The organism is Nocardia sp. NPDC004860 (assembly GCF_040609015.1).
GTDB lineage: Bacteria > Actinomycetota > Actinomycetes > Mycobacteriales > Mycobacteriaceae > Nocardia.
Genome location: NZ_JBEXJI010000010.1, coordinates 112,742 through 227,126 on the forward strand (window position 1 = coordinate 112,742; position 114,385 = coordinate 227,126).

Here is a 114,385-nt window from a genome sequence, read left to right on the forward strand (position 1 = left end):
TTGATAGGAGCGGGCCGCGAGCCAAGCTAGCTTGCCGCGGTGAGTTCGGCGAGCGCGGGGAGGTCCGCGGGTGTCTTCAGCGCCAGATTCGGGGTGCCCTTGAGCTCCCGCTTGGCGATGCCGACCAGGGTGCCCGCCGGCGGCAACTCTGCCACCGCGGAAACCCCTGCCGCACGGATCGTTTCAGTGCACAGATCCCAGCGCACGGGGCGCGTGACCTGGGCAGCGAGCTTGTCGACCGCGTCCTGGCCGGAGCTGACCGGCTGCCCGTCGAAGTTCGACAGCAGGGTCCGGACCGGCGCGCTGGGCGCGATCTTGGCGATGGCCTCCGCGACCGCGTCCTGGGCGGGAGCCATGAACGCGGTGTGGAAGGCGCCGGCGACCGGAAGTGCACGGACGCGGGCCTTTTCGGGCGGGTTCGCGGCAAGGGCTTCGAGCGCCTCGAGCTTACCCGCGGCCACGATCTGACCCACCGCATTGCGATTGGCCGGAATCAGACCGAGATCATCGAGACGAGCGAGTACCTCCGCTTCGTCACCACCGAGCACCGCGGACATACCGGTCGGCTCGAGTGCGCAAGCTTTGGCCATTTCCGCTCCGCGGATGGCGGCCAGGACCACCGCGTCATCGGCGGAGATGACTCCGGCGACGGCAGCGGCGGCGAATTCGCCGACCGAGTGTCCGGCGACGACTGTATCCGCGGGAAGCGAATCCTGCGGGATTTCCGCGAAAGCCATGAGGGCAGCCGCGACGACGAGCGGCTGGGTGACGGCCGTGTCGACGATTTCATCGGCGGTCGCAGTCGTGCCCAGCCGCAGCAGGTCCAGCCCCGAGGCCTTCGACCACAGCGCGATGCGGTCCGCAGCGCCGGGAAGTTCGAGCCAAGGGGTGAGCATGCCGGGAGTCTGAGAGCCCTGTCCAGGGGCGAGCAATGCGATCACGACTCAAGAAAACACTGTGAGGCCGCTCTCACGAGATGTCGGCGCGAATGAAGCTTGCTTGGCAGTTTTGTGAGGAGTCCACAAAAGACCACGTGGGCTGTCCGGATCGCGCGATGCCTGAATCTCGTTACACCCCATCCTTAGGATCTGTGACGGGAGTCATATCGGTGGCAGGAGTGGGTGATTCGTTACGGGTTCGTGTCAGCCGACCTACTGTGGCCGCGATACGTAACACATAGGCATCACGCGGGTTCATCGGATCCCGGCCCGTGATGTCGGCGATTCGCTTGAGTCGATAGCGCACCGTATTTGGATGAACGAACAGCTGGCGGGCGCAGGTCTCGACGGCTCCACCGCAATCCAGATAGGCGTCCAGCGTGTCCGATAGATCGGCGCTGGCGGCGGCCAACGGTAGCACGAGGTGCTCGTTCAGGGCGTCTATGGCCGCGCGGTCGCCGAGCAGGGCGCGTTCGGGCAGGAGTTCGGAGGCGTGCACCGGGCGTGGCGCACCCCGCCAGCCCACCACGGCCTCCATGCCGGCCATCGCCTCCACCGAGCTGACGTGCGCGGCGGACAGTGCCCGCATGGTCGGGCCGATCACCACCGGGCCCTCGGAGAAGGCCTCGGCGAGCAGATCCGCCAGGAACTGCGACGGATACATCGGGTCGCCAAGATGTCCACTGACTACCATCACCAGCCGCGAACCCTGCACCACGGCGAGCGCGTTGCGGCCGTGCCGGCCGGCCACACTATGTACGGAACTGACAACAGCGACCTGATCCTTGGGCGGGGTGCCCACAAGAACCGTCGCCGGGGCGGTCGCGTCCCAATTGAGAGTGGCCGCACGGGAGAGCATCTCGGGGCCGGTGTCGCCGCGCACCACGGCATCGACGACCAGGGCCTCCAATCGGGTGTCCCACGCGCCGCGCGACTCCGCGGCCGAGGCGTACACCGAGGCGGCGGCGAAGCCGAGCTCCCGCCCGTACCGCAGCACCGCCTCGGTGAGCGCCACCAGCTGACGGTCGTTGCGCGCCAGGGCCGGCAGCCACTGCTCGAAGAACTCCATGGCCACCCGGACCATGTCGACGGTCTGGCGCAGCGTCAGCCGCCGCGCCAGATCGTCCGGAATCACTTGGAAGGCATCGAGACTGAAGCGGATATCCGACTCCGGGTCCTGCAGCCACTCCAGGAAGTTCACCACCGCCGTCTGCACCAGCATCTGGACGCCGGCCCGCTGGGCGGCGTCCAGATTGGCGAAGAACGGCAACCGATCCTGCATCGAGGCCACGGCCTCGGTGGACAGGCGACCGGAGAACTGCTTGACCCGTTTCAGGAGGGTGTCCGGAAGCGGGTCGCGCGTCTGCCGATTCGGGGAGAGCGCGCCGGTCGGGAGATAGACCTCGTGGGAGGAGGTGCCCTCTTCGTTGATCCGGCGCGGCCTCGGCGGTTTACGTTCCACGGTATTTATGTTCGGCTATGCGTCGCCGCCTTCGGTACCGGGTGCCGCCTTGGGCGCGGCGTTCACGTCGTCGATGGCGTAGCGGCGTGCCGCCTCGGCCACCGTGGCGGGTGAAATCCGGCCCTGAGCTGCGAGACCCTGCAGCGCGGCGACCACGATGGACGCGGCATCCACGTTGAAGACGCGGCGCGCGGCCGGGCGGGTGTCGGAGAAACCGAAACCATCCGTACCGAGGGTGATGTATTCGGTCGGCACCCACTGGCGGATCTGGTCGGGCACCGCGCGCATCCAGTCGGAGGCGGCGACGACCGGGCCCTGCGCCTTGGACAGCACCTCGGTGATGTAGGGCAGGCCCGGATCCTGGTCGGGGTGACGGAGTTTGGCGATCTCCTTCGCGAGGGCCTCCTTGCGCAGCTCACCCCACGAGGTCACCGAGTAGACATCGGCCCGCACACCCCACTCCTGGGCCAGCATCTCCTGTGCGCGCATGCCGTCGGGCATGGTGACGCCCGCGACCAGGATGTTGGCGCGCAGGTCGCCGGCACCGCCGGGCCGGTACAGGTAGATGCCCTTGAGCAGGCCCGCCACGTCCAGGTTCTCCGGCTCGGCCGGCTGGACGTAGGGCTCGTTGTAGAGGGTGATGTAGTAGAAGATGTCCTCGCCGCCGAATTCGTGGTGCACCGAACGCGATTCGGGGTCGGTGCCGGGCAGCGCCTCCTGATAGCCCTCGACCGCGCCGCCGCCGTACATGCGGCGCATGCCGTCGCGCACGATGTGGGCGATCTCGAAGGAGAAGGCCGGATCGTAGGCGACACAGGCCGGATTGGTGGACGCCAGCAACAGCGAGTGACCGTCGTTGTGCTGCAGGCCCTCACCGGTGAGCGTGGTTCGCCCGGCGGTAGCTCCGAGCACGAAACCGCGCGCCATCTGATCCGCCGCCGCCCACAGGCCGTCACCGGTGCGCTGGAAGCCGAACATCGAATAGAAGATGTAGAGCGGGATCATCGGCTCGCCGTGGGTGGCGTAGGAGGTGCCGACCGCGGTGAAGCTCGCGGTGGAACCGGCCTCGTTGATGCCCTCGTGCAGGATTTGGCCGATGCTCGACTCTTTGTAGGCAAGCATCAAATCCGCGTCGACCGATGTGTACAACTGGCCGTTGCGGTTGTAGATCTTCAACGAGGGGAACCACGAGTCCATACCGAAGGTGCGGGCCTCGTCGGGGATGATCGGGACGATGCGCTTGCCGATCTCCTTGTCGCGCAACAGCTCTTTCATCAGGCGCACGAAGGCCATGGTGGTGGCCACCGACTGCTTGCCCGAACCCTTGCGGACCGAACGGTAGGCCTCGTCTCCGGGCAGTTGCAGCGGCTTTGCCAGCGTGCGGCGCTCGGGGACGAAGCCGCCCAGCTGCTTGCGGCGATCCATCATGTACTGGATCTCGGGCGCGTCCTGGCCGGGGTGGTAGTACGGCGGCAGGTACGGGTTGGCCTCGAGCTCGGCGTCGGTGATCGGAATGCGCTGCACGTCGCGGAACGCCTTCAGATCGTCGAGGGTCATCTTCTTCATCTGGTGCGTGGCATTGCGGGCCTCGAAGTGCTTGCCCAGGCCGTAGCCCTTGATGGTCTTGGCCAGGATGACCGTCGGCTGACCCTTGTGCGCCATGGCCGCGGCGTAGGCGGCGTAGATCTTGCGGTAGTCGTGGCCTCCGCGCTTGAGGTTCCAGACCTCGGCGTCCGACAGGCCCTTGACCAGTTCCTTGGTGCGCGGGTCGCGGCCGAAGAAGTGCTCGCGCACGTAGGCGCCGTCATTGGCCTTGTAGGTCTGGTAGTCGCCGTCGGGCGTGCTGTTCATCAGGTTCACGAGCGCGCCGTCGCGGTCGGCCTGCAGCAGGGCGTCCCACTCCCGGCCCCAGACCACCTTGATGACGTTCCAGCCGGCGCCGCGGAAGAACGACTCCAGCTCCTGAATGATCTTGCCGTTACCGCGAACCGGGCCGTCGAGGCGCTGCAGGTTGCAGTTGATGACGAAGGTCAGGTTGTCCAGGCCCTCGTTGGCCGCCACCTGGATCAGGCCGCGCGACTCCGGCTCGTCCATCTCGCCGTCGCCGAGGAACGCCCAGACGTGCTGATCCGAGGTGTCCTTGAGGCCGCGGTCGTGCAGGTAGTGGTTGAAGCGGGCCTGGTAGATGGCGTTCATCGGGCCCAGACCCATTGACACCGTGGGGAATTCCCAGAAGTCCGGCATCAGGCGCGGGTGCGGATAGGACGACAGGCCGTGGCCCGGACCGCCGTGGCTGTACTCCTGGCGGAAGCCGTCCATCTGGTCCGTGGTGAGGCGGCCCTCGAGGAAGGCGCGGGCATAGATGCCGGGGGAGGCGTGGCCCTGGATGAACACCTGGTCGCCGCCGCCCGCGTGGTCCTTGCCGCGGAAGAAGTGGTTGAAACCGACCTCGTAGAGCGCCGCCGAGGACGCGTAGGTCGAAATGTGGCCGCCCACACCGATTCCCGGCCGCTGGGCGCGGTGCACCATGACCGCGGCGTTCCAGCGGATGTAGGCGCGGAAGCGGCGCTCCACCTCCTCGTCGCCGGGGAACCACGGCTCGTTCTCGGTGGGGATGGTGTTGACGTAGTCGGTGGAGGTCAGTGCGGGGATGGCGACATGGCGCTCACCGGCGCGTTCGAGCAGGCGCAGCATGAGGTAGCGGGCGCGGCCGGGGCCCTCGCGGGTGAGCATTTCGTCGAAGGAGTCGAGCCATTCACTGGTCTCCTCCGGGTCGATGTCCGGCAGGTATGACGCCACCCCCTCGCGAATCACTCGAACCCGGCCTCCCGCCGGGGATTTGCGTGTCGATCCATTGGTGGAATTCGACGAAGTCGGGTGCATCAAGTCGGTCAAGACGTTTGCTCCTCGTACACATGGGGTGGGACATCTGGTGTGGCGTCAATACCCCGGATATCCGCTGGTGGGCGGCATACCCGTAACGATTGGTCTGGGGCGCATCTCACATCCTTGCCGATGATGCGGCCCAGGTCATCATGTCAGCCGGAAATCCAGTACGGTTGCGCAGGGAATCGCGCCGCTCGCGACGCCATCCAACACCGCCGGGCTGGATCGGGGAGGAACCAAGTGAAGCTGCTGAACCCTCGGGGGTTCGGACTGGTGTGCGCGTCCGCGGCGGTGGCGGGGGGATTGGTACTGGCCGGGTGCGCGAACACGGTCGAGGGTACTCCGACGGCGAATCAGGTTGAGGTGACGTCGTACAAGGCCGCGGCCGCGTCGTCCTCGGCGGCCGCCGCCTCCTCGAAGGCGGCCGCGGCGACCGCCAAGGCGACCGCCGACAACTGCGATCCGTTCCGCAAGATCACCGGGACCGCTGTCGATCGCTACAACGAATTCGTCGACGCGCACGACGGGAGCGCGGCCGACCAGATCGCCAAACGCGACACGGCGGCGTCCGCGCTCGAGGACGCCGCGAAGACGGTCGAGACTCAGGTGGGTGCGTCGGGCGCCGACCTGCAGGCGGATCTGGGGCAGAAGTTCACCGACTATGTGAGCGCGGCGCGGTCGCTGGCCGCGGAGGTGCGGAAGATGACGACCAGCTCGTCGGTGGCGCCGCTCAACGACGCGAGTCGCAAGGTCAACGATGCTCTGACCGCGGTCCGGAACGCCTGCCCGGCCAAGTGAATCGGACCGTTCACACGGTGTGAAACCGGGCTGTCCAATGGATCTCAACGGTCTCACATACGACATTTAGGGTGCGATTTCGGCCGATCGGCTTGCGCTGGGGGCTTTTACCATGTTCGCTTGCAACTACCTATTGTCGGGAGTTGAGGAGGACACCACCGTGGTCGCCGCGGCGGACGCGCAGAACTACGCTCAGAAGCTTGGCATTTCACACGACATGGTGGTTCAGGAACTGGGCTGGGACGAAGATACCGACGACGCGCTTCGCGCCGAGATCGAGGAAGCCACCGGTTCCGAGCTGCTCGACGAAGACACCGACGAGGTGGTCGACGTCGTGCTGCTGTGGTGGCGTGAGGGTGACGGTGACCTGGTGGACGAGCTGCTCAACGTGATCACCCCGCTCGCCGACGACGGCGTCGTCTGGGTGCTCACCCCCAAGACCGGTCAACCCGGCCATGTCGATCCGAGCGAAATCGGCGAGTCGGCGACCCCCGCCGGCCTCACCGCGACCACCCCGGTCTCCCTGGGCACCTGGACGGGCACCAAACTCACCCAGCCCAAGACACCTTCCAAGCAGCGCTGAGGCCTCCACTAAGGTTTCAGGTAAGCCGAGTGACAACGGTGGATTCCGCGTGTCTCCACGCCGCGTCGCTCGGTGCTGCGCTCAGGACATGAGGATGGAGGGGAAGGTATGCCGCTCGAGGTCGGTTCGGTCGCACCGGACTTCACGCTGAAGGACCAGAACAATCAGGAAGTCACGCTGTCGAGCTTCCGCGGCGAGAAGAACGTCCTGATCGTCTTCTACCCCCTGGCCTTCACCGGTATCTGCCAGGGCGAACTCTGCAAGGTCCGGGACGAACTCCCCAAGTTCCAGAACGACAACGCCGAGATCCTCGCCATCTCCGTGGGCCCCCCGCCCACCCACAAGATCTGGGCAGCCGAACAGGGCTACACCTTCCCCCTCCTCTCCGACTTCTGGCCGCACGGCGCCGTAGCCCAGACCTACGGCGTCTTCAACGAAAAATCCGGCTACCCCAACCGCGGCACCTTCGTCGTCGACAAGGACGGCATCGTCCGCTTCGCCGAGATGAACGGCCCCGGCGAGCCCCGTGACCAGCACGCTTGGGAAAAAGCCCTCGCCACACTAGATTCATAACCCGTTGCCCGGACATCCACATCCGGCGCACCGATCCGACCCCGGGCCCCGCCCGGGCAGTTGGGGCGTATAGCTCAGCGGTAGAGCACTGGTTTTACACACCAGCGGTCGGGGGTTCGATCCCCTCTGCGCCCACTCTGTTTGTGCAGGTCAATCGACCTGCTGGCTGCCCTCCATGATCGAATGCGTGGGGTAATCGTGGGGCTCTCGGCTCAGCCGAGGATGCCCCGGGCGTTTTCCCACTGGCTGTCCGCGAGGCTCGCGTACCGCTGTGTTGTGCGGATTGACGCATGCTCGAGGAGCTTCTGAACCTGCTGCAGCGGCACCCCTGCGCGGACGAGGCGACCCGGCACCCCGATGCCGGGCATGCTCACCAGGACCGCAAACGCCTGGCCGGCAAGACCTCGATGGAAGCATTGCGGGCGTTGAAGCGGCGGTTGTCGAACGCCGTCTTCGCCTGCACGGTCGCTGACCAAGACAGAAGCGAATCAGCAGGCCCGGGAGGGCAATTGGGAACAACTACTGACTCCAGCGCGACCGGCTCGAACCCGCACACCGATCCTTCGGACAAGCCACATCCCGGACCTACCAAACAACCTAGCTCCGCACCCACATCGACGTCTTGACCAAAGGGGCGCCATGACAGTGCGTTTGCAAACGATATCGCCGCCGTAGAGGTTTCGACGCCAAACGCAGCCGCTCCAGCAATCTCGGACGGCATGGCGTCACACCGGTGTCGTTGTTCGGAGTCGTGGTCAGTGCTGACGTGCGGATCCCGTTGGGGCTGAACGGGACTGCGGATCGTCGGCGTGTCCCGAACTCCTCGGCAGTACGGTTCTTACAGCTCGTACTCGTCTTCGGCGCGGGGGTTGCGGGATGGCCGGGGTTCGTCGTTCGCGAGTCCATCACCTAGCTACTGCATGCCGAACACCACGACGTGGCCGCCGGTGCTGCCGGTCTGAAAGCCGTTCAGGATCGTTTCGATCGGGTTCGGGATGACGGAGCTTCCGGTGGTGCCGTTGGACCTGAAGTCGGTGGACTGCTGGCTGGTCGTGCCATCGGCATTCTTCTGCGAGGCGACGATGTGCTGGTCGCCGGCTGCCAGGCTGAGTTCGACGGTGACGACGTAATTGACGCCATTGGCGCCGTTGGTTGGTTTCAGCGCAAATGGGCTGCCCCCAGCGTGACTCCGTTGACCACAATCGTCACCGGAGTCGAGGTCGTCGCTTCCACACCGATGTATGCCCCCTGGAACCCGCTGTCGGTGCGGGTAAACGCCTGGACGGAGACGATGTCGGCCGATGCGGGGGCTGCTCCCGTAATGAGCGCGGCTGCTGCGGCGGCCGCTACGGCGGTAGTGCTGAGTCCTTTGCGGGACAGCGCCTTGACGTTCATGAATGGTGCGCGGGCTGTCAGTCCGGGCCGGACCGTGGGGTTCTCGGTGTTCACGGGCCGAAGATATGTGAAATATATTTGTTTTAAACGGGATTGAGCGCCCCCCGTTTCTTGGGCAGCGCTTCCGGAGGCTTCAGCCCGCCATGCGGGCGCCATTCCTTGATGGACTGACGCATGACATTCGGGCTGCCTCAATCGACCTATCGATAGCGAGATGCAAAGCGGCAGACCAGCTGGACGTTGATTAGGGAAACAAACCTTACATTGATCGTTTGGTCGACCAGCTCCGCACGGTGCAGGTCACACCGTACCTGCTGCCGAGACGAAGTGGATGCGTACGTGAGAGATGTGGATCCATGCCGTCGATGTCGCCGGTTGCCATTCGGTCGCGGTTCAGCCGAACGATTGTGAACTATCACTATCCCTTGCTAACCGCTCTTACCGAAATATCACGTTACCCGGAGTAAACCGTTCTCTCGAATCCTGTGCTGGTTACGCTGGTGCAATAGTGCAGTTAACGGGGGATGGAAGGAAGTTCGACCATGTCTGTCACCTTCGCCCGACGGCAAGGACTCACTGTATCCGGCCGGCCCATGTCGTTGCCATTGAAGGACGTGCGGGCCTTGTCGCGGCAGATGGTCGGGCATTTCGTCGAAACCGTCGCCCCCTGCGGCACCCTGCCTGGTGACGCGATCCATGGCGACATCACCGTCATCACCCGCGTGTGCTTGGAACTGGCAGTCAGCATGCTGGACGGTAGCAACATTCCGGAGAAGACCGGGCAGCTCCAGAACGCTGCGGCACAATGGGCTCGCGAAGGCGTGCCCATCGGCACCATTCACCACGCTATCCACGAGGGCTTCAAGATCGGCTTCGACCTGGTGGTATCCACCGCATTGGCCGAGCAGCGTGCCTCCGGCTCAGCTGACACCGAGCCGATGCTCACCCTCAGCACGGCCGACTACCAAAGCATCCTCGACGGCGCCAAACTTGTCGTCGAAATGCTCGACACCATGACCACGGCGGTCTCGGCGGCCTATGTGCGCGAACTGCGCGCAGTCGTGTCGGAGCACCACACCGCGGTGCACACGCTCACCTCGGCGCTGCTCGGGGGGCACCCCACCTCTACTATGGCCCGCGAGTGTGGCATCGACATCTCCGACCGCTATCGCGTGATAGCCCTGGCCATTCCAGCTCACCCGGACGAGTCCAACCCGATGCTGGACGCGAAAGTCGTTGCCCGCCGCAAACTCCGGCGTGTGCAGGCGGAACTGGCCACGCGCTGCGACGACACCGTGCTGTCGCTGCTGTCGATCGACGGCGGCACGTTGCTCTTACCCGCCGATCACATCACCAAGGGCACTCTGAAGGAACTGATCGGGCAGCTGTCGCGGGCGGCCCGCGTGCACATCACCGCCACCGAGATCACCGCCTCTACCGACGCTGTGCCCACCGCGGCAGATCAAGCCCACGAACTGCTGGACATGGTCACCCGGCTGGGGTCGGCGCCGGGCCTGTATCACTTCGACGATCTAGCGCTGGAATACCAGCTCACCCGCCCCGGCCCCGCCCGCGAACATCTCGGGTCGCTGCTCGATCCACTGGACGAGTATCCGGAACTGCTGGAGACCCTGCAGGTCCATATCGCGCACGACCTGAACCGCCAGCGCACCGCGCGGCTACTGCACGTACACGCCAACACCGTGGACTACCGGCTCAAGCGGATCGGTCAGCTCACAGGGTTCGATCCCACCCAGGCGGGCGGGCTGTGGCACCTGCGTTCGGCGTTGGTTGCCCACACATACCGCAGGTGATCGGAGTGTGGTCGAGCGGTGCGGAATTACTCCAGACGATCAACGGCCGCCGTTCCGGCCCGCAGCACGGTGGCGCCAGCGGTGGCGAGCGCCATCAGGTAGTTCCAATCGCAGACTTCGCTCGATCCCGGTATGCCTATGAGTTGCGAATATAGGGGCATGTTTGCCTTTTTCTCGTTTATGCCGGGACTCGACCCGGCCGATAGTATTCGTGAAATCAGAATCAGCAGGAGGTTCATATTGGCAATGGTCGAAAACGCTCTGGAACAAAATCGACGAGTTGGAAGCAAAACATGGATGATATGCGGCGAACCGAAGTCGAAGGATTACGTGCGACATGGCGGCTGTTTCAGGATCACCTGATCTCTATCGTCGCCGTCCACGAGGTGTCCGGTGCTACTCCGATCGTATCCTTCGGCCCCGAGGACTTTCCGGATCTCGCACAAGTACGAGAACTCCTTCCAGAAATGAACAAGTTATGGGACGCAGTACGCCATGACTTCTGGACCAAACTCATTCCGCCGCAACCGCAGTGTCGACCGTCGCGATGGACCTGATTTTGAAACCCTGCTCCCATTGCCGCGTGCACATCGGGCTGTCAACCAACCACCACCATGTGGTTCGACGCGGCGCAGCTGAAGAACCAAGGGCTTTCAGCAAACCGACGCTGAGGATCTAGTCAGCACGCCCGCTGATTCCGCCAGTGCAGATACCGAGTCCGTTTTGGCCCGGCCCGCTCCGGGACTCGTTCGCCTGGCACAACGAACTGTGCCTCGTCCGGAAAGGTGGACACGGTAATGCCTGAGGAAGGCGATCGGCTATGACCGCCGAAGGATGGTTTCCACCTAAAAGCGATGTCCACGTGCGGATTTGGCTGGCTGGTTCGATCTTCGACTACACGGCCACCGCAGCAGCGGTACGCAACTTGATCAACGATTGGAGGCACCAGCATTGGTGCACAATCGAATTGATGTGTGATGCCACAGATGACCGCCGGCTGCTGCCGCGCCTGCCATGTGAACGATTGTTCGCCGGACAGTGACCGAAAGTACCTCAGGGTGCACGGACCACCGCGGCCACGGCGAGCAAGCGACGGACCGATCAGAATTGCACGCCGATCCAGTCCTTCCCGACTGCCCGTTTCAGGTGTGGGTGCTCGACACCCCGCCGTCCGGCAACGACGCCGATGGACGGTCCACAATGGCGTGGGCCTCGAAACGGGCCCCAGGCATAGTCTCCCTTGGACCGTGGCAAATCCGGCTCGAAGATCCACGTTCTGTCCGAGCGCGCGGAAACCCCGCTGTCGGTAGGTATTTCGGTCGTCGACGCCAATCTAGCGGAATCCATCGGCCTGCCCGGCATAGGATGCTGCTGTCCAAGCTCCGGCGGCAGGCATGGTCCTGTATGCCCGAACGGTATTGGGATTCCCGGGCGCCCACGGCACGATAGCCGCACCGCCCCTCCGCGCACAAGGACGATTCTCCGACTGCCGCCCTGGAGAACGCTTGGGCCGCAATCCGATCCCATTACCCCGACGTACCTGACGTGGTTCTCACCGTGGGGTGCGGATCGACCGGCGGCAGCGATCCCACGCTTGGACTCTACTGCGGTCTCTGTGGTGGCACCTTCTCGCCAGCCGACATGTAGCAGTAGGCAGCCCGGATGTAGCAAAACATGTTGCAGACAAGTGTCCAGACATAGGTTTTTGAGTCCATGCATGTCCGATCGCTGGCACCGCGATTTCCCACTGGCTGTCCGCGAGGCTCGCGTACCGCTGTGTTGTGCGGATGGACGCATATCCGGGGAGCTTCTGAACCGGCTGTAGCGGCACCTGCACGGACGAGGCGATCCGCGTAGATATGGCGAAGATCGTGGGCGGACCTTGCCAAGCCGACGTCGGTCGTCTCCGGCTGCTCGGCTACATCGGGATGGACAAGGCTCCGAACAACTGCTCGGTATGCGTGCCGAGCCGCTTGCGGGTTCGGTCAGCGTGGTATTCGCATGACAGGGCGTGTTGCAGACCGCCGCTGCGCCTCCACAACTCAGGCCGGAGAGTCGAGTAGTCGGCTACGGATGTGGGGTGGGTGGGTGGAAAACAACGATGGTGACATGGCTTTTTGGCCTGACCACAGAGTTGCTCACAATTAGAGGGAGATTCAGATGGCAATCAACGCGACTGCACCCTTGAGATCTTCATGACCGCCGACCCGATCAACGTCGTCGACGACTCGTGCCGACGGACTGTCAGCAGGTTGGGTCAGGACACCACGAACTTGGGCCCCAAGCCTCTCGACCTCGTCTGAAGCGCCTGGCGCAGCGAGGGTTGTGAAACTACAAGCATCACCACTGATCCTGGATCGCACCTGAACCTGTGCAGTGACCCGACGTCGCCTGCCTCATCGAGTAGCCCACTACTCATACGCCGGCCAGGGCGGAAAGCACTTGTCTTCTCCTGCAGAACACCGAACTTGCTTGGACCAATTGAGGATCCACATGGTGGCTGCAGAAGCTGTCTTTGGCTTTGTAGCGTGTCGCGCTTGGTTCGCTGACGACATCGGGGCTCACGATCTGCGAGGAGCGATTCACGAGTCGTCGTGACGCCGCCCGGGACATCCAGCTCAATCGTGAGCGCCAGGTGACGCGCAATATCAACGAGACAGCGGGGCCGAGTCTTCGGTTGGTTCGCGAGGGCATGACGCCGGTCGTCGTCGAAAGAGAGCGCTCTCCTAGCGCCGTGCATAAGCGTCGCTGTCGAAGTGGCTGCTAGATACCTCTGATGGCAGTGGCAGGAAGAGAACTCAGGGAAGGGAGCGATCGGTGCCGACGGTAAGTTTTCCGCTCGAGGGTGGCGGCGAGGTCCTGGTGCGGGTGCAGCCGGAGGAACAGTTGGGCACAGTGGTGACTCGCGGCGGGTCAACCCTGACCGACGAGGTTGTGGAGAAGGCTGAACGATCCTTCGATTCGGCACTGGGTGCGATTCACGTGGTGGCGGAGCGGGTCGTCGAACAGCTGCGGGGGCTGGCTGCGCCACCCGCAGTGGCTCGAGTGCAGTTCAGTTTGGAGTTCGACGCGAAAGCGGGTGCGATCGTGGCGTCGGCAGGTGCCACTGCGCAGTTGCAGGTGGATTTGACGTGGCATCCGTCCGCTGGCGGTGCCCGCGATCCCGGCGTCCCGGAAGAGAAGAGGCGTTGAAGGCTGGAGCAAGTTCTGCGTCAGTAGGGAGGGGTGGCAGCGATGGTGAGCACGATTCGGCTGGATATCGAAGCGGGTTTGGGTGACGGGGAGTTCATCACTCGTGTGGTGGATTCGCCGGTCGGTGTCGCGTTTTCGGCGTCCATGCATCTGGATGCGGCCCCGCTTCTAGACGAGCGAAACGATCTGGAGATGGCGGTCCTGGCCTCAGCAGTGACCGGGCGCGGAATCGCTGACCTCAACGAGGTGAAGCTGCGGGCGGTCGGCAAGGCTCTGTTCGATGCACTGCTCACTGACAAGGTGCTGGATGCGTTCCGTCAGAGCATTGTGGCCGCGCAGGGCAAAGGAGAGTCCTTACGCGTTGACCTGCGTATGAGTGCTCCCGGACTGGCTGCCCTGCCCTGGGAAGCATTGTGGGACAAAGACACCGAGGGGTATGTATGCCTGACCGAGTCGATGGTGCGGCACGTCTCGGCCCCGTACATTGTCGAACCGCAGCCGGTCACTTCCCCGTTACGTGTGCTGGGTTTGGTGGCCTCCCCTCGGGGGATGCCGCCGCTGGATGTCTCTGCTGAACAAGAAGGCCTGGAGGATGCCTTGAACGCGTTGACCTCCGGCGGCTGGCTGGAGCTGGAGTGGCTGACGCAGGCGAGTTGGGACGCGGTCCACGAAAAGCTGCTCTCCGATCAATGGCATGTGGTGCATTTCATCGGTCACGGCGACTTCGACGTCGCCAATAATCAGGGAAGTATCGCCTTGGTCGGTGCCGGCGGCCGGGCCGACATGGTCGCGGCCGATAAGTTGGCGATTCTGCTGCGCCAGGCCAACCCGATGCCTCGGCTGGTGGTGCTCAACTCCTGCGCATCGGGTGAGCAAAGCGCCACGGATTTGTTCTCCGGCACCGCCGCCGTCCTGGTCCATCACGGAATCAACGCGGTGGCCGCCATGCAGTTCACCATCAGCGATCCAGCAGCGATCTCCTTCGCGAGAGGGTTCTACACGGCGATCGCGCACGGTCACAACGTCGATGACGCCGTCCGCAGCGGCCGCATCGCGATCCTCGGCGGCGCATCCCACACCCTGGAATGGGTCACTCCGGTGCTGTATCTGCGAAGTGGCAATACCCAGCTTTTCACCCTGACACCCAAACCGTTACAGCCCAGCGAAACGAACCACACCAGAGTCCATGATCTAGCTCGCCTTATTGCAGTGGTCTGGCGGAGACATGCTCGGATTATTGGTATGGGCATCGTCCTCACACTCGCCATGATTGTTGTCGCGTTTTACCTCGCAAAACTGATAGGCGACCATGACTCGGCTCCGCCAGCGTTACCACCGGGCGCTCATTCCTGCCCACAGAAATACGGTGAGAAGAATGGCTACACTCATAGCGCCTATGCTGGTATCCACACTTCCTGTGAGTTTGCGGAGGAGGTGCGTATAGCTTATGCGGATGGGCCCCGTTGGCAGGAGCGCACAATTGACGTCTACTCACCGAAAACACTTCTGACATACCAGATGTCATGCATTCCTGAGGGCGAGTTCGTCAGGTGTACGAACACGAGCAATGCTGCGGTTTACATTTATTGAGACAAATTGGTGCGTACCTGATCAACTGCAGTTCTCCTGTGCCGCACACACTATGCCGTGGTCGGAGTTGTTCAAGGTCGGTTACCGCGTCTGTGCGCAACCATTGGTGACGTCGCTCGACCTGATCCACCATCATCTGATCTTTAGGACTCGCGCCGCCGCCGAAAACTCTGGCGAACTCCCTATCCCGGGCATGAGTACTGCTGAAGCACAGCCCGGAGCTACCGTTCCACGCTCGCGCCCGCGTTCCGCCCGGCCCGGCGTGGTTGGGTTCCTCTCCGCGTGGTCCGATGGCCGCTGAAATCAATTAGATCTACTGCATTGCGAATTTCTTTTCAAATAAGCCCCTGGATGCATCTGCCGATTCTGATACCTCAAATCGTCGATTACCGGTACCAGATGCCGGAATTCCAATCGCCGTAGTCCCAGACGTTGAAATCGTAGCGATCGTGTGCACCCGCGAACACGTAGCCCAACCAACCAGCCGATGTGTCACAGATTTCGTCGTCGTGGTTGCAGACGGTAAGTACCGGGATGTTGCCGAACCAATCGTCGACGCCGGCCAGTGGATAACCGATGAGCCAATTACCGGGAGTCGAGGACAGTCCACCTGAACCGGGTCCCGGAGCGCGTTTGGGATCCGATAGCAGGATGGCGTTCGCATTGCCGGCATCTTGGTGGGCGGTGACCCAGGCGTGGAGTATGCCCGCGCCCTCGCTGTGCCCGATCAAACGGATGTGATCGCGCGGACATTCAGTGCGGTGGGACCAGAAGAGCCGGTCGATTTCGTTCAACGCCGACATCGGGTCGGCGGCGTTGTAGCCGACGGACTGATCGACGTACGGAGCGAACACCGACGGGTCGCCTGAGCCGCCGATTCCGATGGCCCAGTCGCCGACGCAGCCGGCGGCCCGAGCCGTCGGGCTCGTCGCGTAGGTGATGGAAAAGAGGATGGCCAACAGTAATGCGGCGAAGAGCGCCGTTGCTCTACGCATGATCGTACTTTCTTCTTTGTTCTTACTTCCGGGTGCGGCCCGGCCCGAGCAGGATGTAACCAGAAACTACTGGCGTTCTCGTCTGCTGGCGAAACGAATTACCTGGGCCCGGTTCACCTGGGCTGTAGCGAAACATCGGAGGCCATGTTTCTTTCACCTCGATGCGAGTAGTTTCCGGTCGCCGCGTGACCAGTGCGGCGCGTTCCGCTTTCAGCTTACGCGAAATCGGGTTTCAACCGATTGGGCATTTGTCGAGCACCTGTACCCGGTAGTCGGCGATATGTTTGCGTTCGATGGCTACGTGGGCGATCCCGATCTCGACGGCGGGATCAGGGCCGAATTCTGTTGGGGTGTCTGTTGAATATGCATGTCTGCCACGGTTTTCGTGAGGCGATCTTTGTGAGGCAGTCAGCGGGTCCAGCGGAGGACGTCGAGGGCTGCGCCGACGGCGATGGTGTTGGTTCCGAGGGGGCGTGGCAGGAGTTCCCCGGCTCGCGCCAGGCGGCGGACCACGGTGCTGCGGTGGGTGTACAGGCGGTCTGCGGTGCGGGCGATGCTGCACTGTTCTTCGATGTAGGTGGTGAGCGCTTCGACTATCTCGGGGTCGGCGCCGGCCAGGTCGCCCAGTGTGTCCGTGATGAATTCGTCGGCGCGGATGGGGTCGTTGGTGAGGACGGCGACCAGCTGGATGTCTTGGTGGCGGGCGACTCTCCGGTGTGAGGTGAGGCGGGCGAGCATGCGCTGCGTTTCGAGGGCGTCGAGGTGACTGCGGCGGAACCCGTCGAGGTCGGTGCCGGGCCGGCCGATGGCGATGCGGATGTCCGGTGCGGCATCGAGTCCTTCGATGATCGGGGCCAGTTCGGGTGCGGTGTCGACGGGCAGCCACAGCCACAGGGCCGCGGCGCCGGCCACGATCGTGAGCCGGTGCCCGGCACCGCTGATCCGCACGAGTAGTTCCGCGGCGGCCTCGAGCTGGTCGCTGACGGTGGAGGACGTGGCCCACAGGGTGGCGGCGGTGTGCGGTCCGGTCAGCCGATAGCCCAGCTGGGCTTCCGCCTGGGCGAGGCGGATCGGCGCGCCTTCGAGCAGCAGTGACACGGTGGCACGGCGTTCGGCGTGGGTGCCCCGGGTGAGGTCGGCCTTCTCGGCTTTCAGCTGGTCGGTGACGGCGGCGATGGTGTCCTCGATGAAGGTCGAGATCGACAGTGAGGCGAGCTCCAGCAGTTCACGCAGCTGCCGGGGATCGTCGGTGAGCGCGAAACACACCTCCATGCAGCGGTTCCATATGACGCTGTAGGTGGTGCGGTAGGCCTCGAGTGAGGCCTCATCCAGTCCACGTCGCGCCAGATCCCTTGCTGTAGAGAGTGCTTCGGGTCCGAGGTTCGGCGGGACCCTGCGGCCGGGATGCTGCACATTGCACCAGGCCCAGTGCGTGATGTTCGCGACGTTGGCGCGCCGCACGGCGTCGGCGAGCGCGGGGTCGTCCGCGATTCGCTGCATACGCTCGCCCGCCAAGGAAGCCTCGTGCAGGTCCTCGAGCCACTCCGCGGGCTGATTCAGTGCGATCTCCGCCGCCTGCCGGATGAGGGCGACGGTTTCCGGACCGGGCTCGGGCCATCGCGCACCGCGTGCGTCATTTTGAACCACAATTCCAATATCGTGCGTCACTATGTTGTGGCGCAACTCTCCGGCGGTATTCGATCCTGGAATCCAGTCTCCGCACCGTCGCGTGGCATGCGGAGCCGGAACAAGGAGCCGCTATGACACCCCCTCAGACCTCCGGGACGTCGTCCGCTGAACACGTCGATGTCGTGATCGTCGGCGCCGGAATCTCCGGCATCGGTGCGGGCCGCTACCTGCGAACCATGGTGCCGCACAAGAGCTTCGCCATCCTCGAGGCCCGTGGCAGCCTGGGCGGCACCTGGGATCTGTTCCGGTACCCGGGTATTCGATCGGACTCGGACCTGCACACCTTCGGTTACGAGTTCAAGCCGTGGCGCGACGAGCAGTCGATCGCCGATGGTGAACGGATCCTGTCCTACCTGCGCGAGACCGCCACCGAGAACGGCCTCGACGACGCAATTCGCTACCACCACAAGGTGATCGCGGGTTCCTGGTCGTCGGCGGAGGCGTGCTGGACGCTGCAGGTGGAGCGCACCGACACCGGCGAACTCGTGGAGCTGACCGCGGACTGGATCTTCTCCGCCGCCGGCTACTACCGCTACGACGAGGGATTCACCCCCGAGTTCACCGGCCGCGACCGGTTCCGGGGCACCGTCGTGCACCCCCAGCATTGGCCCGAGGATCTGGACTACGACGGCAAGCGAGTCGTCGTGATCGGCAGCGGCGCGACCGCGGTGACCCTGATTCCCGCGATGGCGGATTCCGCTGCGCACGTGACGATGCTGCAACGCACCCCCACCTACGTCCTGCCGGTGCCGAAGAAGGATCCGATCGCGAACGCGATGAAGCGGCTGCTCGGCGAAGAACGCGGCTATGCCTGGACCCGCCGCAAGAACATCGCCCAGCAGAAGCTCATCTGGAGTCTCTCGCAGAAGTACCCGGACCAGATGCGCCGGTTCATCCGGTGGGCCAATGCCAAACAGCTGCCGGAAGGCTATCCGGTCGACGAGCATTTCAATCCGCCGTACAACCCGTGGGAGCAGCGCCTGTGCACCGTCCCCGACGGTGACCTGTTCGCCGCCATCCGCGACGGCAAGGCCTCGGTGGTCACCGACCGCATCGACACCTTCACCGAGACCGGTATCCGGCTGACTTCGGGCCGGGAACTCGACGCCGACATCATCGTCACGGCCACTGGCCTGAACGTGCAGGCGTTCGGCGGTATCCCGGTGACCGTGGACGGCCGCTCGATCGAGCTGCCGAACACCATGGCGTACAAGGGTTTGATGCTGTCGGGAGTGCCGAATCTGGCCTACGCCATCGGCTACACCAACTCGTCGTGGACATTGAAGATCGGCCTGCTGTGTGAGCACTTCTGCCGCCTACTGGCCCACATGGACGAGCACGGCTACCGGATCGCGCGCGCCGAGGTCGCCGACAAGACCATGCCGACCCGGCCGTTCCTCGACTTCGCCGCGGGCTACATCCAGCGCGTCGTCGACCAGCTGCCCACCCAGGGCGATCGGATGCCGTGGCGGACGTCGATGAACTACCAGGACGACGTGCACATCCTGCGGAAAGGCAGCATCCTCGATCCCGAGCTGCACTTCGAAACCCCGGTCGCGACCCGTCCGGCCCAGCCCGCCGTGTCGGTGCCCGCATGAGCGCGGGGCTGTCCGCAGGTGACGGGTTCAGGGGCAAGGTTGCCGTCGTCACCGGCGCCGGTTCCGGGATCGGCCGCGCCCTGACGCTCGAGCTCGCGCGCCGCGGCGCCGCGACCGCCGCCTCGGACGTCAACGAGCCGGGCCTGGCTCACACCCGCGAACTGGTGACCGCGCTCGGAGCCGAAGTGCACTGCGCGACAGTCGATGTGGCCGACCGCGACGCGCTGCTCGCCTACGCCGACGACGTCAGCGGACACTTCGGCGCAGTCCACCAGATTTACAACAATGCCGGTATCGCCGGCGCCGGAAGCACCACGCTCGACAGCGACTGGGACCACTACGACCGGGTCATCGCGATCAATCTCTTCGGAGTCATCAACGGCACCAAGGCATTTCTTCCCTACCTGATCGCGTCCGGCGACGGGCACGTCATCAATATCTCCAGCCTCAACGGCTATCTGGCGCAGCCGACGCTGACCGCATACTGCGCCAGCAAGTTCGGCGTCCGCGGCTTCACCGAGGCCCTGCGCACCGAGATCCTCGCCGCCCGCCACCCGGTCAAGGTGACCACGGTTCACCCGGGCGGCGTGAAGACCGGCATCGCCTCCGGCAACCTCGCCGACGCGTCGGCCCGCGGGGTCGATCTCACTGCCGCCCAACGTAAGCGGGTGGATTTCTACAACCGGAGACTGCTGCGGATGCTGCCTTCCGATGCCGCGAACATCATCCTCGACGGCGTCGCCGCCGGCTCGCCGCGCATCCGGGTGGGCCGCGACGCACAGGTGCTCGACTACGCGGTCCGGCTCTTCCCGGAGCTCTATCCGAGGGTCGTGGCCACCCTCGACCGCCGCGTGTTCGGCGCATGACAGCGCACCGCATCCCCACCGAATCGATGGAGTCCGCAGCGGTGAAGATTGTTCATGAACTGCGCTGATTCGCGGCGAGGGCGCGGCGTCGGTCAGTAGTCGAGGGCGTGTTCTGGTTGGCAGACGTCCAATGGGGATGGGAGGTAGCGGACTATGGCGTCCAGGAGTGGGGTGAGGGCGTCGGAGTGGCAGAGGGTGGGGATTGTGTCGCCTATGCGGGTGGCGTGGCGGATTCGGTGATGTAGCTGGTCGCGCGGGAGTTCTGGCGGGGTGATGGGGGTCGCAGAACTGGGGCGGTGGGCTGTCACCGTTGTCGCGAGATTGCGGTGCCAGGGTTCGGCGAGTTTCCAGTGGCTGCCATAGATTTCGGCGGCCAGGGGCTCGAGGGACCAGAGGGCGATCAGGTCGATGAGGCCCTCGAGGTCGGGGCCGGGGGTGATGGGGATCTGGAGGGGGAGGGGGACTGCGCCGCGGGTGTCGGCGATGGTGCGGACGCAGCGGTCGAAGTCGGCGTCGGGGTGGTCGAGACCGGTGATGAGGCAGAGACGGGCGACCTGGTGGTCGTCGGCTACGCGGAGCATGGTTTCGAAGCGGGGGGCGAGGCTTGTGGACGCGTCGACCACTGCGATCACGCCGTCGGCTACTCGGATGGAGCGCTGCAGGGCGGCGATGGGGGCTCGGGTGGACAGTTCGGCGAGGCGGATCGTGTGCTCGACGCCGTCTGTTGCCCAGTGGAGCGTGGTCGCGGGGCTGGAGGTGCGGTTGCCGGAACCGCAGCGCAGGTGGTGGGCCAGCCGGGCCGTGTCGGCGGGGTCGCCGAGGAGGGTGACGTTGCGGATCGACTGCGGGTCAATGGCTTTGGTGCCCATCGCGTTGTGGTACTCCAGATCGACTCGAGGGTGTCGGGGCATCCTCCATCCGGAGTCACCGTACCTCCGGGCGCGGATTCGCGGAGTGGAATTCGGCCCCAAAGTAGAACGTGTTCCTATACCGTCGGGGTTGTGCAGAAAGAACAACGCCCCGCTGTGGCTGACTGGTTCACTGCGGACGACGGTGTGGTGCGGCTCAAGGGGAGCCGGTGCAAGGATTGCGGCACACCGTATTTCCCGCGGAACACGCTGGCCTGTCGCAACCCGCGCTGTGCCGGTGCGAAGGACGGCTCCGAGCTGGCCGAATACCTGTTTTCCACGCGTGGCCGGATCTGGTCGTACGCGGACGCCCGGTACAAGCCGCCCGCGCCCTATGTCTCGGCCGATCCGTTCGAGCCGTACGTCGTTGCGGCGGTGGAGCTCGAGGTCGAGCAGATGGTGATTCTCGGACAGGTGGTGCGCGGGTTCACCGTGGACGATCTGGCCGTGGGCATGCCGGTGGAATTGGCCGTGGGCACGCTGTACGAGGACGACGAGGCAGAGCACACGGTGTGGATGTGGAGGCCGGTCAATGACTGACTCGAACGATCGGGACATCGCCGTCCTCGGCGCGGGCATGCACCCGTGGGGCAAGTGGGGGCGGAACTTCGTCGAGTACGGGCTGGTCGCGGCGCGTGCGGCGCTGGCCGATGCCGGGGTCGACCATCTCGATGTCGGGTACATCGCCGGCGCGGACACCATCCGCAACGGGTACCCCGGCTTCGTCGCGGGCGCGACTTTCGCTCAGGCGCTGGGCTGGTCGGGTGCGCGGATCTCGAGCAGCTATGCCGCCTGCGCCTCGGGTGCGCAGGCCATTGCCAATGCGCGTGCGCAGATCCTGGCCGGATTGACCGATGTGGCGCTGGTGATCGGCGCCGACACCACCCCGAAGGGCTTCTTCCAGCCGGTCGGCGGTGAACGCCGCGATGATCCCGACTGGCTGCGCTTCCACCTGCTCGGCGCGACCAACCCGATCTACTTCGCGCTCTACGCCCGCCGCCGGATGGCGCTGCACGGTGCCACGCTCGAGGATTTCGCCGCGGTCAAGGTGAAGAACGCCCGCCACGGCCTGAACAACCCGTATGCCCGGTATCGCAAGGAGGTGGCGGCCGAGGAGGTCGCGGCCTCGGCGATCGTGTCGGATCCCCTACGGCTGCTCGACATTTGCGCGACCAGTGACGGTGGCGCCGCGCTGGTGCTGACGTCGATGGACTACGCGCGCCGGCACGGCGTCGCCGACCCGGTCCGCATCCGGGCGCTGTCGACGGTCACGCCGACGTTCCCGAAGACCGTCATCGATCTGCCGGATTTCGCCACCGATTCCGCGGTGGCCGTCGAGGCCCCGCCGCACGCGTTCCGCTCCGCCATCGCACAGGCCGCGTACGAGGAGGCCGGGCTCGGGCCGGACGAATTGTCCTTCGCGGAGGTCTACGACCTGTCCACCGCGCTGGAACTGGACTGGTACGAGGACATCGGGCTCTGCGAGACGGGCGGCGCTGAGGCGCTGTTGCGCAGCGGCGCAACCACATTGGGCGGACGTATCCCGGTGAACCCCAGTGGCGGCCTGGCCTGTTTCGGTGAGGCCATCCCCGCACAGGCCATCGCTCAGATCTGCGAGCTCACCTGGCAGTTGCGCGGCCAGGCCGACGGTCGCCAGGTGGAGAACGCGCGCGCGGGTATCGCGGTGAACCAGGGTCTCTTCGGTCATGGCTCGGCGATCATCGCCACCCGCTGACCTCGGAGGCGCCCGAGTCCACTCGTCGCACCGACGCTGAACCGGCAGGTACCACACGGTATCTGCCGGTTTCTCGTTCGATGGTCGCCGCTCGGGTCGTGATGTGGGCGTCCATTGCTGGCAACCGATGCCGAGCGCGCTGTCGAGGACCACGACGGTGTGCAGGTTCTCGCGGTGCAGCTGGAACAGCATCTCCCGGCACCTCCCGGACGGGGGCATCAACCGGTGGTCGTTGCTGACGGTTGCGAGGGCGGTGATCTGGGAGGTGCCGGACTTGAGCATTGTCCCCCGCCTCCGCAAGCCGCCCACAGACAATAATGATCACCTCCCCGCGGAGTGTCACCGATTCCGGCCGGGATGCGCTGTTGCCAAAGGATATTCGGCAACGGCAGGACTCCACCTCCGAGCATCCGACATCACACGAAGTCCGCAATGCGAATATCCTGGGCCGCAGTGGGTCTCGCCGCCAGATGCGTCGCGCCGGCCACCTCGGACCGCGCGGGTCGCGACATAGGCGGATGCCTGGCGGCATGCGTGCGAAGGAGTGGGAGGGCGTCAGTTGACGGTGCCCATCCCGGGGCGATGCCCGCATCTCTCTCGCGCGCGTGCCGTGACTCTCGGGCCGGCACCTGGCCTTCAGCGTGTGTGATTCCCTCGGCCGCGCCGGATCTGGTCGAGCCCGACAACACATCGCAGGTTGCTCGGCTGAATCATTGTGGGGCGCGGAACTTTTGGCAGCGCGGTCTAGGTGGATTCGTTCAGCAGTGCGCGCAGTGCCGAGTCGGCGATCTGTCGCAGCTCGTCGTGGCCGCGCCCGGCTGCGGCCTGGACGGCGATGCCGTCGGAGATCGTGTGGACGAGTGCGGCCAGGGCGGCCGGTTCGTGGCTCGACGGTAGGTCGGTGGCCTGCTCGAGCCGCCTGCGCAGCGCGGCCTCGCCGGCCTTTCGTGCTTTGGTGGCTTCCTGGCGTACCGCGTGTGCGTCGGGTCCTGAGGCTTGAACGGTCTTGACGCACAGGCAACCCGGGGGTGTGTTCTTGCCTGCGGTCAGGTCGACGGCCCCGTGGATCAGTTGTTCGACCACCTCGCGGCCGGTGGGCGCGTCCAGCGCGTCGGCGGCGTAGGCGCCGGGGCCGTCGAGGTAGCGGGCGAGTACCTTGCCGAACAGTTCTTCCTTGTTGCCGAAGGTGGCATAGAGGCTGGGCTTGTTGATGCCCATCGCGGCGGTCAGATCGGCCAGCGAGGTGCCCTCGTAACCGTTCCGCCAGAACACGTCCAGCGCGCGGTCGAGTGCGGTGTCTGCGTCGAATGCGCGTGGGCGTCCGCCGGGCATGCCGTTCTCCGTGCTCTCTCCCGTGTTTTTTACCTATCGGTACATTACCGCTTGCGCGTGCGTGCCGTGCCACTTAGTTTCTTACCGAAAGGTACATAACTAAGGAGTGGCACATGATCCGAGTCGGAGTTGTGGGGGCCGGCGGGTGGGCGGACAGCTCACACCTACCCGCGCTCGCAGTGCTCGAGGAGTTCGATGTGACCGCGGTCGCGACCACCAACCAGGCCAGCGCGGACCGGGCGGCTGCCGCCCACGGCGCACGGCACGCCTTCGCCGACGCACGTGAACTCGCCGCGCACCCCGAGGTCGACCTGGTCGTCGTCTCCGTGAAGACCCCCGGCCACGCCGCCGTGATCAGGGCGGCACTCGCCGCGGGCAAGCACGTTGTGTCCGAGTGGCCATTGGGCGTCGACGCCGATGAAGCGCGCGAGTTGACCGAGGCCGCCACCGCCGCGGGCGTCGTTCATGCGGTCGTGCTGCAGGGCCACCATTCCCCGAGTGCCCGCTTCGCCGCAGACCTGTTGGCAGACGGCCGGATCGGCACACTCGAATCGGTCGCGCTGGTGGCGGAAGGGGCTCCCTTCGGCGGCAGTCGAATTTGGCCGAATCTCGTTTTCAGCCTTGATCCTTCGACGGGAACCAACATCATGACCATCATGGCCGGTCATTTCCTGGCCGCACTCGAACGGGTCGCGGGCCCGCTGACCGAGGTCATCGCACGACTCCCTCGCACGCACGACCGCGTTCTCATCGCGGGGACGGATCGGACCGTACCCAACGCGACGCCCAGCCACGTCCTGCTACTCGGACTGTTGGCCGGCGGCGCCACCGCCTCCGTCGTCGTGCACGGCGGCAACGGGCCCGCCCGAGAAGGGTTCCACCTCGAGCTCGTTGGCAGTGACGCCACGTTGACTGCCACCCCAGCCCAGCCCGGGACATTCATCCACTGGGGCGACTGGAACATCCGGATCGACGACGAAGCCTTGCCCGTGCCCGACGCCTATCGCACCGTCCCCGGCAGCGTCCGGTCCGGCCCACCGGCCAACATCGCGGCCCTCTACCAGGAAGTCGCCCGAGCCATAGCCGAAGCCCGCCAACCACATCCCAGCTTCGAGTCAGCCCTGCGCCACCACCGGCTCCTCGCCGCAATCGAACAGTCCGCGGCCGATGGAATCGTCCGGCACATCTCGTAGCCGACACGCCGTTCGAGTACTTCCGCTGGCGCATTTCACGCGAACGCCCGGCTGGGGAGGCCCTAGGCTCACGGAGTGCATCTGGAGCTGATCACGATCATCGTCGACGAGTACGACTCCGCCATCGAGTTCTTCGTTGAGACACTCGGTTTCGATCTGATCGAGGATTCCCCGTCGCTCACCAATGATGGACGTCCCAAACGGTGGGTCGTCGTTCGCCCGCCCGCCGCGACTACCGGGATCCTGCTTGCGCAAGCGGACGGGGACAGGCAGCGCGGTGCTGTCGGAGATCAGGTCGCTGGGCGAGTCGGGTTCTTTCTCCGGGTCGTCGACTTCGCGGGGACATATCGCCGGATGGTCGGTGCCGGTGTGAAGTTCGTGACCGAGCCCCGCACCGAACCCTACGGTCGGGTTGCCGTCTTCCTCGACATCTCCGGAAACCGGTGGGACCTGCTCGGGCCACCCGAACCCGACCGCGCGGGCCGCGGCTGAGCAGGTGACTATCCGGTGCCGGTGCCGCAGGGATGGCGGACCGGGTCAGGGGAGGACGTTCGGGATCAGTTGCGGGGCCTGCTCGGCCACCCAGGATCCGATGAAAGAGCCTGCGTAGTAGCCGATGTAGGTGCCCGCCACGCCGCCGATGATGCCGCCGCCGATCGCACCGATGGGCAGGGCCGCGCCGGCGGTGAGGGCGGTGGCGAGGGCGCTGCCCGCGGCGCCGCCGAGGATCGCGCCGGAGATGCCGCCGAGGATCTGGCCCGCTGTCTGGCCGATGTAGGTGCCGTTCTCGATGGGGCTCGCGATCGGAGCCGCCGTGGCGATCGGGGCGGCGGACGGAATGGGCTGGGGTGCAACGGGTTCGAGGGTATCGACGGCCGGCGCGGAGGCGGCGGCGTCGGGGACGAAGGCCACCGGCGCGGACGGCTGGGTGGCGGCGGCGAGCGCGATCGGTTCGGCGACCGGGCTGTCGGTCGCCACGTCCGTGACGGTGTCCACCATCGCGGTGGGCTCGATGACCCGAGGGGTGGCAAGCTCGGCCGTGGCCGTCCCCATCCCGGCGACGCCGACCGCGGCGGGGACGACCACGGCTACCGGAAGTCCGCGCAGCACTCTGCTGGGCTTGCTCACCGCACGATGCCGACCTGCCATGCCTATCCGCCTTTCCACGCGTCTGCTGTCACACCCCCATCGTCGGCGGCCGGCGCGGCACAACACGAATGTGACCGGCTTCCCAAAATGCGCTGCCGGCTATGGGTATTCGCCGATGGCAACGACTCCGCGTCAGGGGCGTGCCGCCGGAACCACGGTCTTCACGTTTCGGAATCGCAGGGCACGCGCCTCGGCGATCTATTCGCAAATCAGTGTTATCCACGCGAGCCGATCGAGCGTCGGGCGAGGTCGGCGTACCAAACGGTCCAAAACGCTCATCTGAATTACCAATATTTCATATGCTCTGGCGCGCGGAGCAGGGGAAGACTGCACCTGCTTCGCGACGTGGATAAGAGGAACAGCTTCATGAAACGAACCATTCTTGTGAGTGCGGTGGCCTGCGCTCTGTTCGGAGCGGGCATCGGGACGGCCGCGGCGGACGGGCTTCCGCTGACGGATGTCGACATCACGCCGGGCTCGGCAGCCGATCTGGGCAATGCCGTCGGCGCCGGGTCGGTCGATGTCGGTAGTGCGGCGGCGGGGCTCGGCAGCGCCTTCGGCGGCGGCTACGCGGGCGGGGTGCTCAGCAGCCTCTCCGCACAGCGCTGAGGCGCCCGGCGCAGCGGCGAATCGGTAGCGGGCGGTCGTCGTCGCGGCGACCGCCTCCGGCCCGGAACCCGGCACCGGCGGATTGTCGGTCCGGGCTGATTGGATCCGGGGGTGCTGAATTCGATTGGTGTACCGCCGTTCCGGGCGGATGGGGATGCTGCCGACGCGGTTGCCATGCTGGTCGGGGAGGAGGAGGATCCGACCGGGTTGCTGGCCGCGCTGGGCGTGCAGGTCCCGCCGCTGACTCCCGCGGGTAGAACGGTTGCGGGCCGGGCGATCTGGGTGGGAGAGGTCGAAACGGGGTACCCGGCGGCCGATGCGTGGGAGCGGGTGCGCGGCGTGTATTCACGGACCGGGCTGTGGCCGGTGCTCATCGAGGAACGCACGCTCGAGGGGCTCGAGAATTTCGATCCGGACGACCGGGGTATCGAGCTCGCCGAACCGGATGGCCGGGCCTGGCTGGAGCGGGCCTGGGCGCAGGTGGTGACCGAGGGCGTCGACTCGATTCCACGGAGCCCGCGCGTGCTGACCGCCGCGGATCTGGATCACGACGGATTCGGCTGGGCCGACGCCTGGGCCGTTCTCGACGACGACACCGAGTATCTGGCGCTCGTCCCGGCGCCGCAGCCGTGGCTGGTGCCGCACCTGCTGAACTGGTGGGGAGCCTGCAACTACGACCTCGACGGCAGCGATCACGCCGCGATGCTGCGCCGCTGGGCGGGGCACTGGGGTGCGGAGCTGATGGGGATGGGGCTGGGCACCATCGCGCTGCGGGTGGGCAATCCGCCGCAGAATGATGAAGAGGCGCTTGCCGTTTCGCTCGAACGGTTCCTGTACTGCTCGGATCAGGTGCATCAGGGCGTGGGGACGCTGGACGAACTGAAGCCGCACGCGGCCGCGCCACTGTGGTGGTTCTGGTGGGACTGACCTCGCGGGCCTCCGGCGCGACCTGGATCTCACATGCGGGTAGCCGCGGTTTGTGATACCGCGGGGCTGGATAGCATCGGTGCACGTACGCATCGAGGCAACCCCGAGGATTTGTGTTGACTACCGACCATCTTGACCGCTGGAACGCTCACGAGGCTGCGGCGGAGGCGATGATTCCGATTATCGGCAGGCTGTATCGCGACAAGGGGGTGACGATCCTCCTGCACAGCCGGTCGCTGGTGAACAAATCGGTGATCAGCATCCTGCGGACGCACCGGTTCGCGCGGCAGATCGAGGGCGAGGAACTGTCGATCGACGAGACGCTGCCCTTCCTCGAGGTGCTCAGCGAGCTGGATCTGGGACCGAGCAAGATCGACCTCGGCCGCCTGGTCCACGCCTACCGCGCCGACGATCGCGGGCTGTCGATTCCCGAGTTCACCGCGACGGTGCTGGCGGAGGTGCTCGACGGGAACAAGGCCGTGGCGCCTGGCCCGCGGGACGTGGTGCTGTACGGCTTCGGCCGGATCGGCCGCCTGGTGGCCCGGTTGCTCATCGAGAAGGCCGGCTCCGGAAACGGGCTGAACCTGCGGGCCGTGGTGGTGCGCAAGGGTGGCGAGGAGGACCTGGTCAAGCGCGCGTCGCTGCTGCGCCGGGACTCGGTGCACGGGCAGTTCAACGGCACCATCAAGGTCGATGCCGAGAACAACACGATCATCGCCAACGGCAACGTGATTCGGTTCATCTACAGCGACTCCCCGGCGCAGATCGACTACACCGAGTACGGGATCAACGACGCGATCCTGATCGACAACACCGGCAAGTGGCGCGACCGCGCGGGCCTCGAGCAGCACCTGCGTCCCGGTATCGCGAAGGTCGTGCTGACCGCGCCCGGCAAGGGCGACGTGCCGAACATCGTGCACGGCGTCAACCACCGCGACCAGGACGTGTCGCAGCAGATCTTCTCCTGCGCCTCGTGCACCACGAACGCGATCGTGCCGCCGCTGAAGGCGATGGACGACGAGTTCGGCATCGTGCGCGGGCATGTGGAGACGGTGCACTCGTTCACCAACGACCAGAACCTGCTGGACAACTTCCACAAGTCGGATCGCCGTGGCCGGTCCGCGCCGTTCAACCTGGTGCTGACCGAGACCGGCGCGCAGTCGGCGGTGAAGAAGGCCATGCCGGACTTCCAGGCCAAGATCACCGGCAGCTCGATTCGCGTTCCCACGCCGGATGTTTCGGTCGCGATCCTGAATCTGCAGCTGAAGCGGGAGACCACGAAGACCGAGGTGCTCGAGTACCTGCGGCAGGTGTCGCTGTCGGGTCCGCTGAGCCGCAATCTCGATTTCACCGCGGCCACCGATGTGGTGTCGAGTGACTTCATCGGGTCGCGGGCGGCGTCGATCGTGGACGCCAATGCCGCCATCGTGGATGGTGACACCGCGATCCTCTACCTCTGGTACGACAACGAATTCGGCTATTCGTGCCAGGTCGTGCGGACGGTGCAGTACATCTCGGGCATCGAGTATCCGACGTACCCGCGGCTGGGCGAGCAGGACCTCGCCGAGGGTGTGCCCGCTGTGGCCGCGGCGGTGTAATTCCCGGTTGACCATGTGACCGGGGCCGGGCAGTCACACTGCCCGGCCCCGTTCACATGTCGGGTCTAGCTGGATTTGACCGGCTGCCAGCACACCACGCGAGCGGGTTGCGGCGTGACGGTCGCCCCGGCGGGGATGGCGCACTGGTTGGGGTCGGTGGTGCCGTCGAAGCGGCCGCCGATCTGGACCGTGACGCCGGGCCCGGCCTTGCCGGCACAGTCGACCGGCGTGATCTGGTTGACATCGGCCTGCATCGAATAGCAGTCGCCCACCTTGACATTGGGGGCGAAGCACAGCGAGTGGTTGCCGTCGGTCAGCACGAAGTAGCCCGCGTCCCGGAGTTTGCCGTCCGGGCAGGTGGCGCCGTTGGTGACCGAGGCGGCCAGTTCGTAGACGGCGGTGTGGTCGTCACACGGGGTGGCGTGGATCTTGCCGATCTGGGCGCCGCGGTAGTCGCTGGCGGTCACGCAGTTGCCCACGGCGAGTTCGGGATCGTGGCCGGCGGTCGTGCTGGTGCCCTTGGTGACGGTGGCGAGGATGCCGAGCGCCAGGATCAGCACGCCCGCGACGGCGACGACGGTGCCGGTGTGTTTGGGCAGCCCGGCCTCGTCGGCCGCGTCGGCCGCGGGCCGCTTCGACCGATTGCGCAGGACGAGGCCCACCACCAGCAGGGCCACGCCGGCCGCCGGGATCAGCAGGGTGCCGGCGGAGACGCCGGAGGAGTCGGCCGAGTCGGCCGCAAGGATCGCGGTCGACCCGATTTGACCAATGAACACTGTCTTTCAATTCCTTCCGGTCCGCTGACGGACACGGGCAGGAAGGTACCCCGAGTCGAGGACCGGTCGGGCTGTTTTGAAATGAACTCGTTCCGGAAATTTGCGGACGTGCCGGGCTACGAGTTGCAGTCGTGCTTACGTAGGCCTTCCGCCGGACGAACCCAATGGGGGCGTGACGACACGGGCCGCGTCACCCGGTAGGTCGGGGTGGACGCGGCCCGTGTGGGTTTCGTGTCGTCAGGGCTTCTGGTCGGCGGTGTCGGCGAGCCAGTTGTGGAGCCAGATGGTGGCCGTGGTGCCGTCGGCGTCGACGACGTAGTGCGGGTAGGACTGGTGGACGCCGGAGGCCAGGAAATCCTGGACCTGGCGGAGCCACTGTTCGCTCGCGGGGTCGTCGGCCGGGGCGGACAGGATGGCGGCGCCGCCCTGCCAGAGGGCCTCGTTCAGGATGGATTGCAGGGTCATCGCGTAACTCGGGATCTGGACCGGATCCTGCGATGTCAGCTGGGTGAGCAGGCCGGCCGAGCGCCCGGCCAGATCGTCGTTGGGGACCGAGCAGTAGAGATCGCCCGCGGCGCAGAAGGTGCGGACCTTCGGGCTGAGCCAGCCGAAGCCGCCGGCGCGCGCGCCGCCCGCGCCGGTGCCGGGGACCTGCGGGCCGATCAGCGCATCGGTGGGGGAGCGGCGCGGGTCGGAGATCAGCCCGACCGCGGCAACCCGATCGGGCGGGACCACTCCCAGCCCGGTGCCGATCTCCGCGGCCAGGTCGCCCGCGGCGTCGGCGCCCTGGCTGTAGCCGATGAGCGCGAAACGCGTTGCGGCGCAGCGTGCCGCGGTCCCGGCGACCAGCGCCCGCGCGGCATTCACGGCGTCGCGTTTGGAGCTGCCGTAGACCTCGCCGTCCCAGGGGAAGGCGGTGGCGGGATAACTGACGTACTCGGTGTGCACCGTGCTGGGCAGCCCGCGGGTGACCTGCGAGAGCATGCCCTGCTTCGGGTTCTCGACGGAGGTCTCCCAGGTGCCGGGGACGGCTATGACAGACAGGCCCGGGCAGTCGGCGGGCGCGGCCTGCCCGCTGGGCGCGCCGGTGACCGCCAGGATTCCGGTCGCGGCCGCCACGACGGCCGCGAGCGCGCCGCCGGCCACCCGGAATGTTCGCAGTGCTCGAAAGGACAAGGCCCACACCCTTTGTTCGAATCGTTCGGACGACTTTTCCACCGCAGGGTCGTGCTCGGTGCAACATACCAAAGGAACTGGTTTGCCCAGCCGCTGATCGCGCGGGAAACGCCGGTAACCGGACGGATCGGATATCCCGGACTTGCCTTCGGGGAAGCGCGGTTCGGCGTTGTTCCACCCGAATTCGATTGCGCCGTACCGAGTTCGATGACGGCAATTCCCTGGAATTGCGGAGACCGGCCGCACTGATATCGAAACCCTGTCGGTGTGACACGTCGATCTCGAAATGCCGTGGGTTTGCCGATTCGTGCCTTGCCCGCTGCGGATTGCCGGTGTTGTTGCGGGACACGACGGTGGAAATTGTGGCAGCATTCCGTGCTGGGCGTTGCCCCGGCCGCGATCTCGGAGTGTTGTCCGACGATACGGCGGGGGCGGGAAGGAAGCCGGGCGGCTATGACGGGCCGTGTAGGAAGTATCGACGAGAGGCAGGCGCTCGCGCTTCCCTCGTTCGGCGAACTGCTGCGCCGGTTGCGCGACGATCGGGGCGTTTCCCGGGAACGCCTGGCATTCGCGGCCGGAGTGAGCGCCAGCTATATCACGCAGCTGGAGAAGGGCGGGAAAGCCAAGCCGACCCGGGCGGTGGTCGACGCGTTGGTGCGGTGCCTGGAGTCGTGGAATCCATTGTCGGCCACGGAGCTTCGTTATCTGCACGATCTGGCGGGACTGGACATCGGCGGCCATCCGACGGTCGCGGAGCTGCGGAAGTCGATCGATGCCGACGTCCTGCGGGTGCTCGCGATGCATCGGCCGAACCTGGCCGCGCTGTACGACACCCGCGGGAATGTGCTGGCCGGGAACGAAGAGTGGGCGCAGGCGTTTCCCGGATTGCGCGAAGCCGGGAATCTCTACCGGTGGATGTTCGCCGATCCCATGGCCCGGGAGGTGATGGCCGATTGGGAATCCGATGTCCGCCAGTCGGTCGGCTGGCTGCGCGGGACCGCGGGGTCGGCCGCGGATCCCGGCGGATTCGCCGGGATCATGCGGGAGCTCGGCGCCTTTCCGGATTTCCGGCGATTCTGGGCCGCGGGCGATGTAGGTTTCGCGCCGCCCGTGCACACCATGCGGCTGCGCGATCGGAGCACGGGCGCGGTGCGGAGCTTCCGGGTGCAGGTCGGCGTGCTGAACACCGAGCTCTATCCGGGCCACATCGTCGCTTTGGTCGCGCTGGCCGTCTGAGGCGGCGCGGCGACTAGCCGGCCGGCCGCAGGATCACGACCGGAATCTCTCGTTCGGTCCAGGCCTGATAGGTGTCGAAGTCGGCGTACGCCTCGACGAGCCGGGGCCACAGCCGGGCGCGCTGTTGCGGATCGGCGGTGACGGCGTGCACCGGGAACCGGTCGGCGCGGATCTGGATGTGGGTGTCCGGATCGGCGCACAGATTGCGGTACCACTGCGGGTGTTCCGGGAGCCCGCCCTGCGAGGCCACCACGATGGTGTCGGGCCCGTCGGTGATGTAGAGCAGCGGGACGGTGTAGACGGCGCCCGTCTTGCGCCCGCGGTGTTCGAGCAGCAGGGTCGGCACCGGTTTGCGGAAACCTGCTCCGATGCGCCACTTTCCGCCGATGCGGCCGCCGGTGCGCCGGTAGATCCAGACCTGGGCCCGGGCGACACGCTTGAAGATCTTGGGCAGGACGGGGGAGTCGAGCTGCGGGGGCCGGGGCGGGGTGGTGGTCATGGGCTTCCTTTCGCGTCCACTGACCATACAGTCATGGCCATGTGTATGGTCAAGGCCGGACTGTAACCTCGGCCGGGACAATCGCGAGCGAAGGGATGGCGATCCGGTGCGCACGCATGGATGGTCGGGGGCGGCGCCGGCCGATGACACGGAGGCCGTCGAGCGCATCGTGACCGCCGCGCGGCGGGCCATCGATCGTTCCGGTGCCGAGTTCAGCATTGCCGAGGTGGCCCGCGATCTCGGTGTCACACGTCAGACGGTGTATCGCTACTTCCCCAGTGCCGAAGCGCTTTTGACGGCCACCGCCCTGGCGCAGACGGAACATTTCCTGGATGTGCTGGCGGAGCGGCTCGGGGATATCCGCGATCCGGCGACGGCCGTGGTGGAGGGTATCGCCTATACGCTCGAGCGCCTGCCGGAGGAGAAATACCTCGGCCTGCTGTTGCGATCCGGGCGGGCCGGCGCTTTCTCGGCCGGCGTAACCTCCGATACCGCACGGTCTTTCGGGCGCTCGATACTGGAACGTTTCTCGGTGGATTGGGCCGCGGCCGGAATCTCCGGCGCCGATCTGGACGAACTCGTCGAGCACATGCTGCGGATCGTGCAGTCCTTCATCATCGATCCGGGCCGACCACCCCGGCGGGGAAAGGAGATTCGCAGCTATCTCTCGAGATGGGTTGCGCCCGCGCTGGTCTCACGTGAGGTCACCTGAATCGCCGCATGCGAAGCCTCGCGCACCGGTTCCTGACGTGTGTGAAGCCGTAATTGTGCGACCAATGGTATGCGGGATGGGAAACCCCGGGGCCTAGCCTGCCCCGGGGTTTCGGTGTCCGCCCATTTGCGGCACGCCGACACGTTTAAGAACGGGTTGAGTCTGAAGTTAACGTGACGCTCTGCGATTGAGCTACGGCCCATTGGTGGCTGAGCCGGCGGGAGTTGAACCCGCAACCTTCACGCTGACAATCCGTTCCCTCGATTCGGCGTTCGGCGGCGAATGCTGAAACTGGAGCGAGAGTGTGAGTTTGAGGGCGCGGTGCCTCTGCCAATTGGGCTATCCCGCCGTGGATGGCGGGAGGAGGACTCGAACCTCCACTGGGCCGCTGTGCCCGTCACAGGGAACTTCGGTTTCAGCTTGCGCTCCTTGCGCACCGCCGACTGTAGACGGCGCCGCGGCGGTCGGCCAAGCGATTATCCGGATCGCCGAGCGGGAGGGGTTGACAGGAATATGTAGACCGGTCTAGTTTTTCCGTATGGGTCAGAAGGGTGCCGAGACGCGAGACCGGCTGCTGGACGCTACGCAGGAGCTGGTCGAGGCCGGAGGGTACTTCGGCGCGGGGCTCAACCAGGTGATCGCGCTCAGTGGTGCGCCGCGCGGTTCGCTGTACTTCCACTTCCCCGGCGGTAAGGACCAGCTGGTGGGGGAGTCCGTGCGACGGGCCGGCGCGGTGATCGGCGATTCCCTTGGGGCGCTTGCTGATTCCGAGTTGCCGGTGGCCGACTTCGTCGACCTGGTGCTACAGCAACTGGGCGACAGGCTGGAAACGTCGGAGTGGCGGAAGGGGTGTCCGGTCGCCACCGTGGCGCTCGAGACGGCCGCCGCCAATGACTCGATGCAGCAGGCGTGCTCGGAGGTCTACTCCTCGTGGGAGGAGACCCTGCGTGCGCGGCTGGCCGGGCAGCCCGGGGCCGACGACCTCGCCACCGCGATCCTCGCCCTGATCGAGGGTGCGCTGCTGCTGGCCAGGGCGCATCGCAGCAGGGAGCCGCTGGATCGGGTCGGCAGGCAGATCGCCGTCTGGCTGCGGTGAATGCGGGCCGGCGTGATCGCCGGCTCTCTTTTTGTCTCGAAAATATATAGACCGGTCTATTAGGAGTGGACATGGATGCAATCGTCTTCGGCGCAACCGGATTCATCGGCCGTTCGCTGGTCGCCGAGTTGCTCGGCAGGGGGCAACGGGTGGCGGCGGCGGTGCGGAACGACACCCTCACCCCGTGGCTCGTCGAGAAGGGGGTCGACATCGGTGGGCTGACGGTCGTCACCGCCGACATCACCGCACCGCTCGAGGGGTTGCCCGAGGTGCGCGACGTGTACAACGCCGCGGCGCGGTACGCGTTCGGGCTCGACGTGCGAGAGGCGCGGGCTACCAATGTGATCGGGGCGATCAATGTGCTCGACTGGGCCGCGACCCTGCCCGGGCTGCGGCGGGTGGTGCACGTGAGCGGGTACCGGGTGAGCGCGCCGGACGGCGAGCCCGACTACGCCGGGCTGGGGGCGTACGAGGCGTCGAAATTCGAGGGCGATCTCGCGGTGCGGAACCGGGCACGCGAGCGCGGCGTGCCGCTGACCATTGCCAACCCGAGCACTGTGATCGGGCCGGGGCAGTATCTCGGGCTGGCCGGTCTGGTCCGGGATCTGTGGGAGGGGCGGCTGCCCGCGGTCCCGGGCGGTCCGGAGGTTTTCGTGCCGATCGTCACCATCGACTACTTCGTTCGTTTCTTGGCGTCTATCCCCGAATCGCCTGCGGGCGAGCATTATTGGGTGCTCGACGATGCCACGCCGCGACTGCCCGAACTGGTGCGTACGGTCGCCGACCAGATGGGGGTGCGGGCGCCGCGGCGCAGCGTTCCCGTCGGTCTGCTCCGGCGCCTGCCGCGCAGGATCACCGGAGCCGATCCCGAGACGCTGTCCTTCCTCTCGACCGAGCGCTATCCGACGGCTTCCGCTCGATCCTTCGCCGCCGCAACGGGTCTGGAGATGCCCTCCGCGGACGATGCGCTGCGGACGTGGGCCGACGACCTGGTCGCCGAGCGCTTCGGCGCCGCGTCGCCCTGGATGCGCCCCTACGGTTTCCATACCGTGGCGGGCAGCCGGACGTGGATCGCCGGAGACAGGCATACCCCCGATCACGTGCTGCTGCACGGGCTTCCGATGAATGCCGATCTGTGGGCTCCGCTCGCCGCTCGGCTGCACGGTTCGGCCCTCGCGCCTGACCTGCCGGGTCTGGGCCGCTCGGCCGCCTCCGGCCAGCCGGTGGAGGCGTGGCTGGGGGAGGTGCTGAGCCAGGTCCGGACGCGGCCGGTGCTCGTCGCGCACTCGCTGGCGTGTGTGCCCGCACTGCGCTATGCCGTCGAGCATCCGGACCGCATCAGCAGGCTCGTTCTGATCTCACCGCCGTTCCTGCAGGCCCCCGGTCCGAAATCGGCCCGCTCACCGCTGGCGGCGTCGGTCCTGCGGCGCATGTCCACCGACCGGCTCGCCGAGATGTTGGGGATTCCCCGGGGTCCCGAGATCGATAGTGCCGCAGCGGATTTACGTCGGCCGGGAGTCGCGCGGCGGGTAGTCGAGGCAATGCGGACCGTGCACGCCGAGCGGGCGCGGTCCCGGGAACTGCTGGACCGGGTGAGTGTCCCGGTCGAGATCATCGTCGGGTCGGCCGATCCGCTGGTCGTGCCCGTCGGCCATCCGGTCACCGAACTGCCCGGCGCCGGACACTATCCGCAGCTCACTCACCCGGCCCAGCTTGCCGGCCATCTCGAACCGGTCCCCGGCCCGCTCCGCCGGTGACTGCGGCCGTGGACGGCGCGGGGATCAGCCGAACAGATATCCGAAGATCTCACCGCCCAGCTTGCGCTGGGTGATCTCGGCATTGTTGGCCTCCTCGCGCGCGAACTTGACTGCGTGCTGGAGCTTTTCGACGCGCTCGGTGAGTTCGTTGACGCGCTTGGCGGGCAGCGCGCCGGAGAACCTGATGGTGCGCCAGTAGCCGACCACCACATCCTCGTGATACACCTCGACCTGCGCCGGATGCTTCTCCGTCGCTTCGGCTTTCACGTGGTTGCGCGGAATCTTCTTGGTGCGCACCGTCTGTACCGGCTCGGTGGCGTAGCAGTCCGCGGCGGCATCGTATTCCCACGACTCCGCGGCATCCAGCACCGGCAGTTTGCGGACGAAGGTGTGCAGGTCCACCAGCTGCTTCTCCAGGAACAGCAGGTAGGTGATGGGCGCGCCCTGCACCAGGGTGCGGCCGTCCACCACCACATCTGCGGTGGCGGTGCAGTTCGCCCAGTCCTTGGTGGCCACCACGTCGAACAGTTTGGTCAGGATCTCCGCCGTGGTCTGCAGGACCTCCTCGGATCTCACCTGGACGCGCGTCGACTCGGGCGGCAGCTGCTCGCCCTCCTCGTCCTTGGGGCGGTAGGTGCGCGAAATACCGCTCAGCAGCGGGTTCTTGGCCAGCTTGTGATGAGCCTCGGTGAGGTCGGAGAAGGTCCGGGACTTGATCCCTTTCTCGACGGCGACAATCTGATTCAAACGTGTCATTCCGGCACTGTATCGGTGCGCGCGCGGCAGCGACCACCGGTTTTCGGCGGTCGCTGCCATGGGTATCCGGCTTGGCGGACAAGCGGTTTCGGCTTGTCCGTAGCGGTTAGCCGGTGACAGTGCGGATGGTCCAGAGGTCGGACGCGTTGACCGAGAGCATGTACGCGTAGGGCAGGGTGCCGTATCCGTTCCGGCCCCAGGCGGTGCCCCAGGAATTGCGGATCCGGAATACCGACCTGGAATCGTCGTATCCGACCGCGACCACGCAATGTCCGCCCACCACCTGTTCATTGGCGGCGGGCAGGGGGATGTCGCCGGTCTTGTCGACCTCCGGGCTGAAGATGCTCTCGTAGACGGTGAAGCCGAAGACGAACGGATATCCGTCGGCCAGGCACCCCTGCATCTGGGAGAGCGTGCGCGCCACCCGGGAATACTGGATGGCCCGATGCTCGGCCGCATCGGTGAAGCACTTCTGCGGCGGTTCGGTCGCGAATTCCGAAATATCGTAGGGCCATTCGGATTCCGGGCAGGCGCCCACGGTGGCCACGCTCTTGATGCCGTCGCGGATCATCGCGCCCGCGTCCTGACCGACCGTGCCCTCCATGACGCGCTCGTTGTAGTAGATGAACAGCCGGGACGGCACGGATACGTCGGCCAGTTGTTCTTTCATGGCGTCGAACTGCAGTGCCCCCGCAATGCCGTTGCCAGTGCAGGAGCCGAGCTTGCCCTGGTCGTAGACGGGGGCGAACTTCGAGGTCAGGTCCACGGACGGCGGTAATTGGGCGATCGTCGCGGCCGGCGCGGCATAGAGGTGATCGCGCTGGTCGGGCAGGTCCGGAATCCAGCCGAGCCCTTTGTTCTGCTTGATGCTGATTGCTTTCATGACGGGCGGTCCTTCGATGGAAACGGTGAATCCGCCCGGCGGGGCGAGTTCTGATGCCCTCCAGTGCAGCCCGGGCCGCCGCGATCGGAAACCAGCGAAGTCCGAAAACATCTTCACTCGAACTGATCGCGGTATGCCCCCGAAAATCGGGTAGCCCACCACTCGTTACCCGGACGGCCGTGCGCGCGATATTCGATGGGCACGAGAAGGAGAAACTGCCGACGGCAACCGGTCATCGACCACCGGTGCCGAACGGCGCGAGGGGGTCGGTCGTGGAGCTGCGGCAACTGCGTTACTTCGTGACGCTGTCGGAGGAACTGCACTTCGGGCGCGCCGCGGCGCGCGAGCACATCGTCCAGTCCGCGCTGAGTCAGCAGATTCAGCGGCTGGAACGCGAACTACGGGTCCCGCTGGTGGAGCGCAGCACCCACCACGTGCGCCTCACCGCCGCGGGCACGCTGCTGCTCGGCGAGGCCCGGCTGATCCTCAGCCACGTCGACCGGGCCGCGGCCGCGGCGCGCACCATGACCGGGACCGATGCCGTCCTGCGGGTTGCGCAGGGGGACGCCAGTTTCGACACCATGCCGGTGGTGCTGGCCGCGGTCCGGCATCATCATCCGGAACTGGTCGAGGTGCATCAGGTCGAGGCCGGGGTGCCCGAGCAGTGCCGGTTGCTCGCCCAGGGGCGGCTCGATGTCGGCATCGGGCGCGCGTCACAGCTGCCGGACGAGGTGGCGTCGGAGGTCATCCGGTTGGATCGGCTGGGTGTGCTGGTCGCCGCGGAGCATCCCTGGGCGCACCGGCACGCGGTGCCGCTCACCGAACTGGCCGGGGAGACGCTGGTGTTCGCCGACGAATCCCGCGCGCCGGAATTCAACGAGTACATCCGGGAGCTGTGCCGCACAGCGGGATTCGCGGCCACGCCCTACCCGGGCACGGTGCACAGCGTGCTGGGCGCGGGCCGGCTGGTCCGCGACGGTCACGCGCTGGTGTGCGTGCCGCGGTCCTGTGCGCCGCTGCCGGGCCTGCGCTGGATCGCGATCGCCGAGCCCGCCTACTATCCGTGGTCGCTGCTGTGGCGCGCGAACGGCGAGACCGAGGCCGTGCGCGCCATCCGCTGCTGTGCGCGGGTACTGGGCGAGCGGCTCGGCTGGACGTCCCGCCGCGAACCCGAGGCGGTCGCGATCGCGCCCGTCACCGCCCGCCTGGCGGGCTGAGCCCGCCCGCGTGGCCGGGGTCCCTCGGTGCGGCGGAGGCCGGACCGGGTAGAAAAGGTATGGCGTCGTGGAGCGCATCCGTCGATGCCGCCGCCGAGGAGACTTCGTGCGGTCATCACAATCTTCGAACGGAGAGGCTGTTTCATGGCGACCTCGGAAGCGCGCGCTCAGATCGGCGTGACCGGCCTGGCGGTCATGGGTAGCAATATCGCCCGCAACTTCGCACGGCACGGGTACACCGTGGCCCTGCACAACCGCAGCATCGGCAAGACCGACGCACTGCTCGAGGCGCACGGCGGCGAGGGTGATTTCGTGCGCACCGAGACCGTCGAGGAGTTCGTGGCCGCGCTGGAGAAGCCGCGTCGCGTGCTCATCATGGTCAAGGCCGGTGACGCCACCGACGCCGTGATCGAGGAGCTGGCCGCGGCCATGGAGCCCGGCGACATCATCATCGACGGCGGCAACGCCCTCTACACCGACACCATCCGCCGCGAGGCGGCCATGAAGGCGCGCGGCCTGAACTTCGTCGGCGCGGGCATCTCCGGCGGCGAGGAGGGCGCACTGAACGGGCCCGCCATCATGCCGGGCGGCCCGAAGGAGTCCTACGAGTCGCTGGGTCCGCTGCTGGAATCCATTGCGGCGCAGGTCGACGGCACCCCCTGCTGCACCCACATCGGCCCCGACGGGTCCGGCCACTTCGTGAAGATGGTGCACAACGGCATCGAATACGCCGACATGCAGCTCATCGGCGAGGCCTACAACCTGTTCCGGGACGCGCTGGGCTTCGACGCCAAGCAGATCGCGGACGTGTTCACCCAGTGGAACTCCGGTGAGCTGGAGAGCTACCTGGTGGAGATCACCGCCGAGGTGCTGAACCAGGTCGATGCCAAGACCGGCAAGCCGCTCGTCGACGTGATCGTGGACGCCGCCGAGCAGAAGGGCACCGGCCGCTGGACCGTCAAGTCCGCCCTCGATCTGGGCATCCCGGTGACGGGTATCGCCGAGGCCGTCTTCGCCCGCGCCCTGTCCGGCTCCCGCGCCCAGCGCGCCGCCGCCAAGGGCCTCGCCTCCGGCGCCCTCGGCGAAAAGCCCACGGATGTCGCCCAATTCACCGAGGACATCCGCCAGGCCCTCTACGCCTCCAAGATCGTCGCCTACGCCCAGGGCTTCGACCAGATCGCCGCGGGCTCCGCCGAATACGACTGGGACCTGCACCCCGGCGACCTGGCCACCATCTGGCGCGGCGGCTGCATCATCCGCGCCCGCTTCCTCAACCGCATCAAGGAGGCGTACGAAGCGGACCCGGCCCTGCCGAGCCTGATCCTCGCCCCGTACTTCCGCGAGGCCATCGAGAACGCCGTCGACAGCTGGCGTCGGGTCGTCGTGACCGCCACCCAGCTCGGCATCCCGGTCCCGGCCTTCGCCTCCTCGCTCTCCTACTACGACGCCCTGCGCGCCGAGCGTCTCCCGGCCGCTCTCACCCAGGGCCAGCGCGACTTCTTCGGCGCCCACACCTACGAGCGCATCGACGCCGAAGGCAAGTACCACACCCTGTGGAGCGGCGACCGCAGCGAAGTCCCCGCGTAATTTCCGGTAGGACAAGAAGTTCTACGAGCGGAGTTCGTGCCGGATCGGCACGAACTCCGCTGCTGTTCCAGGACCGAATCGAATCAAAGTGGCAGACACAGCAACAGGGTTATTCGGTCGGGGTACGTTTCGTTGTGGACCGGGCCGGCCTGGACGCTGTATTCGCGGATTTCGCCGGAGCCGGGGTTGCGGAGGCGTTGGGTGCGGACGGGTGGGGTGAAGTCGACGCCGCCCTCGGACCAGAAGCGGCGGAAGTCGGGGAAGCGGGCCAGGTCGGCGACGAAGGTGGTGAAGACTGGGTCGCCGGGGGCGCGGCCGACGGTCATGCGCAGCCATTGGACGTATTGGCGGGCTTCGGATTCCCAGTCCACCTCGATGACTTTCGCCTGTTCGCTGCCGAACATCCAGCGGAAGACATTGCCCTCCTCGCGGAGCCCGGGCAGGGCCGCGTTCCAGGAGTCGTTGGAGTCGAGGATGTTTCCGCACGGGTCCAGGTAGGCGGCGAGTGCCGGTTCCAACAGGGCCAGGGCGCGCTGCTGATCCGGGGTGATGGCGGCGTGCAGTTCCTCCGGGTCGGCGGTTTCGGGTATGCGCAGCCCGGCCAGTTCGTGCAGATGCCGGCGGTCGGTGGGGGTCAGCGGGGACATCAGGTTCAGGCAGCGCATCAGGGAATCGACCACCGATCGCGTCGGGTTTCCCCGTTCGCCCTTCTCCAGGGCGGTGATGTAGCTGGCGCTCACGCCCGCCGTGTAGGCCAGGTGCTCGCGGGAGAAGCCGCGTTCGTCGCGCAGCCGCCGTAGCGCCTGGCCGAAGGTCGGCACCGCGATATCCTCAGCAAACCAACCGCTTTCCCCGTCTCCGGACACCGAAGACCGCCTTCCCAACACCCGCTCGTCGCCGTTCCCGCTCGCAGTCACCGACGAGCAACCCGATAACGGATGCTGCCACATGGGTGCGATGCCGAGGAACCGGTCGGAATATCCCGTTTGTGTTGGTGCCAGGCATTGTGACCGCGGTGCGGCCGTGCTATCGCCATGCAGCGGCCGCCCGCGAGCCGGTCCGGTCAGGGCGCCATCGGGAGATCGATGTAGCAGGGCCCGTGATCGCTGGACAGGGTGATGACGCTCCCGGGTTCGGTCTCGTCACCGTAGAAGTGGTCGTTCGTGTCGACGATGAGTACGACCCGATGGCCGCCGGGAACCCGATAGTCGGTGGCCTGCAGGGGAACTCGTATGGTCGTGGTCTGCTCCGGGCCGCGGTTGGCGATGGTCGCCGCGGCGTGGGTGATGATCCGCAGCGCCCCGGTCACCGGGTTGTGGTCGAACAGATACGTGATCAGCGTGGCCGTCGTGCTGGACGGGGTGACGGTCAGCGCGATCTCGGGAATGCCCGCGATGTGGCGGGGCCGGAGGAAGGCCCGCGTGTGCCAGACCGCCGCCCGCGTGCGGTCCACCTCCGCCAGCGGCTGGCGGTTGGGCATCAGCAGGCGTTCGCGGAAGCCGTCCATCACCAGTTCGGTGGCCGCTCGGACCTGTTCGGTCCCGGCCTGGAAGCTCTGGCTCATGTTCGCCGGTTGATCGGTGACCAGGGTGCCGTCGGGGGACGCGCCGGAGGGCGTGGCGAGATGGTAGCGGCGCACGGGATTCGACCACGCGGACAGGTCGTTCGACGAGGTCATCGTGAATCTGTACATGGTCTCGGTGTGTACGACCCCGTCGCTGTCGATGCCGTTGTCGACACCGAGCAGATAGTGGTCGAACCAGTCGTAGGCCGCCTCGGTGGTCCGGGTGTACACGCCCAGCAACAAGCCGGGAATCTCCACCGCGCCATGGTCGCCGATCGCCAGATCCAGTCGCTTCGGCCCGGGGAAGCGGTCGAAGTAATCGATCAGCTGATTCTGCGGGAAGATGGTCTCGTGCCAGAAGCTGGTGAAGAACGTCGGCACCGGGCGGATCTGGCCGGCCGCGGCGGGGGAGCGGGGTCGCGCGTAGTCGAGCACCTTGTCGATATCCGTATTGGCCCGGAAGGATTCGAGCACCTTCTGCAGGTCCTCGCTGGGACGGTCGCTGATACCGGCGAGGGCTTCCGCGGCCATGATGTGCCGGGTTCCGTTGTCGTAGAGGGCCTTACCCAGATCCGCCCAGGTGCTCAGCGCGACCACGGCCTTGACCGCCGGGTGGGCATTGGCGACCAGCTGGCTGATGCCCGAGCCGTAGGAGATGCCCGCCATCCCGACCTTCTCCCGATCGGCGTGCAGCTCAGCATGATTCAACGCCCACTCGATCACCGCGCATCCGTCGGCCACGTCCTCGGGACCGGCGACGGTCAGCTCGCCCCCGGATCCGGGCAGCCCGCGCTCGGTGTAGGCGACCACGGCGTAACCGCGCAAGAGCAGCCGGACGACCGCGCCGGAGTACATCTTCCAGCCGGTCTTGTCGAGGCCCGCCGGCAGGACGATGAGCGGGTGCGGCCCCTCCGCGCGCGGCCAGGCGATGAGCGCGTCGAGCTCGACGCCGCCCGCACCGGGAATCTGCACCTGGCGGATGCCGCACCGGTTGCGCACGGCCGCGATGTCCTCGGCGAGGTATTCGGGCACTCCGGTGGCATTGCCGGTGAGCAGGTCGTCGACGACCGCGAGAACATCGGATTCCTGGTTCGGGGCCAAAAGGCGCAGTTGACCCGGGTGAGCTTGCGACATGACAAATCCCTTCGATCCTCGGTATTCCGAACAACTTTCGAGGGCAGCGTGCGATAGACCTCCCGGAGTGGAAATTCGGCCGACTGCGAGTCGTCGCCGTGCAAACGGTCCAGGGAATTCGCGAATCATTCAGGGCTGGAAGGCCTTTGCCAATCCCGAATACCGTCGATGCTACGCCGGTCGCAGAGGTGCTGTGAACGATTCGGAAATCGTGAGTTCCATTGTGTACCAGTCGATTTGGAATAACGACTCGTCGGTATCGAGTGGTCCGTCGCCAGGCCGCGGGTTCGCGCCCGGCCTATCACACCGCAACCGGATAGTGAACTGTGAGGGTGCTGGGTATCGCCATGGAGTCCGCCCAGAGTTCGAGTTCGGGTCTCGTCCAGGGGTATTGAGCGGCAGTAACTTTCCATGCGTCTTCGAAGTACACAGTCGAAAGGTCATGAAATGGTTGCTCTGATCCTTGCCGCCGTCGGTCTCATGTCGGGCAGCGCGGTCGCCGCGGGCGCGGCGGGTAGTGCGGGCGCGTTCGCCGGAAATATCTAGGCCCGCGAGGATAGCCGGGCACAGAGAGCGTGCGGCCGACCGGATACGACCGCCGGAACCCCCTGCCCCGGGAACGGGGCAGGGGGTTCCGGCGTATCCGGGCTAGAGGGCGACGGTGCGCGGCGTGAGTTTCCGGGGCGGGTCAGGCCGGCTGCACGCCGATCATGGGCAGCACGGTGCGGCGGGCGAACTCGCGTGCGGCCGTCTCGTCGGTCAGCGGGATCAGGCCGTCCGGGGTCAGTACCAGCGACTGGCCCAGGCGGGCAAGCACTTCCGCGACCAGGTCGGCATCGAAGGCGGGCACGTCGGCGGAAGCCTGCAGTGCACGCAGTTTCTCGGCCAGGTAGGTGCGCCCGAGCGCGAGAATGGGCCCGGCCTCGGTGGTCAGGCGCGGCAGGATGGTGTCGGGCTCGGTGCGCAGCAGCCGTTGCAGCAGTTTGTTGCTCGCCAGCTGGGTGATGAACGCGACGAAGACCTCGACCAGCTGATCGTCTCCGGATTCGCCGGTGGCCGTGGCCTCCTGTACCCGCTTGTCGATCTCGGCGATGAACAGCTGCGCCTCGCGTACGCCCACCGCTTCGACCAGATCGTTCTTGGATTCGAAGCGCCGGTACAGGGTGGCCGGGCTGATGCCGGCACGACGCGCGATCTCCCCCATGCTGGTTCGCTTGATCCCGAAGTCGAGGAATGCCGACAGCGCGCTCTCCAGCAGCTGTTCGCCTTCGGCCCGCGGCTTCTCCAGGATGCGTTGCAGGATGGTGGGCACGGACGGCATCGAGTCTCCAGTCGATCGGTTGGCGACCGCGACATTGCGGTGAACGGCCAAGGCGCGCAGTGGCGCACAGGTCGAGCCGCATTATCGCATCGCCGGAGGGTTGCGGTCGCAACCCCGTCCGATCAGCGAACGCCGCGCCCGATCAGCGGACGTCGAGCGCGGCCATTTCGCTCTCTATCGCATTGGCGGCGAAATCGATGCCATTGGAACGCAGTTCGTGCACCCGGCGCTGGAGTGCCTCGATTCCCCCTGGCTGCGCGGCGATATCGGCCACGCTGATGCGCTGTCGGTGCATACCGTCGTGCTCGTACGACACCGTTGAAACCTCCTGCTAGCCCCGAGCGCGCACCCGGCTGGCGACGGCACAGCCCGGGCCGCCGGGGACGCTTCGAACGATGCTAACAGCGGCCTTTATGGTCACTTGTTCAGTGTGGGGATTCTCACATGCCCCCTTCAGTCACGCCTCTTGACCCTGGCGGTGCACGGCCGTGTTGTGCAGGTAGGCGGTCGCATTCAGGCGAATGTGATCACGCTCGGCCTCGCTCAGCTCCCGGCGCACCTTGCCCGGCACCCCCGCGACCAGCGAGCCCGGCGGAATCTGGGCGCCCTCCGGAACCAGCGCGTTGGCCGCGATCAGGCTGCCCGCCCCGATGACCGCGCCGTTCAGCACCGTCGCGCCCATGCCGATCAGCACATCGTCGCCGACCGTGCAGCCGTGCAGAATCGCGTTGTGCCCCACCGAGACTCCCTCGCCCACCGTGCACGGGAAGCCCGGATCGGCGTGCAGCACACAGCCGTCCTGAATATTGCTGCGCGCACCGACGGTGATCTGATCCATGTCACCGCGCAGCACCGCCGAATACCAGACGCTCACTTCGGCTTCCAGCCGTACTCGCCCGGCCACGGTGGCGTTCGGCGCGACCCACGCGCTCTCGTCGATCTGCGGCACGTGCTCACCCAGCTGAATCCTCATAGCCCCGAACTTAGCCCCCGCCGGGTGCCGGGCCGCCGTGGGGAGCCGCTGCGGCGGACTCGGCTCGGTCAAACCCGGCGGAAGAGGGCCCGATGGGCGGCGGGCGTGGTGCCGAGCAATCGGTGGAAGTGATGGCGGAGATTGACGCCGGTGCCCAGCCCGGAATCGGCGGCCACGCGGTCCATGGTGTCGTCGGTGGATTCCAGCAGCAGCCGGGCGTGGTCCACGCGCTGCTGCAGCAGCCACTGCTGCGGGCTGGTGCCGGTGCGATCGCGGAAGCGGCGGGTGAACGTGCGCCGCGACATGACAGCGGTCCGGGCCCAGCCGTCCAGATCCACCGGCTGATCGAGATGGGTTCTGGCCCAGACCATCGCATGCTCGATCGGGTCCTGGTCGGCTGTCTCGGGCACGGCGACCGGGATGTACTGGGCCTGTGAGCCGCTGCGGTGCGGGGCCAGCACCAGCCGGCGGGCCAGCTCGGCGGCGACCCGGCTGCCGTGGTCGGTGCGCACCAGGTGCAGACAGCAGTCGAGGGCCGCGGCGGTGCCGGCGGAGGTGATGAGGTCGCCGTCGTCGGACCACAGGGTGTCCGCGCGCACCCGGACCGCCGGATACGCGCGGGCCAGCTCGACCGCCGCCGACCAGTGCGTGGTGATCTCCCGTCCGTCGGCCAGGCCGCTCGCCGCCACCGCCCACGCGCCCAGGCACAGGCCGACAATGCGGGCGCCGCGGGCGTGGGCCCGGTGCAGGGCGTCCCGGATGGGTTCGGGGAGTGGGAGATCGCGCTCCCAGCTCGGGATGACCAGGGTGTCGGCGGTCTCGGTCGCCTCCAGGCCGTGGGCGACGACGATATCGAAACCCGCTGGGGTGGTGATGGTTCCGGGGCGTTCGGCGCACACCACCACGCGATAGGGGCTGCCGGCCGGACCGCCCGCGCCGATGCGGCCGAACACCAGGGTCGGCACCGCCAGGTGGAACGGGCTGATCCCGTCGTACACCACGATGGCCACGGTGTGCAGGGACTCGGCGGCGTCGGCTTCGCGGGATCCAGCAGTCATGGCCCGATCTTATCGAGGCGCGGCCTTCGGGCCACTGTCACGACCCACGGACCGCGACGAGACTTGTCGGCATGACGAACACGATCGACACCGCAGCGGCCACTTCCACCCTCGAGCTCCTCCACATCGGCGGCCCCACAGTGCGATTCGGCTACGGCGACCTGGTCTGGCTGACCGACCCCACCTTCGACGAGCCGGGTGAGTACCCGGGTGGTGTCACGCTCTACAAGCTGAGCGGGCCGGCCGTGCCCGCCGCCGAGATCGGGCGGGTCGATGTGGTGCTGCTCTCGCACGATCAGCACGCGGACAATCTCGACCGGTCCGGCCGGGAATTCCTGGCGGGGGTCGAGACGGTGCTGTCCACACCGGACGCCGGCGGGCGCATGGAAGGTGTTCGGGGACTGGCAGAGTGGGAGTCGGTGCGGATCGGGGCGGTGACCGTCACCGCGGTGCCCGCACTGCACGGACCCGAGGGTTGTGAGCCGTTCACCGGAGTGGTCACCGGGTTCGTGCTGCAGGCCGACGGGCTGCCGACCGTCTACGTCTCCGGGGACAACGCCTCGGTCGACTATGTGCGGCGGATCGCGGAACGCTTCGGACGCATCGATATCGCCATCCTCAATGTGGGCGCGGCCAATACCGACCGCTTCGGCGATCTCGACCTGACCCTCAACGGCCGCACCGCGGTCCACGCCTCGGAGGCGCTGGGTGACGCGGTGATCGTGCCGGTCCACGCCGAGGGCTGGGCGCACTTCTCCGAACACCTCGACTACCTGACCCACCGCTTCACCGTCGCCGGCCGCGCGGACCGGCTGCGTATTCCGACCCCCGGCGAGGTCTTGGCCGTCGCCTCCTGAAACGCGATCGCCTCCTGAAATCGGGCCGTGGCGCTCATGGCGGCGCGGCCCCGGCGGGTGAACGATGGCGGTATGAGAATCGGGGTACCGCGGGAGGTCAAGGAGCAGGAGTATCGTGTCGCCCTCACCCCGGCCGGCGCCGGGGAACTGGTGCGGCACGGGCACGAGGCGCTGGTCGAGGTCGGGGCGGGGGTGGGGTCCGGGTTCGCCGACGCCGACTACATCGCGGCGGGCGCGCGGGTCCTGCCGGACCCGGACGAGGTCTGGGGCGGGGCGGAACTGGTGCTCAAGGTGAAAGAGCCCATCGCCGAGGAATATTCGCGCATGCGGGAGGGACAGGTGCTGTTCACCTTCCTGCACCTCGCCGCTTCACGCGACTGCACGGACGCGATCCTGCGCTCCGGCATCACCGCCATCGCCTACGAGACCGTCCGGGCCGCCGACGGGTCGCTGCCGCTGCTCTCGCCCATGAGCGAGGTGGCGGGCAAGCTGGCCAGTCAGGTCGGGGCCTATCACCTCATGTCGCCGCAGGGCGGGGCAGGCTTGCTGCTCGGCGGAGTGCCCGGGGTGGTGCCGGCGGACGTGACGGTCCTCGGGGGCGGGGTGGCCGGCAGCAACGCGGCGGCTGTCGCGGTCGGGATGGGGGCGCGAGTCACCGTGCTGGACACCAATATCGCGCGACTGCGGGAACTCGACGCCCGGTTCGGCGGGCGCGTCACCACGATCGGCTCCAATGCGGCCGAGGTCGAGAAGGCGGTGCTGGCGGCGGACCTGGTGATCGGCTCGGTCCTGGTGCCGGGGGCGCGGGCTCCGGAACTGGTGCCCGACAGCCTGGTCGCCCACATGCGCCCGGGCTCGGTGCTGGTCGATATCGCCATCGACCAGGGCGGGTGCTTCCAGAGCTCGCACCCCACCACGCACGCGAAACCGACGTTCCAGGTGGCGGATTCGCTGTTCTACTGCGTGGCCAATATGCCGGGCGCGGTTCCGCACACCTCCACCGTGGCGCTCACCAATGTCACCCTGCCGTATGTCGGCGCCATCGCGAATCTCGGCTGGTCCGGCGCCTGCGCCACCGATCCCGGCCTGGCCCAGGGGCTCACGGCCGACGCCGGCCGGCTCTACTCGCCGGAGGTGGCCGCCGCGCACGGGCTCGGGCCGGTGACGCGGGTAGCGTCCTGACGGACGACGACGGGCCCGCCGCCGGATGAATCCGGTTGCGGGCCCGCGGTTTCCGCGGTTCAGGCGTCGCTGTCTCCGGCGGTGTCGCCGAGCGGCCAGTCGGGCTCCGCGCCTTCGGCCGGGATGCCGCGCAGCTTGTCCGGGTTGCGGACCACGTCGATCTTGGTGATCCGGCCGTCGTCGATGGTGAACGCGAAGACGCCGGTGTACTTGCCGTCGAACACCACCAGGCCCGGGCGGCCGTTGACCAGCACCGAACGGCCCCACGCGCCACCGACCTTCGAGGCGACATCGAGGAAGCCGAGCAGCGTCTTGGCGACCTTCTCCGCACCGTGCATGGGGTGCAGGAACGCCTGCACCTTGCCGCCGCCGTCGGAGGTGAAGGTGACATTGGAATCCAGCACGCCGAGCAGGGCGCTCAGATCACCGGAACGCCAGGCCACCGCGAAGGCCGAGACCACCTTCTCGTGCTCGTCCGCGCTGGCGGGGAAGCGGGGCGTGCCGTCCTCCACGTGTTTGCGGGCGCGCGAGGCCAATTGGCGCACGGCGGCGGGGGTGCGGCCGACCACCTCGGCCACCTCGGGGCCGGACATGCCGAAGACGTCCTGCAGGACGAAGGCGGTGCGCTCGGCGGGGGAGAGGGATTCCAGCACCACCAGCAGGGCGGTGGTGACGCGCTCGTCCTGCGAGATGCGGTCGGCCGGATCGTCCCAGGTGGTGATCTCCGGCTCCGGAAGCCATTCGCCCACATACTGTTCGCGCCGCGACCGCGCCGAACCCAGGTGGTCGAGGGCCAGGCGGCCGGTGACGGTGGTCAGCCAGGCGAGCAGGTTTTCGATATCCGCGCCCTCGGGACTGGTCTCGTAGTAGCGCACCAGCCGCAGCCACGCCTCCTGCACTACATCGTCGGCGTCGCTGAGACTGCCGAGCGTGCTGTACGCGACCCGCCGCAGATAGCCCCGATGCTCCTCGAACCGTCGCGCCAGCTCGACCTGATCGGGCCCGTCCGGCCGTCCGTCACTCATCGCACCCTCGCCCTTCACTCACGTCCGCCCCGGTGGGGCGAACCGTCCACAGCATCGACGAAACAGGTCGGCGGACTGTGACATTCCTTCCGGAAAATCTAGCGAAGACGACCGAACGGTTCGTGAATTCGCGCGGCCGGATCAGCGTCGCCACAGGTAGGCGGCCGTCGCGGCGGCGACCACGGCGGCCACCTGCACCGCTTCCGAGAGCCGCACCGCCCGGCGCAGATCACGCACCCGGGGGATCGGACCGTCACCGAGTGTCGGCCGCAGCTCGGTGCCGTGCCGATATTCGGTGCGGCCGCCGAGGGTTACGTTCAGTGCGCCCGCCATGGACGCCTCCGCCACACCGGCATTCGGGCTCGGATGCTTGGCCGCATCGCGTCGCCATACCCGCCACGCATCGGCCGGGCGACCGCCGACGATCGGGGCCAGCGCGGTGGTGATGAGACCGCTGACGCGAGCGGGCGCGAGATTCGCGACATCGTCCGTGCGGGCGGCAGCCCAGCCGAAGTTGCGGTAGCGGTCATTGCGGTAGCCGACCATGGCGTCGAGAGTGTTGATGGCCCGATACGCCAGCAAGCCGGGAGCACCCGCCACCGCACCCCAGAACAGCGGCGCCACAGTCGCATCGGAGGTGTTCTCGGCGATGGATTCGAGCGCCGCCCGGGCCAGCCCGTCCGCGTCGAGCACCTCGGGATCCCGCCCGCACAGCGACGGCAGCAGTGCTCGCGCCCCGTCGATATCGCCGGATTCGAGCCGATCCGCCATCTCCCGCCCGGTCCGTGCCAAGCTCGTCCCGCCCAGCACCGTCCAGGTCGCGGCAGCCGTCAGCACCGCCTCACCGAGCGCCCGTCCGGCCACGGCCCGCCGCAATCCGATCCCCAGCCCCGAAACCGCACCGACCAGCACGATCTCGTGCACAACCCCCGCCACGCGGCTGTCCCGATAGGTGCGCCGTTCCACCTTCATTGCGGCCGAACCGAATCCGGCCACCGGATGCCCGCGCCGCGGATCCCCCAGCGCCCGGTCCAACCCGAACCCGAGCAGCAGTCCCGCCGCAGTGGCAATTCCCGTTCGCACCCGGCGAGGTTAGCGGAGGCGACAGGCTCGGCCGACTTCAGCCGCGGCGCGGACAACGGCCGAGCTGCTGTCCGATGCTGCGCGGCCCGGTCGCATATCCCGATGATGAGAAGTGCACACCCGCGTGCCTGCCGGCCTTCATCGCCCCGGCGCGGAGCGAGGCTGTGCGCATGCGGAATGCGCCGCGACGGTGTAGTCAGGGTCTACCGGCGCGTGCCGCCGTAGCGGTCGGCGAGGCGAGCTTCATTGGTCGTGGGTTTCGGCTTGGGGGCCGGGTCGTTGGGTTTCGCCGCGCGTGCGGCAGTGGTCGATTCGGGTGCGGCCGCACCGGTCGGCTCAGGGGTGCCGGTCGGCATGGCAGGGCCGGCGGGCTCGCCGGTGGTGGTCGGTTGGGCTGCGGCTTCGAACTTTTCGCGGCGGCGGGCGCGGATCTCGGCCCAGACGAAGTAGCCGAGGCCGAGGGGAGCCATGACGCCGAAGGCCAGCCACTGCAGGCCGTAGGAGAGGTAGGGGCCCGAGTCCAGCTGGGGGAGCGGGTCGGGGGTGAAGGCGCCGGGCTGGCCGGACTCGAGCTGGAGGTACCCGCCCAGGCCGTCGGTGGGGATGGCGGTCAGGGGGATGCCGAGGACCGTGGCTTCCTGCTGGGTGTCGGTCGTATAGACCTGGCGGTAGCCGTCCTCGGTGGTCGGGGGCTTCTTCTCGATCACGCCCTCGGAGGCGCGGATGCGGGCCGCCAGCTGCTGGGTGCCGGCGGGCGGGGCGGCGACGACCGGCGGATGGGTGCCGCCCTGGGCCGCCGCCACCTGGCCGCGGTCGACCAGCAGGGTGCGGCCGTCGTCGAGGCGGAAGGCGGCCAGGACCGTGTAGGCGGGCTGGCCGTCGAGATGGCGCAGCCGCACCAGCACGGTCGAATCCGGAACGTAGACGCCGTTCGCGGTGACCCGCCGCCACTCGGTGTCCTTGCCGCTGCCCGACAGCATGCCGGTGATGTCGACCGGGTCGGCGTGCACCGAATTCGCGATGCGGTCGTTGCGTTCGGAGGTGCGGGTGTTCTTGCCCAGCTGCCAGGGGGCCAGCACGGTGAAGCACAGGTAGGCGAAACCGGCGACCACCACGGCGAGAATCAGCCAGCTGGGCCGCAGCAGGAAGGTGAAGCGCCGCAGCAGCGAGGTTACCGAGCTCATGCGACCTCACCCAACTGTTCGCGTACCCAGTCCAGCAGGCCCGGCACCGCCGCCTCGATCTGTTCGCGGACCAGCGCGAAATCGGCCTGATCGCCGTAGTACGGATCCGGCACCGATCGCCCGTCCGCGTGCGGATCGAAACTCCGCAGCAGCCGCCGCTGATCCGACGGCACCCCCAACCGGGCCAGCTCCCGCTCGTGCCCGGTATCGAGCGCCACCAGCAGATCGGCCGCCCGATGATCCGGCCCGATCAGCGCGGCCCGATGCCCGGTCGGATACCCGTGCGTCTCCAGCTCCCGGTTCGTCCGGTGGTCGGCTTCATCCCCCACATGCCAGCTGCCGGTCCCGGCACTGCTCACCCGCACCCGATCCGCCAGCCCCGCACGCTCCAGGTGCGCGGCGAAAATCTTCTCGGCCATCGGGGACCGGCAGATATTGCCGGTGCAGATGAAGGTCACATGCAGCTCGCCCACGACAGCCATTCTGTCCGGTGGGCGTGGGAGGCGGCCACGTAGGGTGGACGGCTGTGCCGGACGACACGGAGTTTCCCGATTTCGACCATGCCAGGCTGCGGCACCACGGGGACGTGGATGCGCGGCCGGGCATGGTCGATTTCGCGGTGAACGTCCAGGGGAGCGCGCCGCCGGAATGGTTGCGTGAGCGGCTGGTGGGACGGCTGGGAGAGCTCGGGCGGTATCCGGGCGAGGCGGACGAGCGGGCGGCGCGCGCCGCGGTGGCCGCCCGGCACGGGCGGGCGATCGACGAGGTGCTGCTGCTGGCGGGGGTGGCCGAAGGGTTCGCCATGCTGCCGCGGCTGGGGTCGCGGCTGGCGGCGGTGATCCATCCGTCGTTCACCGAACCGGAGCTGGCGCTGCGGGAGGCGGGGGTATCGGTCGCACGGGTGATGCTCGCGCCGCCGTACACCCTCGACGGCGCCGCGGTGCCGGAGGACGCGGATCTGGTGGTGGTGGGCAACCCCACCAATCCGACCTCGGTGCTGCATCCGGCGGACAGTATCCGCGCGCTGCGGCGGCCGGGCCGCATCGTGGTGGTGGACGAGGCCTTCGCCGACGCGGTGCCGGGGGAGCCGGAATCGCTTGCCGGAGAGAGCCATCCGGATGTGCTCGTATTCCGGAGCCTCACCAAGACCTGGGCGCTGGCCGGGCTGCGCTGCGGCTATGTGCTCGGTGCGCCGCCGGTGCTGGCGCGGCTGAATCACGGGCGCCCGCACTGGCCGCTGGGCACCCTGCAGCTGGAAGCCATTGCGGCGGTGAGCGAACCGGCCGCGGTGGCCGAGGCGCAGCGCCGGGCCGGGATCGTCGCGGCCGATCGGGCCGCCATGATTCCGCGGTTGCGGGAACTCGGCGTCGAGGTGCACGAGCCCGCGCACGGGCCGTTCCTGCTGCTCCGGGTGCCGGATGCGGAATTGTTGCGAAAGAAGCTCGCGGACAAGGGAATCGCGGTGCGCCGTGGTGATACGTTCCCGGGGCTGGAAACAGCTTTCCTGCGCGTCGCGGTGCGGCCCGCCGCCGAGGTGGATCGGCTGGTCGCGGCCATTCGTGACGTGGGTCTGTGAGCAGGACGCAGTGGGTTTGTGAGTGAGGCGCAGGCTGGTGAGCGACGAGGAGGTTCGGTTGTGGTGACGACGGTGCGGCTGGCGGATCTCATGGCGGCGCTGGATACGGCGTACCCGCCCGGGCTGGCCGAATCCTGGGATTCGGTGGGGCTGGTGGCCGGTGATCCGGACGAGCCGGTGTCGCGCGTGCTGTTCGCGGTCGACGCCACCGGCGCGGTCGTGGACGAGGCGATCGAGTGGGGTGCGCAGGCGCTGGTCGTGCACCATCCGCTGCTGCTGCGCGGCGTGGACACCGTCGCGGCCAGTACGCCGAAAGGCGCGCTGCTGCACCGGCTCATCCGCTCCGGATGCGCGCTGTTCACCGCCCACACCAATGCCGACTCCGCCGACCCCGGAGTCTCGGACGCGCTGGCGCATGCCATCGGGCTGACCGTGACCGGGCCGCTGGATCCGAAACCCTGGACCGCCCTGGACAAATGGGTGGTGGCGGTGCCCGTCACGCATCGCGACGAAGTGCTCGACGCCCTGTTCGCCGCGGGCGCGGGCAGCGGCGGGACCTACTCCGACGCGGCGTGGACGGTCTCGGGCACCGGACAGTTCCGGCCCCTCGACGGCGCGAATCCGGCCCTGGGCGCCGTCGGTGAGCTGCACGAGGTCACCGAGGACCGCCTCGAGGTGGTCGCCCCGCCGTCCCGTCGCGCCGCCATGCTGGCCGCTCTCCGGGCCGCGCATCCGTACGAGGAACCCTTCTATCACGTGACCGAACGCGCCGCGCTGCCCTCCGGCCTGGGCATCGGCCGCGTCGGGGAGCTGCCCGCCCCGGAAACCCTGCGCGAATTCACCGCTCGCGTCCGCGCCGGCCTGCCCGCCACCACCTGGGGTGTGCGGGCCGCGGGGGACCCGGAGCGCGTCATCCGCACCGTCGCGGTGTGCGGCGGCGCGGGAGATTCGTTCCTGGGCAAGGTTTCTCGCCTCGGCGTCGACGCCTATGTGACCTCCGACCTGCGCCACCACCCGGCCGACGAGCACCTGCGCGCGGGCGGCCCGGCCCTGATCGACGCCGCCCACTGGGCCACCGAGTTCCCCTGGTGCGCGCAGGCGGAAGGTGTGGTGCGCGCCGCACTGCCCGCCCTCGAGACCCGCGTCTCGACGCTGCGCACCGACCCGTGGACCCTCGGCGCGGCCGGCTGCTGACCAGGCATTTTGGGTTCGCGGCTGTCTCGATTCTGGCCTGACGTAGCGGGGGGAGCGAAGCGGAGGAGCGGAGGAGGGAAGAATCGAGACTTCGGGGCCGCGAACCAGCCCGGAGCGAAGCGTAGGGCAAATTGGACACGGTACGGTGGGAGTCTTACTCGTCCATAGCGTCCAGGAGACCTTCGCGTTGAATGCCGAACCATCGATCCAGGCCAAGCTGCTCGACCTCGCCGCTGTCGATGCCGAGCTGACACGGATCGAGCATCGCCGCAAGGTGCTGCCCGAGCAGCAGGAGGTGGCGCGGCTGGAAGGGGAGCGCACCACCCGCAAGGACGCGGCGGTGAAGGTCGAGATTCTCATCGACGACCTGGACCGCGACATCCGCAAGCTGGAGGGCGAGATCGAGGCCGTTCGCAAGCGCGAGGACCGTGACCGCGGCATGCTCACCGCCGGGTCGGTCGGGGCCAAGCAGCTCTCCGAACTGCAACACGAACTGGGCAGCCTGGAACGCCGCCGCACGGTCCTCGAGGACGACCTCATCGAGGTGATGGAGCGCCGCGAGGCCGCCGCCGCCGACCACGACCACGCCGGCGCCAACCTGGACCAGGCCGAGGCCGACCTGGTCGATGCCGAGCGCCGTCGCGACGACGCGGTCGCCGACCTGGACGTCGCCCAGCAGCGCTGCGACTCCGACCGCGCCGCCCTCGCCAACTCCTTCCCCGCCGAGCTGCTCACCGCCTACGACAAGCAGCGCACCACCTACGGCGTCGGCGCCGCCCTGCTCCAGGCCCGCCGCTGCGGCGCCTGCCGCATCGAACTCGACCGCGGCGAGATCTCCCGCATCTCCCAGACCGCTCCCGACGTGGTGGTCCGCTGCCCCGAATGCGGCGCGATCCTGGTGCGCACCAAGCAGTCCGGCCTGTGACAATCCGCCGCGCGCCGCTGATCGCCGTGCGCGGCAGTGCCGGAATGCCCCGAGGGCGTTCCGCCGGCCTGATGTGATGAGCTTGGTCGGCGACCGCGAGCACGCCGCAAGCGCGATGACGGACGACATGAAGGGTGAGAAGCGTTGGTGGACTTGGTGATCGTCGAGGCCGACGGCGGTTCGCGCGGGAATCCCGGGCCTGCCGGTTACGGCGCGGTGGTGTGGGATGCCGATCGCGCGCGCGTGCTGGCCGAGCGCATGGAGTTCCTCGGCGTCACCACCAATAATGTCGCCGAATACCGTGGGCTCATAGCGGGTTTGGAGGCGGCGGCCGAACTCGGTGCGCGTGAGGTTTCCGTGCGGATGGACTCCAAGCTGGTCGTGGAGCAGATGTCCGGGCGGTGGAAGGTCAAGCACGAGGCCATGATTCCGCTGGCCGATCGGGCGCGGCGGCTGGTCGCCGGGTTCGATCGGGTGAGCTTCGCCTGGATTCCGCGCAAGGAGAACTCGCACGCCGACCGCCTGGCCAATGCGGCGATGGACGGCGCCGATACGGTCGCGGAAGTCCGCACCGCGCTGGCGAACGATCGGGCCGCCGGGAGCGCGGCGGTCGAAAGTGGTTCGGCGGTAGGGGAAATCGCCGCAGCGGTCGCGGGCGGTGTCGTCGAAGTACCCGAAACCGCCGGGAGCACCGCGCACTCGCCCGGATGGACCGGTGCCGTGGGACGGCCGACGCGGCTGTTGCTGCTCCGGCACGGGCAGACGGAACTCTCTGTGCAGCGGCGGTATTCGGGGCGGGGGAATCCGCCACTGACCGAGCTCGGCCAGGAGCAGGCGGCGAACGCGGCGGCCATGCTGGCGCGCAAGGGCGGGATCGAGGCGATCGTGTGCTCCCCGCTGGGGCGGGCCAAGGAGACCGCCGAGGCGGCGGGCCGGGCGCTCGGACTGCCGGTGCGGGTGCTGGACGGATTGACCGAGACGGATTTCGGTGCGTGGGAAGGGATGACCTTCCGGGAGGCCCGCGAGCGGGATCCGGAGCTGCACGGCCGCTGGCTGGGGGATCCGTCGGTTCCGGCGCCCGGCGGCGAGAGCTTCGACCAGGTGCGGGAACGGGTCGAGGCGGTGCGACGGGATCTGGTGGCGTTGTATCCGGGCGCGAATGTGCTTGTGGTCAGCCATGTCACGCCGATCAAGACGCTGCTGCAGCTGGCGCTCGGGGTGGGGCCCTCGCTGCTGTACCGGCTGCACCTGGATCTGGCGTCGCTGTCCATCGCCGAGTTCTATCCGGACGGCGGTTCGTCGGTGCGCCTGGCCAACGACACCTCGTACCTCTGAACCCCTGCGCCCCACCGGGGTTCAGGGACGCAGCGTGGCCATCAGGAACTCGGTCTGATCGTAGACGGCCTTCTCGAACCAGTCGTCGAAGTAGATCTCGAAATGCCCTATGGGGTAACGCTTCACGGTGGCGTGCTTGGTGCGCTCCGCGGCCTTGAGTGTCGGGCCGGCCGGGGCCACCGAGTCGTTGTCGCAGACCGCGTACAGCACCGGCGCTTTGATGTCCTTGACGTGCCGGGTGGGATTGTCGAACAGCGTCGACAGGGCGACGCGGGCCGCCACCTTCGGCCGGTACTGCCCGCTCTCCTCGGCCAGGCGGCCGAAACCGGCCGGCACGTCGGCGGCGCTCATCAGCGCCGCGGAATGCTTCTTGCCCGCCAGCCGGGCATTGATCGGGCGCCGGATGATCGGTCCCACAACCTGATCCGTGACCGCCAGCGTGCCGGTCTTGATCAGGCTGATCGGCCCCTTCGCCAGTGCCGACGACCGGCCGCTGGTGAACGGGCACTGCGCCACCACGGCCGCGATGTAGTGATCGTCGGGCGCGACCGCCAGCACGTGACCGCCACCGAATGAACTGCCCCACAGTGCGATTCGCGTGGCGTCGATCCCCCGGACGGTGCGCGCGAAGGCGATTGCCGCATGCCAGTCCGCGCGCTGCCGGGCGATATTGATCACCTGCCGGGGCTCACCGCCGCTGGCCCCGAAATGCCGATAATCGAAGGCCAGGGCCGCGATTCCCGCCGACGCGAACCGTCGGGCATATCGGTCCAACCCCATTTCCCGGTCCGCCCCCAGCCCGTGACCCATGACCACCAGCGGGCGCGGCTTGGGCGGTCCATCCGGGAGATACAGCCATGCGGCGCACTGCTCGCCACCCGAAGGGAACCCCACCTCCACACGCTCCATGGGGCCCTACCGTACCCTGGTGGCCGCGGACGAGTCGGTCGGGCGGCCGCGGCGAAGGGAACGGGCACGCATGTGCCGCCGCCCTTCGCCGAGGAAAGTCCGGACTCCGGAGAGCAGGGCGGTTGTTAACGGCAACCCGGGGCAACCCGCGGGACAGTGCCACAGAAAACAAACCGCCGGTGGGCCGCACTTCGCGAGAAGTGCACCGCCGGTAAGGGTGAAACGGTGCGGTAAGAGCGCACCAGCGCGCCGGGTGACCGGCGCGGCTAGGTAAACCCCGCCCGGAGCAAGGTCGAAGGCCGCACTCGCGAGAGTGCGGCTGCGCAGGTGTTCGAGGGCTGCTCGCCCGAGCCTGCGGGTGGACCGCTCGAGGCACCCGGCAACGGTGTGTCCAGATGGATGGTCGCCACCCGGTGGGTAACCACCGGGGACAGGATCCGGCTTACAGACCGACTCGTCCGCCTCCGCAACCCCCGTGCCCAGGGCCGGGGGTGCATCCCTCGAAAATCGACGCGCGAACGTGATGGCGGATGTCCCGATGTTGCGGGGTTGTTATCTCGTCGCAGGGGCGATCTTCCGGTGCAATGATGGAGGCACGCCATCGGATTTCCGGTGGAGCGGAAATAGTTTCGCGGAGCGAACAATGGATGTTCTGTATCTGTTGGTGGGTTGGCTCGCCGCCTTTGCGGTGATCGCCGGTATCGGACTCGCGGCCGGGGTCCGGGTGGTCACGCAGTACGAAAAAGGGGTGGTATTCCGGCTGGGGCGGGTGCGAGCGGTGCGGGAGCCGGGCATGCGGCTGCTGATTCCGGGCGTGGACAAGATGCAGAAGGTCTCCATGCAGGTGATCACCATGCCGGTGCCCGCGCAGGAGGGGATTACGCGTGACAACGTGACCGTCCGCGTGGATGCGGTCGTCTACTTCCGGGTCATCGATCCCATGCGTGCGCTGATCGAGGTGCAGGATTATCTGTTCGCGGTCGCGCAGGTGGCGCAGACATCGCTGCGCTCCATCATCGGCAAGAGCGAACTGGATGATCTGCTGTCCAATCGCGAACAGCTCAACAAGGGCCTGGAGCTCATGATCGACAGCCCGGCCATCAACTGGGGCGTGCACATCGATCGCGTCGAGATCAAGGACGTCGCGCTGCCGGATGCCTTGAAGCGCTCCATGTCTCGCCAGGCCGAGGCCGAACGCGAACGCCGCGCCCGCATCATCTCCGCCGAGGGCGAGCTGCAGGCGTCGGAGAAGCTGGCGGCGGCCGCGGCCAATATGGCCCACGCCCCGGCCGCCCTGCAATTGCGCTTCCTCGAAACCGTGGTTCAGGTTGCGGCGGAAAAGAATTCGACCCTGGTGCTGCCGTTCCCGGTGGAACTGCTGCGCTTCCTGGAACGCAGCGGGCGCGCGCCCGCCCCGGCAGCCGGATCGGAAACCGCGCCCGAGCAACCGGCCGCCGAGCCGTCGGCCCTGGAGCCCGCCGCCCTCGGCGAGCTGATGGCCGCGCTCGCCCAGCCCGGCATCCGGGAGGCACTGGCGGCACTGGAACAGCCGGGTGCGCAGGCGAAGACGAACGCGGCCGGGGGCCCCGGCCGCGGTGAGGAGTCGGCGTAGCGCGGGCACCGGGTCCGAGCGCGTCCGGCGGCAAGAGGTGAGGAAACAATCATGTCGGGTCTGATTCAGCCGGCGGCCATCGTGGTGCTGTTCGGTATCGCATACGCATTCAAACTCTTCAGCGCCAAGTTCCCGGACGGGCTGCGCGGAAAGTAGGCTCCGCGACCACGGGCGGGGAAATGGCCGGCGGGAGAGCGGCGTGAGCGACGCCGCTCTCCCGTTCGCGTGCGCGGACCGACGGGTTGGATGAGAATTGCGACGCGCCACACGGCGTGTAGCGGCGCGGCTCGGCGTGTCGAGCGGGTTATCTGCTCCGAACTGGCACCGAACGTGATCGACGTCATAAAGTGTTGCGCGTTGGAAAGTTCCGTTGCGGTCCGCAACGGGGCGAAGGGCTCAACAATCGTCGGAAAGCAGGTCTCGTCTACATGCGAATTGCTCGCAAACTGGCAGTCGGTGCGCTTCTCGCTGCCGCCGCTACCGCTGTGCTGGGTGCCGGTTCCGCCTCGGCGGCCACCGTGACCCCGCTGCCGGGTGGGGTGCAGGTCGATCTCACCCCCGCGGACACGGTGTGGGTGGCGCAGACCCACATCGGGCAGGCGATCGCGGGCCTGCCGCATCCCTCGGCCGCGTCCTTCGGGGAGGCTCTGGACTCGGCGGCCGCGATGTCGTCCCAGTACCCGGACGGTCGCGTGGTGTTCACCGTGTACGGTCCGTTCAACGAGCTGAACGGCACCATGCTGGCCCTGCAGTAGGGACAGTCTCCGCAGTGGAACTGCATCAGCGGATCGTGTCGGCGCCGGTGGACTTCGGCGTCGTCCGAGCTGAGTTCGGATTGGCCTCGGACTACCCGTCCGGGGCCGTCTCGGAGGCCCGCGACGCGGTGGACGCGTTCGCGGGCGCCCGGGTCGATCGGCGGGAGATTCCGCTGGTCACCATCGATCCCCCCGGCGCCATGGATCTGGATCAGGCGCTGTATCTGGAGCGCACCCCGGCCGGCGGATTCCTGCTCTACTACGCCATCGCCGATGTGGCCGCGATGGTCGTTCCCGGCGGGCAACTGGCTCGCGAATCCCTGGCTCGCGGCCAGACCTTCTACTTTCCCGATGGCACCGTCCCGCTGCACCCGCCGGTGCTGTCCGAGGGCCGCGCCAGCCTGCTGCCAGCCGTGGACCGCCCGGTCGCGCTCTGGACCATCGAGTGCGACGCGCGCGCCGTGCCCGTGCGCTACACGGTGACGCGCGCCCTGGTGCGCTCCCGTGCCCGACTCGACTATCGGGGTGTGCAGGCCGACGCCGACGCCGGCCGCCTGCACCCGTCCCTCGCGGCGCTGCCGGAGTTCGGCCGCCTGCGCGTCGCCGCCGGAATCGAGCGCGGCGCGATCACCCTGCGGCTGCCCGCGCAGATCGTGGTGCGCGACGGCGAGCAAACCGGAATCGATCATTGGCAGCTCGCCGTCGAACCGCGCACCGCCGCCGACGATTGGAATGAACAGGTCTCCCTGCTGGCCGGCATGTGCGCGGCCCGAATCATGCTCGATGGCTATAAATTGAACGGGTCCGGCAACCCCGATCACGTGGGTTTGCTACGCACCATGCCACCGCCCGCCCCGGCCGCCATCGAGTCGATGCGCCACACCGCCGCCGCGGTCGGGGTGTCCTGGCCGCGGGACGAGTCCGCTGGACGCATGCTGGCCACGCTGGATTGCAATACTCCCGCCGCCCTGGTGCTCATGTCCGAGGCCACCGGCCTGCTGCGCGGCGCGACCTACACCATCCTGAACGGCCAGGCCCCGGAAGCCTTGCAGCACAGCGCGATCGGCGCACCCTACGCCCACGTGACCGCCCCCCTGCGCCGCCTGGGCGACCGCTACGCCACCGAGATCTGCCTGGCCCGCTGTGCGAAAACCGAAGTCCCGCACTGGGTCCGCGACGGCCTCACCGCCGTCGCCGACACCATGCGCCGCACCGACGCCATGGCCGGCAAGGTGGAACGCGCCTGCGTAGACCTCACCGAGGCCACCGTCCTGTCCCCCCGCCTCGGCACCGACTTCGACGCCGTGGTCCTCCGCGAAGCCAACGCCACCCGCCCCGCCGAAATCTTCATCGCCGACCCACCCGTCCTCGCCAAGTGCACCGGCACGCCCCCGGAAGGCGGGACGGTGCGGGTGCGACTCGACGAGGCCGACCCCACGACCCGCACGGTCAGGTTCGGCTACCCCGCCGGACCAGCGCTTTCGATGCCATACTCGAACACATGACCGTCGAACCGTTTCCGCAGTGGTTGCGCCCGCCGCCGGGGGGATTCGTCGCCGAGGATCTGGACCGGTTGCCCGAGCTGCCGCCGCACACCGAGCTGATCGACGGAAGCCTCGTCTTCGTGAGCCCGCAAGCCCAATTTCACGCGCTGGCCGTCAGCATGCTCGAAATGGCGCTGCGGCGCGTTGCACCCGCTACGGTCCGGATCCGGCGTGAGATGACGGTGACGTTGGATCACAATCAACGGCCGGAACCAGATGTGATCGCCGTGCGTGCCGATCGTGCCGGTGGCGCCGAACTGACGACATACCAAGCCGACGATGTCGTGCTGGCCGTCGAAGTCGTCTCGCCGGAGTCGCGGTCGCGGGATCGCGAGCGCAAGCCCCAGCTGTACTCGAAGGCCGGGATATCGCATTTCTGGCGCGTCGAAAATGTCGACGGGCGTCCGGTGGTGTACGTCTATGAGCTCGATCCGGCCACAAGTACATACGCGCTCACCGGAATTCATCACGATCGGCTTCAGCTGACCGTGCCGTTCGAGATGGATATCGATCTCACCGAGATCGACCTTCTCTGACCGTGTCTCGACCTGAGGCATGAGGCGGTAACCAACGGCGGGGCACGGCCGTGGTCAGGCCGGTGTGAGAGGTGGGGTGTCGGTGCGGCGGGCGCGGCGGGCGGCCACCGAGCCGAAAGTTTCTCGGTCGGCGAGGAATCCCTCGAGGGCGAAGGTTGCCGCGCCGAGGCTGGAGGGGTTGTGGGGGAGGGTGTCGAGTTCGAGGGTTACCGCTGCGAAGGGGTCGGACATGGCGTGGTGGGCGGCGGCGCGGCGGGTTGCTTCCAGTAGTGGAGTGCCGAGGTGGCGGGCGACCAGGTCGCCGAAGACCATGCGGCGGGGGTTGAAGAGGTTGACCAGGTTGGCTATGGCCACGCCCAGGTAGTGGCCGGTCTTTTCGATTACGGCGTGGGCGGTTTCGTCGCCGCGGGCGGCGGCGGTGGCCACAGCCGCGATGGTGGTGGCGGCGTTGTCGGCGAGAAGGTCACTCGCGGAATCGATTTCGCGGAGTGTCGCGGCGATTCCGGGGGCGCTCACATAGGCTTCGACGCAGCCGTTGCGGCCGCAGGTGCAGGGCCGGCCGTCGAGGACCAGGTTGGTGTGGCCCCACTCGCCGGCGCTGTTGGTGACGCCGCGGTAGAGCATGCCGTCGATGACGACGCCGATGCCGACGCCCGCCCGGAGGGTGACGACGATGAGGTCGTCGACATCGCGGCCGGCGCCGAACCAGAGTTGTGCCGCGGTACTGGCTTTGAGCGGATTGTCCAGGTACAGGGGATACGGTAGCCGCTGTTCGAGCAGGGTTTTGAGGGGGACGTCGTGCCAGTGCCAGTACGGTGAGAACACCGACTTCCCGGTCTCGGGTTCGACCAGGCCGGGTACGCTCAGGCCGATGCCGAGCACCTTGTCGGCATCGCCTGCCATGACCTCCTCGATGCCCTCCGCGATGAGCTCGACGATGTCGTCGGGCGTGGTCGCGGCGGGATCGACCGGGATCTCACTCGACCGCAGCACCGACATCGCGAGGTCGAAAACGTCCACGTGGATACTGGTTTCGGCGATATCGACGCCGATCAGCCTGCCGCGGTCCGGATTGATCGCGAGCTGGGCGCGCGGCCGTCCGATTCCCGCTGCCTCGTAGCCGAGTTCGGCGAGCACCCCCACGTCCAGGAGTTCGGCGATCATATTGCCGACCGTCGCGAACGACAGCCCGGTGGCCTGTGCGATCTCCTGCCGGCTGGTGTGCCCCGCCGCGGCGTACACCGCCTGCAGTACGCAGAACCTGTTGCGGCGCCTGATATCCCGCGCGGTCAACTGGTACACGGCCTCGCCCACTCCTTTCGCTGCTGCCCGCGAAGATACCCGAGCCTTTCGCGAGACTACTTCTGCCAACACTATTTACAACAGTTATCCGAAGTCCTACTGTAACCGGCATCACTACCGATGCCTACTGTGTGGCAGATCACCTAGGAGTGCTCATGTCCTGGACCCACCGACGCCGATGGACCAGCGCGCTGGTCTGCGGAGCCGCTCTGGCCCTGGCCGCGACCGCCTGCTCGTCGGGCAAGGATTCCGGCTCGAACGACGCAGGCCCGCAGCACACTTCGGGCACGATCAACCTCGTCTACGCCCAGAAGCAGGGCGACCAGGAGTACTTCATCGGCGAGGCCGACGGCGCCAAGGCCAAGGCCAAGGAACTCGGCGTCGACCTGAAGGTGGTGAACCTCGGCAATGACGCCAACAAGGCGGTCACCGAGGTGCAGAACGCGGTGAACCAGAAGGCCAATGGCGTCATCGTGGTCGTCCCGGATCCCTCGGTCGGCCCGCAGGTCGCGCAGCTGGCCAAGTCGGGCGGCGTCGCCCTGCTCACCTCCGACGACCAGGTCTGCACCAATGGCCCGGATCCGTCCTCCTGCACCAAGGACAATCTGGTGCCGCGCGTCGGATTCAGTGGCACGCAAATGGGAACCGAGGTCGGCACCCGCGCGGGCGAGGACTTCAAGAAGGCGGGCTGGAAGGCGGAGGACACCGCGATCGTCGACGCCTGGAAGCAGGACGTGACGGTCTGCACCGATCGGGTGAAGGCGAATCAGAAGGCCTTCAAGGACGCTTCGGGCGCCGACGTCAAGGTGATCGAGGTCGGCACCGACAACACCCCGTCGGACGCGCAGAACAAGATCTCCGCCACCGTCGCGGGCAATCGCTCGGTCAAGAACTGGATCGTCATGGGCTGCAACGACGAGAACGTCAGCGGCGGTGTCGCGGCCATCCAGAACGCGGGCTACTCCGCCGACAATGTGCTCGGCGTCGGCCTCGGCGCGTATCTGGCCTGCAAGGAATGGCGCGGCGGCAAGCCCACCGGTTTCAAGGCGGCCCTGTTCATCAATGGCAAGGACGTCGGCGCGCTGGCCGTGCAGACCATGTACGACTACCTGAAGAACGGAAAGTCCATGCCCGCCGAGGCCTTCGCCCCGACCAAGATGGTGGACGCCACCAACTGGCAGCAGGCAGGCGTCACGTGCAGCTGACGGGACTGCGGGTCTCCGGGCTCACCAAGGGCTTCGCGGGCGTGCCCGCGCTGCGCGAGGTGAGCCTGGACTTCCCCGCCGGAATGGTGACCGCGCTGATGGGGGAGAACGGCGCGGGTAAATCCACGCTCATCAAGATCCTCGGCGGTGACCATCGTCCCGACAGCGGCACCCTCGAACTCGACGGTGTGGCACTGGAATTGGCGAGTCCCGCGGCCGCGCGCGCCGCGGGCATCCGGGTGATCGGCCAGGAACCGGAGATCGTGCCGCATGTCTCGGTCGCCGAGAACGTCTACCTCGGCGCGCTGCCGCGCCGCGCGGGCCGGCTGCTGGATCGCGCGGCACTGCGGGCCCGCGTGCGCGCCGATCTCGCCCGGCTCGGCTTCGACCGGGATCTGGATCCGGACACCCTCGGCTCGAAACTGACTGCGGCACAACGGCAGTTGGTGGAGATCATGCGGGCGCTGACCACCGACGCCAAGGTCATCGCCTTCGACGAACCGACCTCCTCGTTGTCCGATCACGAGACCGAATCACTGTTCGCGCTGATCGGCCGCCTGCGCGACCGCGGCCTCGCGGTGATCTACGTATCGCACCGCATGCGGGAGATCTTCCAGCTGGCCGACCGGGTGGCCGTGCTGCGGGACGGCGCGCTGGTCGGCGTGCGCGATACCGCCGGCACCGACGATCAGGAGATCGTGCGGATGATGGTCGGCCGCGATCTGTCGACGGTGTTCGCGCGCAAGCATTCCGAACTCGGGCGGGTGCTGCTCGAGGTGGACCACGTGACCACCGACGATGTGCGTGACGTGAGCCTGCGGGTACGCGCGGGTGAGGTGGTGGCGCTGGCCGGGCTGGTCGGCGCGGGCCGCTCCGAGCTGGCGGGCGCGCTGGCCGGGGACCTGCCGATCCGGTCCGGGGAGGTGCGGATCGACGGCACCCGGGTGCGGCTGCGCCAGCCGCGCGACGCGGTCAGGGCCGGAATGGGATACGCGCCCGAGGAACGCAAGGCGCAGGCGCTGCTGCTGCATCGTGGTGTGCGCGACAATATTTCGCTCGCCATGCTGGATCGCCTGCGGCACTGGCGTTTCGTGCGCCGCGGTGCGGAACGCACGCTGGCGCTCCGGTACGTCGAGTCACTGCGGGTGCGGACGCCCTCGATCGAGCAGGAGGTGCGCAAGCTCTCCGGCGGTAATCAGCAGAAGGTGGTGCTGGCGCGCTGGCTGGCCCGCAAACCCAGCGTGCTCATCCTGGACGAACCCACGCGCGGCGTCGACGTGGGCGCGAAGATCGAGATCTACCACATCATCGAGGAACTGGCCGAGTCCGGTGTAGCGGTGCTGGTCATCTCCTCGGAACTCCCCGAAGTCCTCGGCCTCGCCGACCGCATCGTCGTCATGCAGCAGGGCCGCGTCACCGGTGAACTGGACCGCGCCGACGCGAGCGAGGAGGCCATCCTCGCCCTGGCCATGGCTGACGACCTGACCGCGCAGCGACCTTAGGAAATCATGACCGACCAACGAATCGACATGAATACGGAGACAGCGGTTTCCGCGCCGACGCCCGTGTTCGCCCGCTACCTCGGTAGTTTGACCGCACTCACCCCGCGCCGGGTGGTCCGGTTCATCGGCACCGGCAATCTCAGCCTGATCGGCGCGCTGGTCGTGGTCGTGGCGATCTTCGCCTGGCTCAACGACGGCTACCTGGATCCGCGCAATATCGCCGGAATCGGTGACGCGGTCACGGTTTTCGGGCTGCTCGCCGTCGTGCAGACCGTGGTGATCATCTGCGGCGCCCTGGATATCTCGGTCGGCTCGCAGGCGGGTGTCGCCTCGGTCGTCAGCGCCATGGCCTTCACCTCGGCAGGGAGCAATGCCTTCGCCGGGATCCTGGCCGCGATCGGTGTCGGACTGGTGCTGGGCCTGGCGAACGGCATCATCATCGTCTACGGCCGGGTCAACCCCGTCATCGCGACGTTGGCCACGCTGGCCGCGTACAAGGGTCTGGCCCAGTTGATTTCGGGCGGCAAGGCGCAGGGCTTCGTCCTCGACAACGATGTGTTCATCTTCCTGGCGCGCGGCAAAATCCTCGGGCTGCCGGTGCCGGTGATCGTCCTCGGCCTGGTCGCGTTGGGCGTGCACGTGCTGCTGAAGTACACCGACATCGGACGCAACATCTACGCCATCGGCGGAAACGACACGGCCGCACGACTTTCCGGCATCAACATCAACAAGTACCTGATCGCGGTGTACATGCTGGCGGGCGTGGTCGCGGCCATCGCGGGCATCATCCTGACCGCCCGCACCGGATCCGGCCAGCCGGTCTCCGGTAGCGAGGGCCTCGAACTCAAGGCGATCACCGCGGCGGCGCTGGGCGGCTGCGCCCTCAAGGGCGGCAAGGGCACGGTCGGCGGTACGCTGCTCGCCGTCATCCTGCTCGGCGCGCTGGACAACGGCCTGAACGTGGTGGGCGTCAATACGTTCTGGCAGAACGTCGCCCAGGGCTCGCTGCTGGTCGCGGCCGTGGTGATCCAACAGCGGCGCAGCGGCGAACGCGCCGTCGGATTGCCCACATAGCGGGCCGGAGCTCACCATGAACACTCTCAGGGCACACGTGTGCGCACCCCCGCCCGGCCGCCTGTGCGAGGGGCCCGTCTGGGACCCGCGCACCGGGGAACTGCTGTGGGTGGACATCCGCGGCGGTCACATCCACCGCGCCACCCTGACCGGCAGCACCCCCGACCTCGCCCCCCGGGCGACCATCAGCCTCGACCCGCCGGTCAGCGCGGTACTGCCGTGCGCCTCCGGCGGACTGCTGGCGGCGATGGGAGACACCATCTTCCGCGTCGACAGTTCTGTTGCCGCTGAGCGCTCGTCCGAGAAGTCTCCGGGCGGAACATTCGCTCAGGCACTCAGCCCGGTCGTCACCCTGCCGCTCCCGGACGACGGAGTGCGCCGTCGCCTGAACGACGCCAAGGTCGACCCGCGCGGCCGGCTGCTCGTGGGCACCATGGCCGAATCCGACGACGGGGCGGGCAGCGCCGGCCTCTACCGCCTCGATCCGGACGGCACTCTGATCACCCTCCGCACGGGCGTGACCATCTCCAACGGCCTCGGCTGGAGCCCCGACGGCCGCACCCTCTACTACGCGGATAGCCCCACTCACCGCGTGGACTTTTTCGACTACGACCTCGACACCGGAACCCTCAGCGAGGGAAGGTCATTCGCGCGCTTCCCCGACGGCGAGCCGGACGGCCTGACCGTGGACGCCCAGGGCAACGTCTGGATCGCCGTCTGGGGCGCAGGCCAAGTCCGCGCCTTCGACCCCTCCGGCAACCTCCACACCACAGTCGAAGTCGGGCCCTCCCAAGTCTCGAGCTGCGCCTTCGCCGGACCCGACCTGGACGTTCTGGTGATAACCACCGCGGCCGAGGGTGGAGCCGCACGAGAACCCGGCGCGGGCCGGCTGTTCGCCTGTGTCCCCGGAGTGATCGGCCTGCCTTCGACGCCGTTCGCAGACGAGAGGCTGGTCCACGCCGATGGCCGATGACACACCGCGGACCTCGCCCGCCGGCGCAGAGGCGGATCCGATATTCGCCGACCCGTTGCGGGGGGAAATTCCGATCATCGCGATTCTGCGCGCGCCCAGCGCTGACAGGTTCGCGGAGGTGACCGCTGTTCTGCATGAATCCGGAGTCACCGCGGTCGAATTCACGCTGACGACCGCCGGGGCGTTGGATGCCGTCCGTGAATGCGCGGGCATGGCGCATCCGATCGGAGTCGGCACCGTGCTCACCGCAAAGGATGCGGCGCTCGCGGTCGAGGCGGGGGCCGCGTACCTGATCACCCCGGCGGTGATCGAGGAAGTGATCGTCGAGGGCCGCCGGCTCGGTGTGCCGGTGGTCTCGGGTGCGTTCACGCCCACCGAGATTCATCGAGCCTGGACGGCGGGAAGCTCCATGGTCAAGGTGTTTCCGGCCGCCGTCGGCGGACCGGGATACATCAAAGCTGTTCGTGCGCCGTTGCCCGATATCCCGCTGGTGCCCACCGGTGGAATCGGGCTCGGTGCGGTCCGCGCGTATCTGGATGCGGGGGCCGCGGCACTGGGGATCGGATCGCCGCTCATCGGGGACGCTTGTGCCGGTGGCGATCTCGACGCGCTGCGGGAGCGCGTGCTCCTCGTTCGGGACCAGCTGTCATGAGGGGCGGACTGGTAACGCTCGGGGAGGCGCTCGGCGTGGTGGCGGCGACCGACCCCGGTCCGCTGGCCCCCGGCGCGTCCATGCGGATGGATTTCGCCGGGGCGGAGGCCACCGTCGCGGTCGGCGTGCGGCGGCTGGGGCACGAGAGCGCGTGGATCGGCAGTCTGGGCGCGGACGCCGTGGGCCGGATGATCCTGGAACGCTTGCGCGCCGAGCAGGTCGACGTCTCGCACTGCCGCATCGATCCGGAACTACCCACCGCGCTGATGCTGCGCGAACGCCGCACGGCCGACCGGACCCGGGTCACCTACTACCGGCGCGGGCTGGCGGGTTCCCACTTGTCGGTGGACGAGGTCGACACCGCCCGGATCGCCGCCGCGGGCGTCCTGCACATCACCGGAATCACTCCCGCCCTGAGTGATTCGGCGCGTGCCGCGGTGGATTCGGCCGTCGGCATCGCGGTCGATGCGGGCGTGCCGGTGTCCCTGGATGTCAACTATCGCCGTGCGTTGTGGACGCCCGCCCGGGCCGCCACGGAGCTGGCCGAGCTGGTATCGCGGGCCGACATCCTCTTCGCTGGACTGGACGAGGCGGCCCTGCTTCTGGGGGGTGAACGCTCCGACGCGCCGATGGGCGGCTCGAATACACCGACTATTTCGGTGAAAAACATTGTCGGCCAGCGCATTGCGCCGGGCGTCTCGGTGGGTGCACGAACCACGGCGCAGCCGGGGCCGGACGTGGCGACGGAGGACCTGGTGTCAGCGGCCGAATCGCTTGCGGTCCGGGGCCCCTCGGAAATCGTGCTCAAGCTCGGGGCCGGCGGGGCGGTGGCCTGGGCCGGCGGGGCGTTTCTCCGCGAGGGCGCGGTGCCGGTGACCGCGGTCGATCCCATCGGTGCCGGGGACGCGTTCGTCGCCGGGTATCTGGCGGGACTGCTGGACGGCGGATCTGTGTCGGAGCGTTTGCGATTGGCGTCCATCTGCGGTGCGTTCGCGGTCTCGGTGCCGGGGGATTGGGCGGGGCTGCCCTATCGGGACGAGCTCGGGCTGCTCGACGGGGCCGATGTTCAGCGATGAGGACGAAGGGGAAGAGCATGTGTCGTCTGACGGATCGGGTCGCGGTCGTTACCGGGGCGGCCTCGGGGATCGGGGCGGCCACGGCGCGGCGGCTGGCCGCCGAGGGGGCGGCGGTCGTCGTCGCGGATATCGATCAGGTCGGTGGGCGTGAGGTGGCGGAGAAGATTCGGGCGATGGGGGCGCAGGCCGAATTCCAGTGGTGTGATGTGACGCTCGAGGAGTCGTGGGACGCGTTGCGGGCGCGGGTGAACGATCGGTTCGGGCCCCTGGATTTCCTGTGCAGCAATGCTTCTCGGCAGGCCATCGTGCCGGCGCACGAGTTGAGCAGGCGGCAGTGGGACGACGGGCTCGCGGTCAATCTGACGCCGCTGTTCCTGGGCGTGCGGGCATTCATCGACGACCTGCGGGCCCAGCGTGGCAATGTGGTCGCGGTATCCAGCGTGCACGCCCAGTTCGGGCTGCCCGGGTATCCGGTCTATGCCGCGGCCAAGGGCGGGCTGACCGCCCTGGTGCGGCAGCTTGCGGTCGAGTACGGGCAGGACCGAGTGCGGGTGAATGCCGTGCTGCCGGGGCCCATCCTGACGCCCGTGTGGGACGACGTGGATGCCGAGGGGCGCGAATTATCCGCTCGGGCAACGGTGCTGGACCGGCTGGGCGCTCCGGAGGAGGTGGCGGCCGCAGTCGCCTTCCTCGCCTCCGACGACGCCTCCTTCATCACCGGCGCGAACCTGGTCGTCGACGGTGGCTGGAGCGTGCGAAAGGAATCCCGGTGAAGATCACCGCACTCACCACCTACCTGGTCGCGCCGCGCTGGTGCTTCCTGCGCATCGACACCGACGAAGGCGTCACCGGCTGGGGCGAGCCCGTGATCGAGGGCCGCGCCCACACCGTGGCCGCCGCCGTCGAAGAACTGTCCGACTACCTCGTCGGCAAGGACCCGATGAGCATCGAGGCACATTGGCAGACCCTCACCAAGGGTGGCTTCTATCGCGGCGGACCCATCCTGTCGAGCGCGGTCGCGGGCATCGATCAGGCCCTGTGGGACATCACCGGCAAGGCGCTCGGCGTACCGGTGTGGCAGCTGCTCGGCGGTGCGGTGCGCGACCGGATCCGCGTCTACAGCTGGATCGGCGGCGACCGCCCCGACGATGTCGCGGCCACCGCGCTGGAGCGAAAGGCCCAGGGCTTCAGCGCGATCAAGATGAACGCCTCGGCCGAACTGGAGCCGATCGACACGCCCCGAGCGACCCTGGACATCGTCGACCGGGTGGCCGCCGTGCGGGAGGCGACCGGCGACGACTTCGATATCGCCGTCGACTTCCACGGCCGCCTGTCCGTCGCCATGGCACGGCGCGTGCTGCCCTTGCTGGAGCCGTACCTGCCGTTGTTCGTCGAGGAACCGCTGGTGCCGGAGGCCGGTGACCGCCTCGGCGAGATCACCAGCGGCACAGCCATTCCCATCGCGACCGGCGAGCGGCTGTATTCGCGGTGGGACTTCCTCCCGGTGCTCGATCGCGGTGTCGCCGTGGTGCAGCCGGACCTGTCCCACGCGGGCGGCATCTCCGAGGTCCGGCGCATCGCCGCACTGGCGGAGGCCCGCGATGTCGCCCTGGCCCCGCACTGCCCGCTCGGTCCGATCGCCCTGGCCGCCTGCCTGCAGGTCGGCTTCGCCACCCCGAATCTGCTCATCCAGGAGCAGAGCCTGGGCATCCACTACAACACGGGCTCCGACCTGCTCGACTATCTGATCGACCCAACGGTTTTCGACTACCGCGACGGCTACGTCGGCCTGCCGCGCGAACCCGGCCTCGGCCTCCGCATCGATGAGCGTGCCGTCGCCCGCGCCGCCGAGGCCGGGCACCGCTGGCGCAATCCGATCTGGCACCGCAGGGACGGTTCGCTCGCCGAATGGTGAATCACCGCTGCGGCGTGAGCATTCGGAATTGATCGGTCGGATGCTGGGTGGCAGCTTCTACCTCGCGTTCCTTCGCGATTTCGACGCGGTAGCCGACGATCACGGTGCCCACCAGGGCCGCCGAGATGATGCCCTCCGCGATGAAGAACGATGTGAAATCGATGATCGACCCGATCGGTGCACCACCCGGCACCGCATTGCGCAATGGCACCAGCGCGAAAAGCAGTGCGCCCATCATGGATACGGCCGGAAACATCAGACCGCGCTTACCGGCCAGGACGTAATAGCAGGCGATGGCCGCGGCCAGGGCCAGACCCAGCATGAGGATCATGATGAACAGGGCGAAGGTCAGCGACGGGACGGACCGGGCGGCGTGCAAGCCGAGATCGATGCCGTTGTCGGCGCCCGATTCCGGTTGCTCGCTCACCGCGAACAGCGTGTCTCCGCTGGCCACGGTAGCGGCGGTGGGCAGGCGCCGGTCGCCGCTGAACACATCGAAGGCCAGCACCGCGTCATAGGCGTCGAACGGGTAGTCGGTGAGCGTTCCCTCCACCACGACCTTCACCTCGGCCGCGGAAATCGGTTCGCCCGCTTTGATTTTGATTGGATCGGCCTTGAGCGCCGAGGTGTAGATGACGGTGTCGGCGGCGAAATTGCCGTTCTTGTCCGCCAGCGCGCCACGCGGGGTGGCCAGTACCTCGACGGTGGTGGTCTGGGTGACCGGGTCGATCTTGGCGACCCAGATGCCCAGATCCACCCGATCCCTGACCGCCGTATTGCCGAAGGGATGCGAGGCCTCCGCCCGCGTCCGGCCCACCTCGTAGGTGGACAGCGCGAGCACCAGGCCCACGATGAGCGCCGCCGCGATCGCGACCAGCCACAGCGGGCCGCGGCGTTTCTGCTGAATTCCGTGTTGCACGCGGCGAACCTATCGGCGCGCACATCAACGATCGATCAGGAAGACATCAATTCCCGAGCGGCGCGCACGGCCGTGATCGATTACTGATCGGTGCTTGATTTCGCGCGTGCTGTATTGAGTCCCATGGCTTTTCCATACCCGAACGCGAATTCCCCCGAGGCCGCCCAGCAGCGCAGTCTGGGCTATTTCATCTTCCTCAGCCGCTGGCTGCAGCTACCCCTGTACCTGGGTCTGATCGTGGCGCAGGCCGCGTACGTGTGGCAGTTCCTGCGCGAGCTGTGGGATCTGGTGCACGGGCTGTTCGCCGACGGCAATGTCGAGACCAGCATCATGCTGTCGGTACTCGGGCTGATCGACGTGGTCATGATCTCCAACCTGCTGATCATGGTGATCGTCGGCGGCTACGAGACCTTCGTGTCGCGCCTGCGCATCGACGGGCATCCGGATCAGCCGGAGTGGCTGGCACAGGTGAACGCCAATGTGCTGAAGGTGAAGCTGGCCATGTCCATTGTCGGCATCTCCTCGATCCACCTGCTGAAGACGTTCATCTCCATCACCACCGACACCGATCCGGGCGCGCACAGTGCGCGCTACCTGTGGCCGGTGCTCATCCACCTGGCATTCGTGGTTTCGGCGGTGCTGCTGGCCTGGATCGACCGCATCATGCCGCACGCCGCACACAAGGAGCACCCACACGGGGAGTCGGCCGCCGCGGCCCAGAGCGCACCTTCCGGCGGGTGGGCGCACGAGGATCACGCGGCCTTCCGCAGCAACTAGGCACGGACGACACCGCTGGTCATTCCGCCTGCGCGCGACCGGGATCCGCCCGGGGGCAGCGCTCAGTCGAGCGGGCGGTGCCGCAGGAATTCGGCGGCGTCGGGGTACTCCTCGAGCGCCTTGGCCGCCGCTGCCTCCTCGGCGTCGCAGAGCCGCTGATAGCCGGACTCGCCGGCGTCGGTGGCATACGTGCGCAAGGTTTGCAGAGCTTCCACCGCGTCCCGGTGATCGCCGAGCACCGTCTGCAAGCGCTTGGCCTTCTTGCCGAGCTCGTCGGCCGGTTCGCCCAGCACCGCGGTCGCGGCTTCGGCCGAATAGCGCAGCCGCTTGGCGGCTTTGCGGATGTCGTGCAGATGTGCGACGCGTTCGTCCCCGGACAGGCCCGGTTCCGTGCGCACCAGACGGTGTAGGTCGCGGAAGTCATGGCGCAGGACTGCGGCGAAGACCTGCTTGGCGGGCTCGTCGGCGCGCGCGGCGCGTAGCGGGGGATCGGCGATCAGACCGTGGAGCCGGTCGAGGAGGGCGTGATAGCGGCGGCCGCCGAAAGCCTCGACCACAGCCCGGTGCGCACCGGCGTAGATCCGCCGCTCGTCGGCGACCAAACGTGCGCCGAAATCCTTTCGCGGAGTGGTCTTCTCACCCAGCGGCACGGTCTGCTCGTCGAACGGCACCCCGGTGTCGCCGAGCAGCGCGGCGAACCGTTCGGCCCGCACCTCGGCGTCGCGCGCCACCCCGAGCAGTCCGGCCAGCCAGCGCAATTCATCGGTGATCTCGCCGACCGGCTTGCGCCGCAGCACCCGGCGGTAGGACTTGAGGACGCTGCGCAGTCGCCGGGTGGCGACCCGCATCTTGTGCACCGAATCCGGAAGGTCCTGGCGCACATCGGGTTCGGCGGTACACAGCCGGTCCACATCGGCGGCTACGGCGTCGACCAATGCGGGACCGGCTGTGGTACTCATCTACATCCTGTACTTGTCCGTGGCCTCCACCAGATGGTGGGTGATGCCGGGTTCGAGAGCGGCGTGGCCGGCGTCGGGCACCAGGTGCAATTCCGAACCGGGCCAGGCCCGATGGAGATCCCAGGCGCTGGTGGCCGGGCACACCACGTCGTGGCGGCCCTGCACGATGACGCCGGGAATGTGGGCGATGCGCCCGATGTCGCGCAGCAGCTGCCCCTCGTCGAGGAAGCCGTGATTGACGAAATAGTGGTTCTCGATGCGTGCGAAGGCCAGCGCGAAGCGCGGGTCGGCGGTTTCGGCGACCCGTTCCGGGTGGGGCAGCAGGGAACTCGTGGCACCCTCCCAGGTGGACCACGCGACGGCCGCGTCGGTGGCAAGGGCGGCATCGGGGGAGTGCAGCAGGCGGTGGTAGACCTCGATCAGATCCTGCCCGCGTTCGGCTTCCGGCACCGGCGCCAGGAACTTCTCCCACTCATCGGGGTACACGTACCCCGCGGAGCCATTGTAGTACCAATCGATTTCCTTGCGCCGCAACAGGAATATCCCGCGCAGCACCAGTTCGGTGACCCGGTCCGGATGGGCCTGCGCATAGCTCAGCGCCAGCGTCGAACCCCAGGAGCCGCCGAACACCAGCCACTGCTCGACGCCGAGATGCGTTCGCAGCCTTTCGATATCGGCGACCAGATGCCCGGTGGTGTTGTGCTCGAGGCTCGCCCCGTCCGCGATGTGCGGCGTGGACCGGCCGCAACCGCGCTGATCGAACAGGACGATGCGGTATGCCTCGGGATCGAAGAACTGGCGGTGATACGGCGACGTGCCGCCACCGGGGCCGCCGTGCAGGAAGACCGCCGGCTTGCCGTCCGGATTCCCGCTCACCTCGTAATAGAGCCGCTGACCGTCGCCGACGTCCAGCATGTCCTGCTCGTAGGGCTCGATCGGCGGGTAGAGGGTGCGCATCAGCCGGCCGCCAGGCCCGAGGCCAGATCCGGGATCTCGATCGCGGAGAGGGCCTGATCGCGCACATCCGGACAGGCCTTGGTGGTGACCTGGTCGACCAGGCCCCGATTGCTCGGCAACTGCAGCAGGAAGCCGTTCTGGGTCGCCCACTGGATCACGGTCGCGTTCAGCGAGATCTTGTCCATGGTCGGGGTCTGCACCCGCCAGTCCGACAGTTGCGGCCGGATCAGGTCGCACAGCTGCTTGGCCGCCTCGTCGGAGACGGTCAGCCCCGAGCCACCGCCCGCCGACGTGGTCGGTCCGCCCGTGGTGGTCGGCTTGCCCGGCGTCGAGGAGAGCGGCGAGGAGGAGCCCTGCGGCTGCGTCGAGCCCGTCGAGGAGTTGCCCCCGCAGGCCGCGGTCAATGCGACGGTGGCCACCGCCACGACCAGTAGTGGCGCCCGCCGAATCCAGCGACTCGTTCCACGATCCATGAACTTCCCTTTGGTCGATCCAGCTCGTTGGCTTCCGAGTCTGCCACCAAAAGTTCGCAATGGACCGAGATGATCGGCAGCGAATAGATTTCAATAGCCTATTGCTATGAAAGAAACGCCCCCGCGGTCCTCGCGGGGGCGTTCTCGATCACTGCGCGGCCGGGCGGCTCAGTAGCTGTGCTCCGGACCCGGGAACACGCCGCGCCGCACCTCGTTGGCGTAAGTGGCTGCGGCGGTACGCAATTGACCGCCCACATCCGCGAACTGCTTGACGAACTTGGCGGTCTTGCCGCCGGTGTAGCCGACCATGTCCTGCCAGACCAGCACCTGCGCATCGCATTCCGCGCCGGCGCCGATGCCGACGGTCGGAATGGTCAGCTTGCGGGTGACCTGCCCGGCCAGTTCGGCGGGCACCATCTCCATGACCACCGAGAAGGCCCCGGCCTCCTGCACCGCGATGGCGTCGGCGACGAGCTGCTCGGCCCCGTCGCCGCGGCCTTGCACCCGGAACCCGCCGAGGGTGTTGACGCTCTGCGGGGTGAACCCGATGTGCGCCATCACCGGAATGCCGGCGGCGGTCAGCTTGTGGATGGTGTCGGCCACCCGCTCGCCGCCTTCCAGCTTCACCGCGTGCGCGCCGCCCTCCTTCATGAACCGGACGGCCGTGGCCAAGGCCTGCTCGGGGGAGGACTCGTAGCTGCCGAACGGCAGATCCGCCACCACCAGCGCGTGCGGCGCACCGCGCACCACGCCGCGCACCAGCGGGATGAGCTCGTCGACGGTGATCGCGACCGTGGTGTCGTAGCCGTACACCACATTGGCGGCCGAATCGCCGACCAGCAGGACCGGAATCTCGGCCTCTTCGAAGAGCCGGGCGGTGGAGTAGTCGTATGCGGTGAGCATGGACCAGCGCTCACCGGCCTGCTTCATCTGCTGCAGGTGCTGCACTCGCGTCTTCCGCCGCCGCTCCGCCTCCCCGCGCTTGGGAGTCTTCGGCGCCGCAGACCCGTACACAGGGGTTTCCGCATCGGATACGGACATCATCGTCCCTTTCGTCGTTCCTCGAGGCCCATGACCGGGTCCCCGGGTTGTTCTGACGAATGTCAGTCTGCCATTCCGGCCGCTCCCGGCAGGGATGCAATTCCTCACACCGCAGGCAGATGAGAGACACCGTGCGCAGAGAAAGAGGCGAGGGATGCACCCCTCGCCTCTTTCCCGCTACTCGCTAGCCGATCGGGCCCTTACCCAATTGGACCTGGGCCGACCGGGACTGGCCGGTCTGGTCGGTCCACTTCAGGGTGACGGTGTCGCCCGGGTGGTGCTGATCCATGGTCGAGGTGAGGTCGTTGGCCGAGGTGACCGCGTGGTCGTCGACGCCGGTGATGACGTCGCGGGCCTCGAGACCTAGCTGGTCCGCCGGGCCGCCCTGGACCACGCCCCGGATCTGCGCGCCGCCGGAGACCGAGCTGACCGAGACGCCGATGAACGCGGTGTCGCCGATGTGCACGCGATCCGAGGCCTGGCCGGCCTCGATCTGCTTGGCCACCGACAGCGCCTTGTTGATCGGGATCGCGAAGCCCTCGCCGCCGCCGATGCTGAAGCGGAAGCCCTTGGAGGCGGCGGTGTCCATGCCGATGACCTGTCCGGCCGCGTCGACCAGCGGGCCGCCCGAATCCCCGGGTTCGATATTGGCGGCGACCTGGATGAGCCCGGTCAGCTGCTCGGAGCTGCCGGTGGAGTCGTCGCTGGCGGTGATGGCCCGGTTCAGGGCGGTCACCTTGCCCGCGGCCGCGGTGGGCGTGCCGCGTCCACCCGCATTGCCGACGCCGGCCACCGTGTCGCCGACCGCCACCTTGTCCGAGTCGCCGAGCGGCGCGGTCTGCAGACCGGACGCACCAGTCAGTTTGATGACCGCCATGTCCTCACTGCGGTCGAAGCCGACCACGGTGGCGTCGTAGGTCCGGCCATTGCCCAGATCAGTGACCGAGATCTTTGTCGCGCCCTCGACCACGTGGTTGTTGGTCAGCACGTAGCCGTCCGAACCGATCACGATGCCGGTGCCCGCGCCCTCACCGTTCTGCAGCCCCAGCTCGGTGTTCACGTCCACGATGCCCGGCACCACGCCCTGCACGGCGGAGTCGAGATCGGCCGGGGGCGTGGTGAAGTCGATCGGCTGGCTCTGGGTGACGCCACCCGGCGAGTGTGCGATCGGGCTCCCCGGCAGCGTCGACGGCCCGCAGGCCACCAGGCCCAGGGTGGCGGCCAGCGCCACTGCCGCGGCGGCCGCGGCCCGGATGGTGCGTGAACGCGATGAACCGGATCCGGCCGCGGCGGACCGATTCGGCGAATGTGGTTGCACGGTCATGGCATCCCTCATCACTAGAGCCCCCAGGTCACCTTCCATTAAGCATGCCGTTTCTGAGAGCGGACTGGGGACTTACCGTGTGAACGCCCACGTACCCGGTGGTCTCGGCTCCGAACCTCTACCGTTGCCGAATCCGTGCCATGCGTGACGTTTCGCACAGCGGTGGCGAGCGCGATGTACACAGCGGTGACGGCCGCAACGTGAACAACAGTGCGGCCGGAATGTAAACGGAGAGATATATGGACCGGACGAGGGGTGCGAGGGTGATTTCGGCGGGATGGCACGATCGTGGGATGGCGTTGATGCGAACCGGCCGGGTCGTGCTCCTGGTGACGGCGTTGGCGATGACCGCGGCTGCGTGCACCAGCGTGGTGGACGGCAAGCCCACCGCGAGCACACCGGTGGGGATGGATTCCTTCTACAACCAGACCCTGACCTGGGGCAGCTGTGCCGATTACAGCGAAGACGAGATGCCCAAGAACTCCGAGTGCACACGGGTCACGGTGCCGGTCGACTACGCCGATCCCAACGGTGCGACCGCCAAGATCGCGATCTCGCGGGTCCGGGCCACCGGCAACAAGATCGGCTCGCTGCTGCTCAACCCCGGCGGTCCCGGCGTGACCGGACTGAACATGGTCACCCTCGGTGACAGCACCCAGCTGGCCGAACGGTTCGACCGCATCGGCTTCGATCCGCGTGGCATCGGCGCGTCGCAGCCGGCCATCAAGTGCATGACCGCGGCCGAGGACGACGCCCAGCGCGCCGAGCCCAACAAGGACAACTCGCCCGCGGGCATCGCGGCCGCGGAGAACGAGAACAAGGACTTCGCCGGCAAGTGCGTCGAGCGCACCGGCAAGGACTTCCTGGCCCACGTCGGCACCCGGGAGGTCGTGCAGGACATGGACGTGATCCGGGCGGCGCTGGGTGATCAGAAGCTGACCTACCTGGGCTACTCCTACGGCACCCGCCTCGGTTACGCCTACGCCGAGAAGTTCCCCGACCACGTGCGCGCGCTGGTGCTCGACGGCGCGCTGGACCCCGAGCAGGATCCGGTCAAGGAGTCGGTGGCGCAGGCCGCCAGCTTCCAGAAGGCCTTCGACGCCTACGCCGTGGACTGCGCGGCCAAGGAGAAGACCAACTGCCCGCTCGGTGATGACCCGGGACAGGCCACCAAGAAGTTCCGCTCGCTGGTGGATCCGCTGTGGGACAAGCCGGTTCCCACTCAGGACCCGCGCGGTCTGCACTACGGCGACGCCATCACCGGTGTGCAGCAGACCCTCTACTCCAACCGCCTGTGGCCCGCCCTCACCAAGGGCCTGCGTGAACTGGCCCAGGGCAGCGGCGACACGCTGCTCGCCCTCGCCGACATGTACGACGGCCGTCACGACGACGGCACCTACGACAACAGTTCCGACGCGTTCAATGCCATTCGCTGTGTCGACGACCCGGCCATTACCGACCGGTCCATCGCAGCCAAGCAGGACGCCGACTACCGCCGCGTCGCACCCTTCCTCGACGACGGCCACGGCAGCAACGCCGCGCCGCTGGAGCTGTGCGCCATCTGGCCGGTCCCGAATACCAGCGCGCCGCACAAGCTTTCGATCCAGGGACTGCCGAAGACCGTGGTGATCTCCACGACCGAGGACCCGGCCACCCCGTACCAGGCCGGTGTCAACCTGGCGCAGCAGCTCGGCGCGTCGCTGATCACCTACAAGGGCACCCGACACACCGTGTCGCTCTCCGGAGTTCAGTGTGTCGACGACCCGGTGATTTCGTATCTCGTTGATCTGAAAGAGCCTGCGGCGGGCCTCACGTGTTGAGTGGGCACGACTCGCCGCGCCTCCTGACGTTCATGTAACACGGATTTAACTCCAGGACCCTACGCTCGCGGTCATGGACCGTCAGAAGGAATTCGTGCTCCGGACGCTCGAAGAACGGGATATCCGATTCGTGCGACTGTGGTTCACCGATGTCCTGGGGTATCTCAAGTCTGTCGCGATCGCGCCCGCCGAACTCGAGGGCGCTTTCGAGGAAGGCATCGGATTCGACGGTTCGGCCATCGAGGGGTTTGCCCGGGTCTCCGAGGCGGACATGGTGGCCAAGCCGGATCCGTCCACCTTCCAGGTGCTGCCGTGGTCCACGTCGAAGGGACACCAGCACTCGGCGCGCATGTTCTGCGATATCGCCATGCCGGACGGTTCGCCGTCCTGGGCCGATCCCCGGCACGTGCTGCGCCGCCAGCTGAACAAGGCCGGTGACCTGGGCTTCAGCTGCTACGTGCACCCCGAGATCGAGTTCTTCCTGCTCAAGCCGGGCCCGCACGACGGCACGATGCCCGTTCCGGCCGACAATGGCGGCTTCTTCGACCAGGCCGTGCACGACGAGGCCCCGAACTTCCGCCGCCACGCCATCGACTCGCTGGAATCCATGGGCATCTCCGTGGAATTCAGCCACCATGAGGGCGCGCCGGGCCAGCAGGAGATCGACCTGCGCTACGCGGACGCGCTGTCCATGGCCGACAACGTCATGACCTTCCGCTACCTGATCAAGGAAGTGGCCATCGACGAGGGCGTGCGGGCCAGCTTCATGCCCAAGCCGTTCGCCGACCACCCGGGTTCGGCCATGCACACCCACATGTCGCTGTTCGAAGGCGAGCAGAACGCCTTCGCCGACCCGGACGACCCGGACAACCTGTCGGAGACCGCGCGCGCGTTCATCGCGGGCATTCTCGAGCACGCGCACGAGATCTCCGCGGTCACCAACCAGTGGGTGAACTCCTACAAGCGCCTGATCCACGGCGGCGAGGCGCCGACGGCCGCCTCCTGGGGCCGGTCGAATCGCTCTGCGCTGGTGCGGGTTCCGATGTACACGCCGAACAAGTCGGCCTCGCGTCGCGTCGAGATCCGCAGCCCTGACAGCGCCTGCAACCCGTACCTGGCCTTCGCGGTGCTGCTGGCCGCGGGTCTGCGCGGCATCGAGAAGGGCTACACGCTGCCGCCGGAGGCCGAGGACGACGTGTGGTCGCTGACCAGCGCCGAGCGTCGCGCCATGGGCTTCCGCGAACTGCCGGCGTCGCTGGACGAGGCGCTCAAGGCCATGGAGAAGTCCGAGCTGGTCGCCGAGACGCTGGGCGAGCACGTCTTCGACTTCTTCCTGCGTAACAAGCGCCGCGAGTGGGCGGGCTACCGCGCCCAGGTGACGCCCTACGAGCTGAAGGAATACCTCGGGCTGTGACATTTTGCCCTCCGCTTCGCTCCGGGCGGTTCGCGGCCCTGTGACCTCGGCCTTCCCTCCTCCGCTCCTCCGCTTCGCTCCCACGCTCCAAGCGCGGGGAGGCGGAGCGCAGTCCAGGCCGAGGCGGGCCGCGAACTCTGGGTGGAGTGCCCTCGGGATTTGCGGAACCGGGGCGGGTGCATTCAGGAGTCGAACCGGCTGCGAGCGGGCAACGATGTCCCGTTTGAGAGGGATGGGCGGCACGTCCGATCAGCGTGACATGTAATTTGAAGGGCATGGTTCGGCCACCGACTGCTCGCTCCGCTGTACCCGGTGTCGGACGGCTCGGTCTGCTCGAGCCGTCGGCCGCCGACTCTCTGCGAGAGTTGGCGTGGGACAACGTGGACAGCGTGCCACTGCTATGGGCGCTGTCGCGGTCCCCCGACGCCGATCTGGCGCTGCTGACGCTCATCCGGCTGCGCGAGCAACTCGGGAGCGACTGGGCCGCTGTGGATTACGAGCTGCGCCGGGATACCGCGCTGCGCGGGCGGCTGCTGGCCCTCATCGGCTCGTCGAGCGCCTTCGCCGATCACCTGGTGGCGGATCCGGGCTCCTGGCAGCTGCTGAAGCGGAAGACGCTGCCCGATCGGGCGGAGCTGCTCGCGGATCTGCTGGACGCCGTGCACGCCACCCCGGAGACCGGGGAGAACGCCGGGCCCATGATGCACCGGGCCGGCGTGGCCGGGCCGGAGGCGATCGCCTTGCTGCGCAAGCGGTATCGCGATCAGCTCATGCTGCTGGCCGCCATCGACCTGGCCGCCACCGTGGAGAACGAACCGGTGCTGCCGTACCAGCAGGTCGGCCGGCACCTCACCGATCTGGCCGACGCGGCGCTCACCGCGGCGCTGTCGGTGGCGATCGCCCGGGTGTGCCCCGACCGGGAGACGCCGGTCCGGCTGGCCGTCATCGCCATGGGCAAATGCGGTGCGCGGGAACTGAATTACGTCTCCGATGTCGACGTCATCTTCGTCGCCGAACCGGCCGACACCACCGCCACCCGGCTCGCCGCCGAGATGATGAGCGTGGGCAGCGCGGCCTTCTTCGAGATCGACGCGGCGCTGCGGCCGGAGGGCAAGGCCGGCGCGCTGGTGCGCACCCTGGACTCGCACATCGCCTACTACAAGCGCTGGGCGCGCACCTGGGAATTCCAGGCGCTGCTCAAGATGCGGCCCGCCACCGGCGATCTCGCACTCGGCGCCGCCTACCGTGACGCACTGATGCCCATGGTGTGGGCGGCCAACGAGCGGCCGGACTTCGTGGCGGACGTGCAGGCCATGCGGCGGCGCGTCGAGGACCTGGTGCCCGCGGACCTGCGCGAACGCGAACTGAAACTGGGGCACGGCAGTCTGCGCGACGTCGAATTCGCTGTCCAGCTACTGCAATTGGTGCACGGCAAGGCCGACGAATCGCTGCACGTGCAGGGCACGGTGGAGGCGCTGACCGCACTGGCCGCGGGCGGCTATGTGGGCCGCGACGACGCCGCCAACCTGACCGCCTCCTACGAATTCCTGCGGCTGCTCGAACACCGCCTGCAGCTGCAGCGACTCAAGCGCACCCACACCCTGCCCGCCCCCGAGGACGAGGAGGGCATCCGCTGGCTGGCCCGCGCCGCGCACATGCGGCCCGACGGGCGGCAGGACGCGGTCGGGGTGCTCACCAGCGAGATCAAACGCAATGCGGTGCGGGTGCGGCGGCTGCACGCCAAACTGTTCTACCGGCCGCTGCTGGAATCGGTTGCGCGCCTGGACGCCGCCAGTCTGCGACTCAGCCCCGAGGCGGCGGTGCGGCAGCTGGCCGCGCTGGGCTATGTGGCGCCGGAGAACGCGCTCGGGCATCTGAAGGCGCTGACCGGGGAGGTCGGGCGCAAGGGACGGATCCAGGCGCTGCTGCTGCCGACCCTGCTCGAATGGCTCGGTGAGACACCGAATCCCGACGCGGGCCTGCTGGCCTACCGGCGGGTGTCGGAAGGGCTCGACAACGAGATCTGGTTCCTGCGCGAACTGCGCGACGAGGGCGCCATCGCGCAGCGGCTGATGATCGTGCTCGGGTCCTCGGCGTACCTGCCGGATCTGCTGATCAATGCGCCCGAGACCATTCGCATGTACGCCGACGGGCCGGACGGGCCGCTGCTGCTCGCCACCAAGCCCTCGGATGTGGCGCGCGGAATCCTTTCCGGCGCACGTCGTTACGACGACCCGAGGCGGGCGGTCGCGACCGCGCGCTCGCTGCGCCGGCACGAGCTGGCCCGCGTGGCCTCGGCGGATGTGCTGGGCATGCTCGAGGTCCCGCAGGTGTGCGAGGCGCTGTCCTCGGTGTGGATCGCCACCCTGGAGGCGGCGCTGCAGGCCGTGATCCGGGCCAGTGAGGCCGAACTCGGCAGGCGCGCGCCCGCCGACTTCGCCGTCATCGGCATGGGCCGGCTGGGCGGGATGGAACTCGGCTACGGCTCCGACGCCGACGTGCTGTTCGTGTGCGATCCGCGGCCCGGCGAGGACGAGACCGTCGCGGTGAAATGGGCGATCAGCGTCGCCGAACAGGTGCAGCGACTGCTCGGCGCGCCGAGCACCGACCCGCCGCTCCAGGTCGATGCCGGGTTGCGGCCCGAGGGCCGTAACGGTGCGCTGGTCCGCACGCTCGCCGCCTACTCCGCCTATTACACGCAGTGGGCGCAGCCCTGGGAGGTGCAGGCTCTGCTGCGCGCCCACCAGGTCGCCGGCGACCGCGAACTCGGAATCCGGTTCCTGCGCACCATGGATCCCATCCGCTATCCGGAGGGCGGCATGTCCCCCGAGGGCGTGCGCGAGATCCGCCGCATCAAGGCTCGCGTCGACTCCGAACGCCTGCCGCGCGGCGCCAACCCCGCCACCCACACCAAACTGGGCCGCGGCGGCCTCGCCGACATCGAATGGACCGTCCAGCTCCTGCAGCTCCTGCACGCCCACGAGGACCCCGAACTCCACAACACCTCCACCCTCGAATCCCTCGACGCCATCGAACGCGCCGAGTTGATCGACACCGCCGACGCCGCCCTCCTCCGCGACGCCTGGCTCACCGCCACCAAGGCCCGCAATGCCCTCGTCCTGGTCCGCGGCAAACCGGCCGACCAACTCCCCGGCCCCGGCACCCTGCTCTCCGCCGTGGCCCGAGTCGCCGGCTGGCCCAACGACGACGGCAGCGAATTCCTCGACCACTACATGCGTGTCACCCGTCGCGCCAAAACGGTCGTGGAACGCGTCTTCGGCGGCGAGTAGGAGCCGCGCCGGCGGCACGAATCCTCCTCACGCCCTGCCTGTTTGCGACGTTGCAGCCGGTCGCCGTCAGTAGGCGCACATCGACAGTGCGGCGGTGAGGTCTCTCGTCTGCCGGGGGCGGTCGCGGTGGTGGACCTGTTCGAGGCCACAGGTGTGCCGCGCGAGGCAGCGGCGGAGACCTCCATCGCCGGCTCGCGGCGCTCGTCCGGCCGAGGGATCAGCCCGGGTCGTCGATGTCGGGTTGCGCGAGATCGTTTCGGGCTGCGGGGAATTCGGCACCGATTGCGGGTGGGACGTGGGGGAGGGGGCTTCCGAGGAGTTCGTCCTGGCGGTCGCGGATCAGCCAGGGTGGGGTGCGATGGGATGAATCCGGGTCGGTGGTGGGGCGGCCGCCGGGGGCGAACATGCCGGAAGGTGCCGAGCCGGGTGGGGCGGCGAGGTTGGGGGAGTTGGGTTGTCTGGGCTGGGTGAGGGGTTCGGGGCTGGGCGGGCCGGGGAAGCTGCGACCCGGATCGGGGGTAGCGGGGGTGGGGGAGAGCGGGATGGCCGGGTGGCCGCCGGGGGTCGGGGTGAACGGGGACGTGGGTGGGGTGGTGGCGGCGGGCTCGGTTTCGGGATCGGTCCGATGAGGGGCGGTCGAGGGCTGATTGCCGGAGGTTCGGCGGTCGGGACTCGGGTATGCGGGATCGTGCGCATCGGCTTCTGTCCCGGAGCCCGGAAGGTGTTGGGAATCGCCCGGATCGGTTGCGGCGGCCGTGGTGCCGGGAGACTGAGGTCCGGGATCGTGACCGCCGCCCGGGCCGCTCCGGGTATTCGAGAGCGGGGTGGTGGGCCGGCCTGTGTCCGGGGCGGAATCGGGTGTGCCGCCGAGGTTTTCGGATGCGGTATCGCCGGGAGATCTGAGCGCGAAGAAGGCGGGGACGGCTGTGCCGGCGGGTGGGTAGATCGGGACGTAGTTGGCATCCAGGGCGGCCAGTGCGAGGTGGTACTGCTCGTCTTTGGTGTCGGCGGGGGCGTCGGGTACAGGTGGTGGCACGGTTTTCCGGACGGCTTCGGCGCCGTAGGCGGCAGCGATCACGCGGTGGCCGGTGCTGTGCGCGATTTCGGCGACATCCGTGGCGTCGCGGACGAATTGGCGGGCAGCGGTCTCGGCGGCGTCGGCGAGATGGCCGGACATAGCGGCGGCGAGGGTGGTCTGGACGGTGGCGTGCAGGGTGCTCAGGGCGCCGAACATGCTGTCGGCGATGCTCACCCAGATCTGGGCGGCCGCGTGCATGTCGCCGGGGTTCATGGCCTGGACGCGGGCGTGGATCTGCGCGTGCGAGAACCGGGGAAAATGCTCCAGCTGCCGGATGTAATCCGGGTCGAGTCCGCGCCCGGCGATCCGCGACTGCTCATGTTCGGCGCCCGACTGACTCAATCGGGCCCTGCGCCGCAAAGCTTCCGGTTCCATCGGCCTCCTCCCATCGTCCGGCGTCTCCCCACTTGGACGCCAGGGGCGGGGCACTGGTTCCGCGCCCCACCGTGTCGGGGAGTGATTCGCTTGCGGGCAGCGCTCGGACGTGCCGGCAACCGAAACGATGGCGGTCAGCCGAAATACCAGTGGCGTCCCACCGCCCAGCCGAGCAGGCGGCGGCCGGCTCCGTTCGGCTCGAGGCCGTTCGGCGCGAACCGGCCGCCCGCCACGATGTGGGCCAATCCCGCGACGGCTGGCTCCAGGCGCGGGACAGCGTGTTGGTCGATCAGCCGGTCGATCTGGCCGGTCTGGCCGGCGAGATCGCAATAGCTGAGCAGGAATACGGCCTGCCGCCACGCGTAGGCGGCGTTCTTCACCTGGATGAGGGCGGCATGACCGTGGGCGGGCTGACTCAGGCGCCGGATGATCCAGTCGAAGGTGCGGTTCGCCAGATCGGGCGCGGACTCGCGCAGCTGTTCGCCCAGATCCAGCGCGTCGACGAGGACAACCAGATTGTGGGTGGTCAGGATCTGGCTCTGCTCCAGCAGCGCGCCATTGCGGGCGACGTAGTCGTGCCGGGTACCTGCCTCGACGGCGCGCCGCGCACACAGCTCCGTGAAATCGGTGGCAGTGGACTTGCCCCACCGGATTTCGCTCCGCGCACCCGCGCGCCAGTGGTCGGCCGACGGCAGGTCGTAATACCGCTGGTACAGCGTGCCTGTCAGGGTCCGGCTCGCAATGATCGCCGCTGCCCGCCACTTCTCGGTGAACGTGCCCATGAAGATGTCCGCCGCCACCTCCTCGACCAGCGGCACCCGCAGCCCGGCCTGCTCTGCGAGAGTGTGGAATTCGCGCACCAGAGGGTTCGGCAGCACCGCCTCCGGAAACGACTCGATGGCCAGCAACGTCGTCTGCCGCAGCAGCCGCCGCGCCGCCGCCGATCCACCACCGGAGTTCCCGTCGCGGGATTCCCGGGACTTCCTGGAGCGGAGGCCATCGGACGACCCGGCGCGGGTTGCGTCGTCCGGCTTTCCGGTGCCGGTCGCCGTGCGCAGCGCGTGCAGGGCTGTGACCCAGGGCAATTCGTCGAACCGCACCTGATACTGGAGGTTGAGCAGCAGCAGGCTGCGTCGCTGCCGGAAGGCCGTGTACATCTGCTCGTACAGGCTCGCGGCCACCGGATCAGCGATATCGGCGGCCAGCAGCCGGGAGGTGAGCTGTGGCAGCATCGCCGCCAGCACCTCGCCGGAACCGACGATTCCGCGCTGGACCAGCTCCTCGGCGGGCGCTTCCAATGCGCGAATCGCCTTGTCCTGCAAATGCTGTGGGATGGTGGTGCCGTCGGCGATCGCGACCCTGTCGTCCGCCCCGACCGGCGTGGTGACAGGGTCCAGCGAGGGCAGGCCACCGTCCGCGGGGAAGCGTTCGATGCGCGTCAGGAGAACGCCGGCGAAATCCGTATACAGCGGCGCGGCAATAGCGGCCGCCTGTTCCGCCCGCGCTGACTCCCGTGCGGCGCTACCGGGTTCCCCGTGCCGGGCGAGCGTATTGGCCAGCGCCCGGCGAACTCGATCAACCTGGTGCGGGTTCAGCAGACTCGTACGTGCCGGCCGAGTGTCCGCGTCGGTCGACTGCGCGGCGCCCGGGTGCGGGTTCGCTGACTGCGAGTCCACCGATCGAGCGGCCGCCGACTGCTGGTTGGCCGGGTTCGTTGCCGGTGCGGGCCCGGCCGACATGCGGGCGGTGGTTCCTGATGACACATCGATCGAGCCGTTGTCGCGGGCCTCGTCGCGGATGCTCAGCAGCGCCTCGTGGAGGTGGGTGAAGTTGCTCTTGCGGTGGGCGTGGTGGCCGCGGAACTCGTGGGTGGTGCGGGCGGACTCGAAATCGGCCAGCCAGCGGGCACGTTCGTGCATCCAGTGGGGCGGGACGGCGCTGCCCGGAAGGCCGCCGATGACGGTGCCGGTGCGGTCGCGGCTCGGGAGGTCGCCGTCGACGGTGGCGCACCAGAGTGCGACCAGACGGTCGTAGAGCGGGGTCCAGACCTCGATGGTGGCGTGCATGAGGGTCAGTTGTTCCGGGGTGCGCACGCCGCGCAGGGCGTCGGCGGCCTCGGCGACGGTCGCCACCCGCACCGCCGCGCCGGACGGGCGGGCCACGAGGTCGAAGGCGGGGGTGAAGCGCAGACGCGACATGTACGGGCGGAGTTCGGCGACCAGGTCGAGCGCCTGCTCGGGAAAACCCTTGTCCAGCAACAGGGCTACGACGAGCAGCGCCGCATGCTCGGGGAGCTGGATGCGATAGTGGCCGCTGCGCAGGGCTGCCAGGAGCTGGGCCTGGCCGGCGTCGCCGAGGTACCAGAGGTTGAGTCGTTCGCGGGGGTTGTCGCCGGGCACCTCGGCGGGCAGGTCGGCGACTCGTTCCGCCTCGTCCCGGGTGAGTGGGGCCTCGGCGAGGCCGCGGCCGGTGGTGAATCCGCCGTGTGCGACCTCCAGGGTCACCCAGGCGGGCAGGTCGGCGACGGGGGTGCGGCTGCCGACCGTGACGCGGCCGCTCGCCAATCCGTCCAGCACCTCGCGCCAGCGTTGCGCCTTGGCCTCTGCTCGCCGCCGCTCGGCCTTGTTCGCCCCGGCGCGCACGATGGCGGTCAGCGCGCGCGACAGCTGCCCCGTCGCATACCGCTGCGGACCATGGCGAAAGACCTGATCGGACAAGGGAACTCCTGAATCGGTGACAAGCAGACCTGGCCGCGAGATTCGAACTCGCGCCCTCCCGGTCCGAAGCCGGGTGCTCTGCCGCTGAGCTAGGCCAGGGTGGGCATGGAGGCAGGATTCGAACCTGCGCCCTCCCGGTTAAGAGCCGGGTGATCTACCGCTGATCTACTCCATGTGGCGTCCGGATCGTATCCGGGGCGGAACCGGATGCGCACGAACATTTTTCGATGTCAGTGTTTGCGTGCCTGCAGGGTGAAGCTGAGGGGCAGGCGTTCGGGGTGTTCGGCGAGCCGCCATTCGGAGTCCTCGCCGCACACCATGCGACCGGGGAGGGCCTCCCACGGCACGCTGTGGTGCTCGACGAGCTGGGTGAGGGTCAGGTCGGCCTGCAGGACGGCCTCCACGATCTCGCCGAGGCCGTGATTCCACTCGTGGGTGGTGCTGTGCGCGACCGCCAGATCGATGTCCACATAGGTGGTTCCGTCGTCGAACACCATGGGCTCCGCCGTCTCGAAGTACGGGTAGCCGAGGGTGAGCGCGTCGGTGCGGGCCTCGTCCACGGCCATCCGGACCGGATGGTCGTCGCGGATGAACAGCCGCCCGCCCGGCCGCAGCAGCCCGGCCACCGTCTCGGCCCACCGGCGGATGTCGGGCAGCCAGCACAGCGCCCCGATGCCGGTGTACACGAGATCGAATCGCGCAGCGCCGAGCACGGTTACGGCGTCGTAGACGTCGGCCTCGACGAAATCGATTGGCGTGGCGCTGGATTCGGCGAGCTTGCGAGCCTCGGCCAGGGAGGCGGGGGAGAAGTCGAGGCCGGTCATGGTGGCGCCCAGCCGCGCGAGGGAGAGGGTGTCGGTGCCGATGTGGCATTGCAGGTGCACAGCGTCCAGACCGCGGATGTCGCCGAGGCGCGGCAGGTCGAAGCGGACCACGTGGCTCAGGAACGACGGATCGGTCCGGAATTTGTCGAGGGCGTAGTCGCCGGAACCGGCGTGCAGCGGAGCGCGATCGTCCCAGTTGGCCCGGTTCAGGCGGCGGTAGTCGCTCATGATGCTCGACTGTGCCATGAATGCGGCGGCCGTCTCAGCTGATTTTCCGGATGCGTGTCGCGAGCGGCGCGCCGTGACCGGGCCGATGATTCCCACCGGCAGTTGCGAGACCGGGGACTTCCTGCGATATGTCGGTGGATACTCGGAGCAGGTCCCGAGTGGTGAGCGGGAGGCGAGATGGGGACGTCGCGGGTGCGGCTGGGGCTGGCCGTCGTGCTCTTGGTGGCGGGGGTGGTCCTCACCGGTTGTTCGGCCGTCAAAGGACCAGCCGCACAAAATGTTTCGGCTCCGGCGACGACCAATCCGTGGGACTCACCGGGCAGACCTCGGCGAGCGGGCCCAGCGGTCCCCGGACCGGGGTGCCGGACGCGGATCTGCGGGCCGAGAACGGGGACGGCGGGGCCATCGACAAGCTGGCCCTGAACGCCATCTCCGATATCGCCGACTACTGGAAAGGGCAGTACGCCAAGACCTTTCCGGGCACCTTCACCCCGGTGACCCGATTCATCTCCTGGGATGCCACCGCGCCCCGCGCCCGGGCCGTCGATTTCTGCCGCAGCAGCACCTATCAGGAGGTCAATGCCGCCTACTGCAGCGTCGACCAGACCATCGGCTGGGATCGCGGCACCCTGCTGCCCGAACTCGTGAAGAAGTTCGGGCAGCTGGCGGTGGTCATGGTGCTGGCCCACGAATACGGGCACTCGGTCCAGGCGCAGGCCAAACTGAACGGCTTCTTCACTTCGAGCGTGGTGCGCGAACAGCAGGCCGACTGCTTCGCGGGGGTGTTCCTGCGGTCGGTGGCGGAAGGGAATTCGCGGCACTTCACCCTCAACACCACCGACGGGCTGAACGGCGTGCTGGCCGCGGTCATCTCCTTCCGGGACCGGGAACCCGGCGCGTCGCAGGATGAGCACGGGACCGCGTTCGAACGGGTCACCGCCGTGCAGATGGGCTACACCGACGGCACGACCGCGTGCAAGGGCATCACCCGCAGCGAGCTTCAGAAACGGCGCGGCACCCTGCCCACCAGTTTCCAGCCGGGGGACAAGGCCAAGCAGCTGCCGGTGGACCAGCCCGACCTGACGCTGGTGGCGCAGTCGCTGGCCCGCACCTACCCGATCCAGCCGGAGCCCGCCTACGACTACACGGGGCTCACCCGCACCTGCCCGAACGTGACCGCGACCCAACCTGTTTCGTACTGTCCGAGCACCAATGTCATCGGCACCGACGTGCCTGCCTTGGCGAAACGGGCGGTCGCCGGTGACAACGGTGATCTGTTCTCGGCCATGGTGGGCGGCGACTACAACGCCTTCGTCGTCTTCGTCTCCCGCTACATGCTCGCCGTGCAGCAGGCCCGGAAGCTGAGCATCACCGGGGCCGGCACCGCGGGTCTGCGCGCCGCCTGCTTCTCGGGCGTGTACAGCACCCAGCTCAGCCGGCCCGGCAGCGACTTGCAGCTCTCCGCAACCGATCTCGACGCGGCGATCTCCGGACTGTTGCTCGACGGGCTGGCCGCCGCCGATGTCAACGGCGCTCTGGTTCCCAGCGGCTTCGTGCGGCTCGAGGCCTTCCGGACCGGGGTGCTGGACGGCGAGGACGCCTGCCTGAAGGCTTACCGGTAGCGGACCAACGGCCGGAATCCGGAGTAGCGCAGTGGATTCCGGCCGTTTACGGCCGCCGGCTCAGTTCTGCGGCAGGTGCGCCTCGAGCCAGTTCACCAGGTCGGTGAGCACCTTGTCCTGTTCGGGCTCGTTGTAGATCTCGTGGTAGAGCCCGTCGTAGCGGATGACCGTCTTGTCCTTCGACGCCGCGCTCCGCTCCAGCAGGTCGCTGCCGGTGGGCGAGGCGAGGCCGTCGGAGGTGCCGTGCTGGACCAGCAGCGGGGCGGTCAGGCGGTCCAGGTGGGACTTGACGTACTCGCCCGCGCGCAGCATCTCACCGGCGGTGCGGGCCGGGACGCCGCCGTGGTGCACCAGCGGATCCTCGTCATAGGCGCGCACCACATCGGGGTCGCGGCTCACCAGCGTCGAATCCAGCTTCACCACCGGCAGATTCGGCAGGTACTTCGACACCAGCGGCGCGGCCAGGCGCTGCACCGCATTGCCCGCCTCGATATCGATGGCCGGGGCCGACAGCACGACGCCGGTCACCTCCGGCTGGTCGCGGGTGGCCAGGTAGGCGGTGGTGAGGCCGCCCATGCTGTGGCCGATGAGGAAGCTCGGCAGTCCGGGATGGCGTCCGGTGGCGGTGGTGAGCATGGTGCGCACATTGTCGGCCGCGGTATCCAGCGAGACGACATTCGCCCGCGGGCCCTCCGATTTGCCGTGCCCGGTGTGGTCGAGCGCGTAGACCGCGACCCCGGACTCGGTGAGCCGCTGCGCGACATGCGCGTACCGGCCGGAGTGCTCGGCGTACCCGTGCACGATCACGGCGACGGCGCGGGGGTCGCCGTCGGGCAGCCACGCCTGCCAGAACACGCGGCCTTCCGCTCCCTGGAATTCACCGGTTTCCGTGCGGGTCATTCGCCGCTCCCTTCGGTTCGAGGTCGTCACGCTGCCGGAGGGTGCGCCCGCCCAACACGGTGCGCCCGAAATGTCGAGTACCGGCGGAGTCATTCTCGCGCATCCGGCGCGTGGCGGGGCCGGACGGGCAAATCCGTCCGGTGGAGTGGGGGTTGCCGGGGTCAGCCGACGAGGCGGTCGAGCAGAAGCCGGTTGAACCGGATCAATCGGGCGTAATCGGCGCGGGAGATGCGTTCGTCCGTGCCGTGGATACGCTCCAGATCGGTGGCGGTCAGGATGATCGGCGCGAAATTACAGCGGGTGGCGGCCAGATCGTCGTAATAGCGGGAGTCGGTGGCGCCCGGGACGACGCCGACCGTGACGGCGATGCCCGGCGCGACCTCGCGCGCGACACCGGCGACGAGATCGAAGTCCGGGCCCGCCGACGGGTCGGCCGAGGGCTCGGAGGTGGTGCCGTCGAGTTCGATGGATACGCCCTTGTCCCGCACCACCTTCCGGCAGTGGGCCAGCACATCGGCCACCGAATCGCCCGGCAGGATGCGGAAGTTCACGAACGCCTCGGCCCGCTGCGGCAGCACATTGGGCTTCACCCCGCCGCTGATCATGGTCGGCGCGGTGGTGGTCCGCACCAGCGCCTCGGTCTGCGGCCGGGCCGCCAGCACCCGCGCCGCGATGGCCCCGGCCACGTGCACCAGCCCGAGCAGCGTCCGGCGCGGTTCGGACATGAATTCCCGTACCCGCGTGAGCATGTCGACCGCGACCGGCGTCAACCGCAAGGGGAACGGATGATCCTGAATACGTGCGACCGCCCGCGCCAGCCGCCCCACCGCGGTCTGCCGTCCCGGCATCGACGAATGCCCGCCCACATCGGTCACCGACAGCCGCACCGTCGCGAACCCCTTCTCGCCCACCATGATCGTGGCCACCGGCACGTCGATCCCGTCGGCCACACCCGTGGTGATCACGCCGCCCTCGTCGACCAGCAACCGGGCCCGGACACCGGCGTCACGCAACCGCTGCGCCATCCGTCCCGCGCCCTCGGCGCCGAAGATCTCCTCGTCGTGCCCGAACGCGAGATACACGGTCTCCCTGGGCCGGACACCCGCACTCAACGCCCGCTCGACCGCTTCCAGAATCGCCAGTACCCGGCTCTTGTCATCGATAGCCCCACGCCCCCAGATGAATTCGTCATCGACCACGCCGTCGAACGGCGGGTGCGTCCACGCCTCCAGATCGTCCACCGGCACGACATCCATATGCGCCAGCAGAATCGCCGCCACAGTGTCATCCGGCCCGTCGGCGGCCGCCCAGCGGTACAGGCGGCTGTGGCCGAAGGTTTCCCAGGTGAGGTGGGTGTGGACCAGTGGGAAGGACTGTTCGAGGTGAGCGGTGAGGCGGTCGAATTCGGCGCGGTCGATGCGGTCGCGGTTCTCGTAGGAGACGGTTCGGCAGCGGAGCGCCGCGGCCAGCCGCTCGGCGGTGGCATCGTCGACGGTGCGGGCGTCGGTCGGCGCGGTGCTGGTCATGGGCCTATCCGCCGGCCCTGGGCGGGAAGTTCGCGGTCACACTGGCATTGTTCACCACATCGGGGGACAGCGAGACCGACTTCTCGTTCCGCCACTTCGGAATGGCCTCGCTGATATCGCCGGGCAGGTCGGGGGTGCGGATGCTGGCGAGCAGCGGCAGGTGGATCTGGGCCGTGGTGACGGTGACCGGTGCGAAGGCCGGCGGGTGCGCCCACACGTCGTCGACCACGTCGGTGATGCGGATGCCGATCCGGTGGCCGGCGGCAAGGGGCCAGTCCTGTGCGAGCAGCCGGACCTGGGCGGTCGGGGTGACCGGGGCGATGCCGCGGGTGACGACGGTCGCCCGGTTGTTCGGGTCGATGTCGTAGACCTCGACGGTGACGGCTGCCGCGGCGGGCCCGTCCAGGCCGAGGGTGGCCGTCGCCTGACCGGACAGGTGCTGGTCCTGGTCGAGTGGCTGGGTCACGGTCCAGATCTCGCGGTCCGCGCCCGGGACAAGGCCGCGGTCGTTGTAGCGTCCGGTGCGCAGATCGATGTCGACGGCGCGGCTGTCGGCGGGCGGCCACGCGGTCTCCGAACGCCACCGGCCGTCGAACTGGCCGACGGTGATCCGGGGTCCGGGCACCGTCACGTCCTTGCCCGCCACGTGCCGGTCGAAGAACGCCAGCAGCTCGGTGGCGAAGTCGGGCGAACCGCATTTCTCGGTGCAGTCGCGGTGACCCCACTGCCCGAACCAGGCCCGGTGCTCGCCCGGGCCGAGCGCGTTCCACAGCGGGAAGACCCGGTCGGGGCGGGTGTTGTAGTCGACGAAGCCCTGGCTGAGGAACAGCGGAATGGTGTTGCCCCGCACCTTCTCCACCAGATCCCGGTCCCGCCAGAATGCGGAATTCGCGTCGTGGTTGGTGGTTTCGGCGAGGTAGTGCTGATAGCAGGCCGGATCGATGCTCGAAGCATTCGCCTTGTACTCGGCCGAATCGGTCGGATACGCGGGCGTGGAGGCGATCATCAGATGCTCGAAGCCCGCGAGATCGCCGGGCCGGAAGCCGTTCTCACTGATCGGCTTCAGCGAGAACTTCCAGGCGATGCCCTGCATGTAGAGGTAGGTGCTGGGATCCACGACCGGCTCGAAGGCGGCCACCGCCGCCAGTCCGGCGGGCTGCTCGGCCAGTCCCATGAGCCCGGTCCAGCCCTCGTAGGAGGTGCCGGCCAGCCCGACCCGGCCGGTCGACCACGGTTGTCCCGCAGCCCATTCCACCGCGGTCTTCACATCCGACCGCTCGCCCGGCCCGCCGAAATCGGGGCAGCCGTTGGAGCCGCCGAATCCGCGCAGATCCACGATCACGTAGGTGTATCCGGCCTGCAGGAACAGCGACGCCGGCAGATCGTCGGTGGACGGCCCGCCCTTGACCCGCGGCTCGCTCAACCGCATGAGGTGCGCCCGGTACGGGCTCACGGTCATGATCACCGGTGTGCGCACGTCGTCGGCGATTCCGACGGGTCGCAGCACGTCCGCGTGCAATCGCGTCCCGTCCGGTGCGGTGATGAACTCCTCGTGCCATTGATACTGCGCCTGCGCCCCCGCCCGCCCCGGCTCCGCCACAACCCCCACCACCAGTAGCAGCACGCCGATCAACGCGCGCCACAACACCATCCGCATGCTCACCATAGTGACCTTGGTGCTTGCGAGGGCCGCGATCCAGCCCCAGGAACCGGGGTGCGCGGTCCGCTTCCCGGTCGGCGCGCCACGCCGGGTTTGACCCTCCCGTCACGGGAGACCGCATCCTCGAATCGACCCCGAGGGAGGAGCACCCATGAAACTGGACCTGGCCAAGACCGACAGGCACTACTACGACGCCCCCGCCGAACCCGTCCTGCGCACCTTCCGGACCTGCAACTACGCGACGGTCAGCGGTGTCGGCGCACCCCTGGGCGACGCCTACACCGAGGCCGTCTCGACCCTGTACCGAGCCGCCTACGGCGCCAAGAAGATCGCCAAGGCCGAGGGCAACGATTTCGTGGTCCCCAAGCTGGAGGGCCTGTGGTGGGTCGAGTCGGACCGCCCCGCCCTGGAGGTGCCGCGTGACGAATGGCACTGGACCATGATGATCCGTATGCCCGACCCGGTGACCCCGGACATGGTCTCCGGAGCCACTTTCGAACAGCTCACCGAGGGTGACGCCATCCAGGTCATGCACCGCGGCCCGTACGCCACCGAGCCCGAGACCCTCGCCCGCATGGAAGCCTTCATGGCCGAACACCACTTGACCATGAACGGCCGCCACCACGAGATCTACCTCTCGGACCCGCGCCGGACCCAGGACGCCGCCATGCGCACCCTGCTCCGCCATCCGGTCCGGCCGCTGTCCTGACGGGGGAGCTCTCACCATGGCATCTCGCCCGGTTCCCTATGCTGAGAGCTCCCCCGATCCCGTGTGATTACACGGGACGGAGTTTGATCATCTTGCGGAGGCGGGCGCGGTCGCGTTCGAGGCGGCGGGCCTCGTAGGCAATGGGGAAGTAGCGGACGCGCTCGGGGAGGTGGGGGACGGTGCGTCCGATGACGCGGCCCAGGATGCGCAGGGCGCGTTCGTCTTTCGCGGTCCATTCCAGGCCGAGCCGGTCGCGGACCAGCTCGGGGGTGGTGCCGACGGTGAAGAAGTACTGGAGGCGGCCGACCGGGTTGGTGACGGCACGCCAGACGGGGTGCAGGGGAGCGGGGATCTGCTTGGGCGGGGCGATCTTCCGGATCACCTTCAGATAGTCGTAGGCGACATTCGTTGCGACGAGGTGGTTTTCGACCTGATCCTGGAACCAGGGCTCCCATTCCGCGTAGGTCGCGGGAATCTCCTTGGGGGCCACCGAGAAATTGCGCATGAGCTGCACGGTCTCCTGGTAATAGGACTCCTTGTCGGCGTCGGTGAGCTTCCGGCTGGAGAAGTACTTGTTGCCCTCGGTGAAGGCGAACACGCTGGTGTGCAGGACCCAGGCCCAGGGCGCGGACGCGAGGGCCCGGTGCTTGGCGCCCTGGGCGTCGGTGGAGTTCAGGGTGGCGTGCATCCGCCGCAGCCGGTCGGCCTCGGCGAGCGCCTCGTCGCCGCCGTAGATCCACATCATCACCGAGGCGATGCTGCGGGTGGCCCGGCCCATCGGGTCGGTGCGGAAGGTCGAGTGCTCGTCGACCACCGCGGCGATGGTCGGTTCCATGGTCTGCAGCAGGAAGGCGGACCCGGCGGTGAGGGAGAAGGTGAGCAGGCCGACGTCATCCCACATGCGGCTGCCGGGTTCGAACGGGCGGCGTTCGGGACGGCCTTTGGTCTCGTGGTCGAGCGCGACGGCGGCGGTCATGCTGATCTCCTTTGATCACTCCCGCCGGAGCGCCACACTGCGACAGGATGAGAGAGTTACTAGCAAATCTTCTCATCATGTCGCGAGCGTGGCAACCGTCACTCGAGCGTCGGTCCTCCACTGGTCGGATTCGGCGGGATTCGTCGCCTGCCGGCTCTCGGGCCGGGAACTCTCCCGGTCGGCGAGTATGACGGGTCGGGATGGCATACCGTGGGCAACGATTGAACGCCTGAATATCAGGTTATTTCGACGAATTATGTTGGTGCGCAATAAAGCCCGCTACTCAGCGGCTGGAGATGTGATCCGAGTCGGCCTTCTCGGTCCGGGGTGCCCTGTTGACGGATGTCGCCTGCTGAGGACGTCGTGCTACCCTCGGTATCGGTACCGACGGTACCAGTATGGAGCCTTCCCATCATGAATGTCACGGCAACCACGAGCGCGGTGCTGCCGCCAGGGCCGCCTCTGCCCGCCGCTCTCCAGGCACTGATCTACTTCAGCGATCCGATCGGATCGCGCGGCGGCGGAATGGGCTGCCGCGGGTGACTCCGCGGCCTGACCGGGCGTCCGCGCCGACACACCGGCGGACGAGAGCCGCCGCGACCGGGAAACGCCCTCCGACCCGGCGTGCCATGATCTTGGACGCTGCCGTGGACGCCTTCGCGCACGGTGGCTATCACGGCACGTCCATGTCCGATATCGCGGCGGCCGTGGGCATTTCGGCGCCAGCGCTGTACCGGCACTTCCACGGTAAGCAGGAACTGCTCGGGCAGTGCCTGCTGGTCGGCCTCGACGACACCCTGACGCGTGTCGAGGCCGCCCACCGGGCCGACCCGTCGGGGGCGGCGGTACCGGCCGCTCTGGTCCGGGTCGCGCTCGAGCTGCGTGAGCTGCCCAGGCTGTGGCAGTTGGAGTTCCGCAATCTGACGCCCGGTGACCGGACCGCGGTGCTGCTGCGCGCCGCCCGGCTCACCGGATACCTCAGACACTGGATTCGCGGCTGCCGTCCCGAACTGAACGTCGCCGATGTCGAGCTGCTGAGCTGGTGTGTGCTGTCGGTCGCGGTCAGTCCGTCCTATCACCGGACCGAGCTGCCGCTGCCGATCGCCGCGCAGCTGCTCGAATCCGTTGTCGCCGAGGTGATCCGGACCGAGCTGCCGGATCGGACGGCGGGGCGGCCGCCGACGCGCTCCGCGCGGCTCGACGGTGCGAATACCGCGCTGGATCGAGCGCTCCGGTCCGAGCGGATGCTCGCCGAGGCCGCCCGGCTGTTCAGCACCCGCGGTTTCGCCGCCGTCGGCATCGAGGACATCGGCGCGGCGGTCGGGGTCTCGGGACCCGCACTGTACTACCACTTCTCGAACAAGGCCGAACTGCTCGATCGGATCGTGCGACGGCAGGACGAATGGCTGCAGCTGACACTGGTGCGGGCGGTCGCGGAGACCCGCAGCGCCGAGGCGTCGATGCGCTCGCTGATGCGCAGCTTCGCGCGATTCGGCGTCGACGAACCGGACCTGCTGGCCATCACCGTCAGCGAAACACGTCACCTGCCCTACGACGCGGTGCAGCGCTACCGGCGCGTCCGCCTGGACAGCATTGCCCAGTGGGGGCGCATGTTGCAGGCGGTCCGGCCCGAGATCCCGGCCGCGGTGGCGCGGCTGCTGGTCCGCGCATCCACCACGGTTGTCATCGAGGCCGTGCGCAATCCGCGGTTGCGGTGGCGTGACGATCTCGTCGACGTCCTGGTTGCGGTCGACGAGCGGATCGCGGCGGCCCCGATCGGCGTCCGTGCGGCGGCCCGGTGAATTACGCCACTTAGCGGCCATTCACTTAGTCGATTCGAATTGCCTGCTACCAGTACGTGAATGGCGTGAATTGATACGGGTTCCTTACTTATCGGTCATTAACAAGCCATTGTCAGCCCGTTCCGTATCTCGAAAAGTGGTGACTCGTGAGCCATTACAAGAGCAATGTCCGCGACCTCGAATTCAACCTGTTCGAGGTGTTCGGGCTCGGGACCGTCCTGGACGCGGGCGCCTTCGGCGACCTCGACGCCGACACCGTGCGCACCATGCTGGCCGAAGCGGCCCGCCTCGCCGAGGGACCGGCGGCGGCGTCCTACGCCGAAACCGATCGCACGCCACCGGTTTTCGACGCGGCGGCACACGCGGTGCGGCTGCCGGAAGACTTCAAGCAGGCCGTCCGGGCCTGGTACGACGCGGACTGGTGGCGGGTGGGCAAGGCCGAGGAGATCGGTGGGATGCCGGCGCCCGCGATGGTGTCCTGGGCCATCTCGGAATTCGTGCTCGGTGCGCAACCGGCCGCCTACATGTACCTGATCGGCCCGATGATGGCCAATGTCCTCCACGGCGTCGGCACCGAGCAGCAGCGCCACTGGGCGCAGTTGATGACGGAACGGAACTGGGGCGGCACCATGGTGCTCACCGAGCCCGACGCGGGCTCCGACGTCGGTGCGGGCCGGACGAAAGCCGTTCGGCAGGAGGACGGTTCCTGGCGGCTCGAGGGCGTCAAACGCTTCATCACCGGCGCGGATTCGGACGATCTGTTCGAGAACATCGCGCACCTGGTGCTGGCGCGGCCGGAGGGCGCCGGTCCGGGCACCAAGGGCCTGTCCCTGTTCTTCGTGCCGAAGTTCCACTTCGATCCGCAGACCGGTGAGCTCGGTGAGCGCAACGGCGTGTTCGTCACCAACGTCGAGCACAAAATGGGCCTCAAGGCCTCGGCGACCTGTGAGCTGACCCTCGGCGGGCACGGCGTCCCCGCGGTCGGCTGGCTCGTGGGCGAGGTGCACGACGGTATCGCGCAGATGTTCAAGGTGATCGAGGAAGCCCGGATGATGGTGGGCACCAAGGCGATCGCCACGCTGTCCACCGGCTACCTGAACGCGCTGGACTACGCGAAGCAGCGGGTGCAGGGCGCGGATCTGACCCGCCAGGCCGACAAGACGGCCCCGAAGGTGACGATCATCAACCACCCTGACGTGCGCCGATCCCTGCTGCTGCAGAAGGCCTACGCCGAAGGGCTGCGGTCGGTCTACCTCTACACGGCCGGGCACCAGGACGCCGTGGTGGCGCAGCATATTTCGGGGGCCGGCCCGGAACTGGCCGCCGCCGTCAACGACCTGCTGCTGCCGATCGTGAAGGGTGTCGGCTCCGAACGCGCCTACCAGTATCTGGCGGAATCGCTGCAGACCCTGGGTGGTTCGGGCTTCCTGCAGGACTATCCGATCGAACAGTACATTCGCGACGCGAAGATCGACTCGCTCTACGAGGGCACCACGGCGATCCAGGCGCAGGACTTCTTCTTCCGCAAGATCGCCCGTAATCGCGGCGTCGCCCTGGGGCACGTGCTCGCCCAGGTGCGCCGGACCGCGGAAGCCGACGGTCCGCAGCAGCTGAAGCTCGCCAAGGATCAGCTGTCGGTCGCGCTGGAACAGGTCCAGGACATGGCGGGGATCCTGACCGGCTATCTGCTGGCCGCCGGCGAACAGCCCGACGAGCTGTACAAGGTCGGTCTCGGCTCGGTCCGCTTCCTGCTGGCCGTCGGCGACCTCCTCATCGGGTGGCGCCTGCTCGCCGGCGCCGAAACCGCTCTCGCCGCACTCGATTCGGACCCGGCCGAGACCGATCGCCGCTACTACGAGGGCAAGGTCGCCACCGCGACATTCTTCGCCCAGCAGGTGCTGCCCCGGCTGGACGCCGACCTCGAGGTCCTCGCCGCGCTCGACAGCGAGATCATGACCGTCGAAGAATCGGCTTTCTGACCCCGGTGCGGAGTCACGAGTGGGCCATCGTCGAGTTCGCCCTGATCTGGCAGCCGTACGGTGGCCCCACCCCCGAGGACATCCTGGTCGAGTTCGGCATGACCGAACCCGTCTTCCGCGCGAGGATCCGTGCCGTCCTCTCGGCTCGGGGAACGACGGCCGAGGAACCATTCCTCCGGCATGCGCGCTCGGCACTCTGGCCGTATCTGCGGGCGGCCGGTGTCGCGCGCTAGGCGGGTTGCAGCTGGCGGAAGGCGAGCGGGCCCACGGCCTTTGCGGCAGTGGGGCGTCGGCGAGCGTGCCGTCGAAGGCGATGATGTATTGAATCGGCGACGTGGTCGCGCCGCAGAGCCGCTGCCGGCGCAGGTCAGGAGGCGGTGGTCAGCGGCCGGTCGAAATCGATCGTCACGCCGGCGGCGGTCGCGGCCCGCTCGATGATCGCCCGCACCACGGGTTCCGCCGCCGCCACGAATTCCTCGGCCGAGCCGGGCATTTCGGCGGGCGCGGACCACCAGTTCGCCGCGCCCTCCACCGCCCCGACGATCATCGAGGCGTAGAGGGACGCGTCGACCGCCGTTGTGGCGCCGGACGATTCGATGATCAGGACGACCAGATCGGCGACCTCGGAGCGGATCGCCTGCCAATTCTCGAGCGACTTGGCTCCCGGGCTCTCCGCGTCGAGGAACAGGAACCGCGCGATCTGCGGATGGTCCACGATCAGCGCGGCGTATCCGGCGAGCGCGGCGTGCAGCATCGCCCCGGCGCTGCCCGCCGGCTGCCGGCGGACCTCCGCCAGGCCGCGCACGATATCCTGTTTGGCCTGATCCGCGATGGCGAGCGCCAGATCCGCCTTGTCGGCGAAAAACCGGTAGAGGGTGGGCTTGGAGACCTTCGCCTCTGCGGCGATGGCGCGCATGCTGGCCTGCGGCCCCTCGGTCTCGATCACGCGGATGGCGGCGTCGATCAGAGTGCGCCGCATCTCGACCCGATGTTCGGCCCATCGTTCGGTCCGGGCGTCGCCCACAATCCACCTCTCCGACCGTCTGGGATGCAACATGTTCAGCGCGAATTCACGTCTCGACCAGCGATGTTAGCAGGGCTCGAACGGCCGGCCGCGGCTCGGCATGCCCGGCGTCACCAGGCTTTACGCAGGTGAGCCCTCCGTGGAGGGGGCCGTTTCCTGGCGTCGGTGTTGACTGCCGGTGGCAGAACTGGCCGCAGCAGCGGTGCCCAGAATCAGGGCCGCGCCATGAATATTCGCAGTTGCAGCGAGCGCCAGGCCGACAAGCACGAGCAGAGCCGCTACCGGGCGGCGAAGGTCCAGACCACGCGCCGCCATCAGATTTGCGGGCCCGACCAGCAACGCGCATCCCAACACCGCAGGCAACCACGCTTGGCCTCCAAGGGTGGCGAACATGGCTGCGCTCCATAGCATTACGACGGTCAGCGACCAACGCGGCAGGCGTTCGTCCCGCCGCCACAACGCCACTGTGAGCCCTCCGGCAAGACCGCAATCGGCGATGGAGTTTCCACCGCCGACCGGCTGCCAGGCGTACGCGATGAACTCGACCACCAGCCCGATCCCGAAATACTGGAGCAGCCAACGGGACTGCGGGAGCACCTGCTCGGCAAGCAGGCCGAGCGCCAGCAAGAAGGCCAGGTTCAGTATTGCGCCGGCGAATCCGCCATCTTGCACGAACAGTGCTGTGCCTGAGCGCCACCAATCCCCATGCAGCCCTGACGGAGTCCGCTCCAGGTGCGCCAGCGTGCCGGGTACGAGCCATTGCAGGACGTTCACCACGGCCGTCACCACGAATACTCCGAAGGTCAGCTTCGAGAACCGCCGCAACCCCATGGATTCGAGAATAGGCACGCCCGAGGCTAGCCGTAGCGACGCGAAAAGCCGGATGGCGGGGACCGGCCGGGTAACCCGGTCCACGCCATCCGGCGTTCACTACCCGCCGCCGGGTGAGTACGGCTGCCGGTCGCGCGGCTTGGCATGGGTAACCGCGCGCGCCGGGTGGCGGGCGACGTCGTCCGATCCTGGATCGAGAACCGGACGGCGATCGGGGCGTGACTAGGTCACGATGCGCAGCGGATGCTCGATGAGCTCCTTCAACTGCTGCAGGAAGCGGGCCGCGACGGCGCCGTCGATGGAACGGTGATCGGCCGACAGCGTGACGCGAAGGATCTTGCGCGCCACCACCTTCTCGCCGTCCAGCTTCAGCTCGTCCTGGGCCGCGCCGACCGCGAGGATCGCGGACTCCGGCGGGTTGATGACCGCGGTGAACTGCTCGATGCCGAACATGCCCAGGTTGGAGATGGTGAAGGTGCCGCCGGACATGTCCTCGCCGCGCAGCTTGCGGTCGCGAGCCCGGGCGGCCTTGTCGCGGCCCTCGGCGGCGATGGCGGACACGCTCTTGCGGTCGGCGTCGTGGATGACCGGGACCAGCAGGCCCGCCTCGGTGGCGACCGCGATACCGATATTGATCGCGTTGTGCCGCAACAGCTTGTCGCCTGCGAAGGAGACGTTGACCGCCGGATCCAGGCGCAGCGCGGTGGCGACCGCCTTCACCAGCAGGTCGTTCACGCTGACCTTGCCGGAGCCGGTCTCCTCCAGGGTCTGGTTGATCTGCGCGCGGAAGGCGAGCAGTTCGGTCACATCGATCGCACTGGTCAGATAGATGTGCGGGGCCTGCTGCTTGGACTCGGTGAGGCGCTGGGCCGAGACACGCTGGATGGTGGTCAGCGGGATCTCTTCGTAGTCGCCGGTGGCCGGAGCGATCGCGGGAGCCGGGGCGACCGGAGCCGGGGCGGCAGCGGCGGGCGCGGCCGGAGCGACTGTGCTGCCCGCGTTTTCGACATCCTGCTTGGTGACGCGGCCGCCGGGGCCGGTGCCGGTCACGGCAGCGATGTCGACGCCGAGTTCCTTGGCGACCTTGCGGGCCAGCGGCGACGACTTCTTGCGCTCACCGGACTCGGCTGGAACCGCAGGGGCACTGCCGCTTCCGGCGGTCGGAGCCGAATTCGCCTGCGCGCTAACGGTCGTCGCGGTCGGAGCCGGAGCCGGAGCCGGAGGGGCAGGAGCTGCGGCCGGGGCCGGAGCCGACGCCCCGCTGCCGTCACCGAGAATCGCGATCGGCTCGCCGATGGCGACGGTGGTGCCGGGCGCGGCGATGATCTGCTCGAGCACGCCGTCCTCGTAGGCCTCGAGCTCCATCAGCGCCTTGTCGGTCTCGATCTCGGCGAGGATCTCGCCGGCCTTGACCTGGTCGCCGACCTGCTTGAGCCAGGCCGAGACGATGCCCTCCTCCATGGTGTCGGAGAGCCGGGGCATGGTTACTTCAGGCATGATTCCTTCCGGTTCTCAGCGTCGCTTGCCCACGGCGGCAAGGGTTTCGAGGGCGGCCCGGTAGAGGGAGTCCGGCGACGGGAGCGCCAGCTTCTCCAGGGGCTTGGCGTAGGGCAGCGGCACCTCGGCCATGGCCACCCGGCGCACGGGGGCGTCGAGGTAGTCGAACGCGCCGTCGGAGATGGAGGCCGCGACCTCCGCGCCGATGCCGTAGGTCAGCCAGTCGTCCTCGCCGATGACGGCGCAACCGGTCTTCTTGACCGAGGCGACAATGGTGTCGCGGTCCAGTGGCCGCAGGCTGCGCAGGTCGACGACCTCCGCCGAGATGCCCTCCACGGCAAGCTTTTCCGCGACCTGGGTGCACACGGTGGCCATGCGCGAGTAGCCGATGAGCGTGATGTCGGTGCCCTCACGGGTGACCGCGGCCTTGCCGATCTCGGCGGGCGGCAGGTCGTCCGGCACCTCGCCCTTGGTGTTGTAGAGCGAGAGGTTCTCCAGGAACAGCACCGGATCGTCGTCGTCGATGGCGGCCTTGAGCAGCGCCTTCGCATCGGCGGGCGTGCTCGGCGCGACCACCTTCAGGCCCGGCACGAACGCGTAGTACAGCTCGATGTTCTGCGAGTGCGTCGCGCCGAGCTGCTGGCCGCCGCCACCGGGGGTGCGGATTACCATCGGCACCGACGTCTGCCCGCCGAACATGCCGTAGATCTTGGCGGCGTGATTGACGATCTGGTCCAGCGCCAGCAGCGAGAAGTTGATCGTCATGATCTCGACGACCGGGCGCAGGCCCAGCATGGCGGCGCCGATGGCCGCGCCGACGAAACCCTCTTCGGCGATCGGGGTGTCACGCACCCGCTTCTCGCCGAACTCGGCCAGCAGGCCGGCGGTGATCTTGTAGGAGCCCTCGAAGACGCCGATCTCCTCCCCGATGAGGAGGACGTCGTCGTCGCGCCGCATCTCCTCGCGGAGGGTCTCGCGCAGCGCTTCACGGTAGGTCATGACAGCCACGGTGATGTCCTTAGGCGGTGAAGAGCGGATCGCCGGGCAGGCGATGGGAATCGCCCGCGACCGGGGTCGCGTAGTTGTAATCGAACAGGGTGGCCGGGTCCGGGTGCGGGGACTGATCGGCGAAATCGACCGCGGCACGGACGCGTTCCTTGACGTCGGCCTCGATGGCGGCGGCCGAGTCCTCGCTCAGCACGCCCGCGTCGAGAAGACGGTTGTGCCACAGCACGATCGGGTCGTGCTCGACGGCGGTGGAGACGGCGTCCTCGCTGCGGTACTTGGCCGGGTCGACGACCGAGTGGCCCTTCAGCCGGTAGGAGACGGCCTCGAGCAGGGCGGGCTTGCCCTCGCGGCGGGCGGTCTCGATGAGATCGCTCGCGACCTCGCGCACGGCCAGCACATCGGTGCCGTCCACGCGCTCACCCCGCATGCGGTAGGACGACGCCCGCTTCCACAGGTCCGGTTCGGCGGAGGACTTCTCGACGGTGGTGCCCATGCCGGTCTGGTTGTTGATGACCAGGAACACGACGGGCAGGTTCCACAGCGCCGCGATGTTCAGCGACTCGTGGAAGGCGCCGATATTGGTGGTGCCCTCACCCATCTGGCACACCACGACGTCGTCGCCGCCCCGGTAGTCGATGGCCAGCGCCGCGCCGATGGCGAGCGGAACCTGGCCGCCGACAATGGCGTAGCCGCCGAGCAGGCGGGTCTCGGTGTCGTACATGTGCATCGACCCGCCCCAGCCCTTGGAGGTGCCGGTGGAGCGGCCGTACAGCTCGGCCATGACGCGGCCGGGCTCGATGCCCTTGGCCAGCGCGTAGCCGTGCTCGCGGTAGTTGGTGAACAGATAGTCGTTGGGGCGCATGGCCTTTCCGACGCCGACGACGGTGGCTTCCTCACCCAGGTTGAGGTGGCAGTAGCCGCCGATCTTGGCCTGCTGGTAGGCCTGCGCGGTGCGCTCCTCGAAGCGGCGGATGAACAGCATGTCGGTGTACAGCTCGCGTAGCGTGTCCGCATCCGCGCCGCCGAAATCGGCTCCGCCGAGCAGGTTTTCCGATACGGCTACGTCGGCGGCCTGGTCGGCCGGGCGGGTCGCCTTGCGCGCCGTCTTGCGCGGCGCGGCGGTGGTCTTGGTCAGCTCCGCTGAAGTGGTCGTGGTCATGACGGAACTCCTCAACGCTTCCGGGGCGGCGCGACGTGGACCGGCAGGCCCAGCCCGACCAGGGCGGCCTCCATGCCGATCTCGCCGAGGGTGGGGTGGGCGTGAATGGTGTCGGCGAGCTCGTCGAGGGTCGCCTCCAGCGAGATCGCCAGGGCCCCTTCGGTAATGAGATCGCTGGCCGACGGGCCGATGATGTGCACGCCCAGCACCTCCTGGTGCTGCCGGCCCGCGACGATCTTCATGAAGCCTTCCTGATCGCCGAAGGACTTGGCCCGGCCCAGTGCCGCGAACGGGAACTTGGCGGTGATGACGTCGTGGCCCGCGGCTTTCGCGGCGTCCTCGGTGAGGCCGACGCCGGCGATCTCCGGGTGGGTGAAGGTCGCGGCGGGGATGACGTTGTAGTCGATGTGGGCGGCGTGGCCGGCGATGGTGTCGGACGCGACCAGGCCCTGATGCGAGGCGACGTGCGCGAGCAGCGCCTTACCGGTGACATCGCCGATGGCGTAGACGTGCTCGACAGCGGTGCGCAGCTGTGCGTCGACGGGGATGAAACCCCGTGCGTCGGTGTCGATTCCGGCGACGTCCAGGCCCAGCCCGGCGGTATTGGGGCGGCGGCCGACGCCGACCAGCACCACGTCCGCGGCGAGCTCCTGCGCCTGCGGGCCGCCGACGCTGACGGTGAGGCCGGTGCCGCCCTGGGCGATGGCGGTGACCGTCGCACCGGTCAGCACCTTGATGCCGCGCTTGGTGAACGAGCGCACCAGGGCGGTGCCGATCTCCTTGTCCTCCAACGGAACCAGGCGATCCTGCATCTCGACCACGGTGACATCGCTGCCGAACTCGTGGAACAGGTTGGCCCACTCCGCGCCCACCGCGCTGCCGCCGATGACGACCAGGCGCTTCGGCACCTCGGTGAGGCCGAACGCGCCGTCGGAGGTGATCACGCCCGGCAGGTCCGCGCCCGGAATCGGGAGCACGGCCGGGATCGAACCGGTGGCGACGATGACATCCTTCGCGCTCACGGTCCGGACGGCGTTCGCGGTCGGGGCGGCGGCGTAGCGCGGGCCGCCCTCGAAGATCGGCGACGGCCCGGCCTCGACCACCTCGACCGTGGTCGGCGACGTGAAACGCGCATGGCCCTCGATGACGGTCACGCCATTGGCCTTCAGCAGGCCCGCGACACCGTCGGTCAGCTCCTTGACGATGCCGTCCTTGCGCTGCCGCACCGCGGCGTAGTCGAAGCGCAGGTTATCGGCGTAGATGCCGAAATCGGCGGCGTGCGCGATGGTGTGGAAGACCTCGGCGGAGCGCAGCATGGCCTTGGTCGGGATGCAGCCCCAGTTCAGGCAGACGCCGCCCGGGCGTTCCTTTTCGGCCAGGGCCACTGTCAGGCCCCGCTGGGCGGCGCGGATGGCGGCGACGTAACCGCCCGGACCGCCGCCGATCACCAGAAGATCGAATTCCGGCACTCGTGGTGCTCCTCGTTCTCGATTGCTCTCGTAACCCGCCATCGGTTGTGATGCGAGTCATTCCGATCGAGTCTGTCGGTCACCAAATGCACAATCAATGCACTGGAAGCCCATATATGACACGGCGCGGCTGGGCGCAGAGCACAATTTGTACCCGTGAGTAGCGGGCTTTCGGCGGCTCAGTCGCGGTCGGCGCCGGCCAGTCCCAGAGCGGCCAGGGCGAGGGAAAGTTCCAGGTAGGCCCGCTGCCCCTCGAGCGGGCGGCCGAGCAGCAGGGTGATGCGCTGCAGCCGGTTGATGACCGTGTTGCGATGGCAGTGCAACTTCGGCGCGGCATTGGCCGCCGAGCAGTTCTCGGCCAGCCAGACGGTCAGTGTGCGGAGCAGAATGTCGCGCTCCTTGGGCGGCAGTTCCAGTACCGGGCCGAGGGTGCGCGCGACGAGCAGATCGGTGAGATCGGGGGAGCGCAGTAGCAGCGCCTCCGGGTAGCGCTCGTCCAGCGAAACCAGCAGCCCCTGCTCATCGCCGGGCGCGGTGTCCAGCGCGAGCATTGCCAGCCCGTGTGCGGTATCGATGCCCGCCAGGCCCGGAACCGCCGGCGAGACCCCTGCCCGCCCCCGGATCAGCGGCCGAAGCTGGTGCAGCACAGCCGAACTCGCGCGATGCTCGAGCGAGACCAGCCCGACCGTGGAATCGACCCGCTCGTGCCACACCGACCGGATCCCCGACGCCCCCAGCGCCGCCTCCGCACCCATGTGCAGCCGCGGCCCACCCTCACCGCGCGCCACCACCACCAGGTACGCCCCGTTCGCGGGCAGATTCAGCTCGCGTCCCGCCCGAGCGGCGAAGGTGGCGTCGTGCGCCCGGCCCGCCAGCAGATCCTCGATCAGCGAATGCCGGCGCCGCTCATCGCTGCGCACCCGGTCGAGTTCGGTGTTCCGGTACGAGGTGACCAGCGCCGACGACATGCCGTCGACCACCGCCCACATCGCCGAACCGACCTGTCGGGTCTCCGCCGAACCGATGTCATCGGCCTTGTCCAGCAACGCTTCCCAGACGATCTGGCCGCCCAGCCGGAAGGTCCGCAGCATGGCCTCCAACGGCACGCCCTGCTCGGCCCGCCGCCGCCCGATGGCCGCGGCCACATCGTCCCCGTCCGGATCCGGCGGCTGCCCGCCCAGCAGATCCAGGATCCGCGTCAGATACCGCCGGCACCCGTCCCGCAGGTCCGCCCGCGGCACCGCCGTGTAGTCCGTCCACCCCGGATTGTCGGTGAAAATGGCCGCGATCAGCTGCTTGGTCAATGCGGGCACCTCGGCCTGACACGCCGCGGCCAGCCGCTGCGTGCCGACCGCCGGGATCGGATGCCTGGGTGCCGCCATGACCCTCAACCTACGCCGGGCCCGCGCCCACCCGCCCGAGCCGGGCCGGTCAGCGGGTTTCGATGCCGCCCAGGACCGGCTTGATGTCGAGGACGGGGGTGCCGTCGATGGCTTCCAGGCCGGCTACGCCGAGGACCTCGGGAGACACCGTGGTGATGGTGACCTCGTGCAGGCCGATCGGGTTGGGGCGGTCGGGGGAGCGGGTGGCGAAGACGCCGGTGGGCGGCCGGGTGCGGTCGCCGCGGGGATGGACCGCGAGCACATCGCGGCTCCCGGCGTGCAGCCAGGTGAGCAGGACGACGCGCATGCCCGGGTACAGATCGGCTGCGGCCGCGGCGAATTCGGGGGCGAGGACGATATCGGCGGGTGGGGCGTCCTCGTCGGCCTGGCGCGGTGCGCCGGTGCGGTCGGTGAGCGGGGAACGGACCCGGCCCACCGGTCGCACCTCGAAATGTTCGGGGTTGTCGGAGAGTTCCGAGGACACGATCGTCTGCTCCTTCCACCGTGGCGACGCGGCGGCTATGCCGTGCGGGTCGAGGCCGACGTTCCGGCCATTGCCGTTATAGCCGACGTGGTGGGTGGCGTCCATGATCGGATCCTCGCCGCGGGCCACGGTGAACCGGATCTCGACCCCTCTGAGCTGGTATTTCATCGACGCTGTCACATTCGGCCCGGTTGCTCGGTCGTGGAGGTGTGGGCCCCGATTTTCCGGACGCGCCCGCACGGTACGGATGGACCGACCGGTCGTGATCGAGGAGACTTCGGCAATGGGCAACGAGCGTGACGAACTGGACCTGGTGGCACGGGAATTCGAGTTGCAGCGCGGCCGGCTGCAGGCGCTCGCACAGCGCATGCTGGGCTCCTCCGCCGAAGCCGAGGATGCCGTCCAGGAGGCCTGGCTGCGACTGAGCCGCTCCGAGACCGACGGGATCGACAATCTGGCCGGCTGGCTCACCACCGTCGTCTCCCGCGTCTGCCTGAACATGCTCCAGTCGCGCGGTACCCGGCGCGAGGACGCGCTCGCGGACTACGACGCGCCGGAAGCCACCTTCGGCCCGGAACAGGAAGCGCTGCTGGGCGATTCGATCGGCGCCGCCCTGCTGGTGGTGCTCGACACCCTGACCCCCACCGAGCGGCTCTCCTTCGTCCTGCACGACATGTTCGCCGTCCCGTTCGAGGACATCGCCCCCATTCTCGGCAAAACCCCCGCCGCCGCCCGGCAACTCGCCAGCCGCGGCCGGCGACGCGTGCGCGGCGTCGACGAGATCGCCGTCGACCGCGAACGCCAGCAGGAAGTGGTCGACGCCTTCCTGACCGCGTCCCGCGGCGGCGACTTCGCCGCCCTGCTGGAACTGCTCGACCCCGACGTGGTGGTGCGCGCCGACGCCATCGGCGTCACCATGGGCGCGGACCCCGAAGTCCGTGGCGCACAGGCGGTCGCGACCACCTTCGCGGGCCGCGCCAAGGCCGCCCGCCCGGCCCTCATCGACGGCCTCGCCGGCCTGGTGTGGTCGACCGGCGGCACCCCGCGCGTCGTCTTCGACTTCACCGTCGTCGACGGCCGCATCACCGCCATCGAAATGCTGGCCGACCCCGATCTGCTGAGCGACCTGAATCTCGAAATGCTCGGCTGAAGAGCGGCCGTCGGGGAATCGTCAATCCGCGCGCCGGCGAGCAAATATTCACGAGAGATTAACGGCCACACCGATGTTCGATGGGCAGAATGAATTGTCGAACATCTCACCCGGCGAGGGGAGTGCAATGAACGCAATGGCCGCTCCGGCGCCGGCCGCGTCGATTCCGGTCTCCGACTCGATGTCGCGGCGGGTGCGGGAATTCTTTGCCCGCCAGCTGCTCCCGTCGTGGGAAATCGACGAGCGAATGCTGGCCCGCACACCCCTCGCCGTACTCGGCCCCGCCCCGATGCCCCACCAGCGGTAAGCCGATCACCCGGAAACCGCGACGGTCCTCCAGTCGACGCCGCCGCGGTTTCCGCTGATCGGACTGGGCGCCACGGTTTTTCGCCGACGCCGTGTTTTGACGGCGTATGATCGGCCGCGATGGGCACCCGGAGCCAGCCCCTGCAAGTTGTCACAACCGACTGGGACGTGTTTGTGCACGGCCTGGCCGGCTGCCTTGCGAAACTACCCTCCCGCGCCACCGTCATCCTCGCCGCCACCGGCAATCGCTATGTGCAATTCCAGCAGTTCGACATCAAACTCTCCGCCGAACTCACCGGCAATTACTATCTCGCCGAACCGATTTCCGAGACCGCCCACCGTCTCCTGCGCGAGCTGGGCTGGACCGCGCCCACCCTCCAGCACGAAATCGAGAACTGGCGCCGCACCATGCACTGGCCGATCACCCGCACCGGCTTCGAGGACCTGGCCCGCTCGGCCGCCCGCGGCCTGCACGAGGCCCTGGGCGTCCCCACCCCCGACGACCTGCGCGCCACCGGCTGGACCGAGACCACCGCCCTGGACCTGTCCGCGTTCGCCGCGCCGCCCCGCCGTTGATCTGGCCGCGGGCGGGGCATGCCCGGCGCTTCCGGTTCACTCGGGCCAGGTGGCGCGACCCCAATTGATCAGGGACACCATGTCGTCGCCGCTGACGAGGGCATGGTCGAGATCGCCGCCGTCGCTCTCCGCAGCCGCTACGACACCGCACAGCCGGACATGGCCGTCGTCGAACCAGGAGAAGAAGAGCCCACCCGCATTGCCGGGATCGAGGCTCGCCTCGGCCTCGATGTACCAGCCGTTGTCGTCTTCGTGATCGTGTTCCACGCTCTCGTTGATTCGTACCGCTGGACGCGTCCCGCCACCCATGTCGGCTGGGTAGCCGATGCTGTGCCAGACCTGCAGCCCGCGCCAGTCGTCCGCGAACGAGGTGGCGCCCAGGAACCCGAGCTGATAGCCCATGGGCTCGAACAACCGGCACAGCATGAAGTCGTGCCCGGCGCCGTATTCGGTGTCGCGCCCGGCGTTGTAGTGCGCCAGATCGCTGACATCGCTCGAACCGAACGGCGCGTTCGGATCGGCGCCGCTGTCGAAGTGCGGCGAGAAGGTCATCCACCAGCTGCCCCGGGCGATGCTCTCGCTCGGCCGCAGCTGGTCCGCGGTCAGCACGAGCCGGGCGCCGACCAGCACGCCGGATCCCGCCATGCCGTCACTGGTGGTGACCCGCCCGGTCAGAATCCACGGCCAGGTGTGGTCGGTCAGCAGGTGCCGGCCGTGGCCGGAAGATACGGACGGCGGCCGGCAGTCGCCGGTGAGTCTGCGCGAATGCGCATACAGTGCAACGGTTTCCGTGTGTGGGCGGGTATGAACCGGCATATCCTTCGGCAGGAATCCGGCCAATTGCTCCGGTGCGTGCTCGCCGCGTCCCCGGCGCGGCAGTGCGACCACGCCGCGACCGGTCCGCTGTGGCGTCGTCGCGGCTCCGGACCGACCGCTCCGCTCGAACTCGCCCGCGCAGGTCTCGAACTCCGCGGCAGTGAGCCGTCGGCGTTCCGAGAGACGCTTCATGGTGCATCCCTCCCGAAATGAGTGACGAACAGGGTTGTGACGACTACGATCCTGCGCCGAACCGGTCGCACCGACACGGGTAGCGCGATACCCGAATCGGGCGGCTGCTGCTACTCGCGCGGATCGGGCC

103 protein-coding genes, 3 tRNA genes, 1 other RNA gene and 1 pseudogene are annotated in these 114,385 nt (G+C 68.1%); 57 read left to right on the plus strand and 51 right to left on the minus strand.

The features are described 5' to 3' along the window. Positions 1-26 precede the first annotated feature (26 nt). The 3 genes from ABZV44_RS20280 to aceE all read right to left on the minus strand — a co-directional run bounded on the left by ABZV44_RS20280 (position 27) and on the right by aceE (position 5,283). Positions 27-941, minus strand: a complete 915-nt coding sequence (locus ABZV44_RS20280) for an ACP S-malonyltransferase (protein ID WP_354838197.1) — start codon at positions 939-941, stop codon at positions 27-29. Between the two features lie 127 nt (positions 942-1,068). Then, positions 1,069-2,400 (minus strand): helix-turn-helix domain-containing protein, encoded by a 1,332-nt coding sequence (locus tag ABZV44_RS20285; RefSeq protein WP_354838199.1) that lies wholly within the window; start codon positions 2,398-2,400, stop codon positions 1,069-1,071. Positions 2,401-2,415: 15 nt separating this feature from the next. Next, positions 2,416-5,283, minus strand: coding sequence for a pyruvate dehydrogenase (acetyl-transferring), homodimeric type (gene aceE, locus ABZV44_RS20290; protein ID WP_354838509.1), 2,868 nt, complete (start codon positions 5,281-5,283; stop codon positions 2,416-2,418). 243 nt (positions 5,284-5,526) lie between these two features. On the opposite strand from aceE, the gene ABZV44_RS20295 reads away from it, so the two are divergent. The 4 genes from ABZV44_RS20295 (at position 5,527) to ABZV44_RS20310 (ending at position 7,375) form a co-directional block, all read left to right on the plus strand. Then, positions 5,527-6,084 carry a hypothetical protein gene (locus ABZV44_RS20295; protein ID WP_354838201.1) on the plus strand — a complete coding sequence of 186 codons (558 nt, stop codon included), beginning with the start codon at positions 5,527-5,529 and terminating at the stop codon, positions 6,082-6,084. Between the two features lie 160 nt (positions 6,085-6,244). Then, complete coding sequence (locus tag ABZV44_RS20300) at positions 6,245-6,667, plus strand: DUF3052 domain-containing protein (RefSeq protein ID WP_354838512.1); 423 nt, start codon at positions 6,245-6,247, stop codon at positions 6,665-6,667. Between the two features lie 108 nt (positions 6,668-6,775). Further along, positions 6,776-7,240, plus strand: coding sequence for a peroxiredoxin (locus ABZV44_RS20305; protein ID WP_354838203.1), 465 nt, complete (start codon positions 6,776-6,778; stop codon positions 7,238-7,240). 63 nt (positions 7,241-7,303) lie between these two features. Then, positions 7,304-7,375 (plus strand) — tRNA-Val (locus tag ABZV44_RS20310). Positions 7,376-7,452: 77 nt separating this feature from the next. Here the strand turns inward: ABZV44_RS20310 and ABZV44_RS20315 are convergent. Continuing rightward, the gene (locus ABZV44_RS20315; RefSeq protein ID WP_354838515.1) at positions 7,453-7,593 is read right to left on the minus strand and encodes a tyrosine-type recombinase/integrase; all 141 of its coding nucleotides are present in this window, start codon (positions 7,591-7,593) and stop codon (positions 7,453-7,455) included. On the opposite strand from ABZV44_RS20315, the gene ABZV44_RS20320 reads away from it, so the two are divergent. The 3 genes from ABZV44_RS20320 (at position 7,531) to ABZV44_RS20330 (ending at position 10,449) form a co-directional block, all read left to right on the plus strand. Then, the gene (locus tag ABZV44_RS20320; RefSeq protein WP_354838542.1) at positions 7,531-7,866 is read left to right on the plus strand and encodes a hypothetical protein; all 336 of its coding nucleotides are present in this window, start codon (positions 7,531-7,533) and stop codon (positions 7,864-7,866) included. The two genes, ABZV44_RS20315 and ABZV44_RS20320, sit on opposite strands and share 63 nt — an antisense overlap. Before the next feature lie 311 nt (positions 7,867-8,177). Continuing rightward, the gene (locus ABZV44_RS20325) at positions 8,178-8,732 is read left to right on the plus strand and encodes a hypothetical protein (protein ID WP_354838205.1); all 555 of its coding nucleotides are present in this window, start codon (positions 8,178-8,180) and stop codon (positions 8,730-8,732) included. Positions 8,733-9,177: 445 nt separating this feature from the next. Continuing rightward, positions 9,178-10,449, plus strand: coding sequence for a helix-turn-helix domain-containing protein (locus tag ABZV44_RS20330; RefSeq protein ID WP_354838207.1), 1,272 nt, complete (start codon positions 9,178-9,180; stop codon positions 10,447-10,449). Positions 10,450-10,475: 26 nt separating this feature from the next. Here ABZV44_RS20330 and ABZV44_RS20335 read toward each other — a convergent pair whose 3' ends face one another. Next, positions 10,476-10,688 carry a hypothetical protein gene (locus tag ABZV44_RS20335; protein ID WP_354838209.1) on the minus strand — a complete coding sequence of 71 codons (213 nt, stop codon included), beginning with the start codon at positions 10,686-10,688 and terminating at the stop codon, positions 10,476-10,478. A 581-nt stretch (positions 10,689-11,269) separates the two neighbouring features. Here ABZV44_RS20335 and ABZV44_RS20340 point away from each other — a divergent pair. From ABZV44_RS20340 to ABZV44_RS20355, 4 genes and pseudogenes are all read left to right on the plus strand, one after another. Then, a complete protein-coding gene (locus tag ABZV44_RS20340; RefSeq protein WP_354838211.1) occupies positions 11,270-11,491 on the plus strand; it encodes a hypothetical protein in 222 nt (73 codons plus the stop codon). A gap of 192 nt (positions 11,492-11,683) precedes the next feature. Beyond that, positions 11,684-11,794, plus strand: a pseudogene (locus tag ABZV44_RS20345) (IS5/IS1182 family transposase); the annotation flags it as partial. A 1,523-nt stretch (positions 11,795-13,317) separates the two neighbouring features. Continuing rightward, the gene (locus ABZV44_RS20350; protein WP_354838213.1) at positions 13,318-13,641 is read left to right on the plus strand and encodes a CU044_2847 family protein; all 324 of its coding nucleotides are present in this window, start codon (positions 13,318-13,320) and stop codon (positions 13,639-13,641) included. A 42-nt stretch (positions 13,642-13,683) separates the two neighbouring features. After that, positions 13,684-15,231 (plus strand): CHAT domain-containing protein, encoded by a 1,548-nt coding sequence (locus tag ABZV44_RS20355; protein WP_354838215.1) that lies wholly within the window; start codon positions 13,684-13,686, stop codon positions 15,229-15,231. Between the two features lie 386 nt (positions 15,232-15,617). On the opposite strand, the gene ABZV44_RS20360 is transcribed toward ABZV44_RS20355, so the two are convergent. After that, positions 15,618-16,226 (minus strand): hypothetical protein, encoded by a 609-nt coding sequence (locus ABZV44_RS20360; protein ID WP_354838217.1) that lies wholly within the window; start codon positions 16,224-16,226, stop codon positions 15,618-15,620. A 408-nt stretch (positions 16,227-16,634) separates the two neighbouring features. Beyond that, complete coding sequence (locus ABZV44_RS20365; protein ID WP_354838219.1) at positions 16,635-17,873, minus strand: helix-turn-helix domain-containing protein; 1,239 nt, start codon at positions 17,871-17,873, stop codon at positions 16,635-16,637. Between the two features lie 113 nt (positions 17,874-17,986). On the opposite strand from ABZV44_RS20365, the gene ABZV44_RS20370 reads away from it, so the two are divergent. Both ABZV44_RS20370 and ABZV44_RS20375 read left to right on the plus strand, forming a co-directional pair. After that, positions 17,987-19,513 carry an NAD(P)/FAD-dependent oxidoreductase gene (locus ABZV44_RS20370; protein ID WP_354838221.1) on the plus strand — a complete coding sequence of 509 codons (1,527 nt, stop codon included), beginning with the start codon at positions 17,987-17,989 and terminating at the stop codon, positions 19,511-19,513. After that, positions 19,510-20,379, plus strand: coding sequence for an SDR family oxidoreductase (locus tag ABZV44_RS20375; protein WP_354838223.1), 870 nt, complete (start codon positions 19,510-19,512; stop codon positions 20,377-20,379). The genes ABZV44_RS20370 and ABZV44_RS20375 overlap by 4 nt, the downstream gene beginning before the upstream one ends. 92 nt (positions 20,380-20,471) lie before the next feature. Here the strand turns inward: ABZV44_RS20375 and ABZV44_RS20380 are convergent, their stop codons facing one another. Continuing rightward, positions 20,472-21,248 carry a GTP-binding protein gene (locus ABZV44_RS20380; RefSeq protein WP_354838226.1) on the minus strand — a complete coding sequence of 259 codons (777 nt, stop codon included), beginning with the start codon at positions 21,246-21,248 and terminating at the stop codon, positions 20,472-20,474. Between the two features lie 132 nt (positions 21,249-21,380). Between ABZV44_RS20380 and ABZV44_RS20385 the strand changes: the two genes are divergently transcribed. Both ABZV44_RS20385 and ABZV44_RS20390 read left to right on the plus strand, forming a co-directional pair. After that, positions 21,381-21,827, plus strand: a complete 447-nt coding sequence (locus ABZV44_RS20385; RefSeq protein ID WP_354838229.1) for an OB-fold domain-containing protein — start codon at positions 21,381-21,383, stop codon at positions 21,825-21,827. Further along, complete coding sequence (locus tag ABZV44_RS20390) at positions 21,820-23,022, plus strand: lipid-transfer protein (protein WP_354838232.1); 1,203 nt, start codon at positions 21,820-21,822, stop codon at positions 23,020-23,022. The genes ABZV44_RS20385 and ABZV44_RS20390 overlap by 8 nt, the downstream gene beginning before the upstream one ends. Before the next feature lie 744 nt (positions 23,023-23,766). On the opposite strand, the gene ABZV44_RS20395 is transcribed toward ABZV44_RS20390, so the two are convergent. After that, positions 23,767-24,354, minus strand: a complete 588-nt coding sequence (locus tag ABZV44_RS20395) for a TetR/AcrR family transcriptional regulator (protein WP_354838235.1) — start codon at positions 24,352-24,354, stop codon at positions 23,767-23,769. A gap of 113 nt (positions 24,355-24,467) precedes the next feature. Here ABZV44_RS20395 and ABZV44_RS20400 point away from each other — a divergent pair, with 113 nt between their 5' ends. Both ABZV44_RS20400 and ABZV44_RS20405 read left to right on the plus strand, forming a co-directional pair. After that, positions 24,468-25,547: a Gfo/Idh/MocA family oxidoreductase gene (locus ABZV44_RS20400; protein WP_354838238.1), complete on the plus strand. Its 1,080-nt coding sequence runs from the start codon at positions 24,468-24,470 to the stop codon at positions 25,545-25,547. A 75-nt stretch (positions 25,548-25,622) separates the two neighbouring features. After that, positions 25,623-26,039, plus strand: a complete 417-nt coding sequence (locus tag ABZV44_RS20405; RefSeq protein ID WP_354838241.1) for a VOC family protein — start codon at positions 25,623-25,625, stop codon at positions 26,037-26,039. Between the two features lie 45 nt (positions 26,040-26,084). Here ABZV44_RS20405 and ABZV44_RS20410 read toward each other — a convergent pair whose 3' ends face one another. Continuing rightward, on the minus strand, positions 26,085-26,696 hold the full coding sequence (locus tag ABZV44_RS20410) for a hypothetical protein (RefSeq protein WP_354838244.1): 612 nt from the start codon (positions 26,694-26,696) through the stop codon (positions 26,085-26,087). Between the two features lie 366 nt (positions 26,697-27,062). Here ABZV44_RS20410 and ABZV44_RS20415 point away from each other — a divergent pair, with 366 nt between their 5' ends. From ABZV44_RS20415 to ABZV44_RS20425, 3 genes are all read left to right on the plus strand, one after another. Then, on the plus strand, positions 27,063-27,305 hold the full coding sequence (locus tag ABZV44_RS20415; RefSeq protein ID WP_354838247.1) for a hypothetical protein: 243 nt from the start codon (positions 27,063-27,065) through the stop codon (positions 27,303-27,305). 111 nt (positions 27,306-27,416) lie between these two features. Further along, the gene (locus ABZV44_RS20420; protein WP_354838250.1) at positions 27,417-28,232 is read left to right on the plus strand and encodes a DUF4253 domain-containing protein; all 816 of its coding nucleotides are present in this window, start codon (positions 27,417-27,419) and stop codon (positions 28,230-28,232) included. Between the two features lie 116 nt (positions 28,233-28,348). Beyond that, a complete protein-coding gene (locus ABZV44_RS20425; protein ID WP_354838253.1) occupies positions 28,349-29,830 on the plus strand; it encodes a glyceraldehyde-3-phosphate dehydrogenase in 1,482 nt (493 codons plus the stop codon). Between the two features lie 65 nt (positions 29,831-29,895). On the opposite strand, the gene ABZV44_RS20430 is transcribed toward ABZV44_RS20425, so the two are convergent. Together ABZV44_RS20430 and ABZV44_RS20435 are read right to left on the minus strand one after the other, a co-directional pair. After that, entirely contained in the window at positions 29,896-30,606 is a 711-nt protein-coding gene (locus ABZV44_RS20430) for a hypothetical protein (RefSeq protein WP_354838256.1), read from the minus strand. Positions 30,607-30,843: 237 nt separating this feature from the next. Beyond that, positions 30,844-31,782, minus strand: coding sequence for a cutinase family protein (locus ABZV44_RS20435; RefSeq protein WP_354838259.1), 939 nt, complete (start codon positions 31,780-31,782; stop codon positions 30,844-30,846). Positions 31,783-32,235: 453 nt separating this feature from the next. Here ABZV44_RS20435 and ABZV44_RS20440 point away from each other — a divergent pair, with 453 nt between their 5' ends. Continuing rightward, complete coding sequence (locus tag ABZV44_RS20440; RefSeq protein ID WP_354838262.1) at positions 32,236-33,018, plus strand: helix-turn-helix transcriptional regulator; 783 nt, start codon at positions 32,236-32,238, stop codon at positions 33,016-33,018. Between the two features lie 13 nt (positions 33,019-33,031). Here ABZV44_RS20440 and ABZV44_RS20445 read toward each other — a convergent pair whose 3' ends face one another. Further along, positions 33,032-33,517 carry a nitroreductase family deazaflavin-dependent oxidoreductase gene (locus tag ABZV44_RS20445; protein ID WP_354838265.1) on the minus strand — a complete coding sequence of 162 codons (486 nt, stop codon included), beginning with the start codon at positions 33,515-33,517 and terminating at the stop codon, positions 33,032-33,034. A gap of 106 nt (positions 33,518-33,623) precedes the next feature. Between ABZV44_RS20445 and ABZV44_RS20450 the strand changes: the two genes are divergently transcribed. From ABZV44_RS20450 to ABZV44_RS20460, 3 genes are all read left to right on the plus strand, one after another. Then, on the plus strand, positions 33,624-34,229 hold the full coding sequence (locus tag ABZV44_RS20450; protein WP_354838518.1) for a TetR/AcrR family transcriptional regulator: 606 nt from the start codon (positions 33,624-33,626) through the stop codon (positions 34,227-34,229). Positions 34,230-34,767: 538 nt separating this feature from the next. Next, positions 34,768-35,325 carry a TetR/AcrR family transcriptional regulator gene (locus ABZV44_RS20455; RefSeq protein WP_354838268.1) on the plus strand — a complete coding sequence of 186 codons (558 nt, stop codon included), beginning with the start codon at positions 34,768-34,770 and terminating at the stop codon, positions 35,323-35,325. Positions 35,326-35,396: 71 nt separating this feature from the next. Beyond that, positions 35,397-37,082: an alpha/beta fold hydrolase gene (locus ABZV44_RS20460; RefSeq protein WP_354838271.1), complete on the plus strand. Its 1,686-nt coding sequence runs from the start codon at positions 35,397-35,399 to the stop codon at positions 37,080-37,082. Between the two features lie 24 nt (positions 37,083-37,106). Here the strand turns inward: ABZV44_RS20460 and ABZV44_RS20465 are convergent, their stop codons facing one another. Next, a complete protein-coding gene (locus ABZV44_RS20465; protein ID WP_354838273.1) occupies positions 37,107-37,838 on the minus strand; it encodes a hypothetical protein in 732 nt (243 codons plus the stop codon). Between the two features lie 106 nt (positions 37,839-37,944). Next, positions 37,945-38,721 (minus strand): C1 family peptidase, encoded by a 777-nt coding sequence (locus ABZV44_RS20470; RefSeq protein WP_354838276.1) that lies wholly within the window; start codon positions 38,719-38,721, stop codon positions 37,945-37,947. Between the two features lie 272 nt (positions 38,722-38,993). Here ABZV44_RS20470 and ABZV44_RS20475 point away from each other — a divergent pair, with 272 nt between their 5' ends. Beyond that, on the plus strand, positions 38,994-39,938 hold the full coding sequence (locus tag ABZV44_RS20475; RefSeq protein ID WP_354838279.1) for a LysR substrate-binding domain-containing protein: 945 nt from the start codon (positions 38,994-38,996) through the stop codon (positions 39,936-39,938). Between the two features lie 144 nt (positions 39,939-40,082). After that, complete coding sequence (gene gndA / locus ABZV44_RS20480) at positions 40,083-41,525, plus strand: NADP-dependent phosphogluconate dehydrogenase (RefSeq protein WP_354838282.1); 1,443 nt, start codon at positions 40,083-40,085, stop codon at positions 41,523-41,525. An 83-nt stretch (positions 41,526-41,608) separates the two neighbouring features. On the opposite strand, the gene ABZV44_RS20485 is transcribed toward gndA, so the two are convergent. The 6 genes from ABZV44_RS20485 to ABZV44_RS20510 all read right to left on the minus strand — a co-directional run bounded on the left by ABZV44_RS20485 (position 41,609) and on the right by ABZV44_RS20510 (position 47,575). Beyond that, positions 41,609-42,346 (minus strand): helix-turn-helix transcriptional regulator, encoded by a 738-nt coding sequence (locus ABZV44_RS20485; RefSeq protein WP_354838285.1) that lies wholly within the window; start codon positions 42,344-42,346, stop codon positions 41,609-41,611. Between the two features lie 242 nt (positions 42,347-42,588). Continuing rightward, on the minus strand, positions 42,589-44,223 hold the full coding sequence (locus tag ABZV44_RS20490) for a CocE/NonD family hydrolase (protein WP_354838287.1): 1,635 nt from the start codon (positions 44,221-44,223) through the stop codon (positions 42,589-42,591). Positions 44,224-44,911: 688 nt separating this feature from the next. Beyond that, positions 44,912-45,544 carry a TetR/AcrR family transcriptional regulator gene (locus ABZV44_RS20495; protein ID WP_354838290.1) on the minus strand — a complete coding sequence of 211 codons (633 nt, stop codon included), beginning with the start codon at positions 45,542-45,544 and terminating at the stop codon, positions 44,912-44,914. Between the two features lie 142 nt (positions 45,545-45,686). Next, complete coding sequence (locus ABZV44_RS20500; RefSeq protein WP_354838293.1) at positions 45,687-45,860, minus strand: hypothetical protein; 174 nt, start codon at positions 45,858-45,860, stop codon at positions 45,687-45,689. Positions 45,861-46,001: 141 nt separating this feature from the next. After that, on the minus strand, positions 46,002-46,517 hold the full coding sequence (locus tag ABZV44_RS20505; RefSeq protein WP_354838296.1) for a gamma carbonic anhydrase family protein: 516 nt from the start codon (positions 46,515-46,517) through the stop codon (positions 46,002-46,004). A 68-nt stretch (positions 46,518-46,585) separates the two neighbouring features. Further along, a complete protein-coding gene (locus ABZV44_RS20510) occupies positions 46,586-47,575 on the minus strand; it encodes a helix-turn-helix domain-containing protein (RefSeq protein WP_354838299.1) in 990 nt (329 codons plus the stop codon). A 71-nt stretch (positions 47,576-47,646) separates the two neighbouring features. Between ABZV44_RS20510 and ABZV44_RS20515 the strand changes: the two genes are divergently transcribed. Together ABZV44_RS20515 and ald are read left to right on the plus strand one after the other, a co-directional pair. Further along, positions 47,647-48,432 carry an MBL fold metallo-hydrolase gene (locus tag ABZV44_RS20515; RefSeq protein ID WP_354838302.1) on the plus strand — a complete coding sequence of 262 codons (786 nt, stop codon included), beginning with the start codon at positions 47,647-47,649 and terminating at the stop codon, positions 48,430-48,432. A gap of 72 nt (positions 48,433-48,504) precedes the next feature. Further along, complete coding sequence (ald, locus tag ABZV44_RS20520) at positions 48,505-49,614, plus strand: alanine dehydrogenase (protein WP_354838304.1); 1,110 nt, start codon at positions 48,505-48,507, stop codon at positions 49,612-49,614. A gap of 59 nt (positions 49,615-49,673) precedes the next feature. Here ald and sigJ read toward each other — a convergent pair whose 3' ends face one another. From sigJ to ABZV44_RS20540, 4 genes are all read right to left on the minus strand, one after another. Next, positions 49,674-50,639, minus strand: a complete 966-nt coding sequence (gene sigJ, locus ABZV44_RS20525; protein ID WP_354838307.1) for an RNA polymerase sigma factor SigJ — start codon at positions 50,637-50,639, stop codon at positions 49,674-49,676. Between the two features lie 141 nt (positions 50,640-50,780). Continuing rightward, a complete protein-coding gene (locus tag ABZV44_RS20530; RefSeq protein WP_354838309.1) occupies positions 50,781-51,722 on the minus strand; it encodes a cobalamin biosynthesis protein in 942 nt (313 codons plus the stop codon). 203 nt (positions 51,723-51,925) lie between these two features. Then, positions 51,926-52,885, minus strand: a complete 960-nt coding sequence (locus ABZV44_RS20535; RefSeq protein ID WP_354838521.1) for an SURF1 family cytochrome oxidase biogenesis protein — start codon at positions 52,883-52,885, stop codon at positions 51,926-51,928. Between the two features lie 17 nt (positions 52,886-52,902). Beyond that, positions 52,903-53,388 (minus strand): low molecular weight protein-tyrosine-phosphatase, encoded by a 486-nt coding sequence (locus ABZV44_RS20540; RefSeq protein ID WP_354838312.1) that lies wholly within the window; start codon positions 53,386-53,388, stop codon positions 52,903-52,905. Positions 53,389-53,432: 44 nt separating this feature from the next. Between ABZV44_RS20540 and cobC the strand changes: the two genes are divergently transcribed. The 4 genes from cobC to ABZV44_RS20560 all read left to right on the plus strand — a co-directional run bounded on the left by cobC (position 53,433) and on the right by ABZV44_RS20560 (position 57,936). Continuing rightward, positions 53,433-54,482 carry an Rv2231c family pyridoxal phosphate-dependent protein CobC gene (gene cobC / locus ABZV44_RS20545; protein ID WP_354838315.1) on the plus strand — a complete coding sequence of 350 codons (1,050 nt, stop codon included), beginning with the start codon at positions 53,433-53,435 and terminating at the stop codon, positions 54,480-54,482. Positions 54,483-54,545: 63 nt separating this feature from the next. Further along, positions 54,546-55,676, plus strand: a complete 1,131-nt coding sequence (locus ABZV44_RS20550; protein WP_354838524.1) for a Nif3-like dinuclear metal center hexameric protein — start codon at positions 54,546-54,548, stop codon at positions 55,674-55,676. A 187-nt stretch (positions 55,677-55,863) separates the two neighbouring features. Further along, positions 55,864-56,601, plus strand: coding sequence for a C4-type zinc ribbon domain-containing protein (locus ABZV44_RS20555; protein WP_354838527.1), 738 nt, complete (start codon positions 55,864-55,866; stop codon positions 56,599-56,601). A 147-nt stretch (positions 56,602-56,748) separates the two neighbouring features. Beyond that, a complete protein-coding gene (locus tag ABZV44_RS20560; protein WP_354838318.1) occupies positions 56,749-57,936 on the plus strand; it encodes a bifunctional RNase H/acid phosphatase in 1,188 nt (395 codons plus the stop codon). A gap of 21 nt (positions 57,937-57,957) precedes the next feature. Here ABZV44_RS20560 and ABZV44_RS20565 read toward each other — a convergent pair whose 3' ends face one another. Further along, positions 57,958-58,845, minus strand: a complete 888-nt coding sequence (locus ABZV44_RS20565) for an alpha/beta fold hydrolase (protein WP_354838321.1) — start codon at positions 58,843-58,845, stop codon at positions 57,958-57,960. Between the two features lie 30 nt (positions 58,846-58,875). Between ABZV44_RS20565 and rnpB the strand changes: the two genes are divergently transcribed. From rnpB to ABZV44_RS20590, 5 genes are all read left to right on the plus strand, one after another. After that, positions 58,876-59,306: RNase P RNA component class A (rnpB, locus tag ABZV44_RS20570), an RNA gene on the plus strand. Between the two features lie 182 nt (positions 59,307-59,488). Next, a complete protein-coding gene (locus ABZV44_RS20575; protein WP_354838324.1) occupies positions 59,489-60,457 on the plus strand; it encodes an SPFH domain-containing protein in 969 nt (322 codons plus the stop codon). 428 nt (positions 60,458-60,885) lie between these two features. After that, positions 60,886-61,212: a hypothetical protein gene (locus tag ABZV44_RS20580; protein WP_354838327.1), complete on the plus strand. Its 327-nt coding sequence runs from the start codon at positions 60,886-60,888 to the stop codon at positions 61,210-61,212. A gap of 14 nt (positions 61,213-61,226) precedes the next feature. After that, entirely contained in the window at positions 61,227-62,717 is a 1,491-nt protein-coding gene (locus ABZV44_RS20585) for an RNB domain-containing ribonuclease (protein ID WP_354838330.1), read from the plus strand. Continuing rightward, positions 62,714-63,292 (plus strand): Uma2 family endonuclease, encoded by a 579-nt coding sequence (locus tag ABZV44_RS20590; protein ID WP_354838333.1) that lies wholly within the window; start codon positions 62,714-62,716, stop codon positions 63,290-63,292. Before ABZV44_RS20585 ends, ABZV44_RS20590 begins: the two co-directional genes overlap by 4 nt. A 54-nt stretch (positions 63,293-63,346) precedes the next feature. Here the strand turns inward: ABZV44_RS20590 and ABZV44_RS20595 are convergent, their stop codons facing one another. Beyond that, positions 63,347-64,594 (minus strand): ROK family protein, encoded by a 1,248-nt coding sequence (locus tag ABZV44_RS20595; RefSeq protein ID WP_354838336.1) that lies wholly within the window; start codon positions 64,592-64,594, stop codon positions 63,347-63,349. 155 nt (positions 64,595-64,749) lie between these two features. Here ABZV44_RS20595 and ABZV44_RS20600 point away from each other — a divergent pair, with 155 nt between their 5' ends. The 8 genes from ABZV44_RS20600 to dgoD are packed head-to-tail and all read left to right on the plus strand — an operon-like array spanning position 64,750 to position 72,991. Then, positions 64,750-65,799: a substrate-binding domain-containing protein gene (locus ABZV44_RS20600; RefSeq protein WP_354838339.1), complete on the plus strand. Its 1,050-nt coding sequence runs from the start codon at positions 64,750-64,752 to the stop codon at positions 65,797-65,799. Further along, positions 65,790-67,301 (plus strand): sugar ABC transporter ATP-binding protein, encoded by a 1,512-nt coding sequence (locus tag ABZV44_RS20605; RefSeq protein WP_354838342.1) that lies wholly within the window; start codon positions 65,790-65,792, stop codon positions 67,299-67,301. Before ABZV44_RS20600 ends, ABZV44_RS20605 begins: the two co-directional genes overlap by 10 nt. 6 nt (positions 67,302-67,307) lie before the next feature. Further along, on the plus strand, positions 67,308-68,375 hold the full coding sequence (locus ABZV44_RS20610; protein ID WP_354838345.1) for an ABC transporter permease: 1,068 nt from the start codon (positions 67,308-67,310) through the stop codon (positions 68,373-68,375). A gap of 16 nt (positions 68,376-68,391) precedes the next feature. Next, entirely contained in the window at positions 68,392-69,348 is a 957-nt protein-coding gene (locus tag ABZV44_RS20615) for an SMP-30/gluconolactonase/LRE family protein (RefSeq protein WP_354838348.1), read from the plus strand. Positions 69,349-69,403: 55 nt separating this feature from the next. Further along, complete coding sequence (locus tag ABZV44_RS20620) at positions 69,404-70,000, plus strand: bifunctional 4-hydroxy-2-oxoglutarate aldolase/2-dehydro-3-deoxy-phosphogluconate aldolase (RefSeq protein ID WP_354838530.1); 597 nt, start codon at positions 69,404-69,406, stop codon at positions 69,998-70,000. Then, a complete protein-coding gene (locus ABZV44_RS20625; protein ID WP_354838351.1) occupies positions 69,997-71,076 on the plus strand; it encodes a sugar kinase in 1,080 nt (359 codons plus the stop codon). The genes ABZV44_RS20620 and ABZV44_RS20625 overlap by 4 nt, the downstream gene beginning before the upstream one ends. Before the next feature lie 17 nt (positions 71,077-71,093). Further along, complete coding sequence (locus ABZV44_RS20630; RefSeq protein ID WP_354838354.1) at positions 71,094-71,849, plus strand: SDR family oxidoreductase; 756 nt, start codon at positions 71,094-71,096, stop codon at positions 71,847-71,849. After that, positions 71,846-72,991 carry a galactonate dehydratase gene (gene dgoD / locus ABZV44_RS20635; protein ID WP_354838356.1) on the plus strand — a complete coding sequence of 382 codons (1,146 nt, stop codon included), beginning with the start codon at positions 71,846-71,848 and terminating at the stop codon, positions 72,989-72,991. Before ABZV44_RS20630 ends, dgoD begins: the two co-directional genes overlap by 4 nt. A gap of 1 nt (position 72,992) precedes the next feature. Here dgoD and ABZV44_RS20640 read toward each other — a convergent pair whose 3' ends face one another. Beyond that, positions 72,993-73,910, minus strand: coding sequence for a DUF4436 family protein (locus tag ABZV44_RS20640; RefSeq protein WP_354838359.1), 918 nt, complete (start codon positions 73,908-73,910; stop codon positions 72,993-72,995). 123 nt (positions 73,911-74,033) lie between these two features. Here ABZV44_RS20640 and ABZV44_RS20645 point away from each other — a divergent pair, with 123 nt between their 5' ends. Beyond that, on the plus strand, positions 74,034-74,687 hold the full coding sequence (locus ABZV44_RS20645; protein ID WP_354838362.1) for a TIGR00645 family protein: 654 nt from the start codon (positions 74,034-74,036) through the stop codon (positions 74,685-74,687). A 62-nt stretch (positions 74,688-74,749) separates the two neighbouring features. Here the strand turns inward: ABZV44_RS20645 and ABZV44_RS20650 are convergent, their stop codons facing one another. The 5 genes from ABZV44_RS20650 to ABZV44_RS20670 form a co-directional block, all read right to left on the minus strand. Next, a complete protein-coding gene (locus ABZV44_RS20650) occupies positions 74,750-75,646 on the minus strand; it encodes a CHAD domain-containing protein (protein ID WP_354838365.1) in 897 nt (298 codons plus the stop codon). Further along, positions 75,647-76,603: a prolyl aminopeptidase gene (pip, locus tag ABZV44_RS20655; protein WP_354838368.1), complete on the minus strand. Its 957-nt coding sequence runs from the start codon at positions 76,601-76,603 to the stop codon at positions 75,647-75,649. Next, a complete protein-coding gene (locus ABZV44_RS20660; protein ID WP_354838371.1) occupies positions 76,603-77,076 on the minus strand; it encodes a hypothetical protein in 474 nt (157 codons plus the stop codon). The genes pip and ABZV44_RS20660 overlap by 1 nt, the downstream gene beginning before the upstream one ends. 168 nt (positions 77,077-77,244) lie before the next feature. Next, positions 77,245-78,117: a 3-methyl-2-oxobutanoate hydroxymethyltransferase gene (panB, locus tag ABZV44_RS20665; protein WP_354838374.1), complete on the minus strand. Its 873-nt coding sequence runs from the start codon at positions 78,115-78,117 to the stop codon at positions 77,245-77,247. Positions 78,118-78,301: 184 nt separating this feature from the next. Beyond that, on the minus strand, positions 78,302-79,441 hold the full coding sequence (locus tag ABZV44_RS20670) for a trypsin-like peptidase domain-containing protein (protein WP_354838377.1): 1,140 nt from the start codon (positions 79,439-79,441) through the stop codon (positions 78,302-78,304). A 344-nt stretch (positions 79,442-79,785) separates the two neighbouring features. Between ABZV44_RS20670 and ABZV44_RS20675 the strand changes: the two genes are divergently transcribed. The 3 genes from ABZV44_RS20675 to ABZV44_RS20685 all read left to right on the plus strand — a co-directional run bounded on the left by ABZV44_RS20675 (position 79,786) and on the right by ABZV44_RS20685 (position 85,965). Then, complete coding sequence (locus tag ABZV44_RS20675; RefSeq protein WP_354838533.1) at positions 79,786-81,261, plus strand: alpha/beta hydrolase; 1,476 nt, start codon at positions 79,786-79,788, stop codon at positions 81,259-81,261. A 73-nt stretch (positions 81,262-81,334) separates the two neighbouring features. Continuing rightward, complete coding sequence (locus tag ABZV44_RS20680) at positions 81,335-82,675, plus strand: glutamine synthetase family protein (protein ID WP_354838380.1); 1,341 nt, start codon at positions 81,335-81,337, stop codon at positions 82,673-82,675. A 275-nt stretch (positions 82,676-82,950) separates the two neighbouring features. Continuing rightward, positions 82,951-85,965, plus strand: coding sequence for a bifunctional [glutamine synthetase] adenylyltransferase/[glutamine synthetase]-adenylyl-L-tyrosine phosphorylase (locus ABZV44_RS20685; protein WP_354838383.1), 3,015 nt, complete (start codon positions 82,951-82,953; stop codon positions 85,963-85,965). A 217-nt stretch (positions 85,966-86,182) separates the two neighbouring features. On the opposite strand, the gene ABZV44_RS20690 is transcribed toward ABZV44_RS20685, so the two are convergent. The 5 genes from ABZV44_RS20690 to ABZV44_RS20710 form a co-directional block, all read right to left on the minus strand. Continuing rightward, positions 86,183-87,418: a hypothetical protein gene (locus ABZV44_RS20690; RefSeq protein ID WP_354838386.1), complete on the minus strand. Its 1,236-nt coding sequence runs from the start codon at positions 87,416-87,418 to the stop codon at positions 86,183-86,185. 134 nt (positions 87,419-87,552) lie between these two features. Further along, positions 87,553-90,135, minus strand: a complete 2,583-nt coding sequence (locus ABZV44_RS20695) for a hypothetical protein (protein WP_354838389.1) — start codon at positions 90,133-90,135, stop codon at positions 87,553-87,555. Between the two features lie 27 nt (positions 90,136-90,162). Further along, positions 90,163-90,234, minus strand: a tRNA-Arg gene (locus ABZV44_RS20700). Position 90,235: 1 nt separating this feature from the next. Next, positions 90,236-90,310, minus strand: a tRNA-Lys gene (locus tag ABZV44_RS20705). A 55-nt stretch (positions 90,311-90,365) separates the two neighbouring features. Further along, complete coding sequence (locus ABZV44_RS20710; RefSeq protein WP_354838536.1) at positions 90,366-91,190, minus strand: class I SAM-dependent methyltransferase; 825 nt, start codon at positions 91,188-91,190, stop codon at positions 90,366-90,368. Positions 91,191-91,492: 302 nt separating this feature from the next. On the opposite strand from ABZV44_RS20710, the gene ABZV44_RS20715 reads away from it, so the two are divergent. Continuing rightward, positions 91,493-92,809 carry a metallopeptidase gene (locus ABZV44_RS20715; RefSeq protein WP_354838392.1) on the plus strand — a complete coding sequence of 439 codons (1,317 nt, stop codon included), beginning with the start codon at positions 91,493-91,495 and terminating at the stop codon, positions 92,807-92,809. 60 nt (positions 92,810-92,869) lie between these two features. Here ABZV44_RS20715 and ABZV44_RS20720 read toward each other — a convergent pair whose 3' ends face one another. The 3 genes from ABZV44_RS20720 to ABZV44_RS20730 form a co-directional block, all read right to left on the minus strand. Then, a complete protein-coding gene (locus ABZV44_RS20720; RefSeq protein WP_354838395.1) occupies positions 92,870-93,709 on the minus strand; it encodes a lysophospholipase in 840 nt (279 codons plus the stop codon). 161 nt (positions 93,710-93,870) lie between these two features. After that, the gene (locus ABZV44_RS20725; RefSeq protein ID WP_354838398.1) at positions 93,871-95,235 is read right to left on the minus strand and encodes a M20/M25/M40 family metallo-hydrolase; all 1,365 of its coding nucleotides are present in this window, start codon (positions 95,233-95,235) and stop codon (positions 93,871-93,873) included. 4 nt (positions 95,236-95,239) lie between these two features. Next, the gene (locus ABZV44_RS20730) at positions 95,240-96,892 is read right to left on the minus strand and encodes a CocE/NonD family hydrolase (protein WP_354838401.1); all 1,653 of its coding nucleotides are present in this window, start codon (positions 96,890-96,892) and stop codon (positions 95,240-95,242) included. 154 nt (positions 96,893-97,046) lie between these two features. On the opposite strand from ABZV44_RS20730, the gene ABZV44_RS20735 reads away from it, so the two are divergent. Next, positions 97,047-97,604 (plus strand): GyrI-like domain-containing protein, encoded by a 558-nt coding sequence (locus tag ABZV44_RS20735; protein WP_354838404.1) that lies wholly within the window; start codon positions 97,047-97,049, stop codon positions 97,602-97,604. Between the two features lie 67 nt (positions 97,605-97,671). Here the strand turns inward: ABZV44_RS20735 and ABZV44_RS20740 are convergent, their stop codons facing one another. Further along, positions 97,672-98,580 carry an oxygenase MpaB family protein gene (locus tag ABZV44_RS20740; protein ID WP_354838406.1) on the minus strand — a complete coding sequence of 303 codons (909 nt, stop codon included), beginning with the start codon at positions 98,578-98,580 and terminating at the stop codon, positions 97,672-97,674. 629 nt (positions 98,581-99,209) lie between these two features. On the opposite strand from ABZV44_RS20740, the gene ABZV44_RS20745 reads away from it, so the two are divergent. The 3 genes from ABZV44_RS20745 to ABZV44_RS20755 all read left to right on the plus strand — a co-directional run bounded on the left by ABZV44_RS20745 (position 99,210) and on the right by ABZV44_RS20755 (position 102,594). Next, positions 99,210-100,382 (plus strand): helix-turn-helix domain-containing protein, encoded by a 1,173-nt coding sequence (locus ABZV44_RS20745; protein ID WP_354838409.1) that lies wholly within the window; start codon positions 99,210-99,212, stop codon positions 100,380-100,382. 146 nt (positions 100,383-100,528) lie between these two features. After that, the gene (locus tag ABZV44_RS20750) at positions 100,529-102,361 is read left to right on the plus strand and encodes an acyl-CoA dehydrogenase (RefSeq protein WP_354838412.1); all 1,833 of its coding nucleotides are present in this window, start codon (positions 100,529-100,531) and stop codon (positions 102,359-102,361) included. 5 nt (positions 102,362-102,366) lie between these two features. Further along, positions 102,367-102,594, plus strand: a complete 228-nt coding sequence (locus ABZV44_RS20755; RefSeq protein WP_354838415.1) for a hypothetical protein — start codon at positions 102,367-102,369, stop codon at positions 102,592-102,594. A 134-nt stretch (positions 102,595-102,728) separates the two neighbouring features. Here ABZV44_RS20755 and ABZV44_RS20760 read toward each other — a convergent pair whose 3' ends face one another. The 8 genes from ABZV44_RS20760 to tsaA form a co-directional block, all read right to left on the minus strand. After that, positions 102,729-103,385, minus strand: a complete 657-nt coding sequence (locus ABZV44_RS20760) for a TetR/AcrR family transcriptional regulator (RefSeq protein ID WP_354838417.1) — start codon at positions 103,383-103,385, stop codon at positions 102,729-102,731. Between the two features lie 120 nt (positions 103,386-103,505). Next, positions 103,506-104,234 (minus strand): rhomboid family intramembrane serine protease, encoded by a 729-nt coding sequence (locus tag ABZV44_RS20765; RefSeq protein ID WP_354838420.1) that lies wholly within the window; start codon positions 104,232-104,234, stop codon positions 103,506-103,508. A gap of 204 nt (positions 104,235-104,438) precedes the next feature. Next, entirely contained in the window at positions 104,439-105,713 is a 1,275-nt protein-coding gene (locus ABZV44_RS20770) for a dihydrolipoamide acetyltransferase family protein (protein ID WP_354838422.1), read from the minus strand. Positions 105,714-105,728: 15 nt separating this feature from the next. Then, positions 105,729-106,712, minus strand: a complete 984-nt coding sequence (locus ABZV44_RS20775; RefSeq protein WP_354838425.1) for an alpha-ketoacid dehydrogenase subunit beta — start codon at positions 106,710-106,712, stop codon at positions 105,729-105,731. A gap of 19 nt (positions 106,713-106,731) precedes the next feature. After that, the gene (gene pdhA, locus ABZV44_RS20780) at positions 106,732-107,880 is read right to left on the minus strand and encodes a pyruvate dehydrogenase (acetyl-transferring) E1 component subunit alpha (RefSeq protein WP_354838427.1); all 1,149 of its coding nucleotides are present in this window, start codon (positions 107,878-107,880) and stop codon (positions 106,732-106,734) included. Positions 107,881-107,891: 11 nt separating this feature from the next. After that, the gene (lpdA, locus tag ABZV44_RS20785; protein WP_354838430.1) at positions 107,892-109,349 is read right to left on the minus strand and encodes a dihydrolipoyl dehydrogenase; all 1,458 of its coding nucleotides are present in this window, start codon (positions 109,347-109,349) and stop codon (positions 107,892-107,894) included. Between the two features lie 179 nt (positions 109,350-109,528). Then, the gene (locus ABZV44_RS20790; RefSeq protein WP_354838433.1) at positions 109,529-110,731 is read right to left on the minus strand and encodes a helix-turn-helix domain-containing protein; all 1,203 of its coding nucleotides are present in this window, start codon (positions 110,729-110,731) and stop codon (positions 109,529-109,531) included. Between the two features lie 49 nt (positions 110,732-110,780). Beyond that, positions 110,781-111,383: a tRNA (N6-threonylcarbamoyladenosine(37)-N6)-methyltransferase TrmO gene (tsaA, locus tag ABZV44_RS20795; protein WP_354838436.1), complete on the minus strand. Its 603-nt coding sequence runs from the start codon at positions 111,381-111,383 to the stop codon at positions 110,781-110,783. A gap of 115 nt (positions 111,384-111,498) precedes the next feature. On the opposite strand from tsaA, the gene ABZV44_RS20800 reads away from it, so the two are divergent. The 3 genes from ABZV44_RS20800 (at position 111,499) to ABZV44_RS20810 (ending at position 113,247) form a co-directional block, all read left to right on the plus strand. Continuing rightward, positions 111,499-112,365 (plus strand): sigma-70 family RNA polymerase sigma factor, encoded by an 867-nt coding sequence (locus tag ABZV44_RS20800; RefSeq protein WP_354838438.1) that lies wholly within the window; start codon positions 111,499-111,501, stop codon positions 112,363-112,365. A gap of 136 nt (positions 112,366-112,501) precedes the next feature. Next, entirely contained in the window at positions 112,502-112,672 is a 171-nt protein-coding gene (locus ABZV44_RS20805) for a hypothetical protein (RefSeq protein ID WP_354838440.1), read from the plus strand. Positions 112,673-112,791: 119 nt separating this feature from the next. Continuing rightward, positions 112,792-113,247 (plus strand): hypothetical protein, encoded by a 456-nt coding sequence (locus ABZV44_RS20810; protein ID WP_354838442.1) that lies wholly within the window; start codon positions 112,792-112,794, stop codon positions 113,245-113,247. A gap of 36 nt (positions 113,248-113,283) precedes the next feature. Here the strand turns inward: ABZV44_RS20810 and ABZV44_RS20815 are convergent, their stop codons facing one another. Further along, positions 113,284-114,255, minus strand: coding sequence for a hypothetical protein (locus ABZV44_RS20815; protein WP_354838444.1), 972 nt, complete (start codon positions 114,253-114,255; stop codon positions 113,284-113,286). Positions 114,256-114,385 lie beyond the last annotated feature (130 nt).

What these genes read in the sequence shown, in the direction of transcription:
- aceE (WP_354838509.1), bottom strand. Translation starts at nt 5,283, where the DNA reads ATGCACCCGACTTCGTCGAATTCCACCAATGGATCGACACGCAAATCC.
- ABZV44_RS20305 (WP_354838203.1), top strand. Translation starts at nt 6,776, where the DNA reads ATGCCGCTCGAGGTCGGTTCGGTCGCACCGGACTTCACGCTGAAGGAC.
- ABZV44_RS20320 (WP_354838542.1), top strand. Translation starts at nt 7,531, where the DNA reads ATGCTCGAGGAGCTTCTGAACCTGCTGCAGCGGCACCCCTGCGCGGAC.
- ABZV44_RS20330 (WP_354838207.1), top strand. Translation starts at nt 9,178, where the DNA reads ATGTCTGTCACCTTCGCCCGACGGCAAGGACTCACTGTATCCGGCCGG.
- ABZV44_RS20335 (WP_354838209.1), bottom strand. Translation starts at nt 10,688, where the DNA reads ATGAACCTCCTGCTGATTCTGATTTCACGAATACTATCGGCCGGGTCG.
- ABZV44_RS20340 (WP_354838211.1), top strand. Translation starts at nt 11,270, where the DNA reads ATGACCGCCGAAGGATGGTTTCCACCTAAAAGCGATGTCCACGTGCGG.
- ABZV44_RS20355 (WP_354838215.1), top strand. Translation starts at nt 13,684, where the DNA reads ATGGTGAGCACGATTCGGCTGGATATCGAAGCGGGTTTGGGTGACGGG.
- ABZV44_RS20360 (WP_354838217.1), bottom strand. Translation starts at nt 16,226, where the DNA reads ATGCGTAGAGCAACGGCGCTCTTCGCCGCATTACTGTTGGCCATCCTC.
- ABZV44_RS20370 (WP_354838221.1), top strand. Translation starts at nt 17,987, where the DNA reads ATGACACCCCCTCAGACCTCCGGGACGTCGTCCGCTGAACACGTCGAT.
- ABZV44_RS20375 (WP_354838223.1), top strand. Translation starts at nt 19,510, where the DNA reads ATGAGCGCGGGGCTGTCCGCAGGTGACGGGTTCAGGGGCAAGGTTGCC.
- ABZV44_RS20380 (WP_354838226.1), bottom strand. Translation starts at nt 21,248, where the DNA reads ATGGGCACCAAAGCCATTGACCCGCAGTCGATCCGCAACGTCACCCTC.
- ABZV44_RS20390 (WP_354838232.1), top strand. Translation starts at nt 21,820, where the DNA reads ATGACTGACTCGAACGATCGGGACATCGCCGTCCTCGGCGCGGGCATG.
- ABZV44_RS20395 (WP_354838235.1), bottom strand. Translation starts at nt 24,354, where the DNA reads ATGCCCGGCGGACGCCCACGCGCATTCGACGCAGACACCGCACTCGAC.
- ABZV44_RS20400 (WP_354838238.1), top strand. Translation starts at nt 24,468, where the DNA reads ATGATCCGAGTCGGAGTTGTGGGGGCCGGCGGGTGGGCGGACAGCTCA.
- ABZV44_RS20410 (WP_354838244.1), bottom strand. Translation starts at nt 26,696, where the DNA reads ATGGCAGGTCGGCATCGTGCGGTGAGCAAGCCCAGCAGAGTGCTGCGC.
- ABZV44_RS20415 (WP_354838247.1), top strand. Translation starts at nt 27,063, where the DNA reads ATGAAACGAACCATTCTTGTGAGTGCGGTGGCCTGCGCTCTGTTCGGA.
- ABZV44_RS20440 (WP_354838262.1), top strand. Translation starts at nt 32,236, where the DNA reads ATGACGGGCCGTGTAGGAAGTATCGACGAGAGGCAGGCGCTCGCGCTT.
- ABZV44_RS20445 (WP_354838265.1), bottom strand. Translation starts at nt 33,517, where the DNA reads ATGACCACCACCCCGCCCCGGCCCCCGCAGCTCGACTCCCCCGTCCTG.
- ABZV44_RS20455 (WP_354838268.1), top strand. Translation starts at nt 34,768, where the DNA reads ATGGGTCAGAAGGGTGCCGAGACGCGAGACCGGCTGCTGGACGCTACG.
- ABZV44_RS20460 (WP_354838271.1), top strand. Translation starts at nt 35,397, where the DNA reads ATGGATGCAATCGTCTTCGGCGCAACCGGATTCATCGGCCGTTCGCTG.
- ABZV44_RS20465 (WP_354838273.1), bottom strand. Translation starts at nt 37,838, where the DNA reads ATGACACGTTTGAATCAGATTGTCGCCGTCGAGAAAGGGATCAAGTCC.
- ABZV44_RS20470 (WP_354838276.1), bottom strand. Translation starts at nt 38,721, where the DNA reads ATGAAAGCAATCAGCATCAAGCAGAACAAAGGGCTCGGCTGGATTCCG.
- gndA (WP_354838282.1), top strand. Translation starts at nt 40,083, where the DNA reads ATGGCGACCTCGGAAGCGCGCGCTCAGATCGGCGTGACCGGCCTGGCG.
- ABZV44_RS20490 (WP_354838287.1), bottom strand. Translation starts at nt 44,223, where the DNA reads ATGTCGCAAGCTCACCCGGGTCAACTGCGCCTTTTGGCCCCGAACCAG.
- ABZV44_RS20495 (WP_354838290.1), bottom strand. Translation starts at nt 45,544, where the DNA reads ATGCCGTCCGTGCCCACCATCCTGCAACGCATCCTGGAGAAGCCGCGG.
- ABZV44_RS20505 (WP_354838296.1), bottom strand. Translation starts at nt 46,517, where the DNA reads ATGAGGATTCAGCTGGGTGAGCACGTGCCGCAGATCGACGAGAGCGCG.
- ABZV44_RS20510 (WP_354838299.1), bottom strand. Translation starts at nt 47,575, where the DNA reads ATGACTGCTGGATCCCGCGAAGCCGACGCCGCCGAGTCCCTGCACACC.
- ABZV44_RS20515 (WP_354838302.1), top strand. Translation starts at nt 47,647, where the DNA reads ATGACGAACACGATCGACACCGCAGCGGCCACTTCCACCCTCGAGCTC.
- ald (WP_354838304.1), top strand. Translation starts at nt 48,505, where the DNA reads ATGAGAATCGGGGTACCGCGGGAGGTCAAGGAGCAGGAGTATCGTGTC.
- sigJ (WP_354838307.1), bottom strand. Translation starts at nt 50,639, where the DNA reads ATGAGTGACGGACGGCCGGACGGGCCCGATCAGGTCGAGCTGGCGCGA.
- ABZV44_RS20540 (WP_354838312.1), bottom strand. Translation starts at nt 53,388, where the DNA reads ATGGCTGTCGTGGGCGAGCTGCATGTGACCTTCATCTGCACCGGCAAT.
- ABZV44_RS20565 (WP_354838321.1), bottom strand. Translation starts at nt 58,845, where the DNA reads ATGGAGCGTGTGGAGGTGGGGTTCCCTTCGGGTGGCGAGCAGTGCGCC.
- ABZV44_RS20575 (WP_354838324.1), top strand. Translation starts at nt 59,489, where the DNA reads ATGGATGTTCTGTATCTGTTGGTGGGTTGGCTCGCCGCCTTTGCGGTG.
- ABZV44_RS20580 (WP_354838327.1), top strand. Translation starts at nt 60,886, where the DNA reads ATGCGAATTGCTCGCAAACTGGCAGTCGGTGCGCTTCTCGCTGCCGCC.
- ABZV44_RS20590 (WP_354838333.1), top strand. Translation starts at nt 62,714, where the DNA reads ATGACCGTCGAACCGTTTCCGCAGTGGTTGCGCCCGCCGCCGGGGGGA.
- ABZV44_RS20600 (WP_354838339.1), top strand. Translation starts at nt 64,750, where the DNA reads ATGTCCTGGACCCACCGACGCCGATGGACCAGCGCGCTGGTCTGCGGA.
- ABZV44_RS20610 (WP_354838345.1), top strand. Translation starts at nt 67,308, where the DNA reads ATGACCGACCAACGAATCGACATGAATACGGAGACAGCGGTTTCCGCG.
- ABZV44_RS20615 (WP_354838348.1), top strand. Translation starts at nt 68,392, where the DNA reads ATGAACACTCTCAGGGCACACGTGTGCGCACCCCCGCCCGGCCGCCTG.
- ABZV44_RS20625 (WP_354838351.1), top strand. Translation starts at nt 69,997, where the DNA reads ATGAGGGGCGGACTGGTAACGCTCGGGGAGGCGCTCGGCGTGGTGGCG.
- ABZV44_RS20630 (WP_354838354.1), top strand. Translation starts at nt 71,094, where the DNA reads ATGTGTCGTCTGACGGATCGGGTCGCGGTCGTTACCGGGGCGGCCTCG.
- ABZV44_RS20645 (WP_354838362.1), top strand. Translation starts at nt 74,034, where the DNA reads ATGGCTTTTCCATACCCGAACGCGAATTCCCCCGAGGCCGCCCAGCAG.
- ABZV44_RS20650 (WP_354838365.1), bottom strand. Translation starts at nt 75,646, where the DNA reads ATGAGTACCACAGCCGGTCCCGCATTGGTCGACGCCGTAGCCGCCGAT.
- pip (WP_354838368.1), bottom strand. Translation starts at nt 76,603, where the DNA reads ATGCGCACCCTCTACCCGCCGATCGAGCCCTACGAGCAGGACATGCTG.
- ABZV44_RS20660 (WP_354838371.1), bottom strand. Translation starts at nt 77,076, where the DNA reads ATGGATCGTGGAACGAGTCGCTGGATTCGGCGGGCGCCACTACTGGTC.
- panB (WP_354838374.1), bottom strand. Translation starts at nt 78,117, where the DNA reads ATGTCCGTATCCGATGCGGAAACCCCTGTGTACGGGTCTGCGGCGCCG.
- ABZV44_RS20670 (WP_354838377.1), bottom strand. Translation starts at nt 79,441, where the DNA reads ATGACCGTGCAACCACATTCGCCGAATCGGTCCGCCGCGGCCGGATCC.
- ABZV44_RS20675 (WP_354838533.1), top strand. Translation starts at nt 79,786, where the DNA reads ATGACCGCGGCTGCGTGCACCAGCGTGGTGGACGGCAAGCCCACCGCG.
- ABZV44_RS20680 (WP_354838380.1), top strand. Translation starts at nt 81,335, where the DNA reads ATGGACCGTCAGAAGGAATTCGTGCTCCGGACGCTCGAAGAACGGGAT.
- ABZV44_RS20685 (WP_354838383.1), top strand. Translation starts at nt 82,951, where the DNA reads ATGGTTCGGCCACCGACTGCTCGCTCCGCTGTACCCGGTGTCGGACGG.
- ABZV44_RS20690 (WP_354838386.1), bottom strand. Translation starts at nt 87,418, where the DNA reads ATGGAACCGGAAGCTTTGCGGCGCAGGGCCCGATTGAGTCAGTCGGGC.
- ABZV44_RS20720 (WP_354838395.1), bottom strand. Translation starts at nt 93,709, where the DNA reads ATGACCCGCACGGAAACCGGTGAATTCCAGGGAGCGGAAGGCCGCGTG.
- ABZV44_RS20725 (WP_354838398.1), bottom strand. Translation starts at nt 95,235, where the DNA reads ATGACCAGCACCGCGCCGACCGACGCCCGCACCGTCGACGATGCCACC.
- ABZV44_RS20730 (WP_354838401.1), bottom strand. Translation starts at nt 96,892, where the DNA reads ATGCGGATGGTGTTGTGGCGCGCGTTGATCGGCGTGCTGCTACTGGTG.
- ABZV44_RS20735 (WP_354838404.1), top strand. Translation starts at nt 97,047, where the DNA reads ATGAAACTGGACCTGGCCAAGACCGACAGGCACTACTACGACGCCCCC.
- ABZV44_RS20740 (WP_354838406.1), bottom strand. Translation starts at nt 98,580, where the DNA reads ATGACCGCCGCCGTCGCGCTCGACCACGAGACCAAAGGCCGTCCCGAA.
- ABZV44_RS20745 (WP_354838409.1), top strand. Translation starts at nt 99,210, where the DNA reads ATGATCTTGGACGCTGCCGTGGACGCCTTCGCGCACGGTGGCTATCAC.
- ABZV44_RS20770 (WP_354838422.1), bottom strand. Translation starts at nt 105,713, where the DNA reads ATGCCTGAAGTAACCATGCCCCGGCTCTCCGACACCATGGAGGAGGGC.
- ABZV44_RS20775 (WP_354838425.1), bottom strand. Translation starts at nt 106,712, where the DNA reads ATGACCTACCGTGAAGCGCTGCGCGAGACCCTCCGCGAGGAGATGCGG.
- pdhA (WP_354838427.1), bottom strand. Translation starts at nt 107,880, where the DNA reads ATGACCACGACCACTTCAGCGGAGCTGACCAAGACCACCGCCGCGCCG.
- ABZV44_RS20790 (WP_354838433.1), bottom strand. Translation starts at nt 110,731, where the DNA reads ATGGCGGCACCCAGGCATCCGATCCCGGCGGTCGGCACGCAGCGGCTG.
- tsaA (WP_354838436.1), bottom strand. Translation starts at nt 111,383, where the DNA reads ATGAAATACCAGCTCAGAGGGGTCGAGATCCGGTTCACCGTGGCCCGC.
- ABZV44_RS20800 (WP_354838438.1), top strand. Translation starts at nt 111,499, where the DNA reads ATGGGCAACGAGCGTGACGAACTGGACCTGGTGGCACGGGAATTCGAG.
- ABZV44_RS20805 (WP_354838440.1), top strand. Translation starts at nt 112,502, where the DNA reads ATGGCCGCTCCGGCGCCGGCCGCGTCGATTCCGGTCTCCGACTCGATG.
- ABZV44_RS20810 (WP_354838442.1), top strand. Translation starts at nt 112,792, where the DNA reads ATGGGCACCCGGAGCCAGCCCCTGCAAGTTGTCACAACCGACTGGGAC.
- ABZV44_RS20815 (WP_354838444.1), bottom strand. Translation starts at nt 114,255, where the DNA reads ATGAAGCGTCTCTCGGAACGCCGACGGCTCACTGCCGCGGAGTTCGAG.